The organism is Pseudomonas soli, assembly GCF_021283165.2.
GTDB classification, from domain to species: Bacteria; Pseudomonadota; Gammaproteobacteria; order Pseudomonadales; family Pseudomonadaceae; genus Aquipseudomonas; species Aquipseudomonas soli.
Genome location: NZ_CP128543.1, coordinates 215,172 through 330,514, shown reverse-complemented (window position 1 = coordinate 330,514; position 115,343 = coordinate 215,172). Strand labels below are relative to the sequence as shown.

Here is a 115,343-nt window from a genome sequence, read left to right as displayed (position 1 = left end):
AAGGCCTTTACCTTGCGGGCTGGCGGAAGCCAATTATCACAACGCCATTCCCTCACGAGCGCGGCGGTGTAGAATCGGGCTATTCATCGCCAGACATCCCCGGCGGGTTTATGAGCTCTGGTCGAGCCTGCGGCGATCCCGCGCGGTCCTTCGACCCCCATCCGTGCCTGTGGCAACCGGCCTTCGGCGTTTTTAGGACAAGAGAAGCTCACTCCCTTATTTGGCTTTGCGCGAAAAGTCGCCGAGCGGCGATCAGGCAAGGCGAGAACAGGCGAGGAAGCGGAGTTGACTGGTTGTCAATGCGCATTCCGAGCCTGTTTTCAACGCAGCATGATCGTCGCGCAGGCATTTTTCGCGCAAAGCCAGTGACCTGATTAAGCCGCCAGGAGCGCTATATGCCTGATTATCGTTCCAAGACCTCCACCCATGGCCGCAACATGGCCGGCGCCCGTGCCCTGTGGCGCGCCACTGGGATGAAGGACGAAGACTTCAAGAAACCGATCATCGCCATCGCCAACTCGTTCACCCAGTTCGTCCCGGGCCACGTGCACCTGAAGGACCTGGGCCAGCTGGTTGCCCGCGAGATCGAACGCGCCGGTGGCGTGGCCAAGGAATTCAACACCATTGCCGTGGATGACGGCATCGCCATGGGCCACGACGGCATGCTGTACTCGCTGCCCAGCCGCGAGATCATCGCCGACGCCGTCGAGTACATGGTCAACGCCCACTGCGCCGACGCCATCGTCTGCATCTCCAACTGCGACAAGATCACCCCCGGCATGCTGATGGCCGCCCTGCGCCTGAACATCCCGGTGATCTTCGTCTCCGGCGGCCCGATGGAAGCCGGCAAGACCAAGCTGGCCAGCCACGGCCTGGACCTGGTCGACGCCATGGTCATCGCCGCCGACTCCTCGGCCAGCGACGAGAAGGTCGCCGAGTACGAGCGCAGCGCCTGCCCGACCTGCGGTTCGTGCTCCGGCATGTTCACCGCCAACTCGATGAACTGCCTGACCGAGGCCCTGGGCCTGGCCCTGCCGGGCAACGGCTCCACGCTGGCGACCCACTCCGACCGCGAGCAGCTGTTCCTTACCGCCGGCCGCACCATCGTCGAACTGTGCAAGCGCTACTACGGCGAGGGCGACGCGTCCGTGCTGCCGCGCAGCATCGCCAACTTCAAGGCGTTCGAGAACGCCATGATGCTCGACATCGCCATGGGCGGCTCGACCAACACCATCCTGCACCTGCTGGCCGCGGCCCAGGAAGGCGAGGTGGACTTCGACCTGCGCGACATCGATCGCCTGTCGCGCAAGGTGCCGCAGCTGTGCAAGGTGGCGCCGAACATCCAGAAGTACCACATGGAAGACGTGCATCGCGCCGGCGGCATCTTCAGCATTCTCGGCTCGCTGGCCCGTGGCGGCCTGCTGCACACCGACCTGCCGACCGTGCACAGCGCCAGCATGGAAGAAGCCATCGCCAAGTGGGACATCACCCAGACCGATGACGAAGCCGTGCACACCTTCTTCAAGGCAGGCCCGGCCGGTATCCCCACGCAAACCGCGTTCAGCCAGTCGACCCGCTGGGAAACCCTGGACGACGACCGCGAAAACGGCTGCATCCGCAGCTTCGAGCACGCCTACTCGCAAGAGGGCGGCCTGGCCGTGCTGTACGGCAACATCGCCCTGGACGGCTGCGTGGTGAAGACCGCCGGCGTGGATGAGTCGATCCACGTGTTCGAGGGCAACGCGAAGATCTTCGAAAGCCAGGACAGCGCGGTACGCGGCATCCTCGCCGACGAAGTGAAGACCGGCGATATCGTCATCATCCGCTACGAAGGCCCGAAAGGCGGCCCGGGCATGCAGGAGATGCTCTACCCGACCTCGTACCTGAAGTCCAAGGGCCTGGGCAAGGCCTGCGCGCTGCTCACCGATGGCCGCTTCTCCGGCGGCACCTCGGGCCTGTCCATCGGACATGCCTCGCCGGAAGCCGCCGCAGGCGGCGCCATTGGCCTGGTTCGCGATGGCGACAAGGTGCTGATCGACATCCCCAACCGTTCGATCAACCTGCTGGTCAGCGATGAAGAGCTTGCCGCGCGTCGTGTCGAGCAGGACAAGAAGGGTTGGAAGCCGGCGGAAGTGCGTCCACGCAAGGTTACTACCGCATTGAAGGCCTATGCCCTGCTGGCCACCAGCGCCGACAAGGGCGCGGTGCGCAACAAGGCAATGCTCGAAGGGCTGTGAGGTTCTAAAGGCATAAAAAACCGGCGCCTGGTGTGCCGGTTTTTTCTTGCCGATCTGACTCGGTCAATGTACTGGTGAAGCACTTTGAACGTGGAATGCCGAGAGCTTTTTGAGCGCCACTGACAAAGAGTCATCATCGAACAAGGCACTCTTGCGGGTGGCAGCTTCCTTTCCGCCGGACCAGTTCTTCAACCCATCCCGAATGGCATCGACCGTTGGTGCCACCCCATCCCGATGAAGCAACCAGTCAACCGTGGCCAGAAGCTCCATACCAAACGGAGACTCAAAGCCATCAATCAGCTCAGCTGTGAACTCCAACGCAGGTAAATAGGCCTTGGCCTCGCTGTGCAAGTAAGTATCAACGAAAGCCTTACGGCCCTCATCGAACCAAATCACATCCAAGGGGCCAGCATCACCGATACGCTTGTCACAATGCAGATAACTACCATCAAGGTTATTCAGCAGATGCTCCAGCCGGTTAGTGTATGGACCGTACTTGTGAGCACTGAACTGCAGGTTGAGCGGGTTGTCATCGGGAGTAAAGCGCTCGATTGAACGTTCCAGGAACCACGCCAGCTTCTGGATCTCCAGCAAGCTGCACTCCATGCCAAGTACCCAATAACGACGCACCAACTCGGCTATGAGCGCTCGGGCAGGGGTAAGCTTCTCGACCCCTGTGCGCTTGGAGACATTCTGATATTTGCTCGTGGGTTCGAAAACCAGCACGTCGGTATCCAGATCCCCCAGCACCACTTCAATCTGCTCGCGCACAGCAGCCCATGGCAACCCACCATTACCCGCACCCAGTGGGGGGATTGCTATGGAGCTCACAGCATTGGCAAGGATGAAACGCCGTAAGTCATAAAGGCCATCCGTGATCCAGGCAAGCTGTGATGGAGAACGCCAATGACGCTTGGTCGGAAAGTTCACAACCCAGCGCGGGCCGTCCAGCTCGCGAACCTCAGTGATGAACATCTTTCCAGTGACGACTTCGTCCGCTTTGCAGGCAGCCGCGTACAGACGATAGTTCTCTACAAAGCGCTCCTTGAACATCAGCGCAATGCCTTTACCCATCACCCCTACGGTGTTTACTGTGTTAACCAGCGCTTCGGCCTTGGCCTCCAGCAGGTTACCTTGCGTAAAGCGAATCATCAGAAATACCACCCAGGTCGAGCATGCACGGGAAGATCCAGCTGACGTTGCCGGACCTCCTGATCAACACGACGTTGCAAAGCTTCGTTGTAGCAGACAATCCCCAGAAGGCCAGCGACCGGAACGTGCCCGTGGATCAAGGCTTCAGCCTGATAGCGTTCCATTTTTCGTGGATCGTCTGGGTCGCGCTTGAAATCCCTGGACTGCAGGATCTGCCAGTCGATCTTGTCCAGATGTTCCAGATCGCTGTAATAGCCTGCCCAGTCCGGATACGCATGAGCATCAGTAAAGACAAAGGGCAGGCCCAGGGAGCGCACATGGTACAGGCTGGAGACAAGAATCACGATCTCCTCGTTCCGACGTTGCTGTACGCCTCGTCCTGAATGGATGTTCTTCATCATCACAGAGAACGGTGTGAAATAGAACGGTACGTAGTCTGCCAGCGTCCCACCGGGATCGATGGGCACCGCTCGCCTGGAACGCTTGCTGATCAGGTCAGGATTGCCAATTCCGACGTAGCCACTGGAGAGGTTCCCTCTGGAAACCGCACACAAGCCGTTGTCCAGCAGCCACGGGAGGTTGTCGCGATGGACGATTCGCCAGATCAGGGCTTTGCTTGGGTTAAGTCTGGTATACGTCATCGGGCAGGGAACATATTCCTATTGGCATCGATCCAGAGGTTCCTGAACCCGGCAACCACAGCTTGCGACCTTACATATCTCCAGATGTCATCGGAAGGTGTGTAGATTTTTGCGAACTGAGAAACGGGGACGGGCCCGGGGGCAAGACATTCTGCCATACAGACATGCTTGCATTCCTGATCATGGTAATCCCGCCGGTCCATAAGATCCCAATCTATAGCTTCGACACCTTCGTCATACCCTAACAGCTCAAAACGACTACCCGATAAGGGATGTCGAGCTATGACGTTCCAGTTATGTGTCTGCGCATGTCTCCTTTCCACAGCGACCAGCACAAACTCTTCATCAGGTCGATTCTGATAGACCCTTCCATCAAACGGATTCTTGGCAAACCAATGAAAGGGCACATACTGCTCAAGGCCCTGCTGACGGCGGCCCAGAATGATTTCCGCATCAGCAATATCGGTGAACTGCTCCTCCTCCAGCACGTTCCGTGGGAGCAGTCCACGCTGAAAAATCGAGGGGACGTTTGCAACACTTGTTAGGTGATAAAGAAATCGTTGAGTGCGGATTGCCATGCCAGGGCTGCCCCAATGATGCCATTAGGACATCATTGATATTGGATCCAATAACATGGCAAATACAAGCTGAATCCGTACTCGAAGTCCTTACTGAATCTGCTCCGGCGTCACAATCACCCAGTTCTTGTCCGCCGTCACCGGCAAACCTTCCTTGGCCTGGGCCGCTGCATTCTTCGCGATCATGCCGTTGAGCTGATCCATGTACTTGGCCTTGCGGTTTATCCACAGGTGGATGCCGCCTTTGTTCACATCGACGCCATGGAACTGCATGTAGCCATCGCTCGTCGGGGTGTCGCCCCCCACCAGCACCGGTTTCTTCCACTCATCGATGTAGGTCAGGATCGCCGCCTGCTTGCCCGCCATCCAGGTAGCCGGCGTCCACAGGTACGGGGTCAACTCCAGGCCCTCGTTGGCCTTGGGATCGTACTGCCCGGCGCTGATCTGCTTGCGTGCGGTGGTCAGTTGGCCATTGGCCCGGTCCTTGAGCAGCAGGCTCACACCGATCACGTTCTGTGGTTTGACGTTGTAGCCGTACTTGGGATCGGAGGCGACCATGCGTACCAGCTCTTCGGACGCCGCCGAGATCACATAGACCTCGATGCCGTTCTCCATCAGCTTGTTGTACAGCTCGGCCTGGCCAGTGAACACCTTCGGCGGCTGCACCTCGATACTCTTGACCTGGTCGCCCTCGAAGTAGGTGCTGGGGATCGGCTTGCCCGAGGCCATCAGCTCGTCGACCTGCTGCTTCAGTTCCTTGAGAGTGAAGCCCGAGAACACTTGGGCCACCCAGGGGTAGCAGACCATGTCGTCGAGTTCGCACAAGCGGTAGTAGTAACTGAACAGGCTCTCCTTGTGCTCGGCGCTGTCCTTGAACGGAATCAACTTGAGCGAGGGATCGAGCTTGTCGCGGGTCAGCAGGCCCTTGTTTTCCATGAACGGCAGCAGCGCCTCTTCGAGGTCGAAGCGGTAGCTGGTGTTGTCCATGTCGAATACCGCGTAGTTACCCTTGTTGGCGTTGGCGGCAATCATCGCGTCGAGCTTCTGTGCGGCTTCGGCCGGCCAGTGCTTGAGCTCGGTGGCCGCCCAACTGCTGGCACTGAGCAACAGGGCAAGGCCGCCGGCAAGGATTTTCGGAGCTGACTTCATATGCGGTTCTCCCAAGGACGTGGCCGCTCAACCCTAGACCTGATTTGTGACAGGCAGGCATGCGCCACCGACCTCGAAGCAACCGCAAACGCCATGTGTATTGCCAAAAACGACCAGGCGTTATTCCATAAACGACTATGCAAATTCCTTTTAGGTATAAATTCGTTTGTTTTCAGGCTGTTAGCATTTCCGTTCGTAATCGCTCACAGAGGCGATGCCTCTTTTGCCTTTTTCCGGAGCTTCAATGAACCTGCCGCTGTCACTCAACCTGCTGGCGTTCCTGACCCTGCTGCTGGGCCTGGCGCAAACCCGTCGCACCGACTGGAGCCTGGCCAAGAAGGTGCTGCTGGGCCTGGCCTTCGGCGTCGGCTTCGGCCTGGTGCTGCACACCATCTACGGCGCCGGGCACCCGGTGCTCAAGGCCACCATCGGCTGGCTCGACCTGGTCGGCAATGGCTACGTCGGTTTGCTGCAGATGATCGTCATGCCGCTGATCTTCGCCTCGATCCTCAGCGCCGTGGCCCGCCTGCACAACGCCTCGGCGCTGGGCCGCATCAGTGTGCTGAGCATCGGCACCCTGCTGCTGACCACCGCGATTGCCGCGCTGCTCGGTATCGCCCTGACCAACCTGTTCGGCCTGAGTGCCGAGGGGCTGGTGGCCGGTGCCCAGGAAAGCGCCCGCCTGCAGGCCATCCACAGCGACTACGCGGGCAAGGTCGCCGACCTCAACATCCCGCAACTGCTGCTGTCGTTCATCCCGACCAACCCGGTCGGCGACCTGGCCCGGGCCAAGCCGACCTCGATCATCAGCGTGGTGATCTTCGCCGTGTTCCTGGGCCTGGCCGCTTTGCAGTTGATCAAGGACGACAAGGACAAGGGCGAGCGCGCCCTGTCGGCCATCGACGTACTGCAGGCCTGGGTCATGCGCCTGGTGCGCCTGGTGATGAAACTCACCCCCTACGGTGTGCTGGCCTTGATGACCAAGGTAGTGGCCAGCTCCAACCTCGACGACATCCTCAAGCTGGGCAGCTTCGTGGTGGTGTCGTACATCGGCCTGGGCCTGATGTTCGTGGTCCACGGGGTGATCCTGGCGCTGACCGGCGTCAACCCGCTACGCTTCTTCCGTAAAGTCTGGCCGGTGCTGACCTTCGCCTTCACCAGCCGCTCCAGCGCCGCCAGCATCCCGCTGAACATCGAGGCGCAGACCCTGCGCCTGGGCGTGCCGCAGTCGATCGCCAGCTTCAGCGCGTCGTTCGGTGCCACCATAGGCCAGAACGGCTGCGCCGGCCTGTATCCAGCGATGCTGGCAGTGATGGTCGCCCCGGCAGTGGGCATCGATACCTTCGACCCGCTGTGGATCGCCACGCTGGTGGCCATCGTCACCCTCAGCTCGGCAGGCGTTGCCGGCGTCGGCGGCGGCGCGACCTTCGCCGCGCTGATCGTGCTGCCGGCCATGGGCCTGCCGGTGGAACTGGTGGCGCTGCTGATCTCGGTGGAACCGCTGATCGACATGGGCCGCACGGCGTTGAACGTGAACGGTTCGATGACTGCCGGCGTTGTGACGAGCCAGCTCTTGAAGCAGACCGACCAGCAGGTGCTGAGTGGGGACCAACATGCTGAGCTGAGTCACTCCTGACACATTACCGGGGGCTGCTGAGCAGCCCCATTTTCAGACCTGGTCCCAGACTTCGAAGTGATAGGCCGGCTTGTCCGCTTCGGACTGCGCCTCGCTTGAGGTCAACTGCCACTGCCCGTTGTCGAATTCCGGGAACCAGGCATCACCCTGCGGCGACAATTCCACCCGGGTCAGGTACATCCGGCTCACCAGCCCTTTCTCCAACGCCTGCCCATACAGCTGCGCACCGCCAATCAGCATCAATTCCCCGACGCCCTGCTGCCGCGCCCACTGCTCGGCGCGCACCAGTGCCGCCTCCAGCGAGGCGAACACTTCGGCACCGGCCAGTTGCAGCCCCGGCTGACGGCTGACGACGATATTCAGCCGCCCCGGCAATGGCCGGCCCAGCGAATCCCAGGTCTTGCGCCCCATGATGATCGGCTTGCCCAGGGTAGTGGCCTTGAAGTACTTGAAGTCCCCCGGCAGGTGCCAGGGCATGGTGTTGTCGATGCCGATCACACGGTTCTCGGCGAGCGCCGCGATCAGGCTTAGGGGGAGTGATGTATTCATGCCGGCGAGGATAGCACCGGGCGCGTGGGTTATGCTTGCGGCCAGACCTGTGCAATGGAAGAGCTTGTGACTGCACCCACTCCACTCGACAAGCGCTGGCTCACCGAAGCGGTACGCCTGCGCGAGGAACACGCCGGCCCCCTGGAAGACCAGGAAGCCAACCGCCGCGCCCGCCACCAAGGCGGCGACCTGGCCACGCGCATCGAGGCACGCGCCTTGTGGCTGGCCGAGCGCGACGGCATGGACACGGCGCTGCACCACTGGAAGCAGGGCGCACGGCTGGCATTGCTGAGCTTGATGGTCCTGGCCTTGTTCAGTGGCGCCGGCCTGGGGCTGGCGGCCCTGGGCGACGGCCAGCGGCCGGTGAACGTGTTCTGGGCCCTTGGCAGCCTGCTCGGGCTGAACCTCGTGCTGCTGCTCGGCTGGGCCGTGGGTTTCTTCTTCGCCGGTGAGCATGGCGCGGCGCTGGGCCGCCTGTGGCTGTGGCTAAGCGAGCGTTTTGCCCGTGACGCCAAGGCCGCGCAACTGGCCCCCGCGCTGCTGGTGCTGCTGCAGCGCCAGCGCCTGAACCGCTGGCTGCTCGGCCTGCTGGTGCATGGCCTGTGGTCGCTGGCGATGCTCGCGGCGCTGGGCATGCTCCTGGCCCTGCTGGCGACCCGACGCTACGGCTTCGTCTGGGAAACCACGCTACTTGCCGCCGAACCCTTCATCAGCCTCACCCAGGCCCTGGGCGCACTGCCCTCGCTGCTGGGTTTCGCCGTGCCGGACGAGGCGATGATTCGCGCCAGCGGCGACACCCTGCCGGCACTCGACCTGGCGCGCCAGGCCTGGGCCAGCTGGCTGCTCGGCGTGGTCCTGGTCTACGGCCTGCTGCCCCGCCTGCTGCTGGCCGCGCTGTGCCTGTGGCGCTGGCGCCAAGGCCGCGAGCGCCTGGCGCTGGACCTCAACCTGCCCGGCTACGCGCAGCTGCGCGAAGCGCTGATGCCGCGTAGCGAGCGCCTCGGCGTGCAGGACCCAGCCCCCGACACCCTGCCCCGCTTCGAGGCCGGCCAGCTGGAGCGTGACAGCGGCGGTGCCCTGCTGGTCGGCCTGGAGCTGGACGACCAGCGCCCCTGGCCACCGGCCCTGCCCGGATCGGTCACCCACGCGGGCGTGCTCGACAGCCGCGAGTCGCGCAACAAATTGCTCGAGCAACTCAGCCGCTTCCCCCCGGCGCGTCTGGCCATTGCCTGCGACCCGCGTCGCTCGCCCGACCGTGGCAGCCTGGCCTTGCTTGCGGAACTGGCGCGCAACGCCGGTGCCACGCGCATCTGGCTGCTGCAGGCGCAACCCGGACAGGCCCTGGACGCGGCACGCCTGGGCGACTGGCACGAGGCCCTCGACCGCCTGGGCCTGTCCCATGCCGACACCTCGCCCTTGACCTGGCTGGAGCATGGCCATGACTGAGCCGCTGAAACTGGCCGTGGTCGGCCACACCAACGTCGGCAAGACCTCGCTGCTGCGCACCCTCACCCGCGACGTCGGCTTCGGCGAGGTCTCGCACCGCCCCAGCACCACGCGCCATGTCGAAGGCGCCCGCCTGTCGGTGGAAGGCGAGCCGTTGCTGGAGCTGTACGACACCCCTGGCCTGGAGGACGCCATCGCCCTGCTCGACTACCTGGAGCGCCTCGAACGCCCGGGCGAGCGCCTGGACGGTCCCGCTCGGCTTGAACGTTTCCTCCAGGGCAGCGAGGCGCGCCAGCGCTTCGAGCAGGAAGCCAAGGTGCTGCGCCAGCTGCTGGCGAGCCATGCCGGGCTGTACGTGATCGACGCCCGCGAACCGGTGCTGGCCAAGTACCGCGACGAGCTGGAGGTGCTGGCCAGCTGCGGCAAGCCGCTGTTGCCGGTACTCAACTTCGTTGCCAGCAGCCAGCACCGCGAGCCCGAGTGGCGCGAGGCCCTGGCGCGCCTGGGCCTGCATGCGCTGGTGCGTTTCGACAGCGTGGCCCCACCCGAGGATGGCGAGCGCCGCCTCTACGAAAGCCTGGCCCTGCTGCTGGAAGAGGCCCGCCCTGCCCTGCAACGGCTGATCGATGACCAGCAGGCTCAGCGTGAAGCCCGCCGCCACAGTGGCAAGCGTTTAGTCGCTGAGCTGCTGCTCGACTGTGCCGCCTACCGACGCAGCGTAGAGGCCGAGCCCGCCGCCGAAGCACAGGCCGTCGAAGCCCTGCGCCAGGCAGTGCGCCAGCGCGAGCAACGCTGTGTCGAGGCACTGCTCAAGCTGTATGCGTTCCGGCGCGAGGACGCCAATGCCGGCGACCTGCCGCTGCTCGATGGGCGCTGGGGCGACGACCTGTTCAATCCGGAGACCCTGAAGCTGCTCGGTGTGCGCCTGGGCAGCGGCGTGGCGGCGGGCGCGGCGGCAGGTGCTGGCGTCGACCTGCTGGTTGGCGGCCTCACCCTGGGTGCCGCCGCGCTCGCCGGGGCCATTGCCGGCGGCGCCTTGCAGACCGCACGCAACTATGGCTCGCGCCTGATGGGCAAGCTCAAGGGCCAGCGCGAGCTGACGGTGGATGACGCCGTGCTGCGCCTGCTGGCCCTGCGTCAGCAACAGTTGATACTGGCCCTGGAGGCACGCGGGCACGCGGCGCAGGACAGCATCCGCCTGGCGGCGCCGGAGGACAAAGGCTGGCGCGAAGGCAAGCTGCCCGAGGCCTCGCGCAAGGCGCGGGCGCATCCGCAGTGGTCCACGCTCAATCCCGGGGCACGGGTCAACCAGGCCGAGCGGCAGGAGCAAATCGACGCCCTTGCGGCGGACCTGTAGAAACGGGCTAGCACCTCTTCTTGCGCAGTTCCACCAACAGCCGGCGCATCTCCCGATGCCGCTGGCTGTTGAACACCAGCATTGCCAGTAATGGCAGCACCAGCGCCGCGAGCTGCAACACTGTATGCAGACTGCTCTCGATCAAGCTCAACGCCGTCAGCAAGGCAACCGCCAGCACTGGCAATATCATCCACAGTGCCCCATTCAGCCCGCGAACCATCGCGATATGACCCAGGCACAACAGCACTACCAGCCCACCAGTGACCATCACGGTGTAGAGAGGGTTGTCCGGATGGTTACGCCAGTAAGTGTCGAACCAAAGCGTCGCCGTCATGGCCACCGGAAGGATCGACATGAAAATGCCCAGCAAGAAGACAGGAAAGTAACGGGCCATGAACCGTGCCGAGCTATCCGAGCTCATCGGCGCGCCTGTCGCGCCAGGCGTCTCTTCGCCCGATACTCCGCCAGGCGGATACGCATCTCCCGGTATCGTTGGCAGTTGAGCAACAGCAAGGTCACCAACGCAGCCAACAGGCTGCTGGTATAGATGAACAGGTTGGGACGATGCCCATAGGTCGCAAGCGTGAGCACCATGCATCCCACGCACAGCCCTGCCACCAACCACGCGCCCCATGCGCGCCCGCGAACCACGGCGCCGTGTCCCAGCATGAAGACTGTCAATGTCGCCAGCAGGCTCCAGGGAAGTACCCCGTCCTTCGAGCAGCTTCGGCAATAGGTGCTCCACACCAATGCAAAGGTCCAGGCGACGGCGATGATCGACGAAAAGTAGGCAGCGATGAACACACCGAAGTAACGCTGGAGAAAACCCTTCAGCTCAGGATGCCGGGTCATTCGGTGATTTCCTCGTAAAGCCCTACGGCCATCCCCTGCACAGTACCGCTGCCGGCAAGGCCAATGAAGCCACCCAGTGAGTCCTTGATCAGCGTCTGCGTGGAATGACTGATCTGCGTAGGCGTGAAACGTTTGACCAGCTCACCCGCACTTTGGCGGAGCTTCAACTGCTTGGCCGTCAGGGTCGGATGCTTGATCATCAGCAATTCCGTGGTGAGTGCCTTGCGTTGCTGTCGACTCAGCGAACGGGTCAGCTGATACCAGCTGTTGCCGGTCGCCGCCTTGCGCACCTGGAGAAACTTCAGCGTCGTAAGCCCTGAAGCCCCCACGCCCATCAGCGACACGGCATCGAGCACAGGAGTGGCCGCCTGGTACCACGCCTCCTGGTCCAGCGCGTCATTGAGCGAAGGGTCGGTTGCCTCGAAAGCGGTCCGCACCAGGCCTATCCCGCATTGCGCGGTACTGGCGGTTGCCGCGGCATAGCCTGCGACAGTCAACGCCAAGCTGGCTCCGCCGGAAAACGGCACGGCGATGGTGCCGCTGAACATGACGATCCAGCCCAGCACGGCGCCGGCGCAGGATAATGTGGTGTTGACTGCTTCCTTCACCACCCGAGCTTCGCGTGGGTTGGTCTGCAACTGGTTCATGAACTGCTCGGGCGAGGTGTAGCGAGGCGCCTCGCGCAGAATGATGCGCTTGGGCTTGATGCTGCAGATAGGCTGGAACTCGCGCAGGGTGATGACGTTGTAATCGGCATCGATGTACACGACACCTGCGCCGACGATGCCGGGGTCGGCGTCGATGGCCTTGAACAGCTTCTGCTGATCGATGCGGCCCTGCATGCGCTGGCGCGCCATGAATTGCGAAGTACTGCCCAGGGGATTGGAGAGCAGGTCTGTCACGAATCGTTTTCCTTACACAATGCTCGGTGTCCTCGGGGCTGCTTCGCAGCCCATTCGCTGAGGCTTGTCGTGGCGACGAACCGCAGCGAATGGGGCGCAAAGCGCCCCCTGCTGCGGTATCACACGTTCGGGCACGGCACCGGCGCCCAGTCACCCATATCCGGGTTGCGGCACATGGCGTTGACCTGGTCGGTACCCGCCTTGGCCACCTGCTGGGCCTCGGCTTTCTTGCCGTTGGCGTTCTGCAGGGTCTTCTCGGTGGCCACCGCTTCCTGTGGCACCTTGGTGTTGGTCTTGGCCGGCTGGACCTTCTTCACATCCTTCTTCTTGCCGGTGGTCGCCACCTTCGGCGGCTCGGCCACGGCGACCACTTCGGTGCGCTGCACGCCCACCTGCTTGAGGTCCTGCTCGTAGGCCTGGGTGTAGTTGTTGAGGTTTTCACCCAGACGCCCATTCACGGCAGTCAGCAGGTTGTTCGACTCCTGCAGGCCGGCGACGATCTCGGCCAGGCGCTTGCGGCCCTCGGTGTCGTTGATGCGGCCAGCCTTGCGGTTCTGGATCAGGCTGGCGAACTCGCGCTGGTAGCAGCTCTGCGACGACTTGGCGTAGGCAGTGGTGCGGTCCATGTCGGCCGCGCTCTTGTTGATGTCGGTGGCGTACGAAGCGATGCGCTGCTTGTCGTCGCTGATCTGTTTCTGGCGCTCGGTGTAGTAACCGGCGGCACCACCGACCAGGGCGCCGCCAGCGGCACCGATGGCGGCATTACGGCCGCGTTTTTCCTTGTCGACCAGGGCGCCGGTGAGGGCGCCGCCGACCGCGCCGAGCAGCGCGCCAGTGGCGACCGAGCGGGTCATGTCGCCGTCGGTGGAGCGCAGGTGCTGCACCGGCTCGTAGCAGTTGGGGTAGTACTCGACCTTGGTCGTGGCGCCAACCTTGGACGCCGGCGAGCTGGCGCAACCGCTCAACAGCACGGTGCTGAAACCGGCTGCCAGCAGCAGTGCGGTACGGGCCTGGGATGCGGTAATCAGGGGTTTGCGGGTGAACATGGTCTGGTTTCTCTTCTTGGGTTTCTGGGTGACCGGGGGCTTCGTGCCACCCGGGAGTCCTTTCTGTCGAAGCTGTCCTTAGGGTCGCGGGGCGGCCGATGCCAGCAGCTCCTTGAGGATCGTCGCCGGATCGGCCCGCCGGTTCTGGCGGTACTCCCCAACGTGGCGGACGAACAGGGTGGCGCGGGTGACCAGGCTGTTGCCCAGCACAGGCTTGCGATTGAGCTCTTCCTTGACCCGCTGGAACTGCGCCTGGATCACCGCGTCGGTGTAGCGCGTGCCGCTGGCCAGGTTGTCGATGTAGATCGCCACGGCGCCGTCGAGGGCGGCGCGGCCATTGGCGATGGCCGCGCCGTACATGCGCGCGCTGGTCTGGTCGCCGGCAGCCTCGGCCTTGGCCTGGGTGTTCTGCAGGTTGGTCAGGCGAATGTTGTAGTTATTGACGGTTTCGGCCACCAGGGCGGCGGACTGGATCAGGTTGACGGCCGCTTCCTCGCGCTGGCGGGCGATCAGCGACACATTGCGCTTGAGCTCTTCGTTGACCAGCCCCAGCTCGGCCTGCTGGCGCGGGTCGGTGGCGGCGGCGATGATGCTGTCCAGGCGCTTGGTCGGATCCTGGGCGGCGTCGATGTCGTCGGTCAGGCCGGCCAGGCGACCTTCCTTTTGCCACTGCTCGAACAGTTCCTGGTAGCGCGAGCGCGGCGCCGACAAGGCGCCGATGGCCACGCGGAAACCAGTGGTCTCGTTGCGCTGCTCGGTGCCGTCGACGCCGAACAGCGGGTACTCGCGGCGCATGCCGGTGAACAAGGTGCCCTCGCCTTCGAGGTAGTTGCCGCCCTTGACCACGAAGCCGCCGTAGGCGCCTTGCAGGCGCCCGGCGTTGACCAGCTGGAACGACTCCTGGACCATCTCGGCGGCATTGCCGATCACGTCGAACAAGCCCAGCGGATTGGGCTGTTTGGTGCCGATCGGCATCAGCCGCGCCGCCTGCCCGGTACCACCGGCGACCTGGTTGAATACCGCGAAGTCGCCCAGCGGCCCTTCGCTGTCGGCGCCTTCGACCTTACGCGGGAACAACCGCCCTTCCAGCTCCTGGCGGCTGACCGCCGAACCGCCACGGGCGGCGAACTCCCATTCCACCTCGGTGGGCAGGCGCACGAAGCCCACGCCACCATCCTCGGCCTTGCTGCCTCGGCCGCTGACCGGCAGCAGGTCGCGGTGATGCTTCATCAGCCAGGCGCTGTAGACGGCGGCGAAGCGTTCGGCCTCGAAGCGCGACAGTTTTACCTTGGGCAGACGCCCCGCCGCGTCGTTGTTCGCCTCGCAGGCCGGTGCCGCGTCACCACCGGCCAGCGACGGCGCCTGGGCCATCACCTGGGCGTATTGGCGGGCAGTCACTTCGTACTTGCCGATGAAGTACATCATCGGCGTGAGCGGGCCACCTTTCTCGACCTTCGGCAGGCTTGGCGCAACCGCCTTCTGCCACTGTGGCGCCAGGTCCTGCAGGCTGAACTGGCCATTGATGAAGTCGCGTCGGTAACCGGAGATGAACGACTGCTTGTAGCCGGCCTCGCCTTCGCTGAACGGGTAGCCAAGGTTGACCTCGCGGTCGTCGAGGCTGCCCTGGGCCAACACATAGACACTGCGCAGCACCAGCTCACCGCCACACGGCAGCGGCAGGCTGACATCGCCCGGCAACGGCTTGGGGTTGTCGAACTTGCTTTCAGTCCCCGGCTGCGCCTGGGCAACTGGCTTGGCTTTGTCGTCACCATCGGCCGGGGAGCAGGCGCCCAGGCTCAAAGCGGTCAGGAGCAGGGCGGCAGCCCCGAGGCGGCGATCAGACATCACGTATTCCTTGGCAAGCCTCGATGCGCGCCACCCGCCAGCCGCCCAAGGCGGCGGCGGCGGTGCTGGCCAGCAGCACGGCACACAACGCAACGAGGTAGTGCATGGGCAGCAGGTGGCTGGCGAACTCGCCGGGCACCTGCATGAAAAGTCGGTTCAGGCCATGTTCGGCCAGCAGGTACAACAGCCCCGCCACGGCGGCGGCCAGCAGCCCGCTGTAGAGCGCCTGGAGCATCACGAACAACAGCAGTGCGGCCGTGCCGAAGCCCAACAGACGCAGCACTGCCAGCTCGCGCTGCTTGCGCTCGACCGCCGCCACTGCGCCTGCGGCGATTGCCGCTACGGCGCCGGCCACGGCCAGGCTGGCAATGATCCAGAACACCAGGTCGAGATTGCGGCTGAGCGATTGCACCTGGGCGATCTGCGCGGCCTGTGTGGAAACCAGCAGCTTGCGTTCGGCGAAGAACTGGCGAAGCGGCTCGACATCGTTCAGTTCGCGGGCATACAGGCGGAAGGCCGGGTACACCCGCGCTGACGCGCTGCCTTGCTCCTCCCCCTGCCAGCCCAGCGCAGCCACGGCGCGGCCATCGCGGTAATCCTCGACGGCTTCGAGCAGTTGCAGCGAGGCAAACAGGCCATCGCGCTCGAACGCTGCCAGAGGCAGCACGCTGCTGACCTGCAGGCGCGTGCGTCGCCATTGCATCTGCCCGGCCTGTTGGCGGCTGAAGCTGGCCTGCAGTTCGTCCCCGGCCCTGGCACCGAGCTTTTCCGCGGCGGTAAAGCTCAGCACCACCTGTTGCAGGCCGTCTGGCGGAGCTACCTGCGCCAGCAAGGGGTCGCCCTCGGCGGTGGGCAGCATTTCCACCGTCAGGCCACGCCCATGGGCCGGCAGCAACAGCTCGGCAGTGGCAGCAATCTGCCGGGTGCGCGGAATGGCAAAGGCCACTCGCGGGTGCTGGGCCAGTTCCTCGATGAACTCGGCGCGAAAGCGTCCACCGCCCAGCGGAATGATCTCGCGCACACCCGGGTCGCGCTGCAGCCGCTCGGTCAGGCTGCCGACCAGGCCGAACTTCAGCCCGAACAGCACCAGCAACGGCGCGATCACCGCCACCAGCGCCAGCACGGCGCACGCCGACAACCGCGCATCGTTGCGGAAGTCCTGCCAGGCCAGCCCGGCGATCAGCAGCGGGCGCATCAAGCGGCCCTCTCCAGGCTCGCCGTGACGCCGCCGTCGGTGTCGCGCCGGCAGGCCATGCGCAGCACCGTCAGCCCGGCCTTGTGAGCCAGGGCTTCGTCATGGGTGGCGACCACGCAGGTCACCTGGCACGCCTCGGCTTCGCGCAACAGCAATTGCATCACCCTATCGGCGTTCACCGGGTCCAGGGACGCCGTGGGTTCATCGGCCAGCAACAATGCCGGGCCATGGGCCAGGGCACGGGCACAGCTGACCCGCTGGCGCTGGCCGATGGACAGGGTCGCGGGCTTCTTGCCCAGCTGGTCGTGCACATCCAGCGCTTCGGCCAGACGCTCGACGCTGCCGTCATCGCCGAGCCCCAGCAACTGGCGTGGCAGGCGGATATTGCCGCGCACATCGAGAAAACCCAGCAACCCACCGGCCTGCAGCACATAGCCCAGGTGACGGCTGCGCCAGCTGGCCAGGCGGTCGAGCTGCCGGGCACGCCACAGCCCGGCGACATCCTCGCCGCCCAGGGCAAAGCCCTGCGCCGCGTCCGGCGCCAGCACCAGCGCCAGCAGGTCGAGCAAGGTGCTCTTGCCACAGCCGCTGGGCCCGACCAGCGCCACCCGCTCGCCCGCCGCCAGATGCAGCCGGTCAATCTCCAGGCTGTAACGCTGGGCACCCTGCCCGCGTGTCTTGCGCACCCCGTCCAGACGGATCATCACGGCAGCGTCGACAGCGGGACACGGTACAGGGCGTCGCCCGGCTCGGCCTTGCCGAAGCGCACCCAGTTGGCCATGTCGTTGTGGAAGGTTTCGTACAGGCGGATCTTCGAGTCCAGCTCGTCGATGAAGTCCTCCTGCTCGGCCACCGACAGCGACAGCCACAGGTCCTGGGTCATGCTCAGGGACTTGCTGCGGTACGGCAGGCCGTCGAGGTATTCGCCGAGCACGCCGCCCTGGGCCAGGTTGGCGCCCTTGCGCAACGCGCCGGGGTCGCGGCTCATGTAGGCACTGGCGCTGGCGATTTCGTTGAAGAAGTCGCCCGGCGAGCTGCGGGTCTTGCGCGCGGCATCGACGATCAGCTTGAGCGACTGCTGCAGGTCGTTGAGCTGCAGCTTGGTCAGCATCACGCACACCTGCAGGGTCGGCAGCGTCGGGTTGGTCAGGTCGCGGTCGGCGGTCCAGGCGCTGACCAGTTGCGGCGCCTGGCTGGCGCCATGGCGGCCCAGGAAGTCCATGTGCATGGCGTAGCCGATGGCCTGCGACTTGGCCGCCAGGCTCGAGGCCGAGGTCAGCAGCGGTACGGGTTGCGGTTGCTGGTTGCGCACCTGGTGCACCAGCTCGGCGAAGGTCGAGCCGATCTCGCGCACGCGGTCGCCGAAAGCACCGACTTCACCGCCCGGCACGCTGACGTAGAGGTCGCCGATCTGCGGGTTGCTGTCGGCGGTAAGCACGCGGTACTGGGACTCGGCCGCGCCGTGGTTCTTGACCCCGGCGGGGGTGCGCAGGTGCAGGGCGTAGATCTTGATCTGCTTGCTCAGCGCGGCCTGGCGCACTTCGGCTTCGTTCATCTGGGTGCTGCTGAACGGGTCGTTCTTGCGCAGTGCGCCGGCATCGCTGACCAGCAGGATCAGGCGCCCGCCGTAGCCGGACCAGTCCATGCCCTCGACCGCCTGCATCACGCCGGCGAAGGCGTCCTCGTTGAACGAGTGGCTGGAAACACTGGTGGCCTTGACCTGCGAGGCGGCCTTGAGGAAACGCGCCGGGTCGCGGCCCTGCTCCAGGCTGACCAGGGTCTTGCTCAGGTACTCCAGGCCCGGGGTGCGCTTGACGCTGTTGCGAAAGCCGACCAAGCCGAAGCTGACGCTGTCCAGCTCGCCACGGGCCGCCAGTTGCTGCTGCAGCTCGCTGACCACCTGGCGTACCCGATCGATGTACGGCTGCATGGACACCGAGGTGTCCACCACCAGGACGATGCCGGTACGGAAGCTGTTGTCGCCGACCGCCGCGACGCCGGCCACCTGGGGCGCGCTGTCGCGGGCGCTGGCACCGGGGTCGATGGAGGCGATGTTGAGCAGTTGCACCGGCTGGCCACCGGCGTCGAAGCTTTCGCGGTAGTCGAAGATCGGCATCAGGTAGAACTGGTTCTGCGGCACGGCGCTGGCCGCCGGTTCCAGGGCCATCACCTGGGGCACCTGGTCGGGGTTGTTCTGCGCCTTGAGCAGGCTGTCGCGAGCCAGCGGGGTGTCGTCGAGCAGATGCTGCACATCGTCCACCTGGCGCATGAACATCACCGGCGAGCGGCCCGAGCGTTCGGTGAACTTGAGCACCAGGCTCTGTTTCCAGTCGCTGGTCTGCGCCGCCGGCAGCCAACCCTCGCGCTGGCCGTCGCTGGCGGCGCCGACCTGGACCCAGGCCTGGCCGCCGACGTCCTTGCGCTGGTAGACATAGAGCACGGAGAAAGCCGGCAGTGTCTCGCCCGAGGCATCGCCGGGCTGGGCAACCAGCTGGGCATCGGGCTTGGTCAGCACACGCTGGAACAGGGTCTTCTTGCCGGGCATCAGCAGTGGACGACCGTCGTCCGAGGCGGCCACCGGCGTGACTTTGGGTTGGGTGGGGACCACGCTGTCGGCGGGCGCCTGCACCACCGGCGTTTCAGGCGCGGGCGCGTCATTGCCGCCAAGCAACCAGAAGAACGCGCCCCCCAGACCCAGCGCCGCCGCTATCGCCACCGCCAGCACGGCCTTGGCCGGCTTGTTCGAGGCGGGCTTCACAGCAGGCGCGGGCTTGGGTTCGGACCGCCGGGCAGGCTCGCTCACGGGAGCGGTAACGGCCTGCGAAACATCGATGGACACCGGCAGCGGGATGGCCGGTGGCGGGATCGGCAGCGGGCGAACCAATGTGCTGTCGTTGTCCTCGGCCGGCGCCTGGACCGTCAGACGGTCCAGCGCGGCCAGCAACGCCGCCGCGTCGGCGAAGCGCTCGTTGGGATCCTTGGCCAGCAGACCGCGCAGGATGTCCTGGTAGCGGCCATGTTCGATGGGCAGCTCCGGCAGCGGCTCGGTCAGGTGTGCCAGCGCCGTGGACAACGCATCGGTGCCGTTGTACGGCAGCTTGCCGACGAGGATTTCGTACAGCACCACACCCAGTGCATACAGGTCGGCGCGCCCGTCGATCTCCATGCCGCGCGCCTGTTCCGGGCTCATGTAGCTCGGCGTGCCGACGGCGAAACCGGCCTGGGTGAACTGGGTGCGGTCATCCAGCGACTTGGCGATGCCGAAGTCCGACAGCACCGCGGTGCCATCGGCGCGGAACAGGATGTTGGCAGGCTTGACGTCGCGATGCACCAAGCCCTGGGCATGGGCATAACCCAGCGCCTGGGCGATCTGGCGTACGTAGGCCAGGCCCTGCTCGGGCGTCAGCCCCTCGGCGATCCGCTCCTTCAGCGTGCCGCTGGGCAGGTACTCCATGGCCATGTAGTACAGCTCGCCGACATTGCCGATGTCATGGATGGTGGCGATGTTCGGGTGCGCCAGCCGCGCCAGGGTGCGGCCCTCGCGCAGGAAGCGCTCGCAGAAGGTCGGGTCGGCGGCCAGGCTCGCCGCCATGATCTTCAGCGCCACCTTGCGCTCCAGGGAGCGCTGGGTAGCGAGGTACACGCTGGCCATGGCGCCCTGGCCAAGCTCGCTGTCGATGTCGAATCCGGGAATCTGCATGTCCATGATGTCTTCAGCTGGCCTTCACGACGACGGCGGTGATGTTGTCGGGGGCGCCACGGGTCAGCCCCAGGTGTACGAGGCTGCGCACCACCTCATAAGGATCGGCGTGGCCGAGCACCTCGGCGATCTCGTGGTCCTCGGCGGTCTTGTTCAGGCCGTCGCTGCACAGCAGGTAGGTGTCGCCGGGCTGCACCTGCAAGGCGACGGCCTGCAGCTCGAGGTGGTTCTCGACGCCGATGGCGCGGGTGACGATGTTGCCGCGAGGATGCACACGGGCTTCGGCTTCGTTGAGCAGGCCGCTGTCCTGCAGCTCCTGGACGTAGCTGTGGTCGTGGCTCAGGCGCTCGATACGGCCGTCGCGCAGGCGGTACAGGCGGCTGTCGCCGGCCCACAGGCCGATGGCCTGGTCGCCTCGGGCGGCCAGCACCACCACGGTACTGCCCATCATCGCCACGCCACGGCGCGCGGTTTCCTCGCGCACGATGCCGTTGACCCAGGCGAGGCCGTCGCGCACTTCGCCGGCAAAGTCGTCCAGGGAATCGAGCCTCGGCAGGCTGCGCAGGCTATCGACCGCCAGGCTGCTGACATAATCGCCCGCCGCATGGCCGCCCATGCCGTCGGCCACCGCCCACAGGCCTGCCCAGGTCAACTCCAGGCAGGCGTCCTCATTGATCTTGCGCACCATGCCGACATGGCTGTAGCTGGCCGCTGTGTACTGCATGCCGGTCATCCGATCCGCGCCTCGCTACCCAATAGAAAACCGGCGAAATCCTCGCTGCGCGGCAAGCCCGCGCAGCGCATCAGCCCCGGGGCGATCCGTTCGGAACCCCTGCCCCACCAAAGGCTCTTGCCTTCACAGGCGCATTCGGCCAAGGCCAGGGCGCGCCCCTGCGGCGTGGTCGCATCCAACCGCTGCAACCCGCCCACCGTCGCACGCGGCTCTTGCACAAGCGGCCTCGCACCGCGAAAAGGCTGCAAGGCAGCCTCGAAATCCTCGAAGGCGGCACCCGGCTCAAGCGTCGCCAGCAGGCTCTCCTCGACCGCCTCGAACCACTCCTCGGCCCCGGCCACCACAGGCGCCAACGGCTCCCCCGGTTCCAGCACCTGGGCCACGGTCAGCGGGAAGTACCGCCCCACCCGGTCGATGCTCGGCATCAGCACCCCGACCACCGCCTCTGGCCCACAAAGCCCCGGCGCCAGGGCGAAACGCCACAAGGGGCTGACCAGATAGGCCTCGAGCCAGCGCTCGCCCAAGGCCTGCTGGCTCGCCTGGAGCCCCGCCGCCAGCCACTGGTCCCAGGGCTGGATGAAACCGTGCGGCAGGCCGCGACTGACAAAGTCGCCGCGGCAGGCCAGCTTTCCGTAGAAACCCACGTCGTTCACAGATGCTCCGGCAGGCTGAAACCGCTGAGCACTCGGCTGCGGAACGGGTTGAAGGCGCTGCTGGCACGCAGCTCGTAGGACACGCTGGCGCCGTCGACGCGCAGGCGCAGGTTGAAGCGCTCCGGCGAGCCACCGGCCACCAGGTCGGACTGGTCGAGCAGGCGGAACCAGGCCCACGGCCCCTCCACGGTCAGCCCCGAACGACCGCTGGCCGAGGGCGGCGAGATTGACAGGCGCACCACGCCAATGCTGTTGGGGTTCGGCCACTGCAACGCCACCGGCCGGCTCGGGCCGTGGTCGTAGCTCACCTGCTGGCCGTCGAGGTCGAGCAGGAACTGGGTGATGGTCGCGTCCATCGCCACCGGCTTGAGCTCGAAGCGCACCCCCGGCTGCACGCCGTTGCTGTTGCGGAAGAACGCGTCACGGATGCTCGCCGCGCGCTGGAAGGTGTAAAGCACGTTGCTGTTGATCCCCAGCTTCTGCGCCGCGCCCGGCTGCCAGCTCCAGGGGGTGCTGGAGGTGTTGACGTAGGGTTGCAGGTACTTGCGGAAGTAGTTGTCCATCACCCCGCCGACGCCGAAGAACAGGCCGAAGTCCTCCAGGGTCGCATCCCGAGAGCTGCCGGCCACCAACGGATAGCGACCGCTGAGGGACTGGCGATAGACGTTCACCACCTCGCTGGTCCAGGCGGCGTTGAGCTGATTGCGCACCCCGCCCATGACCAGGTTGTGGGTCGAGCCAAGCACCGAGCTCACCAGGTTCTGCACCACCTTCGGCTGACGCGCGGCCCCCAGGGCAACACGCTGCGCCGCAGCCTGGGCCTGGTTCTTGGCCTCGCCCAGCAGCGCATCGCCACTGGCGCCGACCATGGCGCTGACCTGAACGTACAGGGCATTGAGGTCGGTAAGCAGGCCGTCGATGGCGGCAGGCTGGCCTTCGCCGGTTTCCACCAGCGCGGCCAGTTCAGCGAAGTGCGCGGTGACCGGGTCCACCTCGCGGGCGGCCGGGTTGTCGCTGGGCAACGGGGCATCGCCGAGCAGGCCGCCGAGGCGCTGGCGCAGTTGATCGACGCCCGCCTGTTCAGCCTTGGCCTGGACCTTGTCGAGGGTGGTCGGCTGCTCCAGGTTGGTCTCCTTGGCGACCGCCTGCAGCAGCTTCTTCATCGGCGAAGTCGGCCCGGACAACACCCGCAGCACATCCGCGGCCTGGCCGACGCTGGTGATCGGCACGAAGTCCAGGTCGGCCAGCAAGGCATCCCAATGGCGGATGTAGTCCTGGTAGTACAGCTGCAGCACATCGTCGGACAGGCGCTTGGCATCGGCCGATTCGCTGGCCTCGCGACCCAGCACCCAGCGCTCCTCGGCCAGGGTCTCGCTGTGGGCCAGGCTGGCGGCGAGGAAGGCCTTGCGGTAGCCCTCGACAGTGAAGATGCCCGGCAGCGGTTCGCTCAGCGGCTTGCCGTCCTTGAAGCGGAACACCAGCGCGGCGTCACGCCCGGCGGCATCGCTGACGCGGAAGTCGCTGACCCCGGCGGGCAGCTTCTGGCGCTTGACCCGATCGTAGACCCGTTGCGCCACCGGCAGTTGCTGCAGCTGGCGGCGGGTATCGTCGATCAGGCGCTGGTCCAGGCGGGCGTTCGGCGGACGCTTGTCGAACAGCGCCGCCAGGTGCTGCTCCAGGGCCTGGCGCAGGTCCGGGGCCAGGTCGCGCGGCAGGCTGCGCTCCCAGTCGAGGGTGACCCAGGCCTTGATGAACTCGGCGTCATAGTGTTCGCCGTCGGCCAGCATCAGGTAGGCCTTGAGCCCCTCGTAGAGGTAGTCGGACGGACCACCGCCATACAGCTGCTCCTCGATGCGGGTGACCAGGCGCGGGGCGAAGATGGCGATCAGCAGCTTGCGGTAGACGCTGTCCGACTCGCCTTCGAGCATGTCGCCCTGGTACAGCCCCAGGCCCTCGGCCCAGCCGGGCGGATCCTCGGCCAGGCGGCGCACGCCATTGAGCAGCGGCAGCACCTCGACCACGTTGCGCTGCGCCGGGCTCAGCTCCTGCACGCTCTTGCCCAGCGGCTTGAGGCGGCTGTCGACCTCGGCGATGTATTGCTGGTTGGCGCGGTAGCTCAGTGTCCACAGGGTACCGACCACCAGCACCAGGGCCACGCTCAGGGCCAGGGCGCCACGGGCGATCCACTTGCGCCGCTGCTCGATCTTCGGGTTGCTGCCAACCAGGCCACGCTCGGCGAAGGCCACGGCGCTGAACAGCTTCTCGATGAAGTAGCTGCGCCCGGTGCCGTTCTGTCGTGCCAGATGGGCACGGTCCAGGCCCATGCTCTGGGCCATGCTGCCGATCAGGCGGTCGATGGGGCTGCCTTCCTGGGTACCGCTGGTGAAATACACACCGCGCAGCAGCGCACGCTCTTCGAAGGCGTTGGGCTTGAAGATGCCGTCGAGGAAGGTTTTCAGGTTGCCACGCAAGGCGGCGAACTGCTGGACGAAGCCGTAGACCAGGTCGCGCCGCGCCGGATCGCGCTCCTGCTGCAGGCGCTCGACCAGGCGTTGGTTCAGGCGCTGTTCCAGCAAGGCGAATTCATTGCCGAACTGCGCCAGCGGCCCGTCGCCCTGCTGGCCATCGTCGAGCGGGAAGGTCATGCCCCAAACCTGGGCGCGTTCTTCCTTGCTCAGGGTGTCGAAGAACTCCATGAACCCCGGCACCAGGTCGAGCTTGGTCAGCATCAGGTAGATCGGGAAGCGTACGCCCAGCTGGCTGTACAGCTCCTGGATGCGGGTACGGATCGCCGCCGCGTGGGCAGCGCGCTCGGCATCGCTGCCCAGCAGCAGGTCGGACAGGCTGATGGCGATGAACGCGCCGTCGATGGGGCGGCGTGAGCGTTGGCTCTTGAGCAGGTCGAGGAAGCCCAGCCAGGCCGCCTTGTCCACTTGGGCATGACTGTCCTGGGTGGTGTAGCGGCCGGCGGTGTCCAGCAGCACGGCCTGGTCGGTGAACCACCAGTCGCAGTTGCGCGTACCGCCAACCCCACGGATGGCGCCCTCGCCCAGCTGCGCCGCCAGCGGGAAGTGCAGGCCGGAATTGACCAGCGCGGTGGTCTTGCCCGAGCCGGGCGGGCCGATGATCACGTACCACGGCAGTTCATACAGGTTGCGTCGCTCGTCGCCACCCAGGCGTGCCTTCTTCAGCAGCACCAGGGCTTCGTCCATGCGCTGGCGCAGGGTCGCCAGCTCTTCAGCGGTGGCCACGCTGGCGGGGTCCGCCGCGGTCTCTGCGGCCAGGCTCTGCATGACCTTGGCCGCCTGACGGCGGGCCTGGACGATGCGCCACACGCGGTAGGCGACCCACACCGCGAACAACAGGCCGATAAGCACCAGGCGCGGAGCGGCAGGCACCAGCATGTCCAGCAGCGGGCCGAGGAACCAGATGATCAGGCTCAGGGCCAGCAGGCCCAGCAGCGGAACTACCCAGCGAATGACAAAACTGAAAAACGCCTTCACTCGACGCCCTCCGCCAGAACGGTGATTTCAACCCGGCGATTCTTCGCCCGGCCTTGCGCGCTGTCGTTTGACGTCAGCGGTTCGGTGTCGCTCAGGCCCTGCGCGGTAAAGCGCTCGGGCTGGCCGGTGCGGGCGGCGAGGAGGTTCTTCACCTCTTCGGCGCGGGCCTGGGACAACGCCCAGTTGGACGGGAAGCGCAGCGTGGCGATGCGCTGGTTGTCGCTGTGGCCGGTGACTTTCACGTTGCCTTTCACTTTCGCCACGGCTTCGGCGATGCGCAGCATCAACGGCTCGAAGTCGCCCTTGATGCTGGCGCTGGCCGAGGCGAACAGTTCGTCGCCACGGATGGTCACCACCGAACGGTCCACCGCGTCCTGCACGGCGACCCGGCCGGCCTTGATGTCTTCGACGAGGAAACCGGCCAGGCGCGGACGCTCCACGGGCTTGGGCTGCACCACCGGACGATCCATGGCCTGCACCGGGATCTCGCCCAGGGCATGAATGCCGCGGAACACAGGCTCCGCGTCGGCCGCCAGCTTCAGGCGCAGGCCGAACAGCACCAGCAGCAGCAACGCCAGGGCCACCGCCAGGCCGACCCAGGGCGGCACGAACTGCGCCAGGCGATCGCGGGCCACGGTGACACCGCGCCAGTGCGGCGACAGCTCGCGCTCGAACTCGCCACGGGCGCTGCGGATGGTCGCGGCGGTGCGTTCGCGCAGGGCCTCGAGCTGGGCGCGGCCACCGTTCATCACCCGGTAGCGGCCTTCGAAGCCCAGGCTGGTGCACAGGTACAGCAACTCCAGCAGGTGCAGGCGTTCACGCGGGCTCTGCAGGCAATGCTCCATCAGCTGGAACACCTTCTCGCCGCCCCAGGCCTCGTTGTGCACGGTGATCAGCAGGCTCTGCTTGCCCCAGTCACTGGCGCTGCCCCAGGGCGTGCTCAGCACCGCCTCGTCGAGCGCGGTGCACAAGGCATAGCGCGCCAGCAGCACCTCGTTGCGCGGCACCCCGGCGGCCTCGGCACGCTCTTCGAACTGGCGCAGGTAGGCCAGCAGTTGCGCACGCAGGCTGGCCGGGGCCGGATGGGCGATGGTGTTGCGCAGGCGCGTGAGCAGCGCCAACAATGGACCGGCCGCCTGCTCCAGCGGGTTCAGGCCCGCCGCCTGGCCCGGCGCCAGCGGTTCGGCCGGCACGTTCAGGGGTGGCGGCGGCGCAGCTTGCGCAGGCCCCGGCGCGGCCGGTTGCGGGCCACGGCCACCGGGGCGCGGCATGAACTGGGTGCGGTCGTTGGCGAGCGGATCGTCCGATTGCATCGCGGCTTATCCTCGAATGGCCCAGAAGGCCAGGTTCAGGCCGGGGAACTCGCCAGCGACGTAGAAGGCAAAACCACCGGAATGCTGCAGTTGCTTCCAGTGTTCGCTGCCCCGGTCGAGTTCGAAGTAGGTGGAACCGGCGTGGAACGGAATCTGCCGTGGCGCCACCGGCAGCGGCAGCAGGCCGATGCCCGGCAGTTGCAGGTTGACCAGGTCGCGGATGTGCTCCACCGCGCCGATCTTGCTCTGCTGGCCAAAGCGGCTGCGCAGGGTCTCGCTGGGCACGTCGGCGCGCACCACCAGCACGAAGCTGGCGCTGTCGAGCAGGCTGCGGTCGGCGAGCATGCCGACATGGATGCCGTAGGCCTTCTCGACCAGCGGGATGGCCACGGCCTTGCTGTCGATCAGCATCGACAGCGCCTCGCGCAGCGCGGCCATTACCGGGGCGAAGGTCGCCGCCAGGTCGTCGTGCTGGTACACCGGGTAGCTTTCCGGACGGCGGCCATCGCGGGTGAAGGTGGCGAACTCGCCGGCCAGGGCCACCAGCTCGCTGTACAGCCGCTCGGGGTGCAGCGGCGTCAGCTGGTTGAGGTGCTCGACCAGCGGCTGGGCGCGGTTGACCAGTTGCAGCAGCATGAAGTCGGCGATCTCCGAGGCGCCGCCATTGGCCGAGGCGACCACGCGCCCGGCCAATGCTTCGCCGCGCTGGTGCAGCAGGCCCAGCAGCTCGCCACGAAAGCCCGAGAGCTGGTTGCTGGTGGCCACATCGAGCAGCGGCGGGATGTAGCTGTCATCCAGCACCAGTGCGCGGTCGGCACGCTTCTCGCGGATACGCACCACGCCCAACGCGGCATAGTCGCTCAGGCCATCCTCGGCGCGCAGCAGGCGCAGGGCACGGCTGCCCAGGGCAAGCGGCGCGCGGTTTTCGAACGGGGCGTTGTCGTCGCGCACTTCGCTGACGCGGCTAACGTACCGCGCACCGTCAGGCACCTCGCCGTCGTCGACGGTATCGCGGGCGCCGGCACGCTTGAGCGGCAGACCGAGGTGGATCACACCGTTGCGCAGGTCGTCGGGAATCTCCAGCGGCGCGGGCGGCAGGTCGTCACGGGGAATATCGAACGGCGTGCCATCCGGCAGCAGGCCACGGGCGCTGAGGATCGCCAGCTTGCCCTGGGCCAGCAGGCCCTGATCGATCAGCAGTTCGGAAAAGCCCCAGGCGGCGGCACTGAGCGGCCGGCTGCGGGCATCGACGAAGTTTTCCAGGTAGCGGTCGTGCTGCTGGAAGTGCTGGGTGGTGATGAACATCCCTTCCGACCAGACCACGCGATTGTTCCAGGACATGCTTTCTCCGATTGCCTAGCGGGCAGGCTCAGGTTGTGGGGTGGCCACGGCGCTGCGCACGGCGCGCACATCGAGGCTGATCTGATAGTCACGGGGCGGTACCGGCAGCACGCTGCGCCACTGGGCGCGGTCGACCTCGCGGTAACCGACCACCAGGCCGACCTGGCGCGTGGCCGGGTCGAGCGGGCGCTCCAGGCGCAGCTGCTCGCCGGGCTGGAGCAGGACTTCATCCTGGTCGATCAGGTCGGCGGCCAAGGTGGCTTGGGCGCGTTCGGCCAGGGCGAAATAGTCGGCACGGGCGAAGGCGGCGCTGTTCTTCAGCTCGTAGATGCGCACCCGTACCGGCGCGGGCATGCCGCTGGCACCGGGGTTGAGCCCGGCGGCGGCGCTGAAGTACAGGGTGACTCCCGTGGCGGGCGCCGCCTCGGGGGCAGGCTCGCTTGGCGTGTCCTTGCTGCAGGCACTGAGCAGCACCATGGCCAGGGCTGCGATCAGTCTTGTTGCACTCATCCTCGTCCTCATGACGTCTTGTGTTCTTCCTGTATCCCGGGCGCTGGCCTCAGGAACGTTGAATGCGTTGGCTGTGGGCCTCGTAGGCGCGGCTGAACTCGCGGCCGAACAGGTCCTGGAAGTCGTCTTCGGCCTCTCGGGAAATCTGGCTGTAGAGCTCGGTGAACTGCTGCCAGCAGTGGGCCTGGCGCGAACCGCCGAACAGCTTGGCCAGCCCGGCGGCAGGTGCCAGACGCTCTTCCAGGCGGGCGGGTTCGAAGCGTTTGAGCAGGTGCTTGAGCGCCGCCTCGATGCCTGCCATCACCGCCAGTTGGTGGGCGCGCAGGTCGTCGAAGCTGTCGCGTACCGCCTGGTCGGGGGCCATGAACGCCTGGTTGCCCTCGCGCAGCAACAACAACAGCGCTTCGTCGGCATTGGGAGCGAACTTCAGCGGGTTGTTCTGTACCGGGGCGATGGTGGTCTGCTGCATGCGGAACTCGCCTTTCAGGCTGCTGCGCGCGCGCAACACATCGATCAGGCCCTCGACCATGAGCCGGTAGCTGCGGCCAATGGCCTCCATCTGCGCGGCGGCATCGACGGCGTCGATGCGCAGGTGCTCGATGCCTGCGCCACGCAGGAAAGCCTGGAGCAGCGCATCGCTGTCAGCAGGCGCGGCAGCCGTCACCACGGGCTGCGGCCGAACAACAGGCTCGCTCGGGGTCAGCGGCTCCGGCAGCGGCGGTGGCGGTGCTGGCGCCAGTACCGGGGCGGGCTGGAGAACAGGTGCCGGGGTTTCATCGAACAGGTTCCAGTCATCCGGGATCACGCCCGGCGCGCCGGGCGTGGCTGCCGGTAACGGCGCGGGCGGCGGCGCTACCGGCGTGGGCGGTCGAAAATCATGCTGCTGCGCGGGGACATGATCCGGCTGGCTGACAGGCGCCACGCTGGAAGGGCCGAGGAAATCGAACAGATCCGGCAGGGTGTCGTGGCTCGACGCCCCCTGCAGGAAGGCGGCAGGCGCACCGGCGATGGGCGCATTGGGGGTGGCCCCCTGGTTGGCCATCAAGGCCTCGAAACTATGAGCCTCGGGCTGCCCGGCAAACGGGATCGACAGGCCGGAATCAATACGTGCCTGGATCTCGTAATCGCCAATTCGAATAACTTCGCCGTCCATCAACGGCTCACTGTTACCGCGACGCAGGCGAATACCGGCATGCACCAACTCCACGCCATTGGTGCTGTTATCGGTCAAATAGTAGCGACCATCCTTGAACTGGATCACACAATGTTTCGAAGAAACAAGGCGTTCCGGATCGGGAAGTACCCAATCATTATCCGCAGCCCGACCGACGCTGATGGCACCGTTTTCCAGCAACTTCTCCGGGCACTGGCCCGGGGTGATCTTGTGATAACTGGTAATGGTCAGGCAAAGTGCCATCATGCCTCCTTGCATATATATGAAACACTCATCTATCCATTTGAGTGGATAAACGAGCCCGACCTGGCATTTCGACCAGACCCTTTGAAATCAAGGGCCCGATGCCAAAACACGCTTCCCGGAAGGTCGTATTAAACCCTATCGGCAAGGCACTTTGATGGCACCTGACCAATGGACGCCAAGGGTTGCCAACTGGTTCACAGTCGCCTTGCGCGGCGCGTAGCTTACCTTGACAGCAATTTGGAAATAAACCATAAATGCGCAACTTAAGAGTGCCAAAGTGATATCACCGTGATATCAACTTCGCATTCTTTGACAAGTTTGTGCGCCAATTCACATTTGTAACTTGGCGCATACGAAGCCCTCGCCAAGGGCCGATATGGAGATCGATTTCTGGTGAACTCACCGCAGCTGCTCGCCGCTATTTCCGCAGACTTCCCGTGCGGCGACGACCTCGAATACGACGCCGATTTCCTGCAACTGGAACGCGATGCCCAGGGCCGCCCCGAGCGCGTGATGGGCGATGCCGTGCAAGCAGCCGAACCGCCGCAGTGGCGTGCAATCGAACAGTCCTGCACCGACCTGCTGCAACGCAGCAAGGACCTGCGCATCACCCACTTCCTGGTCCAGGCCAACCTGGCCCTGCACGGCCTGCCGGGCCTGGCCGCCAGCCTCGAGCTGATCCGCGACCTGCTCGGCGAGTACTGGCTGCACCTGCACCCGCAGCTGGACGCCGCCGACGACAACGACCCTACCGTACGCATCAATGCCCTCGCCGGCCTTACCTGCGACACCAACATCGGCCTGCTGCGCGACGCCGTGCTGGTGCGCTCCCGGGCGTTCGGCCCGGTGACCCTGCGCGCCGCCCTGCATGCAGCCGGTGTGCAGCACTTCGCCAGCGAACAGCTGAGCGCCGAGGAACTGGCCGCCGCCCTGCGCGATGCCGACCCCGAGCAGCTCGAACAGTGCCGCCAGGCGCTGCAACTGGCCCGCGACGCCCTTGACGTCATCGAGAGCCGGGTCAATGACCAGGTCGGCTCGTCCAGCGGCGTCGATCTGTCTGCGTTGCGCCAGCCGCTGCGCCAGGTCCAGCAAGTGCTGGCCGACTACAGCCCGGAAGGCGCAGCGCCGCCTTCGGGCAGCGGCGAAGAGCAACCCGCCAGCAGCAGCGATGACGACCGGCAACCCGTTGCCAGCGCCGCCGCCCCCCGCCCGACGGCGCGGCCCGGCGAAGTGAACAGCCGCGACGACGTGCTGCAGAGCCTCGAACGCCTGCTCCAGTACTACGCCCGCCACGAGCCCTCGAGCCCGTTGCCGGTGCTGCTGCGCCGGGCGAAGAACCTGGTCAACGCCGATTTCGCGACCATCGTCCGCGACCTGATCCCCGAGGGTCTGTCGCAATTCGAGAACCTGCGCGGCCCCGAAGGCGACAACTGACGCCTCGACACCGCATCAACACCGACGCCCGCAACAAGCAACGCCGCCGTACCGGCGACCAGGAGGAACAACGTGGCGAAAGACAGCTCCCAGAAGTTCATCGCGCGCAACCGTGCGCCGCGGGTGCAGATCGAATATGACGTCGAGCTGTACGGCGCCGAGAAGAAGGTCCAGCTGCCCTTTGTCATGGGCGTGCTCTCGGACCTCGCCGGCAAGCCCGCCGAGCCACTGCCGGCGGTGGCCGACCGCAAGTTCCTGGAGATCGACGTCGACAACTTCGACTCGCGCCTCAAGGCCATGAAGCCCCGCGTGGCGTTCAACGTGCCCAACGAGCTGACTGGTGAAGGCAACCTGAGCCTGGACATCACCTTCGAGAGCATGGACGACTTCAGCCCCGCCGCCGTGGCACGCAAGGTCGACGCGCTGAACCAGCTGCTCGAGGCCCGTACCCAGCTGGCCAACCTGCTGACCTACATGGACGGCAAGACCGGTGCCGAGGACATCATCCTCAAGGCCATCAAGGACCCGGCCCTGCTGCAGGCCCTGGCCAGCGCGCCGAAACCCGCCGACACCGAGCCGAAGGCCTGAGGAGACCGACCATGAACGATCCGTTGCGCGACAGCCAGGCCCCGCAGGCGGCCACCCAGGACCCGAGCGAGTTCGCCAGCCTGCTGCTGCAGGAGTTCAAGCCCAAGACCGAGCGGGCCAAGGAAGCCGTCGAGAGCGCCGTGCGCACCCTCGCCGAGCAGGCCCTGGCGCAGACCAGCCTGGTGTCCAACGATGCCATCGGCTCGATCGAGCAGATCATCGCCGCCATCGACGCCAAGCTCACCGCCCAGGTCAACCAGATCATCCACCACGATGACTTCCAGAAACTGGAAAGCGCCTGGCGTGGCCTGCACTACCTGGTCAACAACACCGAGAGCGACGAGCAGCTGAAGATCCGCGTGCTCAACATCTCGAAGACCGACCTGCACAAGACCCTGAAGAAGTTCAAGGGCACCGCCTGGGACCAGAGCCCGGTGTTCAAGAAGCTCTACGAAGAGGAATACGGCCAGTTCGGCGGCGAGCCGTACGGCTGCCTGGTGGGCGACTACTACTTCGACCAGTCGCCGCCCGACGTCGAGCTGCTCGGCGAAGTGTCCAAGGTCTGCGCCTCGATGCACGCGCCGTTCATCTCCGCCGCCTCGCCGACGGTGATGGGCATGGGCTCGTGGCAGGAACTGAGCAACCCGCGCGACCTGACCAAGATCTTCACCACCCCGGAATACGCCGGCTGGCGCTCGCTGCGCGAATCGGAAGACTCGCGCTACATCGGCCTGACCATGCCGCGCTTCCTGGCGCGCCTGCCCTACGGCGCCAAGACCGACCCGGTGGAGGCCTTCGCCTTCGAGGAAGACACCGACGGCGCCGACAGCAGCAAGTACACCTGGGCCAACGCCGCCTACGCCATGGCGGTGAACATCAACCGTTCGTTCAAGCACTACGGCTGGTGCTCGCGCATCCGCGGCGTGGAGTCGGGCGGTGAAGTCGAAGGCCTGCCGGCGCACACCTTCCCCACCGACGACGGTGGCGTGGACATGAAGTGCCCGACCGAGATCGCCATTTCCGACCGCCGCGAGGCGGAACTGGCCAAGAACGGCTTCATGCCACTGCTGCACAAGAAGAACACCGACTTCGCCGCCTTCATCGGCGCGCAGTCGCTGCAGAAACCGGCCGAGTACGATGATCCGGACGCCACCGCCAACGCCAACCTGGCCGCGCGCCTGCCGTACCTGTTCGCCACCTGCCGCTTCGCCCATTACCTGAAGTGCATCGTTCGCGACAAGATCGGCTCGTTCAAGGAAAAGGACGAGATGCAGCGCTGGCTGCAGGACTGGATCCTCAACTACGTCGATGGCGATCCGGCGCACTCCACCGAGACCACCAAGGCCCAGCACCCGCTGGCGGCCGCCGAAGTGGTGGTCGAGGAAGTCGAAGGCAACCCGGGTTACTACAACTCGCGCTTCTACCTGCGCCCGCACTACCAGCTCGAAGGGCTGACCGTGTCGCTGCGCCTGGTGTCGAAGCTGCCTTCGGCCAAAGGGGCCTGATCATCGCGGGGCCGCCCGCGCCCACAGAGGGGGCGGGCCCCGCGATCAGCCAATACCACCGCTAACCGACGCGAAATCCCGAGGACATCATGGCTGTAGATATTTTCATCAAGATCGGCGACATCAAGGGCGAGTCCCACGACAAGGCCCACAAGGACGAAATCGACGTGCTCAACTGGAGCTGGGGCATGTCCCAGTCCGGCAACATGCACCTGGGCAGCGGCGGCGGTTCGGGCAAGGTCAACATCCAGGACCTGTCGATCACCAAGTACATCGACAAGTCCAGCCCCAACCTGATGGCTCACTGCTCCAGCGGCAAGCACATCGACAAGGTCAAGCTGACGGTGCGCAAGGCCGGCGGTGAAAGCCAGGTCGAGTACCTGATCATCAACCTCGAAGAGGTGATCATCAGCTCGCTGAGCACCGGCGGTTCGGGCAGCGACGACCGCCTGACCGAGAACGTGACCCTGAACTTCGCCAAGGTCACCGTCGACTACCAGCCGCAGAAAGCCGACGGCACCAAGGAAGGCGGCCCGATCAAGTACGGCTGGAACATCCGCTCGAACGTCAAGATCTGATCGACCGCGCCCGTGCCGCGCCTGGGCGCGGCGCGGGCGCACCTCCCCACGCGTCACCCGCTCACGGTGAACATAATGGCCAAGCCTTCTTTCATCAACCTGTGGAATGCCTACCCGAGCGTGTCCTCGCCCTGCGACGGCCCGTGGGACAACCAGTGCGCCATCCGCATGAGCATCGCGCTCAACGGCGAGATGAGCCTCAAGGTCAACAAATCGACCTATACCGAACCCAAGTGCGCCCACGAGCATGCCCGTGGCGCCGAATCCCTGGCCAACTGGCTGGAGACACGATTGTTCTACCCGCTGAAGATTGCCGGTACCGCCCAGGCCCGCGAAGCGCTCAAGGCCAAGACCGGGATCATCTTCTACAGAGACTGCTTCGCCCGCACCGGGCAGAGCCAGGAGAACCGCACGGGCGACCATATCGACCTGTGGAACCGCGGCCTGACCAAAGGTTTCTCCGACCACAACTACCAGTCGAAGCAAGTCTGGTTCTGGGAGCTCACATGACCCGCGCTGCCCTGGCCGGCGCCCTGCTGTTGGCCTTGAGCGCTTGCGCCGACGCCGAACTGCTGAACCAGGCCAACCTGGGCGGGCAGACCGTGACGCTGAGCGAGAATGCCGGCCAGTGTGTGCTCGATCGCGGCGAACAGCGCCTGGCGCTGGACATGCAATGGCCCTGCGGCCTGAGCCCGGACCGCGCCGGCAAGGCCCGGGTCGAGCAGTTCAATGGCACGCCAATCGTGCTGGTGACCCATGTGCAGCCACACCCGACGCTCAAGGGCGAATGCCTGAAGACCTCGCGCGCCGTGCGCCTGACCCAGGCCGGCCTGGAAGCCTCAACGCCGGCGCCGAGCGCCTCGTGCGACACCGGTTTCGAAGACCAGAAAATGTTCACAGGGATGTTCCAGTGGTAGCCGAAATCGCCACCCGCGACCGCCTGCAGCCTTCGCTGCTGGATCGCCTGACCGACGATGACCCGGGCAACCCACAGGAAGCCCCCGACAAGCGCGTGCTCAGCCTGCAGCAGCTCAAGGCCTCGGTACTGCGCGACCTGGCCTGGCTGCTCAACACCACGTCGCTGCTCGACACCGGCGCCACGCTGAACTCCCCGGCCGGCGCCTCGGTAATCAACTACGGGTTGCCGGCATTGGCCGGCAACAGCGCGTCGAACATCGACCTCAACGCGCTCGAACGCATCATCCACCAGGCCATCGCCACCTACGAGCCGCGCATCCTCGCCCATACCCTGAAGGTACGCGCCCAGGCCGCACCCGGCGAGATGAACGCCAACGCCCTGAGCTTCGAGATCGAAGGCGACCTGTGGGCCCAGCCTGCAGCCCTGCCGCTGCTGCTCCAGACCGACGTCGACCTGGAATCCGGGCACGTGCGTGTGGCCCCCGCCGACCGCCGGAGGCGCGCATGAACCCGCGCCTGCTCGAACTGTACAACCAGGAACTGCAGCACATCCGCGAGGGTGCCGCGGAGTTCGCCAAGGAATACCCGAAGATCGCCGGGCGCCTGACGCTGTCCGGGATCGAGTGCGCCGACCCTTACGTCGAGCGCCTGCTCGAAGGTTTCGCCTACCTCACCGCGCGGGTGCAGCTCAAGCTCGACGCCGAATACCCGACCTTCACCCACAACCTGCTGGAAATCGCCTACCCGCACTACCTGGCGCCGACGCCATCGATGACCGTGGTGCAACTGCAGACCGATCCCGACGAAGGCTCGCTGGCCGCCGGATTCCAGCTACCCCGTGACAGCGTCCTGCGCGCCAATCTTGGGCGCAATTCGCAGACGCCCTGCGAATTTCGCAGCACCCAGGACGTCACCCTGTGGCCGTTGCAGGTTGCCCGGGCCGAGTACTTCGGCAACCCCGGGGCTGTGCTCGGGCGCCTGGCCGCCAGCGAACCGAAAGCCCGCGCCGGACTGCGCCTGACCCTGCGCAGCGGCGCCGAGATTCCGTTCTCCAGCCTGCCGCTGACGCACTTGCCGCTGTACCTCAACGGTGCCGACGAAACCCCGTTCCGCCTGTACGAACAACTGCTGGGCAGCGCCTGCGCGGTGTTCGTGCGCCAGCCGGGCGCCGACTGGGTCGAACGCATCCCCGTCGAGGACGCCTTGCTGCCCTGTGGCTTCGATGACCGCGAAGCAGCGTTGCCGGTGGTGCCGCAGGCCTTCCAGGGCTATCGCCTGTTGCAGGAGTATTTCGCCCTGCCCCAGCGCTATCTGTTCGTCGACTTCGCCGGGCTGGAACGCGCGGTCAAGCGCTGCGACGGCCAGGAGCTGGAGCTGCTGGTGCTGTTCGACCGTATCGACGCCGCGCTGGAAAGCAGCGTGGGCCCCGCCCAGTTCGTGCCGTTCTGCACCCCGGCGATCAACCTGTTCCCGCGCCGGGTGGATCGCATCCACCTGACCGACCGGGTCCACGAGCACCATGTGATCGCCGACCGTACCCGGCCCACCGATTTCGAGATCCACTCACTGCAGCGGGTCACCGGCCACGGTACCGGGCCGGACCAGGAATTCCTGCCGTTCTACGCGGTGCGCGACCCGTCGCGCTATGGCCGTGACCAGGCGTACTACCTGGTGCGCCGCGAACCGCGCGTGCTCTCCAGCGAGCAGCGGCGCAACGGTACGCGCTCCAGCTACATGGGCAGCGAGACCTTCGTCAGCCTGGTCGATGGCAACCAGGCGCCGTACCGCCATGACCTGCGCCAGCTGGGCATCAGCGCGCTGTGCAGCAACCGCGACCTGCCGCTGTTCATGAATGTCGGCGACGGGCGCAGCGACTTCAGCCTGGCCGACAGCGCACCGGTATCCGCCGTGCGCTGCCTGGCCGGCCCCAGCCGACCGAAGGCCAGCCACGCCCACGACAACCGGGCCTGGCGCCTGATCAGCCAGTTGTCGCTGAACTACCTGTCACTGGCCGAGCAAGGCCAGGGCGCCGCCGCCCTGCGCGAGCTGCTGCGCCTGTACGGCGACCAGCAGGACAGCGCCCTGCAGCTGCAGATCGACGGCCTGCGCGAAGTCAACTGCAAACCCTGCACGCGGCGCCTGCCGATGCCCGGGCCGATCGTCTTCGGCCGTGGCCTGGAGATCACCCTGACGTTCGACGAGAACGCCTTCCGCGGCACCGGTGTGTTCCTGCTGGGCGCGGTGTTCGAGCGCTTCCTGACCCGCTATGTGTCGATCAACAGCTTCACCGAAACCGTGCTGCGCACCAGCGAAAGAGGCGAGATCATGCGCTGGAAAGCCAAGCCCGGGCGCAGGCCGAACCTGTGAACACGCTACAGGCCATGCAGGCCGAGCCCTGGGAATACGATTTCTTCCAGGCGCTGCGTCGCCTCGAGGCGGAGAACCCCGAGCTGCCCCGCTTCGGCCACTCGCTGCGCCTGGCCGACGAACCGGTGCGCCTGGGCCAGCGCCTGGACTGCGGCTTCGCCCCGGCGACGCTGGCCTCGGTCACGGCCAACGACGACCAGCCAGCGCGCCTGGAGCAGTTCTTCTTCGGCCTCGGCGGCCCCAACGGCCCGCTGCCGCTGCACCTGACCGAGTACATGCGCGAGCGCCAGCGCAACCACGCCGACCCGACCAGCAAGCGCTTCCTCGATGTCTTCCACCACCGCCTGCTGAGCCTGTTCTATCGCGCCTGGGCCGAGGCCCGGCCGACCGTCAGCCATGACCGCCCGGGCGACGATTACTGGGCCGCGCGCCTGGCCGCCCTCAGCGGCCGCGGTCAACCGGAGCTGCAAGGCCAGGGGCCGCTGGCCGATACCGCCAAGCTGCACTGGTCCGGCCACCTGGCGGCGCAGACCCGCTACCCGGATGGCCTGTGCAGCATCCTGGCCAGCTACTTCGGCGTGCCGGTGAAGCTCGAGGAATACGTCGGCCAGTGGCTGGAGCTGCCTGAACGCAGCCAGCTCGGCGTGCGCGCCAACCGCCTGGGTGTCGACCTGTGCCTGGGCCGCTACGTCTGGGACCGCCAGCACAAGTTCCGCCTGTGCCTGGGCCCGCTGACCCTCGACCAGTACCACGCCCTGCTCCCCGGCGGGCAGGCGTTCGTCGAGCTGGCCGCGTGGGTCGCCGAGTACCTGGGCCAGGAACTGGACTGGGACCTCAACCTCATTCTCGCGCAGGGCCAGGTGCCCGCGCTGCAACTCAATGCCGGCCAACGCCTGGGGTTCGATACCTGGCTCGGCCGGCCGTCGCACGATGCCAACGACCTGAAGCTTGCCCGGTACTACGCCGAGCGGCCGGTCAACGCCCCGCCAACAAGGAGTCAGGACCATGGGTGAAATCAGCCGCGCCGCGCTGTTCGGCAAACTCAACAGTGTCGCCTACAAGGCCATCGAGGCCGCCACGGTGTTCTGCAAGCTGCGGGGCAACCCCTATGTCGAATTGGCGCACTGGCTGCACCAGCTGCTGCAGCTGCAGGACAGCGACCTGCACCGCATCATCCGCCAGTTCAACGTCGAGCCGGCGCGCCTGGCCCGCGACCTGACCGACGCCCTGGACCGCCTGCCGCGGGGTTCGACGTCGATCACCGACCTGTCCTCCCAGGTCGAGGAAGCCGTCGAGCGCGGCTGGGTGTACGGCAGCCTGATGTTCGGCGAAAGCCAGGTGCGCACCGGCTACCTGCTGGTCGGCATCCTCAAGACCCCGAGCCTGCGCAACGCCCTGCTGGGGCTGTCCAGCGAATTCGCCAAGCTGAAGGTCGAGGCCCTGAGCGAGCGCTTCGACGAGTACGTCGGCGACTCGCCGGAAAACAACCTGGCTGCCAGCGACGGCTTCAGCGCTGCCGCCCCGGGCGAAGCCAGCGGCGCGGTGGCGCCAGCGGCGATGGGCAAGCAGGAGGCACTCAAGCGCTTCACCGTCGACCTCACCGAACAGGCGCGCAGCGGCAAGCTCGACCCCATCGTCGGCCGTGATGAGGAAATTCGCCAACTGGTGGACATCCTCATGCGCCGCCGCCAGAACAACCCGATCCTCACCGGCGAGGCCGGCGTCGGCAAGACCGCCGTGGTCGAAGGCTTCGCCCTGCGCATCGTCGCCGGCGATGTGCCGCCGGCCTTGAAAGACGTCGAACTGCGCAGCCTGGATGTCGGCCTGCTGCAGGCCGGCGCCAGCATGAAGGGCGAGTTCGAGCAGCGCCTGCGCCAGGTCATCGAAGACGTGCAGGCTTCGCCCAAGCCGATCATCCTGTTCATCGACGAAGCCCACACACTGGTCGGCGCTGGCGGCGCGGCCGGCACGGGCGATGCCGCCAACCTGCTCAAGCCGGCCCTTGCTCGTGGCAGCCTGCGCACCGTGGCGGCGACCACCTGGGCCGAGTACAAGAAGCATATCGAGAAGGACCCGGCGCTGACCCGGCGCTTCCAGGTCGTCCAGGTGGACGAGCCGAGCGAAGCCAAGGCGCTGCTGATGATGCGCGGCGTGGCCTCGACCATGGAGAAGCACCACCAGGTACAGATCCTCGACGAAGCGCTGGAAGCCGCCGTGAAGCTGTCGCACCGCTACATTCCGGCGCGCCAGCTGCCCGACAAGTCGGTGAGCCTGCTCGACACCGCCTGCGCCCGCGTGGCCATCAGCCTGCACGCAGTGCCGGCCGAGGTGGACGACAGCCGTCGGCGCATCGAGGCGCTGGAAGTCGAGCTGCAGATCATCGCCCGCGAAGCCGCCATCGGTGTCAACACCGGGCAACGTCAGGCCCAGGCCGACAGCCTGCTGGCCGAGGAGCGCGAGCGCCTGGCCGCCCTGGAAAGCCGTTGGGCCGAGGAGAAAGCCATGGTCGACGAGCTGCTGGCCACCCGTGCGCAACTGCGTGAACAGGTCGGCGTGGTCGATCAGGAAGTGGACGTGCAGGGCAGCCATGAGCTGCGCGAAAAACTCGTCGACCTGCAGCAGCGCCTGAGCCAGCTGCAAGGCGAGAGCCCGCTGATCCTGCCAACCGTGGACTACCAGGCAGTGGCCTCGGTGGTCGCCGACTGGACCGGTATCCCGGTGGGGCGCATGGCGCGCAACGAAATCGAGACCGTGCTCAACCTCGACTCGCACCTGGCCAAGCGCATCATCGGTCAGGATCACGCGCTGAAGATGATCGCCAAGCGCATCCAGACCTCCCGCGCAGGCCTGGACAACCCGAACAAGCCGATCGGCGTGTTCATGCTCGCCGGCACCTCCGGCGTGGGCAAGACCGAGACCGCCCTGGCCCTGGCCGAGGCCATGTACGGCGGTGAACAGAACCTGATCACCATCAACATGAGCGAATTCCAGGAAGCCCATACCGTCTCGACCCTCAAGGGCGCGCCACCCGGCTACGTCGGCTACGGCGAAGGCGGCGTGCTGACCGAGGCCGTGCGCCGCCGCCCGTACAGTGTGGTGTTGCTGGACGAGGTGGAAAAAGCCCACCCCGACGTGCACGAGATTTTCTTCCAGGTATTCGACAAGGGCGTGATGGAAGACGGCGAAGGCCGCCAGATCGACTTCCGCAATACCCTGATCCTGCTCACCACCAACGCCGGCACCGAGCTGATCGCCAACACCTGCAAGGACCCGCAGGCCCTGCCCGACCCCGAGGCCGTGGCCACCTCGCTGCGCAAGCCGCTGCTGGAGATCTTCCCGCCGGCGCTGCTCGGCCGCCTGGTGACCATCCCCTACTACCCGCTCAGCGACACCATGCTCAAGGCCATCACCCGCCTGCAGCTGGAGCGCATTCGCAAGCGCGTGGAAGGTACCCACAAGGTCGGCTTCGCCTACGACGACGAGGTGGTCGAGCTGATTGTCTCGCGCTGCACCGAGACCGAAAGCGGTGGCCGCATGATCGACGCCATCCTCACCAACGGCCTGCTGCCGGACATGAGCCGCGAGTTCCTCACGCGCCTGCTCGAAGGCAAGCCGCTGGCCAGCGTCAGCATCAGCCGTCGCGACAACGACTTGCACTATGACTTCGGCGCCGCCGACTGACAGGACCGACCATGCTGTTCAAGCAGTTCACGCGCCTGGCGCAGATCAACAGCCCCCTGGGGCCGGACAAGCTGATCCTTGCCGAGATGGGCGGCAGCGAGGAGCTTGGCCGCCTGTTCGACTATGAGCTGCAGCTGACCAGCGACGACCCCGCCATCGACCTCAACCAGCTGCTGGGCAAACCGATGAGCCTGAGCGTGCAGCAGAGCGTCGGCACATCGCGGCACTTCCACGGCATCGTCGCCCGCTGCAGCCAGTCGGTGGACCAGGGCCAGTTCGCCAGCTACCGCGTCACCCTGCGCCCCTGGCTGTGGTTGCTGACGCGCACCAGCGACTGCCGGATCTTCCAGCACCTGAGCGCGCCGCAGATCATCAAGCAGGTGTTTCGCGACCTGGGCTTCTCGGATTTCGAGGACCTGCTCAGCCGCAACTACCGCGAGCGCGAGTACTGCGTGCAGTACCGCGAGACCAGCTTCGACTTCGTCAGCCGCCTGATGGAAGAAGAAGGCATCTACTACTTCTTCCGCCACGAGCAGGAGCGCCACGTGCTGGTGCTCGCCGACGCCTATGGCGCGCACCAGAAGGCCCCCGGCTACGAGACCGTGCCCTACTACCCGCCGGACGGCCAGCACCGCGAGCGCGACCATATCAACGACTGGCACCTGGCCCAGGAAGTCCAGCCGGGCTCGCTGGAGCTCAACGACTACGACTTCCAGCGCCCCAGCGCGCGCATCGACGTGCGTTCGGCGATGCCCCGGCCGCACCAGGCCGGCGACTACCCGCTGTACGACTACCCCGGTGCCTATGAACAGACCCAGGATGGCGAGCACTACGCCCGCACCCGCCTGGAATCGCTGCAAAGCCTGCACGAGCGCGTCGAGCTGCGTGGCAACGCCCGGGGCCTGGGCAGCGGCCATCTTTTCAGCCTGAGCAACTTCAGCCGCCAGGACCAGAACCGCGAGTACCTGATCGTCGCCGCCCGCTACTACGTGCACCAGGAACGCCTGGAAAGCGGTGGCGGCAGCGGCGCGGCGCAGTTCGAGAGCAACCTGAGCTGCATCGACGCGCAGCAGAGTTACCGCCCGGTGAGCAGTTCGCTGCGCCCGATCGTCAAGGGGCCGCAGACCGCCGTGGTGGTCGGCCCGGCTGGCGAGGAGATCTGGACCGACCAGTACGGCCGGGTCAAGGTGCACTTCCACTGGGACCGCCACGACCAGTCCAACGAGAACAGCTCGTGCTGGATCCGCGTGTCCCAGGCCACGGCCGGTAAGAACTGGGGTTCGATCCAGGTGCCGCGCATCGGCCAGGAGGTGATCGTCAGCTTCCTCGAAGGCGACCCCGACCGGCCGATCATCACCGGGCGGGTGTACAACGCCGAACAGACCGTGCCCTACGACCTGCCCGGCGGCGCCACCCAAAGCGGCATGAAGAGCCGTTCGAGCAAGGGCGGCAGCCCGGCCAACTTCAATGAAATCCGCATGGAAGACAAGAAGGGCGCCGAGCAGTTGTACATGCATGCCGAACGCAACATGGACACCGTGGTCGAGCAGAGCGAGACGCTGTCGGTGGGCATCAACCGCACCCAGACCGTCGGCATGCTCGAGACCATCACCATCGGCCAGGACCGCATCCGCGCCGTGCGCCGCGACGACATGCTGCTGGTCGGCGCGAGCAAGACCGACAGTGTCAGCACCAGCTACCTGATCGAAGTCGGCGAGAACCTGCGCCTGGTCTGCGGCAAGAGCGTGATCGAGCTCAACGCCAGCGGGCAGATCAACATCAGCTGCGAGCAGTTCAGCTTCCACGCCAACGCCGACGCCGAGATCAACACTGGCGGCACCCTTGACCTGAACGTGGGCAGCGGCGCGCAGACCGGCCCGAACAACCAGGGCGTTAAAACGGCCATCGACGGTGCGGTGAAGGCCCTCTTCCCCGGTACCGGCAAGTAACGAGACCAAACCATGAGCTACCGCCTCAACGAATTCCGCTTCGCCCTGCCCGATGCGCAGGTACGCGACACCAGCATCAACATCCTGCGCTTCGAAGCCCTGGGCACCTCGCTGATCGTCAGCCGCAGCCTGCTCGAAGAGGGCGAGACGCTGCAGAGCAACTTTGACGGCCAGTTGCAGCGCCTGCAGCAACAGGTCAAGGACCTGCAGTTCCAGCCGGCCCGCGCCACCCAGGTGGGCGCGGCGCAGCCGATCGAGGCGATCGAGCTGAGCAGCCAGTTCAGCAAGGGCCAGGAAAAGGTCTACCAGTACCAGCTGGCGCTGGTGATACCGGGCACGCGCAAGATGTTCGCCCTGAGCTATGTCAAACCCACCCCCCTGGGCGAGACCGAGGCGACGCACTGGGCGGCGCTCAAGCAGTCCCTCGATTTCGACAACCTGGGCTGACACCGCACCATGTCCGACGCACTCTGGGCCGCCCGCGAAGGCGATGCGCTGCTGCACACCTCGGTGATGGCCGACATCATCGGCGGCGTGCTGGAAGTGGCCGCCAACGTCGCCATCGGCGCCCTGGCCACCGCTGCGGTGGGTGCGGCACTGGGCATTACCGTGGTCACCGGCGGCCTGGGCTGCTTTGTGCTTGGCGCGGTGGTGGGCCTGGTGGTCGGCGTGGTCATGGCCAAGACCGGCGCCGACACCGGGCTCAGTCGATTATGCGAAGGCATCGGCAACGCCCTGTTCCCGCCGACCGTGCAAGCCACCATCGCCAGTGGCTCGCCCAACACCAAGACCAACGGCAAGCGCGCCGCGCGCGCGGCCGGCGTGGTCACCGCGCCCTCGGCCCCGGCCAGTGGCGAGGGCGGTGACGCGCAGGCCGAGGAGCAGGAAGAGACCTTCCTTGACATGGCCAAGGGCTTCTTCTCACAGATGTGGCGGCCGACCGTCGCCAGCCCATCGGCCAACACCCAGGAAGCTCCCGACGACAAGGTGCTGTGCACCAAGCACCCGCCGATGCCGCCGCAGTACCTGGCCGAGGGTTCGAGCAAGGTGCTGATCAACGGCCACCCGGCCTGCCGCAGCGGCGACCGTAGCACCTGCGAGGCGGTGATCGTCGATGGCGGGCTGGTGTCGGACAACGTGCGCATCGGCGGCGGGCCGATCGTGGTGCGCGAGATCCGCAGCGGCAAGACGCCGGGGATCGGCCTGGCTATTACGGCGTTGATGATGTTGCGAGGGCGGGGGGGGAAGTTTTACAGCAAGTTTGGGTGCATGTTGATCGGGGGCGTCACCAGCTTGGTGACCAGCCAAGTCACCAGTGCCCTCACTTCGGCCATCGCCGGCTCACCCAACCCGGTGCATGCGCCTACTGGTGCGAAGATCCTCAATGGTGAGGCCGAGTTGGATTTCGAGCTGCCGGCACTGATCCCACTGGACTGGCAGCGCTACTACAACAGCCATGGGGAGCGTGAGGCAGGACTGCTCGGCAGCGGCTGGAGCGTACCTTACGAGGTCCATATCGACGTCATACCCCATGCCGATGGCGGTGAAAGCCTGGTCTTCAACGATGAGCAGGCCCGAGCAATCGACATGGGGCATCTCCCGCTGGGAGATGCGCTTTATAGCACCGGCGAAGGCCTGAGCGTGCGCCGAGCACTCAACGGTGAGGTACTGATCGAAGATCGTGATGGCCGCTATCGTCTATTTGAGCAGGTGCCCGGCAACCCAGCCAGATTGCGCTTGAGCCAGATCGGCGACCGCAACGACAATCGTGTCTACCTGGACTATGACGACCGCGGGCGCCTGCGCGGCCTGCGGGATACCTTCGGCCTGGTCGAGGTGGAACTGCACTACAGCCCGCAATGGCCTCAACGTGTCAGCCATGTGCAACGCCGCTTCGCCGATACCAGCACCGAACAACTGGTCAGTTACAACTACGACGACAGAGGAAACCTCACCGAGGTGCGAGACGCCCAGGGCCAGGTGAAACGACGCTTCGCCTATGACCAGGGCCAGAGGATGATCGAGCACCAACTACCAACCGGCCTGCGCTGCCATTACGAGTGGGTGCTGACCGAAGATGGCTGGCGCGTGGCTCGGCACTGGACCGACGAGGGTGACGAGTACCTTTTTGAGTACGATGTAGCCGCAGGTGTGACCCGTATCACCGATGGGCTTCAACGCCAGAGCATCCGCATTTGGAACAACCAATACCAGGTCACCGCCTACACTGATGCCCTTGGCCGGACCTGGCGCTTCGACTGGAACGACGAGCGCCAACTGCTGGCCGCCAGCGACCCGGACGGTGGGCTGTGGACGTTCGACTACGACACGTCTGGCAACCTCGCACAGACTATCGACCCTCTTGGTCGCAGTGAGTCGACACACTGGATGGAGCACTGGGCACTACCCCGCGCCTGGACCGACGCCGCCGGCAACTGCTGGCAATACGGCTACGATCAGCGTGGTAATTGTGTCCGGGAAACTGATCCGCTAGGCCTGGTAACCCGTTATCGCCATGACGGACACGGACGCACGGTCGAAATCGTCGACGCCATGGGTAAAGCCAGACAACTGCAATGGAACGACCTGGGCCTGATCAGTGCATTTACCGATTGCTCCGGCTACACCACGCGCCTCGTCTATGACCGCCATGGCTACCTGGCCACGGTGGTCGACGCACAAGGGGAACGCACCGACTATCGCCATGATGCACAGGGACGACTGCTGGAGGTCCGCACGCCAGATGGTCGCAGCGAGCACTACCGGTACAATACCGCCAGCCTGCTGGTGCGACGTGAGGACCCCACCGGCCATGGCTATGAGTTTCACTACGACGTTTGCGGCCGACTGCAACGGCAGGTTGATCCCCTGGGGCGGACCGTCGCGTACCGCTACGACACTTATGGTCGTCTGCTCAGCCTGGCCAACGAGAACGGCGAAAGCTATCGATTTACCTGGGACCCCGCCGACCGGTTGGTTGAGCAGCGTGATCTAGATGGCAGCGCCCGACGCTACCATTACGACCGCCTCGACTGTCTGCAGCGCCTTGATTACATGCCTGCGCCCCATGGCTTGGGACTGGCACTGGTACCCGGCACGCCGATGGCGCCGATCAGCCACGTCTTCGAGCGCGATGCCGGTGGTCGCCTCCTGGCCAAGGTGACCGACGACGGACGTACCGAGCACCAATACGATGCACTCGACCAACTGCTCATGGTCCGCTTCACCGACAACCAGGGCGATAGCCAACAGCTTGGCTTTGCCTACGATGCCCTGGGTCGACTGATCGAGGAGCACGGTACATCGGGTGTTTTACGCCATCACTACGATGAACTGGGCAATCGCATCCGCACCCAGTTACCGGACGGCCGCGAGCTGAACCAGCTTTACTACGGCAGTGGCTATCTGCATCAGGTGAATCTCGATGGCAAGGTGATCTGCGACTTCGAGCGTGACCGCCTGCACCGCGAAGTCCTGCGCACCCAGGGCAACCTCGATACCCACAGCGAGTACGACCGATCCGGCCGCTTGCGTTCGCGTCGAAGTCGACCGCGTGGAATGCCCAGGCAGCTGCCAGCCCCCCTGCAGCAGCACTTCGAATACGACCTGGCGGACAACCTCACAACGCGCTTACGGCAGAGCCCTGGCGAGCAGCACGCACAGCATCTGCGCCACGATGCCAGTGAACGCATCATCGCCAGCCAGCCAACCGGTATGCAGCCGGGCGAAACCTTCACCTATGATGCGGCAGCCAACCTGCTCGATGGCCCACAAGGTGGCTGGGTCCGCCACAATCGCGTGCTGACTTACCAGGACAAGCGTTACCGCTATGACGCTTTTGGCCGACTCATCGAGAAGCGTAGCGCGCGGCGCGGTGTGCAGCGCTTGCGTTACGATGCCGAGCACCGTCTGATCGAAGTGCGCTCCCAGCACAGCGGACGCGAGCGCGTGGTGCGCATGCAGTACGACCCCCTTGGCAGACGCATCGCCAAGAGCGAATACGATGATACGGGGCAGTGCCTCGGCCTCACCCGGTTCGACTGGGACGGCTACCGCTTGCTCGAAGAGCGTCGCCATGGGCAACGCTGCCTCTACCTGTATGAAGACGACAGCCATGAGCCCCTGGCCCGTGTCGACGGCCTGGGCGAGTACCAGCAGATACATCACTACCACAACGACCTCAATGGCCTGGCGGAGCAACTGAGTGATGAAGCTGGCAACATCGTTTGGCAGGCCCGCTATCAGGTCTGGGGTAATACGGTGCAGGAACTGCGCGAGCCGGCACTCGTCGAGCAACAAAACCTGAGGTTCCAGGGCCAGTACCTTGATAGGGAAACCGGCCTGCACTACAACTTGTTCCGCTTCTACGATCCGGATGTGGGTCGGTTTACCCAGCCGGATCCGATCGGCCTGGCGGGCGGGCTGAACTTGTACCAATACGCCCCGACACCCGCCACCTGGATCGACCCACTAGGGCTGGAAGTCTGCCGGTTGAGTAGCGCAGACAAGAAGAAGATGGGGCGCGCGCCCAAAAACATGAAAAACCCGCACCGGCACCACATCGTTCGGGAAAACGCGCCACGCAACTGGAAACAGCAGAACCGTGACTACATCCTCAATGCGCAGGCGATCATGGCCAAGCATAAAATCGACCTGAACACCGATTTACGCAATTTCACCTGGGCGCGCAATGGCGGCAAAACCCACACTGTCGCGTCGGCCCAGAAAGTCTTCGAGCGTCTGCAGAAAGCCGATGCCAAAGGATTGAAAGCGGTGGAGCGCGAATTAAAACGCATGGGACTGGCCTTCAAACGGGGAACTTTCATCTGATGATCGACTGGCAACAACTCTACGAAAAGCATGAGACCAAGCTCGACCGCCTCTATGACGATGTAGAAGAGGGCAAGCTGGAGCGGCTACGTGCGTTCGCACAAAAATACCCCGAGCTGCTGGTGCTGCCCCGCTATGGCGAGGCCGACGAGGAAGGGCTGCTGCATATGGCCGCCCGGGCCGGACAGACTGCGAACTGTGGCCTGCTCCTGGAGCTGGGCCTGGCGCCTAACCAGCCGTATGTAGACGAGGGCCATGCCAGTGCACTCGAACTGGCAGCCAGTGAAGGGCACCTTGAAACCTGCGTTTGCCTGCTCGATGCCGGTGCCTGGGTCGATGGCCTGCCACTCAGCGTCTGCCCACCGCTATACGCAGCGGCCCAATCGGGCCACAACGAGGTCGTCGCACTGCTGCTGACTCGAGGCGCACAGGTCAATCGCCTGCACCGACGCGCCAATGACAGCGCACTGGACGCTGCGCGTGAATGGGGGCATCAGCGCACGGTCGATCTGCTGCTCGAACACGGCGCACGCAGCATCAACGATGTCGAGGGTGCCGATGCCGAAGGCGCCGGACAGGCCATTGTCACCTTCGTGCACAATACTGCTGGGTGGGTCCTGCCCACCGAGTTCTGCCCCCCCAGTGAAGACCCTCGCAGCACGCTGCATGTCAGCCTGATCGATAGCAAGACTGACTACAAGCTGTTGTTCACCAGCGGCCTGTACCAGGTTGCCCCGATGACCGAGTTGTTCCTCTGCCTGCCAGGTGACTGGGCACTGCCCCAGGCCGGATTGCCGGTGCCAGACGCCTGGTGTTTTCCAGTACGAATGCTGGCACGCCTCGCCGCCACAACCTTCGAGCACGGCCCGGTGGCCGAGGGCATGCTGTTCCAGCGTGACGATCCACAATTTGCCGACCTGCGCTGGCCTTGCGCGGTGGATGCGCTGTTGGCGGTGGACAAGCCCTGGAACAAGCATGGTGATGACGTGCGGATTCCCGAAAGTGACAAGGTCACCCTGCTGACCCTGGCACCGGTGAAGTTCACCGGCAAGGGTGCTCCGACCGCCAAGGCCCTGGCCGCGCTCATCGAACGTAAACGCAAGGCGAGCTGGAAGGCCTTGGCGCTGGAGGGGCCGACTGAAGCCCCTGTGTAGGGGTATGGATACCTGTATGCCGAGGGACCGGCAGGTACGGCGCGGTAGCCGGTGTCCGCGCCAGGCGCATCCGCGTCGAGTAACAGTCTTTTACCGAAACCCCAGGTTTTCCCTGCGCAACCTTTGCCTATCCTAGGCCGGGTCATCCCGCCTGCGATGGACCCATGAAAGACTCGCTCCCCAGCCGCTATGCCTGCCTGTTCCTGTGTCTGGTCTTCACGATTGCCAGTGCCCCTTTGCTGCTTGCCCACACCTGGCTCTGGCCCTTTACCGTCACCAGCGCCCTGCTCAGCCTGGTCGGCCTCAACGACCTGCGCCAACGCCACCACGCCGTGCGCCGCAACTACCCGATCCTGGGCAATATCCGCTACCTGATCGAGACCATCCGCCCGGAGATCCGCCAGTACCTGATCGAGGGCGACGACGACAAGCTGCCGTTCTCCCGCGCCCAGCGTTCGCTGGTGTACGCCAGGGCCAAGAACGAAAGTGCCGAGAAAGCCTTCGGCACGCTCAATGATGCCTACAAACCGGGCTTCGAGTTCATCAGCCACTCGATGCTGCCGGTGCCGATGCCCGACCCTGCGTCGTTCCGCATCCGCATCGGCGGCCCGCAGTGCCGCCAACCGTACTCGGCGTCGATCTTCAATATCTCGGCCATGAGCTTCGGCGCCCTCAGCGCCAACGCCATCGCCGCGCTGAACAAGGGCGCGCGCCTTGGTCGCTTCGCCCATGACACTGGCGAGGGCAGCATCAGTCCCTACCACCGCGAACACGGCGGCGACCTGATCTGGGAAATCGGCAGCGGCTACTTCGGCTGCCGCACCGAGGACGGCCAGTTCGACCCCGAGCGCTTCGCCGAGCAGGCCCGTGCCGCCCAGGTGAAGATGATCGAGATCAAGCTCAGCCAGGGCGCCAAGCCGGGCCATGGCGGGATCCTACCGGCGCACAAGGTCAGCGCCGAGATCGCCGCCACCCGAGGCGTGCGCGAGGGCGAGGACTGCATCTCGCCGGCCGCCCACAGTGTTTTCGCCACGCCGCGGGAACTGCTGCAGTTCGTCGCCCGGCTGCGCGAGCTGTCTGGCGGCAAGCCGGTGGGCTTCAAGTTCTGCCTGGGCCACCCGTGGGAGTTCATGGGCATCGCCAAGGCCATGCTGGCCACCGGCATCACCCCGGACTTCATCGTCGTCGACGGCAAGGAAGGCGGCACCGGCGCGGCGCCCCGGGAGTTCTCCGACAACATGGGCGTGCCGCTGCGTGAGGGCCTGATGTTCGTGCACAACACCTTGGTGGGGCTGAACCTGCGCGAGCGCATCCGCATCGGCGCGGCGGGCAAGCTGGTCAGCGCCTTCGACATAGCCTGCGTGCTGGCCATCGGCGCGGACTGGGTCAACTCGGCCCGGGGCTTCATGTTCGCCATCGGCTGCATCCAGTCGCAAAGCTGCCACACCAACAAGTGCCCGACCGGCGTGGCGACCCAGGATGCGTTGCGCCAGCGCGCGCTAGTGGTGCCGGAGAAGGCCGAGCGGGTCGCCAGCTTCCACCGCAATACCCTGCACGCCTTGGCCGAGATGCTTGCCGCTGCCGGCCTGGACCATCCTTCTGAACTCAAGCCCAAGCACCTGGCGCGGCGTATCAGCGCCAGCGAGATCAGCCTGTTCTCGCAGCTGCACACCTTCCTCAAGCCGGGCGAGCTGCTCAGCGGTGCGATCGACAGCGAGTTCTATGCACGGATGTGGCGGATGGCGCGCAGTGACAGCTTTGCGCCGGAGACGGGGGAGATCGAGGTGGCGGCGTCGGTTAACGTGCGCCGGAAAGAAACAGCCCCGGCATAGGCCGGGGCTGCGGGTGACGCGGGATCAGGATCAGAAGATGCTGATCGGGTACTCGACGAATACGCGGACTTCGTTGCCGTCGTCGTTGTAACCGTTCTGCTGGACAGCATTGTTGGTCCGCAGGAAGGAGCTACGCAGTTTGACGGACAGGTCCTTGGCCGGGCCTTCCTGAACCACGTAACGGATCTGGTTGAAGATCTCGCGCTCTTTACCTTCACCGAAGCCTTGTGGGGCGCCGACTTTACGGGTGTTGATGTTGTCACCCACTACATAGGCAAACTTGTAGGTCAGCCCCGGCACGCCGAAGGCACCGAAGTCCAGGCCGTAGCCCAGCTGCCAGGAGCGCTCGTCTTCTGCGTTGAAGTCGGACCAGTAGGAGTTGGCGAGGTAGATGGTCGAGCCACCGTCACCCACGCCACCATCGTTCTGGTACCAGCCGTAGTTGTAGCCGGTGCTGCCGGTGCTGCGCTGGTGCGCCAGGGTGAACGAGTGCGGGCCGTAAGCGTAGGTGGCGGCCAGGCTCCAGATGGTGTTGGAGTCGCCGTTGAGCTTGGCGGCACGCACGTACTTGTTGTCGATGTCCGACTTGTAGCCGTTGAAGTCCAGGGTCAGGGACTGGTCGCTGGCAATCGGGAAGACGTAGTTCAAGCCCAGGTAGTGCTTCTTCATCACGTCTTCGTTGTCGGCGGTGTACAGCGACGCGGTGAAGTTGTCGGTGAACTTGTAGCTGCCGCCGAGCACGTTGATCGACTTCAGGCCGCCGCCATCGCGACGCTCGGCGCTCTTGCGCGCTTCCTGGGTGAAGCGGCCGGCGTTGATTTCCAGGCCCTTGATCTCCTTGGAGGTGATCATGGTGCCGGTGAAGCTTTCTGGCAGCAGGCGACCGTCGTCGTACTGCAGGACCGGCAGGGCCGGCATCTGGTCACCGTATTTGAGTACGGTGTTCGAAACACGGAACTTCACCGCAGCGCCACCACGGGCCAGGTTGTGCGGAGCGTTGGTCTTTTCACCATCGAAAGTGGGATCGGAACGCTTGAAGAAGTCGACACCGCCACCCTGGTTACGGCCCTTGCCGCCATCGAGGCGCAGGGCGTACAGGCCGAAGGCGTCGACACCTACACCGACGGTGCCTTGGGTGAAACCGGAGGAGAAGTTGGCGATGACACCCTGGCCCCACTGAGACTGGTCGTTGGTGTGATGCTTCTTGTCACGGTTGATGAAGGCGTTGCGCAGAAGGACGTTGGCGTGGCTGTCCTCGATGAAGCCCTTGCTCTCGGCCTGGTCATTGGCCTGTGCCTGGGTCGCGGCGATCATCGCCAGGGCGACCAGGCTGATCCTGGTTTTCAACATGTTATTTTCCTTATTTCGTATTCAAAAACGCTCTGCATCAGAACGCCAGGAACCAACGCCCCTTCGTAGGTTCGACGCTATGCGGATCCAAGCCGAAGGCCCGCCAATGGTCTGCAACGGGCCTTGCAGCCGCATGGCCAGAGAATGGCCAGCAGGCGTAGAGCCCGAATCCTAGCCCTGCCTGCTTATACATGTCAAAAAAACGTGAAATGCAGGTTGATATAACCAAAAACAAGGTCAGCACTGGTGCATTTACATGCATATCTGTCGTGGGTCAGCGCAAATTTGTCTCTTTTGTGGAAAGCAGTCGAAATCCATAAAACCGTCATACGGCCATGTTCCCGCAGTCCTTCCGAAAGCCTTGAACTGCCCTGTTCTTCCCACTGCGCGGTCACGCGCAGAGCAACGTTGCACTCACCGCCGCTTCCACAAGCCATTCCGAAGCGCATCCTTGTGAATGCCAATACACTTCAAATCAATTCAAACAAATAGCAACATCTTGAAACATATGTAAAGGCAACCCTTTACAAATGTCGATGCAACAGCAAATAGCAAGCATTACCATTCGCGCCCAATTTCTCACTCCTCCCTTGGACGCCTTCGATGCCTGCCCCCTGCCGCCTCTCACCCTTGACTCTGGGCCTGTCGCTGCTGTTCAGCACCGGCCTGGCCAGTGCCGCCACCACCACACTGCCGGAAACCTCGGTGACCGCCGACAGCACCCGCGAAGAGGACAACCCGCGAGTCAAGGACGTGACCACCGCGACCCGCACCTCGACCCCCGCGCGCTACGTGCCACAGGCCATCGATTCGGTGAAGACCCGCAACGTGCTGGACTACGGCAGCAGCAACCTGGGCAAGGCGCTGGAAGGCATCCCCAACGTCAGCAGTGGCGCCGACACCCGCTTCGACAGCCTGCGTATCCGCGGCTTCGACGCCAGCAACGACTTCTACCTGGACGGAGTCCGCGACGACAGCCAGTACACCCGCGACCTGCACAACATCGAGCGGGTCGAGGTACTCAAGGGGCCAGCGGCAGTGCTTTATGGCCGTGGCAGCCAGGGCGGCATCGTCAACCGGGTGAGCAAGGCGCCGGAGCACGGCCGCCGCTCGAGCATCGAGGCTCAAGGTGGCAGCCAGGACCTGCGCAGCCTATATGCCGACCTCAGCGCCGACCCCAGCGACACCCTCAGCCTGCGCCTGAACCTGGGCAACGAGGACAAGAACAGCTTCCGCGACGGCATTGACGGCAACCACCGCCAACTGTTCGCCCCGTCCATGAGCTGGCAGATCACCCCCGAGCTGAACTGGCTGGTGCAGTATGAGTACAGCCGTTACGACCGCACGCCCGACCGTGGCATCCCCGGCAACCCGCTCACCGGGCGCCCGGCCGATGTCAGCCGCAAGACCACCTACGGCGACACCCAGCGCGACTACATCAACGACCGCGCCGAGTCGCTGCGTTCGCGCCTGAACTACGAGCTGAATGACCAGTGGCAACTGCGCCACACCTTCAGCCTGTTCACCCTGGAGAGCGACTTCGACAATACCTACCTGACCGCCTACCGCCCCGCTACCGGACTGGTGGACCGCCAGCGCTGGCAGCAGGACCTGAGCACCCGCAATCTCTACAACACCGTCGAACTCGAAGGTCATGTAGAAACCTTCGGTCTGGAGCACACGCTGCTGGTGGGTCTGGAAATGGGCGAACAGCGTCGCAACTCGCTGCTGAGCCAAGGCGTGGGCGTGCCCTCGGTACCGCTGCAGGGGGCCACGGCCAGCCAGCAGCACAACGGCACGATGCGGGTGTCCAGCAACAACCACACCGACGTCGAGAGCCGAGGGATCTACCTGCAGGACCAGATCCGCCTCAACGACCAGTGGCAGCTGCTGGCCGGCGGGCGCTTCGACCAGTTCGAGGTGGACACCACCAACAAACTGCGCAACATCTCGGAAAAGCAGAAGGACAACAGTTTCAGTCCGCGTATCGGCGTGGTGTACACCCCCTGGCAGGATCACTCCTTCTATGCCTCCTGGAGCAAGACCTACTCTCCGGTCGGTGGCGGCCTGATAGGCATCACCCCTGGCGCGGCCGGCAACGCCAACCAGACCGACCCGGAACAGACCCGGCAGAAGGAGATCGGGGTCAAGAGCGAATGGTTCGACGAACGCCTGAGCACCACCCTGGCGATCTACGAACTGGAACTGTACAACCGCCGTACCCGCGACCCGATCAACCCGGAACTGATCCAGCTCAGCGGCCTGCAGCGTTCACGCGGCATCGAGCTAACCGCCACCGGCAACGTGGTGGGCAACTGGTATGTGCGCGGCGGCATCGGCCTGCAGGACGCGACCATCGTCAAGGACAACAACGGCCAGCAGGGCAACCGCATCAACGACGTGGCCAAGCGTAACGCCAGCCTGTTCGTGACCTGGAAGCCGGAGCTGGGCTGGTACGCCGAAACCGGCCTGACCCTGGTCGGCGACCGCTACGCCGACAACCAGAACACCGTGATCCTGCCGGGCTACGGCCGCTGGGACGCGCTGGCCGGTTATCGCACCCACGACTGGGATGTACGCGCGGCGTTGAGCAACATCACCGACAAGACCTACTACAGCTCGGCCACCAGTGCGGCGCAGATCCAAGTGGGCGATCCGCGCAGCCTGGTGGTGACCGGAACCTATAGCTTCTGAGTTGTGACAGCAGCGAGCATCAAGGACGGGCCGCCCAAACGAAAACGCCACCGCAATTGCGGTGGCGTTTTTTTCTGCGACGGGTTCCTTCCCGGTCAATGCCAGACAGCCAGCAGAGCTTCGAGCTCTTCCTCGCTGATCAGGCCTTGGGGGTATCGCCCATCCAGCAGGCGTCGTGGGTCGGTCGTCCTGACCCGATCGTCTCCATGACGTTTCAACCACTGAGCCAGGATTCTGAGCGATTGGTGACTGGCCGCCGTTGAGGGCAAAGCCGACTCACTTGCTGCGTTCATTTCCTCACGTACTCCCTGGGCCGAGTGAGCGGCTAAGTTACTTCAGGCACGTTACAGAACGGCGTAGGCCGATTCCCCTGAAGTACGAGGAAAAATCAATACAATTGCTGTGCCATTCCAAGTGTCCGACTATCGCCAGCAAAAAAAAGCCCGTCTTGCGACGGGCTTTTCTCTCAGTGGCCGATCAGCGTTTGACCGGTGCCGGCTGCTGCTGGGTCAGGCAGTGAATGTTGCCACCGCCAAGCAGCAGTTCACGCCCTGGGATCATCACCACTTCGTGGTCCGGGAAAACCTTGGCCAGGATCGCTCTGGCCTGGGCATCAGCCGGGTCGTCGAAACTCGGGGCGATGATGCCCCCGTTGACGATCAGGAAGTTCACGTAGGAACCGGCCAGGCGTACCGAAGGGTCGCGCTCCTGGCTGCCCGCCACGTGATCGACGCCGTCGCATTCTGCCTGGGTGGCATACAGCGGCCCCGGGATCGGCATTTTGTGCACCACGAACTCGCGCCCTTTGGCATCGCGGGTGTTTTTCAACACCTCGTAGGCGGCGTGGCAGCGTGCATAGTTGGGGTCATTGGAATCATCGGTCCAGGCCAGTAACACTTCGCCTGGGCTGACGTAACAGCAGAAGTTGTCGACGTGGCCATCGGTCTCGTCGTTGTACAGGCCGTCCGGCAGCCAGACGATGGTCTCGACCGCCAGGTGCTCGCGCAGGATCTCCTCGATCTGTTCGCGGTCCAGGTGCGGGTTGCGGTTGCGGTTGAGCAGGCATTCTTCGGTGGTGATCAGGGTGCCTTCGCCATCGACGTGGATCGAACCGCCTTCGAGCACGAAGCCTTCGGTGTGGTAACGCTGCACGCGCTCCATCTCCATGACCTTGGCGGCCAGCTCCTCGTCACGGTTCCAGGGCGCGTACAGGCCGCCGTCGAAACCGCCCCAGGCGTTGAAGCCCCAGTCCACGCCGCGTACCTCGCCGTGGTCGTTGATGACGAAGGTCGGGCCGGTGTCACGCACCCAGGCGTCGTCGTTGCTGATCTCGACCACGCGGATGTTGGGCAGGTCGAGCTGGCGACGGGCGTTCTCGTACTGCCCGGCGGACACCGCCACGGTGACCGGCTCGAAGCGGGCGATGGCCTTGGCCAGGGTCACGTGCGCGGCCTGCGCCGGCTTGCCGCCCAGGCGCCAGTTGTCCGGACGCTCCGGCCAGACCATCCACACCTGGGTCTGCGGGGCCCACTCGGCGGGCATGTGGAAACCGTCGGCGCGGGGGGTCGAGTTGAGGGTCTTCATGGGTAACCTCTGCGAAGGCCCGGGGCCAGGGGCGCCAGGTCGGTGATCGAAAAAGATGCAGGCCCGCCAATATAGGCAGCGTAATGATCCGTCGATAATACAACCGATAAATATCGACATTAAATAGATAATCATAAAATATTTAGGCATAAAAAAGCCTGACAAACCGATAACAATCGATTTACCAGGCCTGCATGCCTTGAATCAGAGCCCTTCGTCGAGGACCCGCTCCACGCTGTCGACGAAGTAGTCCACGCTGGCCCGCGTGGTGCACATCGGTGGCTTGATCTTGAGGATGTTCAGGTAGTCGCCGGTCGGCTGCATGAAGATCCCCAGATCGCGCAGGCGATCACACAGGATCATGGTCTCCTCGGTCGCGGGTTCCAGCGTCTGGCGATCACGCACCAACTCCAGCCCCAGGTAGAACCCAGAACCATGGGCGGCGCCAGCAAGCGGATATTTATCGACCAATGCCTGCAGCCGAGCCTTGAAGTAACGGCCCACGTCTCGGGCGTTGTCCCACAACCCTTCGTCGCGCATCACCTCCAGCACCGCCATGCCGATGCGGCAACTGACCGGGCTGCCACCGGCCGACGAGAAGAAGTAGCCCTCGGCCTCCAGCGCCTCGGCGATCTCGCGCCGGGTGATCACCGCGCCCAGCGGCTGGCCGTTGCCCATGCCCTTGGCCATGGTGATGATGTCCGGCACCACGCCCTGCTCCTCGAAGCCCCAGAAGTACTCGCCCAGGCGCCCGTAACCGACCTGCACCTCGTCGGCGATGCACACCCCGCCGCGTTGGCGCACCTTGGCGTAGGCCTCGCGCAGGTAGCCCGGCGGCAACGAGATGCCCCCAGCGTTTCCGTACACCGGTTCGCAGATCATCCCGGCCAACTGGCGACCACGGGCGTCGAGGTCGGCCAGCTTGGCATCGACATCGCGCAGGTAGTCGGCGGCGCTGTCAGCGCCCCGGTAGCGACCGCGGAAGGTGTTCGGCGCCTCCACCGGATGCACCCAGTCTGGCCGGGTCTCCAGGGCCTGGGGGTTGTCGGCGATGGAGGTGGAGATCGCGTCAGTGGCCACCGACCAGCCGTGATAGGCCTCCAGCACGCTGAGCAGGTCGCGCCCGCCGCTGTAGGCCCAGGCCAGACGAATCGCCAGGTCATTGGCCTCGGTGCCGCTGTTGACCAGGAACACCCGGTCGAAGCCTTCCGGGGCCACTTCCAGCAGGCGTTCGGAGAATTCGGCGATGGCTGCGTAGTGAAAGCGCGAGTTGGTGTTGACCAGCGACCACTGGCGCGCCGACTCGGCGGCCATGCGCGGATGACCATGGCCAAGCACCGCGACGTTGTTGAGCATGTCCAGGTACGAGCGGCCCTGCATGTCGATGAGGTAGTTGCGCCAACCGCGCTCGATATGCGGAGGCTGGGCGTAGTAGTGCTTCTGCGAGCGTGCGAAGCTGGCATCGCGACGGGCCAGCAGGGCCCGTGCGTCGGCCAGCGGCTCGGCATCGCAGTCGAAGCCGAGCAGGGTGCGCGGTGACGGGCACAGGGCCAGCCAGGCGGCAGCGTGGGAGGGCGTGGCAAAGAATGGCGGACGGATATCGGTATCCACGCACAGCTGCACGCGAAGGTACCCACAGGTCGCGCCGATGGCCTGGCCCTTGCGCAACGCCTGGCCATCGGTCGGTGCCTCCTCCAGGCCATCGAGCCACAGACTCCAGTGCGCGGTGCGCAGGCAGCCACGGCCATCGCCGATGCATTGCCATACCCCAGCAGCGGGCGCCTGCAACGCGGTGCCGGGTAACAGGTTCAGCTCCACGCCCAAGGCGCAGGTAGCCGGTTCTTCAGGCCGGTCGATGTGGGTTTGCGACAGGCGGTACTGCCCATGCAGGCTGCACGCCGGCCCCGGCTGGGCAGCAAGCAGGCGCTGGTCAAAGCCGGGTTGCTCCCAGTTGCCCGCCTCGCAGTGGGGGCTGAGCACGCCCAAGTCGACCCGGGTCATCGCCTCGCCGTTCAGCGTCGGCAGCAACACGGCGCAATCGCCAAGATCGATGCTGGCCGGTTTGCGCCCAGCCGCCTGGAGGATCGCCGCCTCCATCAAAGCTGCGGGCACGGCGCAGGCCGTATCTAAGATCTCCCACTCATGGGCGATGTTGTCACGGGTGTACTGGTTGTCCGGATCGATGGCCAGTTGCTGTTCGCTGCTGAGCACCAGCACGGCTGCTCGGTTCAGCACCAGCGGCCAGAGGGCGCGCAACTCCGAGTCCTGCAGGGGATTCACGGCATGGTAGGCGCTGACCGCCGGCAGGATCCGCAGCGGGTCGCCCTCGGCGTGATGCAGCAAGGCCGCGCAGGTCACCGACAGATCAGCGATGCGCCAGGTACGCACCAGGTCACCGAAGTCGATGACACCCTGCACCTGCCACTGCCGCTCGGCATCGCGCGCCCAGACCACGTTGTCGTCGGTGATGTCCAGGTGCACGGCCTGGATCGGCAGCAGGTCGACCAACGGTTGCAGACGTGCGGCTGCCGACTGGGCGACCTGCTCCACCTGCGCCCGGCGCTGGGCATTCTGCAACACGGGCGACAAATGCGGGATCAGTACCTGGGCATGGCGCGGATCCCACTGCAAGGTGCGCTCGAGGCCTGGATGGTCGAAATCGGCTAGCGCCTCATCGACACGGGCGCAAAGCGTACCGAGCTCAGCCATCACCCGCGCTGGCAAATGGCCCAGGCGGGTCAGTGGCTGCCCGTCGATGTAATCGAGCAGGCGGGCCCGAAGCGGCTGGCCATCGACCTCGAGGTCCAGCAATAGCTCGCCGGTACTGGCTTTGCGCACTACCGGCACTGGCACGCCTTGCCCATGCAGGAACGCCAGCGCCGCATGCTGGGCTTGCAGTTCGACCGCCGCATAGCCGCCATGGCAGACCTTGAGCACGAAGCGGCCCTGGTCGCTGTCCACGCGAAAGTTGAGGTCCTGCTGGCTGCCCAGCACCTGCAACGTGCCCTGCAAGTCGTAGTGCGACCTCAGCAGGGCATGGGCCTGGGCCTCGCCAAGTGAAGGACTGGGCTGGCTCGAACGCTGGATCAGGGTGCTCAGGAGCATGAACGGGAAACCTCGTTTTTTTGTCGCTTATATCGCCACCACCGCTGCCGATAAGCAAGTGGCAGCCTTGCACAGACGACAGGCCGCCCTGCAACAAGACTTGCAACAGACGACGCCAGCCAACAAGCTAGGCATCTGCCACCACGTTTTCCGCACAGGCATCTGCACATGCGCATTCTCGTCACCGGCGGCGCCGGCTTCATCGGCTCGGCCCTGATCCGCCACCTGATTGACCATACCGAGCATGAAGTGCTCAATCTCGACAAGTTGACCTACGCGGGCAACCTGCAGTCCCTGCAGCGGATCGCCGACAACCCCCGCTATGAATTTGTCCAGGCTGATATCGCCGACCAGGTCAGTGTCAGCGCCTTGCTTGCCAGGTTCCAGCCACACGCCATCATGCACCTGGCCGCAGAGTCGCACGTCGACCGCTCCATCGATGGCCCGGCGGACTTCATTTACACCAATATCGTCGGCACCTACAGCCTGCTGGAGGCCGCTCGCGGTTACTGGAGCTCGCTTGAAAAGCCTGCCCGCGACACGTTCCGCTTCCACCACGTTTCCACCGACGAAGTGTTCGGCGACCTGCACGGCCCCGACGGACTGTTCGATGAAAACACCCCGTACGCCCCCAGCTCTCCCTACTCGGCCAGCAAGGCGGCAGCCGATCATCTGGTCCGCGCCTGGCAACGTACCTACGGCCTGCCGACGGTGATCAGCAACTGCTCCAACAATTACGGCCCGTATCACTTCCCAGAAAAGCTGATCCCGTTGATGATCCTCAACGCCCTGGCCGGCAAGCCGCTTGCGGTGTACGGCGATGGCCAGCAAGTCCGCGACTGGCTGTACGTCGAGGATCACGTCCGAGCCCTGCTCCGGATCGTTACCGCTGGAGAGGTCGGCCAGACCTACACCATCGGCGGCCACAACGAGCAGCGGAACATCGACGTGGTGCAGGCCGTGTGTGCGCTGCTGGAAGAGCTGGCCCCTGCGCACCCCGCCGGGGTGACCCGCTACACCGACCTGATCACCCACGTCCAGGACCGCCCGGGGCATGACCTGCGCTACGCTATCGATGCCGGCAGGATCGAGCGTGAGCTCGGTTGGGTACCGCAGGAAACCTTCGCCTCAGGCTTGCGCAAGACCGTGCAGTGGTACCTGAACAATCTCGACTGGTGCCGCCAGGTCCAGGACGGCAGCTATCAAGGACAGCGCCTGGGCAATTCGGACTTCAAGGACCTGATCGCATGACTAAAGGAATCGTCCTGGCCGGCGGCACGGGCACCCGCCTGCACCCCATCACCCTCGGTGTCTCCAAGCAGTTGCTGCCGATCTACGACAAACCGATGATCTACTACCCGATATCGGTGCTGATGCTCGCCGGCATCCGCGACATCCTGCTGATCTCCACGCCACAAGACCTGCCGCAGTACCGCCAGTTGTTCGGTGACGGCAGCCCGTTCGGCATTCACATAAGCTATGCCGAACAGCCGTCCCCCGACGGGCTGGCACAGGCGTTCCTGATCGGAGAGTCGTTCATCGGTGAAGATGCCGTCTGCCTGATTCTTGGCGACAATATCTTTCACGGCCAGAGCTTCAGCGAACAGTTGCAGCGTGCAGTGAAGCACACCTCGGGCGCCACCGTGTTCGGCTACTGGGTCAAGGACCCGGAGCGATTTGGCGTGATCGAGTTCGACGCCGATGGCCGGGCGTTGTCGATCGAGGAGAAGCCCCGGCAACCCAAGTCCAGCTTTGCCGTGACCGGCCTGTACTTCTACGACAACGATGTGGTGAACATCGCCAAGAGCATCCGCCCGTCAGCCCGCGGCGAACTGGAGATCACCGACATCAACAACGCCTACCTGGCACGCGGCGACCTGCGCGTAGAACGCTTCGGCCGTGGCTTCGCCTGGCTCGACACCGGCACGCACGACAGCCTGCTGGAAGCCTCGCAGTACGTGCAGACCCTCGAACATCGCCAGGGGCTGAAGGTGGCCTGCCTGGAAGAGATCGCCTTCCAGAACGGTTGGATCAGCCGTGAGCAACTGCTGGCCAAGGCCTGCGAACTGCAAAAGACCGGCTACGGCCAATACCTGAGCCAACTGGCCGAAGAACAGCCATGAATGTCATCTCCACCGCACTTCCCGACGTCCTGATCATCGAGCCCAAGGTGTTCGGTGACAGCCGAGGGTTCTTCTACGAAAGCTACAACGCCCGCGACTTCGCCCTGCGCACCGGCATCGATACGCCATTCGTCCAGGACAACCACTCTCGCTCCCTACACGGAGTGCTACGTGGGCTGCACTACCAGTTGCAAAATGCCCAGGGCAAACTGGTCCGCGTGCTGCAAGGCGATATCCTCGACGTGGCGGTGGACATCCGTCGCAGCTCGCCAACCCTGGGCCAGTGGGTGGCGGTGCGACTGTCCGCCACCAACCACCGCCAACTGTGGCTGCCACCCGGTTTCGCCCATGGTTTCCGGGTGTTGAGCGAGTCGGCCGAAGTGCTCTACAAGACCACCGACTACTACAACCCCGACGCCGAGTACGGCATCCGCTGGGACGACCCGCAGCTGGCCATCGACTGGCAGCTGAACGGCCTGCAACCGTTGCTGTCGGCCAAGGACCAGGCCGCCATGTCATTTGCCGATGCACAGCTGTTCCCATGAAGATCCTCGTCTGCGGCCGCCACGGCCAGGTTGCACTGGCACTCCAGGAAGCATTGCGCGGCCTGGGCGATGTGCAGCGGCTCGGTCGTGACGGGTTCGACATGGCCCGACCAGGGCAACTGCGCGCCGTGCTGCGCCAGATGGCGCCCGACCTGATCATCAACGCCGCCGCCTACACGGCAGTCGACCAGGCCGAAAGCGAAACGCAGCTGGCCCATGCCATCAACGCCGAAGCGCCCCGGATACTGGCCGAAGAAGCCGCACGGCTCGGCGCACCGCTGATCCACTACTCCACCGACTATGTCTTCGACGGCAGCAAGCCAGCTCCCTACAGCGAGGATGACGCCCCCAATCCACTGAGCGTCTATGGCCGAAGCAAGCTGGCGGGCGAACAGGCCATCACCGCTGTCGCCGGTGAACATCTGATCCTGCGCACCAGCTGGGTCTATTCGCTGCATGGACGCAACTTCCTGCTGACCATGCAGCGCCTGCTTCAGGAACGTCCACAGCTGAAAGTCGTCAACGACCAGATCGGCGCCCCGACCTGGGCAGGCACCCTCGCCGCCAGCACCCGCGCGCTGATCGAGCGCTGGCGCGACGGCCAGGCCGGTGCCTGGGGCACCTACCACCTGACCGCACAGGGCGAGACCTCCTGGTTCGGCTTCGCCCAGGCCATCGCTGACCAGCTCAAGGCCCAGGGGCGGCCTTGCGCCGAACTGCTGCCGATCCCTTCCAGCGAGTACCCGACACCGGCAAGACGACCGCTCAACTCACGCCTGGATTGTTCCCGCCTGGCCCGTGAATGGCACGTCAGCCAACCGCACTGGCACGATGCACTCATCGACTGCCTCAAGTAGCGCATAATTGCGCCAGATCCTACTGGCGCCCTTATTGCGATGATCCCAAGACCCACGCCTCCCCGCCGCCCCCGCTGGCGCAGCCTGGCCCTGCTGGCGCTGTGCCTGGCCCCACTGCTGTGGCCGCTGCACCACCTGGCCGAACGCTACTACCAGGATGAGCTGGCCTCGCAGAATCGCCAGACCCTCGACCTCTACGTTGCCAACCTGCTGGGCACCTTGCACCGCTACGAAACCCTGCCGCAGATCCTCGGCGACCTGCCGGCGCTGCGCGGCGTGCTGGCCGACCCGTTCCGCCTCGAGGCGGTGACCAACGCCAACCGGTTGCTCAAGGACATCACCCAGCAGACCGGTGCCGAGGTGATGTACCTGATGGATGTCAGCGGCAACACCCTGGCCGCGTCCAACTGGGACAAGCAGGACAGCTTCGTCGGCCGCAACTTCTCGTTCCGCCCGTACTTCATCGAGGCGATGGAGGGGCGGCTGGGACGGTTCTTCGGCCAGGGCACCACTTCGGCCAAGCGCGGCTACTTCTTCGCCGCCGCCGTGCACGACCGCGACAAGGTGATCGGCGTGCTGGTGGTCAAGGTCGACCTCGACCACACCGAAACCCTGTGGGGCCGCACGCCGGAACAACTGCTGCTGACCGACCAGAACGGCGTGGTGGTGCTCACCTCACGCCCGGACTGGCGGTTCCGCGCCACCCGCGAATTGACCGCGGCCGAGCGCCAGGCCATCGTCGCCATCCAGCCCTACCCGACCCAGGCTCCACAGCCGCTGAGCCTTGACCGTGACGCCTGGCTGATCCAGACCCGCGACATCAAGGAAACCGGCTGGCAGGTGAACATCCTCGCCCCACGCCTGCTGGTCGACCGCTCGGTGCAGACGGTCATGGCCATCGGCGGTGGCGCGCTGCTGGTGACCATGCTCCTGGCTGGCCTGGTGATGCAGCGCCGACGCCACTATATCGACCGCATCGACTTCGAGGCCCGTGCCCGACAAGAGCTGGAAAAGCGCGTGATCGAGCGCACCGCCGATTTGGAAGGCCTCAATACCCGGCTTAAGAGCGCGGTGCTGGAGCGCGAAAGCGCCCAGCAAGAGCTGGTGCGCGCCCAGGACGAACTGGTCCAGGCCGGCAAGCTCTCCGTGCTGGGCACCATGTCGGCGAGCATAAGCCATGAGCTCAATCAGCCGTTGGCGGCGATTCGCAGTTATGCCGAGAACGCCGAGATCCTCCTCGACCATCAGCGCACCGAGGACGTGCGCGGCAACCTCAAGCTGATTGGCGAACTGACCGGGCGCATGGCCTCGATCATCGCCCACCTGCGCGCCTTCGCCCGCCGCGACCAGCACGCCCCGGAGAGCGTTGCCCTGCAACCGGCCCTGGATGATGCCCTGGCGCTGCTGGCCAAGCGTCGCCGGGCCATGGCCGTAGAGCTGGTGCGCGACCTGCCTGAGGCCACCCTGTGGGTGCAGGCCGGCGAAACCCGCCTGCGCCAGGTACTGGGCAACCTGCTGGCCAACGCCCTCGATGCCCTGACCGAAAAAGCCAACCCGCGCAGGCTCTGGCTAAGTGCCGAACGCCAGGACGGCTGCGTCTACCTGTACATCCGCGACAATGGCCCAGGCTTCAGCCGCCAGGCCCTGGAGCACGCCAAGGAGCCGTTCTTCACCACCAAGACCCGCACCCAGGGCCTCGGCTTGGGGCTGGCTATCTGCGAAAGCCTGATGCACGCGCTCGGCGGCGAGTTGCTGCTGGGCAACCACCCTGAAGGCGGTGCCCTGCTGACCCTGAAACTGCGCGTGGCCAAGCCCGGCGCCAATCTGCAATCTTCGGAGGACACCTCGGCATGAGCACCGAGACACCCATCGACAGCCGTGCCCAGGTGATCCTGGTCGATGACGACCCGCACCTGCGCCAAGCCCTGAGCCAGACCTTGGACCTGGCCGGGCTCAAGGTGGTGGCCCTGGCCGAAGCCCAAGGCTTGGCCGAACGCCTCGAGGAAGACTGGCCGGGGGTTGTGGTCAGCGATATCCGCATGCCCGGCATCGATGGCCTGCAACTGCTGGAGCAACTGCACGCCCGCGACAGCGAATTGCCGGTGCTGCTGATCACCGGCCACGGTGATGTGCCATTGGCGGTGCAGGCCATGCGCGCCGGGGCCTATGACTTCCTCGAGAAGCCCTTCGCCAGCGACGCCCTGCTCGACAGCGTGCGCCGCGCCCTGGCCCTGCGCCGCTTGGTGCTCGACAACCGTAGCCTGCGCCTGGCCCTGAGCGATCGCCAGCAGTTGGCCACGCGCCTGCTCGGCCAGTCCCCCGGCATGCAGCGCCTGCGCGAGCAGATCGGCGCCCTGGCCGGCACCCGCGCCGACGTGCTGATCCTTGGCGAAACCGGCGCCGGCAAGGAGGTGGTGGCGCGTGCGCTGCACGACCTGTCGAGCCGGCGCGACGGCCCCTTCGTGGCGATCAACGCCGGCGCACTGGCCGAGTCGGTGGTCGAGAGCGAGTTGTTCGGCCATGAGCCGGGCGCCTTCACCGGTGCGCAGAAGCGCCGCATCGGCAAGTTCGAGTTCGCCAATGGCGGGACGCTGTTCCTCGATGAAATCGAGAGCATGAGCTTGGATGTTCAGGTCAAGCTGCTGCGCCTGCTGCAGGAGCGGGTGGTCGAGCGTCTGGGCGGCAACCAGCTTATCCCGCTGGATATCCGTATCATCGCCGCCACCAAGGAAGATCTGCGCCAGGCCGCTGACCAGGGGCGTTTCCGTGCTGACCTCTACTACCGCCTGAACGTCGCACCGTTGCGTATCCCCGCGCTGCGTGAGCGCGGCGACGACATCCTGATGCTGTTCCAGCACTTCGCCGACGCCGCCAGCGACCGGCATGGCCTGCCCCCCCACAACCTGCAACCGGTGCAGCGTGCCCTGCTGCTGCGCCACGACTGGCCGGGCAATGTACGCGAGCTGCAGAATGCCGCCGAACGATTCGCCCTTGGCCTGGAGCTGGCCCTCGATGGCCAGGCGCCTGCGGTGGCCAACGATAGCCATGTCCCGGTGCCAGCCGGCAACCTCAGCGAGCAGGTCGAACAATTCGAGCGCTCGCTGATCGCCGCCGAGCTGATGCAGCCGCACAGCTCCATGCGCAGCCTCGCCGAGGCCCTTGGCATCCCGCGCAAGACCCTGCACGACAAACTGCGCAAGCACAGCCTGAGCTTTGGCGGACACGACGACCAGGAGGACAACCGTCAATGAGCAACGACAGCCAGTACCTGCAGTCCGTACTGCACAGCGATATTCCGCTGACCCGCGAAATGGGCATGGAGGTCATCGATTGGCAGGCGCACACCTTGCGTCTGAAGCTGCCTTTGGCGCCCAACGTCAACCACAAGAGCACCATGTTCGGCGGCAGCCTGTACTGCGGCGCTGTGCTGGTGGGTTGGGGCTGGCTGCACCTGCGTCTGCGCGAGCTGGGGATCGATGACGGGCATATCGTCATCCAGGAGGGGCAGATCAGCTACCCGCTGCCAGTCACCGGGGCCGCCGTGGCGCGTTGCCCGGCGCCGGACGAGAGGACCTGGGAGCGGTTTCTGACAATGTATCAACGTCGTGGACGGGCACGCCTGACGCTGGAGACGGTGGTGAGCAACGAGGGTAGTGACGAGCCTGCGGTGACGTTCAGCGGGCAATACGTGCTGCATCGCTGAAAGCTTGGGGCGCGTAGCGGCCCCGACAAGCTCAAGCTTTGATCGCACTCGCCAGTTCGACGAGCGCCTGTCGCCATTCAGCAGCGCGGGGCAACGCCAGGAAGAACGGATTGAGCAACGACTCACGCGGTGGGTAGCGGAACGGCAACCCGTCCAGCCCGATCACCTCGCCCCCGGCACCTTCCAGCACGCCCTGGGCGGCGGCAGTATCCCACTGCGAGGTCGGCGCCAGCCGCGGATAACAGTCGGCACTGCCTTCGGCGAGCAGGCAGAACTTCAAGGAGCTGCCGATGTTGGCCAGTTCCAGCTCCCCTAACGCACTCCCAAGCCCCGCCAGCAGCGCTTCCTGCTCCGGGCTGGAATGCCGACGGCTGGCGACGACGGTAAACCGCTCATGCGCCGGTGGGGCATTACGCACCTGGATCGGTTGAGCCTCTTCGTTATGCTCGGTCTTCCAGGCACCTAACTCGCGCCCACCGGAATAACAGCGGCCATTGGTCGGCATTGCCACCACGCCAAACACCACCTCGCCGTTTTCGATCAGCGCGATGTTGACGGTGAACTCCTCACTACCGGCGATGAACTCCTTGGTGCCATCCAAAGGATCGACCAGCCACCAGCGCTGCCAACCTGCGCGGGTTGCCAGCGGGATGTCGCAGTCCTCCTCGGAGAGCACCGGAATCTGCGGCGCCAACGCCTGCAAGCCATCGGCGATAACCCGATGGGCTGCCAGGTCGGCAGCGGTCACCGGTGAATCGTCGGCCTTGTTGCTTACCGCCACGTCAGCGCGCCAGAACGGCAGGATCGCCTCGCCAGCCAACAGGGCGAGCTTGACCACGTCCTGCATCAGTTGCCGATCATTCATACGCTCAGCACCCCACGCTGGATCAGCAGGTCACGGGCCAGGTACAACGCCGCCAGTGCTCGGCCTTCGCTGAACTGCGGGTGCATGGCCAGGGCCGAGAGCTCGCGCAGGTTGACCTTGTCGACCCGCATCGGCTCGGGCTCGTCGCCCTCCAGACGCTCTTCGTACAGGTCGGTGGCTAGGACCACCTGGATCTTCTGGCTCATGTAGCCGGGCGACAGCGACAGCTCGGTCAGGTGCTCCAGCTGACGCGCGCCAAAACCAGCCTCTTCCTTGAGCTCCCGGTCGGCGGCGGCGAGCACGTCCTCGCCCGGCTCGATCAGGCCTTTGGGCAACGACAGCTCGTACTCGTCGGTACCGCCGCAATATTCCTCGACCAGCACAGCATGCTCGGCATCGAGCATGGCCACGATCATCACCGCGCCATAGCCGTTGCCGCGGCCAACCAGTCGCTCATAGGTGCGCTCGGTGCCGTTGGAGAAGCGCAACTGCACGGCTTCCACGCGGAACAGGCGGCTGCTGGCGACGATTTCGCGGCTGAGAACGGTGGGTTTCTGGCGCATGGGGCGGCTCCTTGGCGTGAACGGGTTACTATACCGTGGCTTGCCGACTGATCGAGAATTTCCCATGCCCGTTCTTCCCTGGTCCACCATCGATACCGTCCTGCTGGACATGGACGGCACCCTGCTCGACCTCCATTACGACAACCGCTTCTGGCTGCAGCACCTGCCCCAGCGCTACGCCGAGCTGCATGGCGTGAGCCGGGCCATGGCCGAGCTCGAGCTGCGCCCGCTGTTCGAACAGCATGCCGGCACGCTCAACTGGTACTGCCTGGACTTCTGGAGCCGTGAACTGCGCCTGCCGATCCGCGAGCTCAAGCTGGAGATCGCCGACCTGATCGCCTTGAAGCCGGATGCCGATACCTTCCTCGCCGCCATTCGCAAGGCCGGCAAGCGGGTGGTGATGATCACCAACGCCCACCGCGACTCGCTGTCGCTGAAGCTGGAGCGGGTTGAACTGGCGCCGTACTTCGAGCGGCTGATCAGCTCGCACGACTATGGCTATCCGAAGGAGAGCCCGCAGTTCTGGGATGCGCTGCAGGCGGACATCGGCTTTGAGCCGGCGCGCAGCCTGTTCATCGATGACACCCTGGCGATTCTGCGCAGTGCCCGGCAATTTGGCGTGGGGCACCTGCTGGCTGTGCGCCAGCCGGATAGTCGGGCCGAGCCACGCGATACCCAGGAGTTCACGGCAGTAGAGGATTACCGGGAGTTGCTGGAAGGGTTGTAACTGCGCAATCGCCCCGTAGGAGCGGCTTCAGCCGCTCCTACAAGCGCCCCCTCAGTCGGGAATACGCAGCACCTGCCCCGGATAGATCTTGTTGGGATCCTTCAGCATCGGCTTGTTTGCCTCGAAGATCTTCTGGTACTTGTTGGCATCGCCGTAGACTCGCTTGGAGATGGCACTCAGGGTGTCACCCTTCTCGACCTCGACGAACCGGGCAGCTTGAGCAATTGGCCCGGTGACGGTGATCTGGTCATCCACCGAGGCCACACCGGCGATGTTGCCTGCAGCCAGGATGATCTTCTCTTTCTCTTCCTGGCTGCTTACCTCACCCTTGAGGATGACCTTGTCACCCTCTACAGTGGCCGAGATGTTCGGGTTGCCCAAGCCAACGTCACTGACGTGTTTCTTCAACTGTTCCTCGGCATTGGCATTGCCGGGGGTCAGCAGGTCGATCAACTTCTCGCCGGCTTCCTTCACGAAACTGAACAGGCTCATGTGGCGCTCCTTTGATGGTGAATCCATGGAAGCAGGAGTCTAGGCCAGGATCGGCCAACCCGCCCCGGTGCGACCAATCGACGCGCTCTATCACGGGATAGACGCTAGCGATTAGACGCCATCTGCACAGGGGCCTAGGCTTGTGGGGTCAAACTGCCAGCCGGTATTCGAGCCGATGAACAGCAAGCCACCGGTCTGCGCGGCGTCAACGCCTCTCGCCCTGCCCGCCGCCAGCAACACCTACGACTACGTCCAGCTTTCCGATGCCGCCCGCGACAATACCCCGCTGGCCGAGGAAGTGGCGTTGGCGATCGTCTACAACGGCCTGAACCAGGCGGTGATGCTGGTCAGCCCGACCGACCTGGAAGACTTCGCCGTCGGTTTCAGCATCGGCAGCGGCATCGTTGCCGGTACCGAGGAAATCTACGACATGAAGCTCTCCGGCAGCGGTTCGGCGCTCTACGCCGACCTGGAGATATCCAGCCGCGCCTTCTGGAACCTGAAGAACCAGCGCCGCCAGCTGGCCGGCACCAGCGGTTGCGGCCTGTGCGGCGTCGAGGCATTGGAGCAGGCGCTGCCCGAGCTGAACGTGCTGCCTGGCGCGCCGCTGCCACCTGCCCACTGGCTGAAGGACCTGCGCCAGCGCATCGACGCCTTCCAGCCACTGGGCCAGCACTGCGGTGCGGTGCACGCGGCACTGTTCATGGACCGCGACGGCCAGCTGCTGCTGGGTCGCGAGGACATTGGCCGGCACAACGCCCTGGACAAGCTGATCGGCGCCCTGCTGCGCCAGCGCATCGAGACCCAAGGGGGGCTGGCCATCGTCACCAGCCGCTGCAGCCTGGAACTGATCCAGAAGGTCCTGCGCGCCGGCATCCAGACCCTGGTAAGCCTTTCCGCGCCCACCGGCCTGGCCCTGCAATGGGCCCGCAAGCACAACCTCAACCTCATTCATCTGCCCAAACACAGCGCACCGCGGGTGTTCAGCCCAGCGGCGGAGTAGCAACAGCCGTGACCTCCTACGAAAAACTGCCAGACAACGCCCCCGCCTCCACCCCTCGCTACAAACCTTATCCCGGCCCCGCCGGCGGCTGGGGCGCGCTGCGCAGCGTGGCCAAGGCCTGGGTGGGCAGCGACAACGCCCTGAAGAACATCCGCGCCCTGCTCAAGACCAACCAGAACGGCGGCTTCGACTGCCCCGGCTGCGCCTGGGGCGACTCGCCCGAAAGCGGCATGGTCAAGTTCTGCGAGAACGGCGCCAAGGCGGTCAACTGGGAAGCCACCAAGCGCCGGGTGGATGCCGCGTTCTTCGCCCGCTACAGCGTGAGCGCGCTGCTGGGGCAGAGCGACTACTGGCTCGAGTACCAGGGCCGACTGACCGAGCCGATGGTCTATGACCCGATCACCGACCGTTACCGGCCGATCGACTGGGACGCCGCCTTCGCCCTGATCGCCCGGCACCTGAACAACCTGGCAAGCCCCGACCAGGCCGAGTTCTATACATCCGGCCGGGCCAGCAACGAGGCGGCTTATCTCTATCAGCTGTTCGTGCGCGCCTACGGCACCAACAATTTCCCCGACTGCTCGAACATGTGCCACGAGGCCAGCGGCGTGGCCTTGGGCCAGAGCGTCGGCGTGGGCAAGGGCACGGTCACGTACGACGATTTCGAGCACGCCGACACGATCTTCGTCTGGGGCCAGAACCCCGGCACCAACCACCCTCGCATGCTCGACCCGTTGCGTGACGCGGTGAAACGCGGCGCCCAGGTGGTGTGTGTCAACCCGCTCAAGGAGCGTGGCCTGGAGCGTTTCCAGCACCCGCAGAACCCGTTGGAGATGCTGACCAACAGCGACCGACCGACCAACACCGCATTCTTCCGCCCGGCGCTGGGCGGCGACATGGCGCTGCTGCGCGGCATGGCCAAGTTCCTGCTGCAATGGGAGCGTGAGGCCCAGGCCAGCGGCGCGCCGGCGATCTTCGATCATGCCTTCATCGCCGAACACGGCCATGGCGTGGACGAATACCTGGCGGTGGTCGACGCCACCCCATGGGAACAGATCCAGGCCCAGTCCGGGCTGACCCTGGCCGATATCGAGCTGTCGGCACACATGTACTGCAAAGGCAAACGCGTGATCATGTGCTGGGCCATGGGCATCACCCAGCACCGCCATTCGGTGCCGACCATCCAGGAAATCGTCAACCTGATGCTGCTGCGCGGCAACCTCGGGGTACCGGGCGCCGGCCTGTGCCCGGTGCGCGGCCACAGCAACGTGCAGGGCGACCGCACCATGGGGATCAACGAACGCCCACCGGTGTTGCTGCTCGATGCCATCGAAAAACGCTTCGGCTTCCCGGTGCCGCGCCATAACGGCCACAACACCGTCGAGGCCATCCACGCCATGTTGGAAGGCCGGGCCAAGGTGTTCATCGGTTTAGGCGGCAACTTCGCCCAGGCCACGCCGGACACCGAGCGCACCGCCCAGGCGCTGCGCAACTGCGAGCTGACCGTGCACATCAGCACCAAGCTCAACCGCAGCCACCTGATTCATGGCAAACAGGCGTTGATCCTGCCGTGCCTGGGCCGCACCGATATCGACCTGCAGGGCGAAGGCCCGCAGGCGGTGACGGTGGAGGACTCGTTCAGCATGGTCCACGCCTCCAACGGCCAGCTCAAACCACTGTCCCGACAGATGCGCTCGGAGCCCGCCGTGGTTGCCGGCATCGCCGCCGCCACCTTGGGCAAGCAGCCAGTGGACTGGCACTGGCTGGTGGCCGACTACGACCGTATCCGCGACCTGATCGCCGACACCATCCCGGGCTTTGCCGACTTCAACGAGCGTCTGCGCCTGCCCGGCGGCTTCTACCTGGGCAACAGTGCCGGCAGCCGCCAGTGGAAGACCGCCAGCGGCCGCGCCAACTTCAAGGCCAATCTGCTACCGGACAGCCTGCTCGACGAGCGCGTGCGTGCCAGCGGCCAGATACCGGACCTGATCATGCAGTCGATGCGCTCGCACGATCAGTACAACACCACCATCTATGGCATGGACGATCGTTATCGTGGCGTGCGCGGCCAGCGTGACGTGCTGTTCGTCAACGAGGCCGACATCGTCCGCCTGGGCTTCCAGCCGGGGCAGAAGGTCGACATTGTGTCGCTCTGGGGCGATGAACATCTGCGCCGGGTGCATGGGTTTACCCTGCTGGCGTTCGACATCCCCGCTGGCCAGGCGGCGGCCTACTACCCGGAGGTGAACCCGCTGGTGCCGCTGGAGAGCATCGGTGACGGCAGTTACACGCCGACGTCGAAGTTCATCGCCATCAAGTTGGAGCGCGCGCGGGACGACGGGCGCATCATCTGATTCGCGCCCGGCAAAGCTGAACGCCGCCCACAAAAAAGCCCTGTTCCGCAACGGTTCAGGGCTTTGTCATAAGTACCTCAGACAAGCAAAAATCGAGAAAGTTTCATACAAAATTCAATAACTTAGAGAATTGTGTACAACTCGTGCTACTCGTCGGATTCCGATTGCCAGCCGCTTCGCCGAGCCTCAAATTCCGCTTCGTCATCCCTCTGAGGCTCTCTTGATGAAGAAGTACTCCTCGATTCTGTTGTTGTCTTTTGGTCTGCTCAGCGGCGTTGCCATGGCAGGCGGCACCACCGAGGCCGGCATTGGCGGCGCATTGGGTGGGGTACTGGGCTCCGTGGTGGGCAACTCCATCGGTGGTAGCACCGGCGGCGCCATCGGTGCCGGTCTGGGCGGCGCGGCCGGCGGTGCCCTGGGTGCCGACAAGCGCCAGCGCGGCGAAGCGGCCATCGGTGGCGCACTGGGCGCGGCCGGCGGCAACGTGGTCGGTCGCTCGGTGGGGGGTACCACCGGTAGCTACATCGGTGCGGCGGCCGGCGGCGGCGCTGGTGGGGCACTGGGCAACTACATGGGCAACAAGGCCGATGAAGACGAGCGCCATGAGTCGCGCCGCTACCGCCGTGACTATGATGATCGCCGCCACTATGACCGTGGCCACCACTACGGTCACCGCAAACACAAGCGCCACTGGCGCGACTGATCGCCAGGCTTACGCCTGACGCCTAAGGCCCTGCCCTCATCGGCAGGGCCTTTTCATTTGCAGGCACGCCAAGGGATTAAGGGCCGCCCCGATATGGAGGCCACTAGCCACTAGTTATTATCGCTGTTTTGACCAAGCACAGGACGCAGGGAATGCGCGCGACCTTCACCGACTCCATCTGTCTACCCCGGGCCAGGAGAGGCTGAGGAATGCCAAGCCGCCGCCCACCTCTGCTCAGCGAAGCAAGCTTTGCGTCAATACGTCAGCGGGTAATGCAGGCTACGGGTGTGCAACTGGCCGATGATCGCCGGACCGTGATCGCGACGCGCCTGCACAAGCGCTTGAAGGCTCTCGGCCTGGCTAGCTTCGAGCATTACCTCGACTTGCTCGACAGCCCACAAGGCACAAACGAGCACGAACAGTTGCTGCGCCTGCTGGTCGCCCGCGACAGTTATTTCTTTCGCGAACATCGGCATTTCGAATGCCTGGCCTCCTGGCTGGCCGAACTCGACCACCCCGCCCGTCTGTGGAGCGCCGCCTGCGCCACCGGTGAGGAGGCCTGGAGCCTGGCAATGGTAGCCGCAGAAAAAGCCCGCCACCCCGGTTGGGAGGTGCTGGCCAGTGATTTCGACCCGCAACTGCTGGAAAGCGCAGACAATGGGATCTACGACATTGCCCAGGCCCGTTACTTCCCCGAGGGCTGGCTGACCCGTCACTGCCTGTGCGACGTCGGCGAGATGGCCGGGCGGCTGTGCATCGCTCAGGCTCTGCGAGAGCGGGTACGCTTCCAGACCATCAACCTGATCCGCCCCATGCCTGCTTATCTCGGCAGCTTCGACGTCATCCTGCTGCGCAACCTGTTGTCGAGCCTGGCACCACGCTACAAGAGCGAGGTGCTTCAACACCTGCTGGCACACCTGCGCCCCGGAGGCCTGCTGATCATCGGCCACAGCGAAAGCGTCCATGCGCCGGGCCTGCCCCTGCGCCCACTACTGCCGTCGGTGTTCGAACGCCTATGATAAGAGGCACTGCCGCGCCCATCGGCAGACAAGGACTGATCGCGCAGTTGCGCGGCAGTGCGCTTTCGGATCGAGCAGGCCTGCCGCCCCCTTTCTCTTGCGAAACAGGCCCTAATCCATGCCTTGCCGAATTCTGCTTGCCGATCATTCGCCCCTCTTCCGCGCCGGCCTACGTGCCCTGCTGGAGCAGAAGAAAGATTTCGTCGTGGTGGGCGACACCGGTGATGCCATGAGTGCCGTGAGCCTGGCCGAAAAGCTCAAGCCAGATATTGTGGTGCTCGACATGAGCGGCGAGCTGGACAGTCAGCAGGCCCTGCAGGAACTATTCATCCGCGCCCCTGCCAGCCGAGTGCTGATGTTCTCGTCGCGCTCGGAGCTTGAGCATGTAATGAGCTGCCTGCAGCTCGGCGCCCATGGTTTTCTGCTCAAGAACGCTACGGTGACCGAACTGGAGCAGGCTCTGCAAACCCTGCGCGGTGGTGGCCAGTACCTGTCTTCAGCGGTACTGCCGATGGTCATCGGCCAGGCTCTCAAACACAGTCGCAAGCGCGTTGCGAATCAGGTCCAGCCACCACCCCTGACCACTCGCCAGCTGGAAATCCTGCGCCTCATCGCCCGGGGCGAGACCACCCGCTCCATCGCCGACGGCCTGGGTTTGAGCATCAAGACTGTCGAGGCGCACCGCTCGCAGATCATGCACCGCTTGCAGATCCACGACGTGCCCGGCCTGGTGCTGTTCGCTGTACGCGAAGGGATCATTCGCCTCAACGATTGAGCGACAGCCCGGCGAGGATCAGTTGCAGCGTTTCCGGCAGTGCCGCCGGGCGGCCCGAGGCACGCTCGATGAACACCTGCACCATGCTGCCCGCCGCACAGGCTTCGGCCTCGCCCGGGCGGAACAGCGCCAGGCGGAACTCAACGGTACTGCCCGCCAGACGGGTCACACCCAGGCCCACCTCAAGCACGTCGGGAAAGCCAGGCAAGGCGAAGAAATCTGCCGCCGAACTTACAACAAAACCGGCCAGTTCACCGTCGCGCAGGTCCAACTCGGCCTGTTCGACCAAGAAGGCCTGGATCGCGGTTTCAAAGCAGGCATGCACGGTGGAGCCGGCGAGGTGGCCGTTGTGGTCATTGTCCTGCGGACGGGTGAGGATGGGATGGAAATGGGAGAAGGCGGAGCGTTGCGGAGACTCGGTCATGGGGCCATCTGCATTCTGGTGGGTACCCTGCAAGTGAAACAGATTCTGCCGGTACTGTATCGCCTCCATCGCAGCTCAAACCCGGTCCTACATCGAATAACGAAAAAGCCGCCCCGAGGGGCGGCTTCCTTATCCGAACCGGCAGCAGCTTACAGCTGCGGACCAGCGGCCTTGATGGCGTCGGAAACGTCGAACTTCTTGAAGTTCTCGGTGAACAGCGTAGCCAGCCCCTTGGCAGCTTCGTCGTAGGCAGCCTTGTCAGCCCAGGTGTTGCGGGGGTTGAGCAGCTCGGTCTCGACGCCCGGAACGGCCTTGGGTACGTCCAGGTTGATGATGTCCAGGTGCTCGGTTTCTGCACCGACCAGCGCGCCGCTCTGGATGGCAGCGATCACACCACGGGTGGTGGGAATGCTGAAGCGCTTGCCAACGCCGTAGCCACCACCGGTCCAGCCAGTGTTGACCAGGTAGACCTTGGAGCCGAACGCCTTGATGCGCTTGATCAGCAGCTCGGCGTAGACGCCAGCTGGGCGTGGGAAGAACGGTGCGCCGAAGCAGGTGGAGAAGGTCGACTTGATGCCGCTGCCCGAACCCATTTCGGTGGAACCGACCAGCGCGGTGTAGCCGGACAGGAAGTGGTAGGCCGCCTGCTCGTTGTTCAGGATCGACACTGGCGGCAGCACGCCGGTCAGGTCGCAGGTCAGGAAGATGACTGCGTTCGGCTCGCCGCCCAGGTTCTTCTCGGAGACCTTGGCCACGTGGGTCAGCGGGTAGGCTGCGCGGCTGTTCTGGGTCAGGCTCACGTCGGCGTAGTCGGCGTGCTTGGCATCGTCGATGACGACGTTTTCCAGCACCGCGCCGTGCTTGATGGCTTTCCAGATGACCGGCTCGTTCTTCTCGGACAGGTCGATGCACTTGGCATAGCAACCGCCCTCGATGTTGAAGACCACGCCTTCGCCCCAACCGTGCTCGTCGTCACCGATCAGGTAACGGCTTTCATCGGCCGACAGGGTGGTCTTGCCGGTACCGGACAGGCCGAAGAACAGGGTGACGTCACCCGCTTCGCCGATGTTGGCGGCGCAGTGCATCGGCAGCACGTCGGCGGCCGGCAGCAGGAAGTTCTGCACCGAGAACATGGCTTTCTTCATTTCACCGGCGTAACGCATGCCGGCGATCAGCACTTTCTTCTGGGCGAAGTTGATGATCACGCAGCCGTCGGAGTTGGTGCCGTCACGCTCTGGCACGCACTCGAAGTTGGCGACGTTGAGCACCTGCCATTCATCGCGGCCAGCCGGGTTGTACTGGGCCGGGTTGATGAACAGGCAACGGCCGAACAGGTTCTGCCAGGCGGTCTGGGTGGTCATCTTGACCGGCAGGTAGTGCTCGGCGGCAGCGCCTACGTGAACGTAGGAAACGAAGTGATCCTGGGCGTTGTTGAACGCCTCGACGCGGTTCCACAGGGCATCGAACTTGTCGGCCGGGAACTTGCGGTTGATCGGGCCCCAGCCAATCTGGTCCTGGGTGGAAGGTTCTTCGACGATGAAACGGTCAGCCGGCGAACGGCCGGTGCGATGACCGGTTTCCACCACCAGCGCGCCGGTATCGGCCAGCACGCCTTCACCGCGGGACAGCGCTTCTTTTACCAGCTCATCGACGCTCAGGTCGGTGTACACGGTGTTGTTGGCTTGCGTCATGAGATACCCCATCCGGCCCGAGGCCGAGTGCTCCAAACGTTTTGTAGTTGTCTCGAAAAAACTACTACAGCGAAAAAAGTGGCCGGATTATGCCAGAAAAGCCCAAAAAAAGTAGGCCCCTCCTGTCAGAACTGCGCTTTTGCGCAATTCGACAGGAATATTTCCTGTAGTTAACCGTTTCAGTGCTGAGTTTCTGACGGCGCCTCAGTGCCACCGCCGGCAAACAATTGCGCGACATCGCTCGCATCGAACAAATAACGTTCGTTACAAAACTGGCAATCGATCTCGACCTGGCCGCCACATTCGGCCACCAGCGCCTTGGCATCCTGCTCGCCGAGACTGACCAGTGCATTGCCGGAGCGCTCGCGCGAGCAGCTGCAGCGGAACCGTAGCGGCTGGATATCGAACAGGCGAACCGCGTCCTCGTGGTACAGGCGGTGCAGCACGGTTTCGTTGTCCAGACCGAGCAGCTCCTCGATCTTCACGGTGTTGGCCAGGGCCTTGACGTGGGCCCAGCTTTCCTCGCGCTCCTCGCTGTCCTTGTGGATCTCGGCCGGCAGTTGCTGCACCAGCAGGCCACGGGCACGGGCGCCATCGGCGGCCAGCGAGATGCAGGTGTTCACCTGCTGCGACATGACGAAGTAATTGGTGAAGCACTCCGACAGGTCCTTGCCGTCCAGTTCGACGGTGCCCTGGTAACGCTGGCCGTTGACAGGAATGATAGTCAGCACCAGGTGACCGCCAGGCATCAGATCGGCAAGGCTGGCATCCGCCTTGATCTGCTCGGTCTCGTAACGCGCCAAGCCACGGATATCGTGCTCGCTGGTGTACTCGATGGCTAGCAGCGGAACCGGGCCCTGGGACTGCGCCTGGAGCACCAGCAACCCGTCGAACTTCAAAGTGCCGACCAGCAGCGCGGCCGCGGCCATCAGTTCACCGAGCAGATGCTTAACCGGCTGCGGGTAGTCGTGCTTGGCCAGCACCTCGGCATAGCTGCGTTCCAGCACCACCATCTCGCCGCGCACATCGCGGTCATCGAAAAGGAAGCGTTGGGTGAAATCGGTATCTGGCAAGTCGCTCATGGTTGTCTGGCTTTCTGAAAATGGTTACAAAATAATTACAGGAGACTGAAAGGTCTGTCGCAGAGCGCTAAAAGGCGCTTATTTCCTGCTGGATATCGAGGTATTTTATGGATAATCGACCACTGTTCCAAGCAAGGTGGTCCTGGGGACCTTTGGCTACCTGCACCCTGCTGCCCATCGCACTACTGTGTTTCTGGTTGTGGCCCGTTGGCCAGATCCTTTGCCTGACATTCGACGAGTGGCTGTTCCACAGCCTGAATGCGCCGCTGGCCGACAACACCACCTGGCGCTACATCTGGACCGTTGGCAGCCTGCGCCCGTTCGACATTGTCGTTGGCCTGATCCTTCTGGCAGTGCTTATCCGTGGTGACTGGGTGTTCAAGGCAACCCAGGTCCGCCAGGCCTTTTTCGGCTTTCTGGTCACGCTACTCCTCTTAGTGGTGATTCGCGCGCTGTTTTCCAAGTGGGTGGATGCAGCCGGGTGGCAACACAAGAGCCCGTCGATGATGTTCGACGACGTGGCGCACCTCAGTGACTACTACCCGAACCTTGAGGCGGCCTGGGAACTCAAGGACCGCTCGAGCAAGAGTTTCCCGGGGGATCATGCCTCGGTGTTGCTGGTCTGGGCACTGTTCATGAGCCTGTTCAGCCGCCGCCCGCTGCAGTACCTGGTCGTGTGGGGGCTGGCCCTGCTGTTCATGCTGCCGCGCCTGGTCGCCGGCGCCCACTGGGGGCAGGATGACTACATCGGTGGCCTGCTGATGGCAGTGCTGGCGCTAGGCTGGAGCTGCTATACGCCGCTGGCGGCCAAAGGTAGCGCAGCGTTGCTGCGCTGGACGGGACCGCTGTTCGACCTGCTGGGCAAGCTGCCATTGATCGGGCGGATGAGCGTGGTTCGCGCAGCCTGATCATGACTGGGGCCGCTGCGCGGCCCTCGTCACTCGAAACTGCCGTGCAGCTGGTGAATCTGCCGGCGCTGCTTCTTGGTCGGCCGCCCGTCGGTGGTCACGCCCATCGCCCCCGCCTTGCGCATTTCAGCAGCCTGCTCGCGGCGCTTCACACTCTCGGCGGTTTCCTCGTACAACGTCTGTGCTTCGGGCGCGCCACGGCGCACCACCGACAACGCCCTGACCACCACGGTGCGCTCGTCGAAACCGGTGCGCAACACGAACTCATCGCCCACCCGTGGCTCCTTGCCCGGCTTGCAGCGCTCGCCCCGGCAGTGCACCTTGCCACTTTCAATGGCCGCCTTGGCCAATGCGCGGGTCTTGTAGAAGCGCGCTGCCCACAGCCACTTGTCCAAGCGTACCTTGTCGTCGTCTTCAGGCTTTTGTGCCATGGTTTTTCCTCGAATCCTGTCTTTCACGGAACTGTACTACCGTGACTGACAGATGCAAAAAGTCCGTGCCGTCATTACAGTTCACCTCCTTATCCGCAGGGCACGCTTAGTGAAGACATTTGACCACCTGACTGTGATCGGCCTGCGCGAGTGGGTCGCCCTGCCCGGCCTCGGCGTCGCCGGCCTGCGCGCCAAGATCGACACCGGAGCCAGCACCTCCAGCCTGCACGCCACGGAGGTCGAGCCGTTCGAGCGCGATGGCCAGCAATGGGTACGCTTCACCGCCCACCTGGGTTCGGTGGTGCAACTGCGCCATCGACGGTGCGAAGCGCCCATGGTGACCATGAAGACGATCAAGAGCTCCAACGGCCATGCCCAGACCCGCTATGTGATCCGCACACCCCTGGCGCTCGGTGACCGGGTCTGGGAGGTCGAATTCACCCTGGCCTGCCGCAAGAGCATGCGCTATCGCCTGCTGCTTGGTTCAAAGGCGCTCATCCATGGCCAACTGGTGGTCAACCCCGGCCTCAAGTACGTTCAGGACAAACCGGCCTTCGCGGCCACCCTTTCCCCTGTCACAGGTGCTGCATGAAGATCGCTGTGCTGTCGCGCAATCCGCGTCTGTATTCCACCCGCCGCCTGGTCGAAGCCGGTACCCAGCGGGGCCACGAAGTGGTGGTGATCGACACGCTTCGGGCCTACATGAACATTGCCAGCCACAAGCCGCAGATCCACTACCGCGGCAAACCCCTGGAAGGCTTCGACGCGGTCATACCGCGCATCGGCGCCTCGGTCACCTTCTATGGCTGTGCGGTGCTGCGCCAGTTCGAGATGATGGGCGTCTATCCGCTCAACGAATCGGTGGCCATCGCCCGCTCGCGGGACAAACTGCGCTCTCTGCAACTGCTGTCACGTCGGGGTATCGGCCTGCCGATCACCGGTTTCGCCCACTCGCCGGACGACATCCCCGACCTGATTCAGATGGTCAACGGCGCGCCGCTGGTGATCAAGGTACTGGAAGGTACCCAGGGCATAGGCGTGGTGCTGTGCGAGACCACCAAGGCCGCCGAGTCGGTGATCGAGGCATTCATGGGCCTGAAGCAGAACATCATGGTCCAGGAATACATCAAGGAAGCTGGTGGCGCCGACATCCGTTGTTTCGTGGTCGGTGACAAGGTGATCGCCTCTATGAAGCGCCAGGCCAAGCCGGGCGAGTTCCGCTCCAACCTGCACCGCGGGGGCGTGGCCAGCCTGATCAAGATCACCCCTGAAGAACGCATGACCGCGATTCGGGCGGCCAAGGTAATGGGGCTGAGCGTGGCGGGCGTGGATATTCTGCGTTCGAACCATGGCCCACTGGTAATGGAAGTGAACTCGTCGCCGGGCCTGGAGGGGATCGAGGTGACTACCGGCAAAGACGTGGCCGGGATGATCATCGAGCACCTGGAAAAGAACAGCGGGCCGAATCAGACGCGGACCAAAGGCAAGGGTTGAAATTAATCGCGGGGCAAGTCGCACCGGCGCACCGGTGCGACTTGCCCCGCGATGGGTCTAGACGGCGTTACGCGGCAGCAACAAACCCAACGGCAACCTCACTCGCGCCTCGATCCCGCCACCGGACCGGTTGCGCAACTCGACATTGCCGCCATGCTGCGCGGCGATGCGCTTGACGATCGCCAACCCCAGCCCGGTGCCCTTGCCGCCCCGCGCCCGGTCGCCCCGGATGAACGGGTTGAAGATGGTCTCCAGTTCCGACTCGTCGATGCCCGCCCCGCGATCCAGCACGCTGAGCACCACATAAGGCGCACTCTGGTCACCCGACACATAGGCCGCCACCTCAACCCCCTTGCCGGCGTGATGCAGCGCGTTGCCGATCAGATTGCCGAGCATACGCTTGAGCGAGACACGGCGCAGCGGGAACGGCGGAATCGGCTCGAGGCACAGGCGCACCTGTTCTTCATGCTGGTTATAGGGGGCCACCACTTCGTAGATCAGCTCATTCAGGTCGACCTCTTCCACCGGCTCGTCACGCCCATCACGAATGAACGCCAGGAACTGGTCGAGGATCGCGTCCATGTCCTCGATATCGCGGACCATGTCCTCACTGAGGTCGCTTTCGTTGCCCATCAGCGACAACGACAAGCGCAACCGAGTCAATGGTGTGCGCAGGTCGTGGGATACCCCCGCGAGCATCAACTCGCGCTCGCGACCGGCCTGCTCGACATCCTCGGCCATCTGGTTGAACGCCCGATACACCTCGGTCATTTCGCTGGGGGTATCGCTGATCGGCAGGCGCACACTGCGCCCCTGGCCCAGCTGACGGGCAGCGAACACCAGACGCTTGAGCGGCTGATTGAGCTGGCGCACGAAGATCCAGGCCGAAGCGGTGGACAGCAGGCCGATGGCCAGGAACCAACCAAGCACGTTCCAGATCTTCTGGCCACGTAGCGGATGCGGGTACAGCGGCACCTTGAGCCAGCCTGGTCCCAGGCTCGGCGCGTTCACCCAGAGCGCGGGCGGTGCGTGGATACGCAACCGCACCTCGGTGTCCTCGCCCAGCTCGGCTTGCATCTGCCGCTGGTAGATCTCGCTGTAGGGCCAATGCTGCTCACCCTCCGGGACACCGGCGCCGGTCACGCGGATCAGGCCAGCAGCCTCGGCTATCTGCTCGCGGTTCTCTTCATCCGCTGCCCAATAGGCACGCAGCGTCAGGGCCACGCCGTGGCTGTACTGGCGGTCGACCAGCACGTCCTCATTCATCAACAGGTACACGAGCGTCAGTGCCTTGGAAAACAGCACGACGATCAGCACCAGCCAGAGGGTGCGGGCGAAGAAGCTTTGCGGGAACCAGAGAGGCGTTTTCATCGATCAACTACTGTACTGAAAAGGCCGGTCGCCGTAGACGAAACAGGGCGACCCGCATGGGTCGCCCTGCTGCACCCTGACGAGCCGGCAGGCTCATTTGCCGGCGTTTCCGTCCGGCACGAAGACGTAGCCCACACCCCATACGGTCTGGATGTAACGCGGCTTGGAAGGATCGGGCTCGATCATCCGGCGCAGGCGCGAGATCTGCACGTCGATGGAACGCTCCAGGGCATCCCACTCACGGCCACGGGCCAGATTCATCAGTTTGTCGCGGGTCAGCGGCTCGCGAGCATGCATCACCAGGGCCTTGAGCACGGCGAACTCGCCGGTGGTGAGCATGTGCGTTTCTTCACCGCGCTTGAGCTCACGGGTGGCCAGCGAAAGTTCGTAGTCGCCGAAGGTGACGGTCTCTTCCTCGCTGCCCGGCGCGCCCGGCACGGCCGGGGCCTGGCGGCGCAGCACGGCCTTGACCCGGGCCACCAGCTCATCTGGGTTGAACGGCTTGGCCAGGTAGTCATCGGCGCCAAGCTCCAGCCCCTTGATACGGCTGAGCTCATCGCCCTTGGCGGTGAGCATGATGATCGGAATCTGGTTGTTCGCAGCGCGCAGGCGCTTGCACGCCGACAGGCCATCCTCGCCCGGCAGCATCAGGTCGAGCACCACCAGGTTGAACACTTCACGGGCCAGCAGGCGATCCATCTGTTCGACGTTGGGCACGGTGCGCACACGGAAGCCCTTGCTGGTGAAGAAACGGTCCAGCAGGCTGCTCAGGCCCGGGTCGTCGTCGACGATGAGAATCTTGTCGCCTTCTACGGCGTTTGCGGTGCTGGTCATGAATTACTCCTCTGATATCGCCGCGCATTATGGCGTAGCCATTGCCGCGCGTGCCGTGTGCATTGTTAGCAGATTTTTCCCGCCGTGCCACTGCCGCCCCATCGACGACTGGCCCCGCGCCATCACCGCAAGCCCGGCCCGATGGGTATAATGCGCGGCTTTCACCCAGCGTCGCCGGGGCTGAACGCCCACCCGCGGCCTTGCATTCACTATTTGTCAGGTGGTTTTCATGGACAGCATCAACAGCCGTATCGCCGAGGAACTGGGCGTGCGCCCACAGCAGGTCGAAGCGGCCGTGGGCCTGTTGGACGAAGGATCGACCGTGCCCTTCATCGCCCGTTACCGCAAGGAAGTGACCGGCAGCCTGGATGACACTCAACTGCGCCACCTGGAAGAGCGCCTGCGCTACCTGCGCGAGCTCGACGAGCGTCGCGCCAGCATCCTGGCCAGCATCGAGGAGCAGGGCAAGCTGACCCCGGAGCTGGCGCGCGATATCAAGCTGGCCGACACCAAGACCCGCCTCGAAGACCTCTACCTGCCGTACAAGCAGAAGCGCCGCACCAAGGGCCAGATTGCCCTGGAAGCCGGCCTGGGCGAGCTGGCCGACAGCCTGTTCAGCGACCCGCAACTGAACCCGGAAGCCGAAGCCGCACGCTTCGTCGACGCGGGCAAGGGCGTGGCTGACGTCAAGGCCGCCCTGGAAGGCGCCAAGTACATCCTCATGGAGCGCTTCGCCGAAGACGCCGGCCTGCTGGACAAGCTGCGCAACTTCCTCAAGCAGGAAGCGGTGCTCACCGCCCGCGTAGTCGCCGGCAAGGAAGACGAAGGCGCCAAGTTCCGCGATTACTTCGCCCACGACGAACTGCTGCGCACCACGCCGTCGCACCGTGCCCTGGCGATCTTCCGTGGGCGCAACGAAGGAGTGCTGAGCGCGTCGCTGAAAGTCGGCGAAGAACTGCCAGGCACCCTGCACCCGTGCGAGATGATGATCGGCAACCATGTCGGCATCGAAAACCGCAACCGCCCCGCCGACAAGTGGCTGGGCGAGGTGGTGCGCTGGACCTGGAAGGTCAAGCTCTACACCCACCTGGAAACCGACCTGTTCGGTGAACTGCGCGACAATGCCGAAGGCGAGGCGATCAACGTCTTCGCCCACAACCTGCACGACCTGCTGCTGGCCGCCCCGGCCGGCCCGCGCGCCACCCTGGGCTTCGACCCGGGCCTGCGTACCGGCTGCAAGATCGCCGTGGTCGATGCCACCGGCAAGTTGCTGGACTACACCACGGTCTACCCGCACGCGCCGAAGAACGACTGGGACCGCACCATTTCCGTGATGGCCGCGCTGTGCGCCAAGCACTCGGTGGAGTTGATCGCCATCGGCAACGGCACTGCCAGCCGCGAGAGCGACAAGCTGGTGGCGGAGCTGGTCAAGAAGTACCCAGCACTGAAGGTCACCAAGATCATGGTTTCCGAGGCTGGCGCTTCGGTGTACTCGGCCTCTGAACTGGCCGCCCGCGAGTTCCCCGATCTGGACGTGTCGATCCGCGGCGCGGTGTCCATCGCCCGCCGTCTGCAGGACCCGCTGGCCGAACTGGTGAAGATCGACCCGAAATCCATCGGTGTCGGCCAGTACCAGCACGACGTGTCGCAGGTGAAACTGGCCCGGGGCCTGGACGCCGTGGTCGAGGACTGCGTGAACGCCGTGGGCGTGGACGTAAACACCGCCTCGGTGGCGCTGCTGACACGCATTTCCGGCCTCAATGCCACCCTGGCGCAGAACATCGTCGCCCACCGCGACGCCAACGGCCCGTTCGCTACCCGCGCCGCGCTGAAAAAGGTCAGCCGCCTGGGCGAGAAAACCTTCGAGCAGGCCGCCGGCTTCCTGCGCGTGATGAACGGCGACAACCCGCTGGACGCCTCGGCGGTGCACCCGGAAGCCTACCCACTGGTGCAGCGCATCGCCGCCGACACCGACCGTGATATCCGCTCGCTGATCGGCGACAGCGGCTTCCTCAAGCGCCTGGACCCGAAGAAATTCACCGACGAGTCCTTCGGTCTGCCGACCGTCACCGACATCCTCCAGGAACTCGACAAGCCAGGTCGCGACCCGCGCCCGGAGTTCAAGACCGCCACCTTCCAGGACGGCGTCGAGGACCTCAAGGACCTGGAACCCGGCATGATCCTCGAAGGCGTGGTGACCAACGTCACCAACTTCGGTGCTTTCGTCGACATCGGCGTGCACCAGGATGGGCTGGTGCACATCTCGGCGCTGTCGGAGAAGTTCGTCAAGGACCCGCGTGAAGCGGTCAAGGCCGGCGACGTGGTCAAGGTCAAGGTCATGGAAGTGGACATCCCGCGCAAGCGCGTCGGCCTGTCCATGCGCATGAGCGACACCCCGGGCGAGAAGGTCGAGGGCAACCGCGGCGGCAACCGCTCCAATGGCGGCAACCGCCAGCAGCAGGCGCCGCGCCAGCGCGAGGCCACCGCCGCCGCGCCGGCCAACAACGCCATGGCAGCGCTGTTCGCCAATGCCAAGCAACTGAAGAAGAAGTGATGGAAGTACCGAAGGAGTACGTCGAAAGCGCCTTCAGCCAGCTCCTCGGCTGCCGCCTGCAACGCCTGGAAACGGGTGTTGCAGAAGTGGCCCTGGCGCTTGAGCCGCACCTGCGCAACCGTGGCCAGAAGCTGCACGGCGGGGCGATCTTCAGCCTGGTCGATATCAGCATGGGCCTGGCCTGCTCGGCCAGCCATGGCTTCGACCAGCAGAGCGTGACCATCGAGTGCAAGATCAACTACATGCGCGCCGTCAGCGAGGGCGAGGTCGTGTGTACCGCCCGGGTGCTGCATGCGGGACGGCGCACCCTCGTGGTCGACGCCGACGTGCTCCAGGACGACAAGCTGGTGGCCAAGGCGCAGGGAACCTTCGCGGTTCTCTAGCTGACAGGCCCCGATCTGCGGTATTTTCGGCGTAATGCTGTACACCTGATCGCGGGGCAAGCCCGCTCCCACGAACGTTTCTACGCTTCGTGGGAGCGGGCTTGCCCCGCGATCAGACGCATACAGGCCAGCGACGGAACCGCGTAAACCAGGCGACAACGCCAGTTCCTTTCCCAACTACCCTTGTAGACCGTCATCTCTACCCCCATATTGGGGCGACTGACGCGTGAAGGAATCCATCTTGAGCGACCTCCTCAACCGCCGCCTGAGCCTGCTCGGCGACAATATCGACCTGCTCAAGCAGTGCCTGCACGGCATTGAGCGCGAATGCCTGCGCGTGACCAAAGAAGGTCGCCTGGCCCAGACCCCGCACCCCGAAGCACTGGGGTCGGCGCTGACCAACGAGCAGATCACCACTGACTATTCCGAGTCACTGCTGGAGTTCATCACCCCAGCCCTGGCGGACCCTGCCAAGGTACTCGAGAGCCTCGAACAGACCCACCGCTTCGTCTACAGCAAACTGGGCGACGAACTGCTGTGGAGCCCGTCGATGCCCTGCGCGCTGCCGGCCGAAGAAGACATCCCGATCGCCGAGTACGGCAGCTCGAACATCGGTAAGCTCAAGCACGTGTACCGCAAGGGCCTGGCCCTGCGTTACGGCCGCACCATGCAGTGCATCGCCGGCATCCATTACAACTTCTCGCTGCCCGAGACGCTGTGGCCGCTGTTGCGCGATGCCGAAGGCGGCGAGCAGGACGACCGCGACTACCAGTCCTCGGCCTATATCGCGCTGATCCGCAACTTCCGCCGCTACAGCTGGCTGCTGATGTACCTGTTCGGCGCGTCCCCGGCCCTGGACAAGGGCTTCCTGCGCGGCCGCCCGCACCAGCTCGAAGAACTCGACGCCGAAACACTGTACTTGCCCTACGCCACCAGCCTGCGCATGAGTGACCTGGGCTACCAGAGCAACGCCCAGGCGGGCCTCACGCCCTGCTACAACAACCTGGCCAGCTACACCGATAGCCTGCGCAAGGCCGTCGGCACGCCCTACCCGCCCTATGTCGAGGTCGGCACGCACGTCGATGGCGAGTGGGTGCAGTTGAACACCAACATCCTGCAGATCGAGAACGAGTACTACTCGAACATCCGCCCCAAACGCGTCACCTACACCGGCGAGCGGCCAATCCAGGCCCTGACCTCGCGTGGCGTGCAATACGTGGAAGTACGCTGCCTGGACATCAACCCGTTCCTGCCAGTGGGCATCGACCTGACCGAAGCCCGTTTCCTCGACGCCTTCCTGCTGTTCTGCGCCCTCGAAGAGAGCCCGCAACTGGACAACGGCGAGTGCGGCCAGTGCACCGACAACTTCCTCACCGTGGTCAAGGAAGGTCGGCGCCCGGGCCTGGAGCTGCGCCGTGACGGCCAGCCGGTCGCATTGAAGGAATGGGCAAGCGAACTGATCGAGCGGATCGGCCAGCTGGCCGGGCTGCTCGACCGTGCCAAGGGTGGCAATGACCACGCCAAGGCCCTGGAAGCACAGCAGGCCAAGGTCGACGATCCCGAGCTGACGCCATCGGCGCAGGTGCTGGCGCGCATGACCGAACATGACGAGAGCTTTGTCCAGTTCTCCCTACGCCAGAGCCGCCTGCACGCCGAGAGCTTCCGCGAGCAGCCACTGACCAGCGCGCAGCAACAGGCCTTCGAAACCCTTGCTCGCGAGTCGATCGCCAAGCAGTCCGAGCTGGAACAGGAAGAGGTCGGTGACTTCGACCTGTTCGTCGGCGCCTACCAGGCCAGCATCCTGGCAATCAGCAACTGATGAACCGCACCGCCACCCCGCGCAAGCCACGCGCCAGCAGCCAGGCCAGGATCGAAGCGATCCTCGCCGCGGCACGCGAGCTGCTGGCAGGCCAAGGGGTGGCGGGGTTGTCGATCTACAGCGTGGCGGAACGGGCGCAGATCCCGCCATCGTCGGTGTACCACTTCTTCGCCAGCGTGCCGGCCTTGCTGGAGGCGCTGACCGCCGATGTGCACCGGGCTTTTCGCGAGGCCCTGAGCGCACCGATCGAAAGCACGGCGTTCAGCACCTGGCCTGGCCTGTCGCGCCTGATCGAGCAGCGCATGCTCGACATCTACAACGAGGACGCCGCGGCGCGGCAGCTGATCCTCGCCCAGCATGGTTTGAGCGAAGTGGTCCAGGCTGATCGCCAGCATGATCTGGAACTGGGCGAGTTGATGCACCAGCTGTTCGACCGACATTTTCAGTTGCCAGCGATGCCGAGGGAGGTGCACGTGTTCGCCCTGGCGATGGAACTGAGCGACCGGGTGTATGCCCGCTCGATGCAGCTGCATGAGACGATCACGCCACGCATGGCGGAGGAAGGGATGCGCGTGTTCGAGGCGTATCTGGGGCTGTATCTGCCGCCTTATCTGGCCAAACGCTGATTCGGCGTGGGAGCGGCGGTGCGCCGATGCGACTTGCCCCGTGATAGCGTCAAGTCAGGCAACGTAGATGTGTCGACTGACGCCATCGCGGGGCAAGCCCGCTCCCTCGCAAGACACCGGAAATCAGAGCTTGGCGATGGACACCTCGGTCGATTTCACGAAGGCGATCACCTCGCTGCCTACCTGCAACTCGAGCTCCTTCACGGAACGGGTGGTAATCACCGAAGTGACGATGCCAGAGGCGGTCTGCACGTCGATTTCAGAGAGTACCGGGCCTTCGAGGATTTCCTTCACGGTGCCTTTGAACTGGTTGCGAACGTTGATGGCTTTGATGGTCATGGCGTCATTCCTTTTTGCGGTTTCGGGGATTCAATGAGCCCAACGCAACTGCGTGGGCAACGGGGCGACAGGTTCCGGATCGGGCGGCGTGCCCGGGACGGAGAGAACACGGTTGAGCACTTCGCTTTCCAGCGCCGCCAGGCGGTGCGAACCCCGCACTCGAGGTCGCGGCAGGTCGATGACCAGGTCCAGGCCGACGGCGCCGTCTTCGATCAGGATCACCCGGTCGGCCACGGCGACGGCTTCGCTGACGTCGTGGGTGACCAGCAGCACGGTGAAACCGTGCTGGCGCCACAGGCGCTCGATCAGTTGCTGCATCTCGATACGGGTCAGGGCGTCCAGCGCGCCCAAGGGCTCATCCAGCAGCAGCAGACGCGGCTGATGAATGAGCGCCCGGGCCAGGGCCACCCGCTGTTTCTGGCCACCGGACAAGGCCGCCGGCCACTCATTGGCGCGATCGACCAGGCCGACCGCCTCCAGGGCTTCCAGGGCGCGTGGCCGCCAGTTGCCGGACAACCCCAGGCCGACGTTGTCGATCACCTTCTTCCAGGGCAGCAGGCGCGCGTCCTGGAACATCAGCCGGGTATCCTCGCGGGCCTCGGCAAGCGCCGCGGCGCCCGCCAGCAATTGGCCGCCGCTGGGCTGGTCGAGCCCGGCCAGCAGGCGCAGCAAGGTGCTTTTACCGCAACCACTGCGACCAACGATGGCGACGAACTGGCCAGCCGGAATGTGCAGATCGATCCCGCGCAGCACTTCGCGCTGGCCGAACGTACGACGCAGGTCCCTGGCCGCCAGGGGGATGCCACGCAGCAGGCGTGGCGGTTGTGCCTTGAGCACCGTCATCACGCGCCCTCCTTCTTCGCCACCTGGTACGCCGGGTGCCAACGCAGCCACACACGCTCCAGGCCACGGGCGGCCAGGTCGGCCAGCTTGCCGAGCACCGCGTACAGGACAATGGCCAGCACCACCACGTCGGTCTGCAGGAACTCACGGGCGTTCATCGCCAGGTAGCCGATGCCCGAGTTGGCCGAAATGGTCTCGGCGACGATCAGTGTCAGCCACATGAAACCCAGGGCGAAGCGCACGCCGACCAGGATCGAGGGCAGCGCCCCCGGCAGGATCACCTGGCGGAACAGCGCGAAGCCCGACAGCCCGTAGCTGCGCGCCATCTCCACCAGCGCCGGATCGACGTTGCGGATCCCGTGATAGGTGTTCAGGTAGATGGGGAACAGCGTCCCCAGGGCCACCAGGAAAATCTTTGCCGACTCGTCGATGCCGAACCACAGGATCACCAGCGGGATCAGCGCCAGGTGCGGCACGTTGCGGATCATCTGCACCGAACTGTCGAGCAGGCGCTCGCCCCAGTTCGACAGGCCGGTGATGAAACCGAGCAACAGGCCGAGACTGCCGCCGATCACGAAGCCCAGGCCGGCACGCCAGCCGCTGATGGCCAGGTGGGTCCAGATCTGGCCACTGCGCACCAGCTCGACGCCAGCACTGACCACCGCGCTCGGCGCCGGCAGGATGCGGGTCGACAGCCAGCCTGCGCTGACCGACAACTGCCATACCGCCAGCAGCAGGATCGGCAGGGCCCAGGGCGCCAGGCGCTTGGACCAGGTGGTGGTGGATGCACGACTCATGGCCCCGGCCCTCAGCTCTGCGACACGGATTTGGGCAGGATGTCGTTGGCGACCATTTCACCGAACGGGCTTACGTAGCCACCGGTTTTCGGCTGCTCCGGGCGCTGCACGTCCAGATGCGGGAACAGCAGCTCGGCGACGCGGTACGACTCTTCGAGGTGTGGATAGCCCGAGAAGATGAAGGTATCGATGCCAAGATCGGCGTATTCCTTGACCCGCGCCGCGACGGTCGGGCCATCGCCCACCAGCGCGGTGCCGGCGCCACCACGTACCAGGCCGACACCGGCCCACAGGTTCGGCGCCACTTCGAGGTTGTCGCGCTTGCCACCGTGCAGCGCGGCCATGCGCTGCTGACCGACCGAGTCGAAGCGCGCCAGCGACGCCTGGGCGCGGGCGATGGTGTCGTCGTCCAGGTGCGAGATCAGCCTGTCGGCGGCGGCCCAGGCCTCCTCGTTGGTTTCTCGCACAATCACGTGCAAGCGAATGCCGAAGCGCACCTCACGGCCCTGGGCGGCCGCTTTCTCACGTACCGCAGCAATCTTCTCGGCCACCGCGGCCGGCGGCTCGCCCCAGGTCAGGTACAGCTCGACCTGTTCGGCGGCCAGGTCCTGGGCAGCGTCAGACGAGCCACCGAAGTACAGCGGCGGGCGCGGCTGCTGGATCGGCGGGTAGAGCAGCTTGGCGCCTTTGACCTGGATGTGCTTGCCGTCGTAGTCGACCGTTTCGCCTTCGAGCACCTTGCGCCAGATACGGGTGAATTCCACCGACGCCTCATAGCGTTCCTGGTGGTTCAGGTGCAGGCCATCACCGGCCAGTTCGTCCGGATCGCCACCGGTCACCAGGTTGAACAATGCACGGCCGTTGGACAGACGATCCAGGGTCGCGGCCTGACGGGCTGCGACGGTCGGCGAGATGATCCCCGGGCGCAGGGCCACCAGGAACTTCAGGCGCTCGGTCACCGGGATCAGCGACGCCGCCACCAGCCAGGAGTCCTCGCAGGAACGTCCGGTGGGGATCAGCACGCCGCCGAAGCCCAGGCGGTCGGCGGCCTGGGCGATCTGGCTCAGGTAACCGTGGTCGACGGCGCGGGCGCCTTCGCTGGTGCCCAGGTACTTGCCGTCACCATGGGTAGGGAGGAACCAGAAAATGTTAAGGCTCATTGGAGTTGTCTCCTCAAGGGTGGCTCATGCCGGGGCGACGCCCCGGCGCAGGCGAAACGTTCAAGGCGCACTGGCGACCTTGGCCGGGGGTGTCCAGATCACGTCCTTGATGCTCAAGGGCTTGGGAATCAGCTTCAGGGCCTGGAAGGTGTCGGCAATCTTCTGCTGTGCGGCGATCACTTCCGGGGTCAGCGGCGCGGCTCCGTAGCCTTGGCGCTTGACCGAAGTCAGGGTGATGTCGGCAGGCAGGCCGAGCAGCGGCGCAACCTGGTCGGTGACCTGATGCGGATTGGCCTGGGACCATTCGCCCACGGCGCGCACTTCTTCAACCAGGGTGTTGATCACCGCCGGGTGCTGGGTCGCATAGCTGCGGGTGGCGAGGTAGAACTGGTGATTGTCGACCAGATCCTTGCCGTCACGCAGGGTGCGTGCCTGCAGCTGTTGCTCGGCGGCGGCCTGGTACGGATCCCAGATCACCCAGGCATCGACACTGCCGCGCTCGAAGGCGGCGCGGGCATCGGCCGGGGGCAGGTAGACGGGCTGGATATCGGTGTACTTGAGACCGGCGTCTTCCAGGGCACGCACCAGCAGGTAATGCACGTTGGAACCCTTGTTGAGGGCGACTTTCCTGCCCTTGAGTTCCTTCACCGACTGGACCGTCGACCCCTTCGGCACCAGGATCGCCTCGCTGTGCGGAGCTGGCGGCTCATAGGCGACGTAGAGCAGATCGGCGCCCGCGGCCTGGGCAAACACCGGCGGCGTTTCGCCGGTCACGCCGAAGTCGATGGAGCCGACGTTGAGCCCTTCGAGCAGCTGTGGACCGCCGGGGAACTCGGTCCATTGCACGTCGATGCCCTGTTCCTTCAGGCGCTTTTCCAGCGACCCCTTGGCCTTGAGCAGCACCAGGGTGCCGTATTTCTGGTAACCGATACGCAGGCTCTCGGCCTGGGCTTGGCTGATGGCGCCGAAGGACACAGCCGCCGCGAACAGGGCGACCAGACCACGACGCAAGAAGACTGTGCGCATGGCGCTCTCCTGTGCGAGTTGGGTTCGGGTAGCACCTGCTTGCCTCGTTGGCGGGCGAGTAAGGTGGGGACAGCGATGGAGCGGTCAAGCCTGGTTCAGATACTCCAGCGGGCACTGATCAGGCGTTCGTTGAGCACGCCGGGGGCGACAGGTTGGGGCCGGCGCGCCATGGCGCTGTGGAACGTTTCCAGCGAATCCTGCAGGCGCTGCTCCAGGGCAGCGGCCAGTTGCGCGGGCCTGGCGCCCTCGCCGTAGGCAATCTGGCTGTCGTCGGCGAAGATCCCTTGCAGGGTCTCCTGCGCCTTGAGGGCCGACAGCACGGGCTTGAGCGCGTAGTCCACGGCCAGCATGTGGGCGATGCTCCCACCGGTTGCGATCGGCAACACCACCTTGTGTTCCAGGGCCCGCTCGGGCAGCAGGTCGAGCAAGGTCTTCAAGGCCCCGGCGAAGGACGCCTTGTACACCGGGGTGGCCACCACCAAGCCGTCGGCCTGGGCTACAAGTGCGTTGAAGTGGCGCACCTGCGGGCTGTCGAAACGGGCATGCAGCAGATCTTCGGCGGGAAACTCACGCACCTGGAAGGTCACCACTTCGACGCCCCGCTCCTGCAGCCAGTCGCGCGAGCGCTCTAGCAGCACGCCGGAGCGTGAACGAAGACTGGGGCTACCACCGACAGAGACAACCAGCATTGAAAGAGCTTCCTTCGATTCGATTGCAGGGCCGCGAGGGGTTGTCCCCGCTGGATGTAACGACATTAACAGCTCGTCACATATATCTATAAATCATATTTTTTCATTTGTTTATTCCATTTATGAATTTACGAATTACTGTAGCCACACAATAAAAAAGGGCCGTCGAAACGGCCCGAAGATCCCTGCTTGGCTAAGAGCAATGCAACGAGGAATGCCTCAACGATTGGGTTGCGGGGTCAGCCGCAGATAGGGTTTCACCGCCCGATACCCTTTCGGGAAACGACGTTTGATTTCATCTTCGTCCTTGAGCGAAGGCACGATCACTACCTCATCGCCATCCTGCCAGTTGCCCGGCGTGGCGACCTTGTAGTTGTCGGTCAGCTGCAGCGAGTCGATCACCCGCAGGATCTCGTTGAAGTTGCGCCCGGTACTGGCCGGATAGGTGATGGTCAGGCGCACCTTCTTGTTCGGGTCGATGACGAACAGCGAACGCACGGTCAGGGTGTCGCTGGCGTTGGGGTGGATCAGGTCGTACAGGTCGGAGACCTTGCGATCGGCGTCGGCGATGATCGGGAAGTTGACCACGGTGTTCTGGGTCTCGTTGATGTCGTCGATCCACTTGTGGTGCGAGTCCACCGGGTCCACCGACAGGGCGATGGCCTTGACCCCGCGCTTGGCGAAATCATCCTTGAGCTTGGCGGTCAGGCCCAGTTCGGTGGTGCACACCGGGGTGAAGTCGGCCGGGTGGGAGAACAGCACGCCCCAGCTGTCGCCCAGCCATTCGTGGAAACGGATCTTGCCGGCGCTGGAATCCTGTTCGAAATCGGGGGCGATATCGCCGAGTTTGAGGCTCATGGAAGCGGCTCCTGTGCTGTGTCTGGCCTTGTGGGTTCAATGTGCCTGCTTCCGAATAAAAATAAAAAGAATAAATATCGATTTATTTATAACCAGATCGCATACGGAATCGCAGACACAAAAAGCCTCGCACAAGGCGAGGCTTTCTTTGTGCAGCTACGACTTACATGAAGGCGTAAGTGTAGTTGACGATGAAGCGAGTCTGGTCCTGGTCTTTGGTGTATTCAGTGTTGCCGGCAGGACCGTTGGTCCCGCGGTAAACACCTTGACGCAGGCTGAAGCCCAGTCCCTTCAGAGTACCTTCCTGGATCACGTAGTCGACACGCGCGTCCCGCTCCCACTCGCTGTAGGAACCGTTGCCCGAAGCGTTGCGAACGTCGGTACCGCGCAGATATGCAACGGACGCCTTCAAGCCTGGCACGCCAAGACGAGCGAAATCGTACGAGTACTGGCCGAAGGTAGTGTTTTCACCTGCACGAGCGAACTGGTTGATCATGCTGTCGGTGAACAGGTAGAAGCTAGCACCGCCCGCGCCTTCCGGACGGCCATTGCCATCGCGCACGCTACCCTGGTTCAGCCAGACGAACGCACCGTCATCGCTGACCTGCTGGTGACCGAGCATGAGTGCATGGCCGCCCAGAGTATAGGTGAACATCGCCGACCAGGTTTTGTTGTCAACTTCACCGACATGCTTGGCATAACCGTTGTTGTTGTTGAAGTTGTAGCCGCCACCACTGCCGTTCCGGCCGTCGCTGCTGCTGTCAAAGTAGCGCAGGTCGGTCTTGAATGACTGGTCGTCCGAGATCTTGAAGACGTGAGTCGCACCCAGGAAGTGCTGTTTGTAGAAGTCTTCCAGGTTCGAGTAGTAGTACTGCAGGGTCAGGTCTGGAGTGAGCTTGTAGTCCAGGCCGCCGTAGCGGAACTTGTTGCTGTCAGCGGTAGCACCGTTGACCGACAGGCCGGTGCGGTTGCTCGAAGCACGACCCATGGCGTGGGTCAGTTGACCGGCGTTGACAGTCAGATTGTCGATTTCCTTCGAGGTGATGGTTGCACCTTCAAAGGTTTGCGGCAGCAGGCGACCGTCGTTGGAGACCAGGATCGGCAACATTGGCGCCAAGGCGCTACCGAAGTGAGCTTCAGTTTTGGAGAAGCGGGCTTTGGCGTTGGCGCCAAGACGAGCCCATTGGGCCGCTGCCGAACCGTTGGTCTCACTCGGGAAGAAGGAGCTGTTGTCAGGGTGCTTGCCTTTGCCACCGTCGAGGTGAATACCCCACAGCGCCTGAGCGTCCACACCGAAGCCTACGGTACCTTCGGTGAAACCAGAAATGTAGTCGAGCTTGAAGCCCTGACCCGATTCACGGTTGTCCGCACCGACTTCACGGTTATCGTTGTTGAAGTACATGGTGCGCGAGCTCAGGGACAGCTTGCTGTCCTCGACGAAACCTGCAGCGCCTGCTTGTTGGGCGAGAACCCCCAGTGCCACGGCCAGGGCCAGGCTGGACTTGTACATGTTTTGCTCCTCTACGTTCTAATTTTTGTGCGTCTCAAGCGGCGGAGTCTGCTGCCCCACTCACCCGGATTGGCGATTTAGCCCTAAAGCGTGACCGCCAAGTCAATCGCTAACGATCGATTCGCGACTTTGGTCTAATCCGTCGATCTGCGCTACAGGATAATGACAATCCTATAAATCCAAAATGACCGTTTTATGAATCTGTAAGATTTTTACGGAATAACATCGGAACCATTCCTGCAAATCGTTGTATCGACGCCGTCAATCATACCTTTAGGTTATGTGCAAACGTTTGCAGGCGTGACGACCGCCCCGTCGAAACCGATCAAGCCTAGCTGGCTTGGCAGATTCCGCCACCAGTACCGCCGCCCCACAGGGCCGTGGGTCAGAGCGATTGGCTTTTAAGCTAATTCTAAAAAGTTATTTATTTCATATTTCTTAGATCATCTAGTCTTCTCGCCATCTATCCCAGAATGCCTGACGAGAGGTTCAACCATGATCCCGCATGCTCCGCTGCGCCTGTTCGCCGCCCTGACCCTCACCAGTGCCAGCTGGCTGGCCCAGGCCGCCGACCTGACCGTTGCCTACCAGACCACCGTCGACCCGGCAAAGGTGGCCCAGGTCGATGGCACCTATGAAAAGGACAGCAAGGCCAGCATCGACTGGCGCAAGTTCGACAACGGCGCCGACGTGATCACCGCTGTCGCCTCGGGCGACGTGCAGATCGGCTACCTCGGCTCCAGCCCGCTGGCCGCCGCCGCCACCCGCAAATTGCCTGTGGAAACCTTCCTGATCGCCACCCAGATCGGCGCCGGCGAAGCCCTGGTCGCCCGCGACAGCATCAAGACCCCGCAGGACCTGGTGGGCAAGAAAGTCGCCGTGCCGTTCGTTTCCACCGGCCACTACAGCCTGTTGGCCGCGCTGAAGAGCTGGAACATCGACCCGTCGAAAGTGCAGATCCTCAACCTCGCGCCACCAGCGATCATCGCCGCCTGGAAACGCGGCGACATCGACGCCACCTACGTCTGGGACCCAGCCCTGGGCGTGGCCAAGGAGAACGGCAAGGTACTGATCACCTCCGGCGAGCTTGCCGAGAAAGGCGCGCCGACCTTCGACGCCTGGATCGTGCGCAAGGACTTCGCTGCCAAGCACCCGGAGATCGTCAAGTCGTTCGCCAAGGTCACCCTCGACGCCTATGCCGACTACCGCAAGGACCCGCAAGCCTGGCTGGCCGACAAAGACAACGTCGCCAAGCTGGTCAAGCTGTCTGGCGCCAAGCCCACCGATATCCCGGTGCTGCTGCAGGGCAACGTCTATCCACTGGCCGCCGACCAGGCCAGCGCACTCGGCGCACCGACCACCCAGGCGCTGACCGACACCGCCACCTTCCTCAAGCAGCAGGGCAAGGTCGATGCCGTGCTGCCGGACTACGCGCCCTACGTCAGCGCCCAGTACCTGCCCAACTGATCTGGAGCCCGTCATGGCCTTGCTCGAGCTGGAGCGCATCAGCGCACAGTACCCCGGCGCCCCCACCCCGGTGCTGGCCGATATCAACCTGAGCCTGGGTCCGCGCCAGTTGCTGGTGGCCCTCGGGCCTTCAGGCAGCGGCAAGACCTCGCTGCTCAACCTGATCGCCGGCTTCGTCGCCCCCAGCGGCGGGCGCATCACCCTCGATGGCGCACCGGTGCAAGGCCCGGGGGCCGAGCGCGGCGTGGTGTTCCAGGACGACGCCCTGCTGCCCTGGCAGGACGTGCTCGGCAACGTCGCCTTCGGCCTGGAGCTGGCAGGCGTACCGCGTGCACAGCGTGAAGCCAAGGCACGAGAGATGCTGGCACTGGTAGACCTGGCCGGCTTCGGCGAGCGGCGCGTATGGCAATTGTCCGGTGGGCAGAAGCAGCGCGTGGGCCTTGCCCGGGCGCTGGCGGCCGACCCGCGAGTGCTGTTGATGGACGAACCGTTCGGCGCCCTCGATGCCTTTACCCGCGAACAGATGCAGGAGCTGCTGCTGCAGGTCTGGCAGCGCACCGCCAAGCCAGTGTTCCTGATCACCCACGACATTGAGGAAGCGGTGTTCCTCGCCACCGAGCTGGTGCTCCTGGCGCCCAATCCGGGACGGGTGGTCGAGCGCCTGCAACTGGACTTCGGCCAGCGCTACGCCGCTGGCGAGTCGGCGCGGGCGATCAAGTCCGATCCACGCTTCATCGAGACCCGCGAGCACGTGCTGGCGCGGGTGTTCTCGCAACGTCAGGAGTCCGCATGAGCAGTATCGAATTGCCAGCCACCGCCAAGCGGCCCCCCCGGACGCCACCTGTCGTGAAAACCCGCAAGCCCTTACCGACCCGCTGGATCAGCGCCCTCACCCTGGCCTCGCTGCTGTTGGTGTGGTGGCTGGTTACCGCCGCCGGCTGGATCGAGCCGCTGTTCCTGCCCTCGCCCGCCGATATCCTGGCCAAGGGCTGGACGCTGCTCACCCAGGGCTACATGGACGCCAGCCTGTGGCAGCACCTGGGCGCGAGCCTGGGGCGCATCGGCCTGGCGCTGCTTGCCGCCACCCTGACCGCCATCCCGGTGGGCATCGCCATCGGCTACAACCGCGTGGCCCGCGGCGTTCTCGACCCGCTGATCGAGTTCTACCGGCCGATTCCGCCGCTGGCTTACCTGCCGCTGATCGTCATCTGGTGCGGCATAGGCGAGCTGTCGAAAGTGCTTTTGATCTACCTGGCGATCTTCGCCCCGATTGCCATCGCCACCGCCACCGGCGTGCGCACCGTCGACCCGGCCAAGTTGCGCGCCGCGCAGTCGCTGGGCGCCAGCAAAATCCAACTGATCCGCCACGTGATCCTGCCTAGCGCACTGCCCGACATCCTCACCGGCATCCGCATCGGCCTCGGCGTGGGCTGGTCGACGCTGGTCGCCGCCGAACTGATCGCCGCCACCAGTGGCCTGGGCTTCATGGTGCAGTCCGCCGCGCAGTTCCTGGTCACCGATGTGGTGGTCCTGGGGATCCTGCTGATTGCCCTGATCGCCTTCGCCCTTGAGATGGGCCTGCGCGCCCTGCAGCGCAAGCTGGTGCCCTGGCACGGCCAGAGCCATTGATCCCCAAATGACCACGCCGGCAAACCGGCACCTGGAACGAGAAAAGACATGAGCCTGACCGTTACCCCCTTGAGCCCGGCACTGGGCGCGCAGATCAGCGGCGTGGACATCAGCCGCGACATCAATGCCCAACAGCGTGACGCCATCGAGCAGGCGCTGCTCGAGCACCAGGTGCTGTTCTTCCGCGATCAACCAATCACTCCCGAGCAGCAGGCGCGCTTCGCCGCCCGCTTCGGCGACCTGCATATCCACCCGATCTATCCCAATGTGCCGGAGACACCGCAGGTGTTGATCCTCGACACCGCAGTCACCGACGTGCGCGACAACGCCGTGTGGCACACCGACGTGACCTTCCTGCCGACCCCGGCGCTGGGCGCGGTGCTCAGCGCCAAGCAGTTGCCGGCCTTTGGTGGTGACACTCTGTGGGCCAGCGGCATCGCTGCGTTCGAGGCGCTGTCGGCGCCGCTGCGCACAATGCTGGACGGCCTGACCGCCACCCATGATTTCACCAAGTCGTTCCCGCTGGAACGTTTCGGCACTACGCCCGAGGACCTGGCCCGCTGGGAGACGACCCGGCGCAACAATCCGCCGCTGTCGCACCCGGTGGTGCGCACGCACCCGGTCAGCGGACGCAAGGCGCTGTTCGTCAATGAAGGTTTCACCACGCGGATCAACGAATTGAATGAGCAGGAGAGCGAGGCGCTGCTCAAGCTGCTGTTCGCCCATGCGACGCGGCCGGAGTTCAGCATTCGCTGGCGTTGGCAGGAAAATGACGTGGCGTTCTGGGACAACCGCGTGACGCAGCACTTTGCGGTGGATGATTACCGGCCCAGCCGGCGGGTGATGCATCGGGCGACCATCCTGGGGGATGCGCCGTTCTGAAAGATCGGGGGAGGCCTTTGGCTTCCTTTCGCTGGCAAGCCAGCTCCCACAGGTTTTGCAACAACCCTGTGGGAGCCTGCGAAAGGGCCGCATAGCGTCGCCAGCGATCTACCTGACCAGGTGCAGGTACTGCATGTGCCGCTCGTACTGGTCGAGGATGTCGTTGATGATCTGCTCCTTGCTGTAGCCCACCAGGTCGTAGTTCTGGCTGCCTTCGGACAGATGCACCTCCGCACGGTAGTAGCGGCGGTTCTTCAAGTCCTGGGTGCCCAGCCCGCCCAGGGCGAACGACGGCGTAAAGTACCCGCGCATCTGCACCTGGTAGATGAACGGCTGCTCCTCGCCATGGCCGATCTTCAGGCTGACGTTGTCGTGGCTCGGGTCGTCCTGGGTGATCAGCACCAGGCCCTTCTGCTCGAACACCTCGCGCACTTCGGCGATCGCCGGGCGCACCACGTCGTCCATGAAGCGATACACCTCGTCCCGAGACGGGAAGTGCACCGCCTGGCTCAGGCGTTGGCGCCAACCGCCACGCCCACGCCGGGACTGGGCGAACGGCGCCAGCGAATGCATCTGCGCGATCTGCCGCTGGCTTTCCAGGTAGAAGGCCTTGTGCAGCCCCCACATCATGCACAGCAGGATCAGCGAGAACGGCAGCGAGGTCAGCACCACCGCCGACTTCAGCGAATCGATGCTGCCGGCGAACAGCAGGCTGCTGGTAATCAGCGCGGTCATCGCCCCCCAGAAGATCCGCAGCCAGTTCGGGCCGTCCTCGTCGGCGCCACCGCCCTTGGCCGACAGCGTCGACAGCACCACGGTGCCGGAGTCGGCCGAAGTGACGAAGAACACAAAGCTGATGAACACCGTCACGGCTATCACCGCCTTGCTCCACGGGTAGGTTTCCAGCAGCAGGTACAAGCTCATCGACGGGTTGTCGAGGGCTGACTGGCCGAGCGCGGTCATGCCGTGGTTGATCACCTGGTCAAGGGCGCTGTTACCGAAGATCGACATCCACGCCAGGGTGAAGCCCAGCGGGATCAGCAGCACGCCGAAGACGAACTCGCGGATGGTCCGGCCCCGCGAGATACGGGCGATGAACAACCCCACGAACGGCGCCCAGGCAATCCACCAGGCCCAGTAGAACACCGTCCAGCCGCCCAGCCAGTCGCGCTGCTCGCCGTAGGCGTACACATCGAAGCTCTTGCGTGGCAGGGCGCCAAGGTAGTCACCGAGGTTCTGGATCAGGGTGTTGAACAGGTGCTGGGTGGGCCCGGCGAACAACACGAACAGCAGCAGCGCGCAGGCCAGGAACAGGTTGATGTCGCTCATCACCCGCACGCCCTTCTCCACCCCGGCGACCGCCACGGCCACGGCCGCGCCCATCATCAGGGTGATGAGGATCACCTGCACCCATTGGCTGTGGCTGATGCCGAACAGGTAGTCCAGGCCTGCGTTCAGGTGCAGCACGCCAAAGCCCATGTCGGCGCCCAGGCCGAATACCGTGGCGATAATGCCAAAGCCATCCACCGCGTAGCCGATCGGCCCGTTGATGCGCTTGCCGATCAGCGGGTACAGCGCCGAGCGCAGGGCCAGTGGCAGGTTGTGGCGGTAGGCGAAGTAGGCGAGCGCCATGCCGACGAAGGCGAACACACCCCAGCCGTGCAGGCCCCAGTGCAGGAACAGGATCTGCATCGCCTGGCGCCCGGCCTCGGCCGTGCCCGCCTCGCCTTGGGGCGGCTGGAGCATGTGGGTCAGAGGTTCAGAGACGCAGAAGAAGAACAGCGTGATGCTGATGCCGGCGGCGAACAGCATGCCGGCCCAGGACAGGTAGCTGAACTCGGGCTCGTCATGGTCGGCGCCGAGCTTGATCTTGCCGTAGCCCGACAAGGCGGTGACCACCACGAAGACCAGGTACAGGGTCATGGCCAGCATGTAGTACCAGCCGACCGTGTTGGCCGCCCAGTTCTGCGCTGCCAGCAACCACTCGCCGGCAGCCTGGGGCTGAGCGATGACGATCAAGCCGAAAATGAGGATGAAGCTTGCCGCGAAATAGAACACGGGGGGGTTCATGCGGATCTTGCCGTTGGCAAGGTCGGGGGTCGGTGCACTCATTGAACGGGCACCTCGTCACGGGACGTGAGGTTCGGATTGAACGGGTTCAGCAAAGGCGATTCCTCCTTTTGAACACCGGCAATGGACCAGCGTTTTTCGTTGAACAAGCGTTCAAGTTAAACATGGATTGGATTTCAATGCGACCCGATGCCGCTCCAGGGCGTGATCGAGGTGGTGGCGGGAAGTCCCGCCGCCACGCCTCATAAGCCTAGAGCTAGAGGGCTTTCTTGCCCTCGCAATCGAGCTGCAGGTTCGCCTGGGTAATGTTGCTGTCAGCCGGCACGCTGCGGGTCAGCCAGACGTTGCCGCCAATGGTCGAACCCTTGCCGATGGTGATACGCCCGAGGATGGTCGCGCCGGCGTAGATCACCACGTCGTCCTCGACGATCGGGTGCCGCGCCAGGCCCTTGTGCAAGGTGCCGGACTCGTCGCTGGGGAAGCGCTTGGCGCCCAGGGTCACCGCCTGGTAGATACGCACCCGCTCGCCGATGATCGCGGTCTCACCGATTACCACGCCTGTGCCGTGGTCGATGAAGAAGCCAGGGCCGATCTGCGCACCGGGATGGATATCGATGCCGGTGGCCGAGTGCGCCAGCTCCGAACTGATCCGCGCCAGCAGCGGCAGGCCGGCCCGGTACAGGTGATGGGCCAGCCGGTGGTGGATGATCGCCAGGATGCCCGGGTAGCACAGCAGCACCTCGTCTACGCTGCGCGCCGCCGGGTCGCCGTGGTAGGCGGCGAGTACGTCGGTGTCCAGCAGCACGCGCAGCGCCGGCAGGGCTGCGGCGAAGTCCTGGATCAGACGCAGGGCGTGGGTATCGACATCGATCACATCAGTCTTGCCATGACGCGCCGCATAGCGCAGCTCCAGGCGTGCCTGGGCCAACAGCGCGGTCAGCGCAGCGTCGAGCGTATGGCCCACATAAAAGTCCTCGCTCTCCTCGCGCAGGTCCACCGGCCCTAGGCGCATCGGGAACAGCGCGCCGCAAAGCTGCTCGAGGATTTGCCGCAGCGCCTCGCGCGACGGCAGTTCGCGCCCGCCCTGCTCGCCGCTGCTGCGGCCATTGCTGCTGCGCCACTGCTCGCGGGCGTTGCGCAGGCCACTGACGATACCCTGCAACTGCCAGTGCCCGGTTGATGGTTGTTCGCTCACGGTGTTTCTCCTGCCAGGCGGCTTTCTCGGTATGCATACGCTCCTACAAGGAGGTGCAAAACACGATACGTCAAATCTGCCTCTTGGAAAAAACAACGCTTTATTCCATCCTGAGCTAAGTCGGGTATAAGCCGCTGCAATTTGCAGATTTGGAATAATAACCTGATTTTTTATTATTTCCCGGCCTATGAAGCCCACCTCTATAGTCGCCACCTCACTACTTCCACAACAAGCGCGGGGCATGCCATGACCAAATTCGCCAAACCCCTTCTCAACGCCAGCCTGGCGCTCCTGCTCGGCGCCGGCTTGCTCGGCCAGGCCTTTGCCGGCGAGCAGTTGAAGACCATCCAGGAAAAAGGCGTGATCAACGTCGGCCTGGAAGGCACCTATCCACCGTTCAGCTTCCAGGACGAAAACGGCAAGCTGACCGGCTTCGAGGTCGAGCTGTCCGAGTTGCTGGCCAAGGAGCTGGGGGTCAAGGCCAAGGTCCAGCCGACCAAGTGGGACGGCATCCTCGCTGCACTGGAATCCAAGCGCCTCGACGTGGTGATTAACCAGGTGACCATCTCCGAGGATCGCAAGAAGAAGTACGATTTTTCCGAGCCGTACACCGTTTCCGGCATTCAGGCCCTGGTACTCAAGGGCAGTGACAACGAGAAAAACATCAAGACTGCCGCCGATCTCGGTGGCAAGAAGGTCGGTGTCGGCCTGGGCACCAACTATGAGCAATGGGTCAAACAGGATGTGCCGACAGCCGATGTGCGCACCTACGAAGATGACCCGACCAAGTTCGCCGACCTGCGCAACGGTCGTATCGACGCCATCCTGATCGATCGCCTGGCTGCACTCGAGTACGTCCAGAAAACCGCCAAGGACAAGAAACCGACCGCACTCGCTGGCGAGAAATTCTCCAAGCTGGAATCGGGCGTGGCCTTGCGCAAAGGCGAACCTGAACTGCTCGATGCGCTGAACAAGGCCATCGACAAGCTCAAGGCCGACGGCTCGCTGGCCAAGCTGTCCGAAAAATACTTCGGTGCCGATGTCACCAAATGATCGCTGAAAGCCTGCAACTCGTTGTCGATTCCGCGCCCTTCCTGTTGAAGGGTGCGGGTTATACCGTGCTGCTCAGCGTCGGTGGCATGTTCTTCGGCCTGGTGCTGGGCTTTGCCCTGGCGCTGATGCGGCTGTCGAAGATCCTGCCGCTGGACTGGCTGGCGCGCATCTATGTGTCGTTCTTCCGCGGCACGCCGCTGCTGGTGCAGCTGTTCGTGATCTACTTCGGCCTGCCGCAGATCGGCATCGAGCTCGATCCGATCCCCGCCTCGCTGATCGGCCTGTCACTGAACATGGCGGCCTATGTCTGCGAAATCCTCCGCGCGGCAATCTCCTCGATCGACCGTGGCCAGTGGGAAGCCGCAGCCAGCATCGGCATGACCCGCACCCAGGCCATGCGCCGGGCGATCCTGCCGCAAGCCCTGCGCACTGCCCTGCCTCCGCTGGGCAACAGTTTCATCTCGCTGGTCAAGGACACCGCCCTGGCGGCGACCATCCAGGTGCCCGAGCTATTCCGCCAGGCACAGCTGATCACCGCACGGACCTTCGAGGTCTTCACCATGTACCTGGCTGTCGCGGTGGTCTACTGGATCCTCTGCAGCATCCTGGCGCACTTCCAGAACCGCATGGAAGCGCGGGTCAACCAGCACGACCAGGAGCACTGAGATGATCGTAGTAGAAGGCCTGACCAAGCAGTTCAAGGGCCAGACCGTGCTCAACGGCATCGACCTGAGCGTGCAGCCCGGCGAAGTGGTGGCCATCATCGGCCCCAGCGGCTCGGGCAAGACCACTTTCCTGCGCTGCCTGAACCTGCTGGAAACCCCCGATGCCGGGCGCATCCAGATCGGCGATATCAGCATCGATGCCAACCGTCCGCTCGGCGGCCAACAGGGTGCTATCCGCCGCCTGCGCCAACAGGCCGGGTTCGTGTTCCAGAACTTCAACCTGTTCCCGCACCGCACCGCCCTGGAAAACGTCATCGAAGGGCCGGTGATCGTCAAGAAGACGCCCCGCGACAAGGCCATCGAGCTGGCCAGGCGCCTGTTGGCCAAGGTCGGCCTGGCGGGCAAGGAAGACGCCTACCCCAGGCGCCTGTCCGGCGGCCAGCAGCAACGGGTGGCCATCGCCCGGGCCCTGGCCATGGAGCCGGAAGTGATCCTGTTCGACGAGCCCACTTCGGCGCTCGACCCCGAACTGGTCGGTGAAGTGCTGGAGACCATCCGTAGCCTGGCCGAGGAAAAGCGCACCATGATCATCGTCACCCACGAGATGAGCTTCGCCCGCGATGTCGCCAACCGGGTGATCTTCTTCGACAAGGGCGTGATCGTCGAGCAGGGCGAGGCCAAGGCACTGTTCGCCAACCCGAAGGAAGAGCGCACACGCCAGTTCCTGCGCAAGTTCCTCGGCACCGCCGCCGGCCAGGAGTGAAGCCGATGCGCGGGGCTCACACCTCGCGCAGGTTGTGGCAACGCCTGAAGCGCGCTTCCAGGTTGCGATCGGGCATCTGGTGGCTGCGTAGGGCGTTGAGGGTCTGCTCCACGTAATCGCGCGTGGTGCCGTAGCGCCCCTTGGCGCTGGCGAGGATCTGGCTGAGCAGGGTGTCCGGCAGGTTGCCCGCGTAGCACGGCAGGTGCCGCTCCAGCACAAAACCCAGCGCCTGCACCTTGCTGCCATCGCCCAGGCGGCAGCTCAGCCAATGCGGACGATAGGCCGGGAACGGCATCTCACGCTGCCACAGGGCCATGAGCGAGTCGTGCAGGTTGGTTTCGTCCAGACGGAAGGCAAAGCCGCTGCAGGAGCCGCCACGGTCCAGGCCGAACACCAGGCCTGGGCACTCCGGTGTACCACGGTGTTCGTGGGACCACAGGTAGAGGCCGCGGTGATAACCATGCACCCGCGCCCGCTGCCGCTCGACCGAGTTGCATTCGGGGCGCCAGATCAGCGAACCATAGGCAAACAGCCAGACCGGGCCGCCTTCGTGCTGGGACATGGTTTCCTGCATCGAACACTGCAGTTGTTCACGGGTCAACTGCTGCCCGAAGTCGAGTGACGGCGGATAGGCTATTTGCCAGGATGAACTTTCAAGCGTCGACATGAGCTGCCGCCATTAATTCCTGAGAACTACCAAAGTGCAGGTATTGCCGTGCCTGTTCGGATGCTATCGCGGAGCAAGCCCGCTTCCACAAAGGCCCGCCAGGATCGCATGGGAACGGGCTTGCCCGGCGATTTACCTGGCGCCTAACGTAAGGCAAATCGCTCTTTGCACTCAACCCCGAAAACAGGATTTCATTAAAGCATCCGCTGAACGGAAACTAATAGTCCGAGTATAGCGAAACTTATTACCCGCACCGGTAACAATCCCCACCATGTAACCAACAGAAAAAACTTGGTTATTAAACCCGACACTCCCTTGCAGCGTGCCGGGTGACTTCAGCCGCGTGGCGCGTAGGCAAACACGTCAGCCCGCATGCGGTGGGCATCCATGCCGGCCTCGACCAATGCATCGAGGGTGGCGTAGACCATGTTCGGCGAGCCACTGGCATAGACATGCACCTGGTTCAGGTCGCCGATGTCCTCGCATACCGCTTCGTGGAGCAGGCCACAGCGCCCCTCCCAACCGCACAGATCGCTGACCACTTTGTGCAGGAACAGGTTCGGCAGACGCTCCCACTCAGCCCAGTGCTCGATCTGGTAGAAGTCTTCAGGCCGGCGTACACCCCAGTACAAGTGCACCGGGTGCTTGAAGCCCTGCGCCCGGCAGTGCTCGATCAGGCTGTGCATCTGCCCCATGCCGGTCCCGGCGGCGATCAGTACCAGCGGGCCATCCGGCAACTCCGCCAGGTGAGCATCACCAAATGGCAGTTCGATGCGGGCCAGGCCATTGCGCTGCAACTGCTTGATCAACTGCACGGCACTGCTTTCGCGGGCCAGCACATGCAACTCCAGCTCACGCCCACCGTGGGGCGCCGAAGCGAGCGAAAAAGCCGCCTTGTCCATACCCTCGCGCTCGATCATCAGATATTGCCCGGCGTGGTAGCGGGGCGGCTTGCCGGCCGGCGCGCGCAGGCGCACGCGCCAGACATCGCCACCGATCTCGACGCACTCGGTCACGGTACAGGCCAGCTTGCGCAGCGGCAGCTCGCCCAGGGCCAGCACACCATCCCACAGCAACACACAGTCCTCCAGCGGCTCGGCGATGCAGGTGAACAGCTCACCGTGATCGCGCACCTGGCCTTCCTGGCGAACACTGCCTTCCACCAGCAGCGCGGCACATACATGGCAGTTGCCGTTGCGGCAGCTGCTCGGGCAGTCATAGCCCAGGCGCCGTGCCGCATCCAGAATCCTTTCACCCGGTTCGACCGCCAGTACCGCCCCGGAAGGCTGCAAGGTTACCTGCATCAATCTATTCCCAACTGGTCCCACAACTCATCGATACGGCGGGTGACGGCCTCGTCCTTGACGATGACCCGGCCCCATTCGCGTGTAGTCTCGCCCGGCCATTTGTGCGTGGCGTCCAGGCCCATCTTCGACCCCAGCCCCGATACCGGCGACGCGAAGTCGAGGTAGTCGATGGGGGTGTTGTCGATCATCACCGTATCACGCTTGGGGTCCATGCGCGTGGTGATGGCCCAGATCACATCGTTCCAGTCGCGGGCGTTGATATCGTCGTCGGTGACGATAACGAACTTGGTGTACATGAACTGTCGCAGGAACGACCACACACCCAGCATGACGCGCTTGGCATGGCCCGGGTACTGCTTCTTCATGGTCACCACCGCCATGCGGTACGAGCAGCCTTCCGGCGGCAGGTAGAAGTCGGTGATCTCGGGGAACTGCTTCTGCAGGATCGGCACGAACACTTCGTTCAGCGCCACGCCGAGAATCGCCGGCTCATCCGGCGGCCGGCCGGTGTAGGTGCTGTGGTAGATCGGCTTTTGCCGGTGGGTGATGCGCTCGACGGTGAACACCGGGAAGCTGTCCACTTCGTTGTAGTAGCCGGTGTGGTCGCCGTACGGGCCTTCCGGGGCCATCTCGCCGGGGTGGATCACGCCTTCGAGGATGATCTCGGCGGTAGCCGGTACCTGCAGGTCGTTGCCACGGCACTTGACCAGTTCGGTGCGATTGCCACGCAACAGGCCAGCGAAGGCGTATTCGGAAAGCGTGTCCGGGACCGGGGTCACGGCACCGAGGATGGTCGCCGGGTCCGCGCCCAACGCCACGGCTACCGGGAACGGCTGGCCAGGATGCTTCTCGCACCATTCGCGGTAGTCCAGCGCCCCGCCGCGGTGGCTCAGCCAGCGCATGATCACCTTGTTGCGGCCAATCACCTGCTGGCGATAGATGCCCAGGTTCTGGCGTTCCTTGTTCGGCCCGCGAGTCACGGTCAGGCCCCAGGTGATCAGCGGCGCAACATCGCCCGGCCAGCAGTGCTGGATCGGCAGCTGGCCGAGGTCAACGTCATCGCCTTCGACCACGATTTCCTGGCATACCGCGTCCTTGACCACCTTCGGCGCCATGGACACGACCTTCTTGAAGATCGGCAGCTTCGACCAGGCGTCCTTCAGGCCCTTCGGCGGCTCGGGCTCCTTGAGAAACGCCAGCAGCTTGCCGATCTCGCGCAGCTCTTCGGTCGACTCGGCGCCCATGCCCATGGCCACGCGCTCGGGGGTGCCGAACAGGTTGCCCAGCACCGGCATATCGAACCCAGTGGGCTTTTCGAAGAGCAAGGCCGGGCCCTTGGCGCGCAGCGTGCGGTCGCAGACTTCGGTCATTTCCAGAACTGGGGAGATGGGAACCTGGATGCGCTTGAGTTCACCGCGCTGTTCCAGGCCACGAATGAAGTCGCGCAGATCGCGATACTGCATGCAAAGGCCTCGTGTTGGGCGTATCGGTCGGGGTGCAGAGTGTAGCGCCGTTCACGCCTTGTTTGGGGGCAAAAAATGAAAAGGGGCCGCTTCGCGATCCCATCGCCGCGTTGCCGGCGATGGGCTGCAAAGCAGCCCCTTTCAGTACCTGGCCGGGAAGCTTACTTGCGCTTCATCGACAGGAAGAACTCATCGTTGGTCTTGGTCTGCTTGAGCTTGTCGACCAGGAACTCGATGGCGGCGATTTCGTCCATCGGGTGCAGCAGCTTGCGCAGGATCCACATGCGCTGCAGTTCGTCGTCGGCGGTCAGCAGCTCTTCGCGGCGGGTACCGGACTTGTTGATGTTGATGGCAGGGAACACACGCTTCTCGGCGATGCGGCGGTCCAGGGGCAGCTCCATGTTGCCGGTACCCTTGAACTCTTCGTAGATCACTTCGTCCATCTTCGAGCCGGTCTCGACCAGCGCGGTGGCGATGATGGTCAGCGAACCGCCTTCCTCGATGTTACGGGCGGCACCGAAGAAGCGCTTCGGCTTCTCCAGGGCGTGGGCATCGACACCACCGGTCAGCACCTTGCCAGAGCTCGGGATCACGGTGTTGTAGGCACGCGCCAGACGGGTGATGGAGTCGAGCAGGATGACCACGTCTTTCTTGTGCTCGACCAGGCGCTTGGCCTTCTCGATGACCATCTCGGCGACCTGCACGTGGCGGGTCGGCGGCTCGTCGAAGGTCGAGGCGACCACTTCGCCGCGCACGGTGCGCTGCATCTCGGTCACTTCTTCCGGGCGCTCGTCGATCAGCAGGACGATCAGGTGGCACTCGGGGTTGTTGCGGGTAATGTTGGCCGCGATGTTCTGCAGCATGATGGTCTTACCGGCTTTCGGCGGTGCGACGATCAGGCCACGCTGGCCTTTGCCGATCGGGGCACACAGGTCGATGACGCGACCGGTGAGGTCTTCGGTGGAGCCGTTACCGGCTTCCATCTTCAGGCGCTTGTTCGGGAACAGCGGCGTCAGGTTTTCGAACAGGATCTTGTTCTTCGCGTTTTCCGGACGGTCGAAGTTGATGGTATCGACCTTCAGCAGCGCGAAGTAACGCTCGCCTTCCTTCGGTGGGCGGATCTTGCCGACGATGGTGTCGCCGGTGCGCAGGTTGAAGCGACGGATCTGGCTGGGCGAAACGTAGATGTCGTCAGGGCCGGCCAGGTAAGAGGCATCCGCCGAACGCAGGAAACCGAAACCATCCTGGAGAATCTCCAGCACGCCGTCACCCGAGATCTCTTCGCCGCTTTTCGCATGCTTTTTCAGCAGGGCGAAAATCACGTCCTGTTTGCGCGAACGGGCCATGTTTTCGATGCCCATCTGTTCGGCCATTTCCAAAAGATCGGTAATCGGCTTTTGCTTGAGTTCTGTCAGGTTCATAAGGGGAGTGACGTAATCATGTAAGGAAGGGAAAAATTAAGCAGTTGGCTTAATGAGGCCGCGCCGCTAGATGGCGACAGGATCGCGTACTGATTCGAATTAGGGATGCTTCGGCGACGGCGTGCAGAGGGCACTGGAGAAGCAGTGCGAGGCCGAATGTAACACTTGCTTTTTTCGACGTCTAGTGGTTTTGGCCAGTGTTTTACGGGGCCATCCGACTGGATGGCCGCAAGGCCGGGGCTCGCCAGCCCTCAGGAAAACCACCTACAACAGATAAAGAAAAGCCCCGCATTTGCGGGGCTTCTTCACATCACAGGCTGGCGTCGAGGAACGCTTTGAGCTGCGACTTGGACAACGCGCCGACCTTGGTGGCCTCGACGTTGCCGTTCTTGAACAGCATCAGCGTCGGGATGCCACGCACGCCGTGCTTGGCCGGGGTTTCCTGGTTTTCGTCGATGTTCAGCTTGGCGATGGTCACCTTGCCTTCGTATTCAGTGGCGATGTCGTCCAGAACCGGAGCGATCATCTTGCATGGACCGCACCATTCAGCCCAGTAGTCGACCAGTACCGCACCTTGAGCCTGCAGGACTTCGGCTTCGAAGGTAGCGTCGGTGACATGTTTGATAAGATCGCTGCTCATGGATATCTCCAGGTCGTAAGCACAAAAAAACGTTGCCCATCATAGCCGCACCCAGGCGCGACAGGAAGCCACAGACGATTGAGTGTAACTATAGTTGTGCAAGACGCCACGAATCGAAACTGTCATATCACGGTCATAACATTGCTATGACATTGCCATGCATCAAGCCTTGCAGTGCCGCTCGTTGGCGTAGGACCACGATCGTGGCACGATTGCCGGGTTAACGACCGAGAACCTCCAGACCATGCCGCATACCACCGCGAAGAACCTGTCTCTGATCGCCGCCATCGACCTGGGCTCCAACAGCTTCCACATGGTCGTGGCCAAGGCCCATCATACGGAAATCCGCATCCTCGAAAGGCTTGGAGAAAAGGTTCAGCTCGCCGCCGGCATCGACGATGAGCGCAAGCTCAGCGAAGAAGCCATGCAACGCGGACTGGAATGCCTCAAGCGCTTCGCCCAGCTGATCAACGGCATGCCCCAGGGCGCGGTGCGCATCGTCGGCACCAACGCCTTGCGCGAAGCACGCAACCGCAACGAATTCATCCAGCGCGCCGAGGCCATCCTCGGCCACCCGGTCGAGGTCATTTCCGGCCGTGAAGAGGCGCGCCTGATCTACCTGGGCGTGTCCCACACCCTGGCCGACACCCCGGGCAAGCGCCTGGTTGCCGACATCGGCGGCGGCAGCACCGAGTTCATCATCGGCCAGCGTTTCGAGCCGCTGCTGCGCGAAAGCCTGCAAATGGGCTGCGTCAGCTTCACCCAGCGTTATTTCCGCGACGGCAAGATTACCCCGGCGCGCTACGCACAGGCCTACACCGCCGCGCGCCTGGAGCTGATGAGCATCGAGAACGCCCTGCACCGCCTGACCTGGGATGAGGCCATCGGCTCGTCCGGGACCATCCGCGCCATCGGCGCCGCCATCAAGTCCGGCGGACTGGGTAATGGCGAGGTCAACGCCGAGGGCTTGGCCTGGGTCAAGCGCAAGCTGTTCAAGCTGGGCGAGACCGACAAGATCGACTTCGAAGGGGTCAAGCCCGATCGCCGAACCATTTTCCCCGCAGGCCTGGCCATCCTCGAGGCGATCTTCGATGCGCTGGAGCTGCAGCGTATGGAACACTGCGACGGTGCCCTGCGCGAAGGCGTGTTGTTCGACCTGCTGGGCCGCCACCATCACGAAGATGTGCGCGAGCGCACCCTGAACTCGCTGATGGAGCGTTACCACGTCGACCAGGGCCAGGCCGCACGGGTCGAGCGCAAGGCGCTGCACGCCTTCGACCAAGTGGCCAAGGCATGGGACCTCGAGGACGGCAACTGGCGCGATCTTCTTGGCTGGGCGGCGAAAGTGCACGAAGTGGGCCTGGACATCGCCCATTACCACTACCACAAGCACGGTGCCTACCTGATCGAGCACTCCGACCTGTCCGGCTTCTCCCGCGAGGACCAGCAGATGATGGCCCTGCTGGTGCGCGGCCATCGCCGCAACATTCCCAAGGACAAGTTCGCCGAGTTCGGCGACGAAGGCATCAAGCTGATCCGCCTGTGCGTGCTGCTGCGCTTCGCCATCCTCTTCCATCACATCCGCGGCACCCAGCAGATGCCGAAAGTGGTGCTGCAGGCCGGCGACAACAGCCTGGAAGTGATCTTCCCTGGAAACTGGCTGGAAGAAAACCAGCTGACCCAGGCCGACTTCGCCAACGAGGCGGAGTGGCTGGCCCGGGTCGGCTTCGTTCTCAGCGTACGTTGAGGACCGGGTTGCTCAGGCGCTCCAGCAGGGTCGCCTGGGCACTGCGCGGATTCTGGTTGCCGGTCGGGGTGCTGCGCACGTAGCGCCCGTCCGGTTGCAGGGTCCAGGCCTGGGTGTTGTCGGTCAGGTACCCTTCCAGCTCCTTCTTGACCCGCAGCAACAGCTTCTTGCCTTCCACCGGGAAGCAGGTCTCGACACGCTTGTCGAGGTTGCGCTCCATCCAGTCGGCACTGGACAGGTAGATCTGCTCCTCGCCGCCATTGAGGAAGTAGAACACCCGGGTATGCTCGAGGAAGCGGCCGATGATCGAGCGCACATGGATGTTGTGCGACACCCCCGGTATACCCGGACGCAGGCAGCACATGCCACGCACCACCAGGTCGATGCGCACGCCCGACTGGCTGGCCTTGTACAGCGCCTTGATGATCTTGGCGTCGGTCAGCGAGTTGAACTTGGCGATGATGTGCGCAGGCTTGCCCTCCAGGGCGAACTGGGTCTCCCGGGCGATCATGTCGAGCATGCCCTTTTTCAGGGTGAAGGGCGCGTGCAGCAGCTTCTTCATGCGCAGGGTCTTGCCCATGCCGATCAACTGGCTGAACAGTTTGCCGACGTCCTCGGTGAGGGCGTCGTCGGAGGTCAGCAGGCTGTAGTCGGTGTACAGGCGGGCGTTGCCGGCGTGGTAGTTGCCGGTGCCCAGGTGTGCGTAACGGACGATCTCGCCCTGCTCGCGGCGCAGGATCAGCATCATCTTGGCGTGGGTCTTGAAACCGACCACCCCGTAGATCACCACCGCGCCGGCGGCCTGCAGGCGGCTGGCCATCTGCAGGTTGGACTCTTCGTCGAAGCGTGCGCGCAATTCGATCACTGCCGTGACCTCCTTGCCGTTACGCGCCGCGTCCACCAGGGCGTCGACGATCTCCGAGTTGGCACCCGAGCGATAGAGCGTCTGGCGCACGGCAAGCACGTGCGGGTCCTTGGCGGCCTGACGCAGCAGGTCGATCACTGGGGTGAACGATTCGAACGGGTGCATCAGCAGGATGTCCTGCTTGCCGATCACACTGAAGATGTTGTCGGCGTTCACCAGCAGCTTGGGGATCGCCGGGGTGAACGGCGTGTACTGCAGCTCGGGGTGGCTGTCGAGCCCGGTGATGCTGAACAGACGGGTCAGGTTGACCGGGCCGTTGACCTGGTACAGTTCGCTCTCGCTCAGGCTGAACTGCTTGAGCAGATAGTCGGAGAGGTGTTTGGGGCAGGTATCGGCTACCTCGAGGCGCACGGCATCGCCGTAGCGGCGCGAGAACAACTCGCCGCGCAGGGCACGGGCGAGGTCGTCGACCTCTTCCGAGTCCAGCGCCAGGTCGGCGTTACGGGTCAGGCGGAACTGGTAGCAGCCCTTGACCTTCATGCCCTGGAACAGGTCATCGGCATGGGCATGGATCATCGACGACAGGAACACATAGTTGTCGCCAGGCCCGCCGACGTCTTCCGGCACCCGGATTACCCGCGGCAGCAGGCGCGGTGCCGGGATGATCGCCAAGCCCGAATCGCGGCCGAAGGCGTCGACACCCTCGAGCTCGACGATGAAGTTCAGGCTCTTGTTCACCAGCAACGGGAACGGGTGGGTCGGGTCGAGGCCGATCGGGGTGATGATCGGCGCGATCTCGTCGCGGAAGAAGCGTCGTACCCAGGTCTTGAGCTTGGGTGTCCAGTAACGGCGCCGGATGAAGCGAATGGCGTGTTTTTCCAGCTCCGGCAGCAGCACGTCGTTGAGGATCGCGTACTGCCGATCCACTTCAAGGTGCACCAGCTCGCTGATCCGCGCCAGCGCCTGGTGCGGCTGCAGGCCATCGGCGCCGGCCTGTTCGCGGGCGAAGTTGATCTGCTTCTTCAGGCCCGCCACACGGATTTCGAAGAACTCGTCCAGGTTGCTGGAGAAGATCAACAGGAACTTCAGGCGCTCGAGCAGCGGGTACGACTCGTCCAGCGCCTGCTCCAGCACGCGGATATTGAACTGCAGCTGCGAAAGCTCGCGATGAATGTACAGGCTGCTGTCGTCCAGGCTCGGCACGGCGATCGCCGGGGCCGGCGCAGGCACAGGGGCCGGGGCGGCTTCAGCGACAGGTTCCGGCTGCGCTACCGCCGGCAGGTCGGGCGGGGTCTGCACCATTTCTTCGGGCACGGCCTGGGCATCCTTGATCGCGACAGGGTTGAGCACTTCGTTATTCATCTGACGTTCCTGGAGAGCGTTACTGCCCTCTCATCATTTGAGCGGCACGCACGGCGAAATAGGTCAGGATGCCATCGGCGCCTGCCCGTTTGAATGCGGTGAGGGATTCGAGGATCACGGCTTCGCTGAGCCAGCCGTTCTGGATCGCGGCCATGTGCATGGCGTACTCGCCGCTGACCTGATAGACGAAGGTCGGCACCTTGAACTCGGTCTTCACCCGGTGAACGATGTCCAGGTACGGCATGCCCGGCT

Annotated in this window: 98 protein-coding genes (1 of these 98 only partly in view); 48 read left to right on the top strand and 50 right to left on the bottom strand. The window is 64.5% G+C overall.

The window, feature by feature from the left end; all coding sequences use genetic code 11:
- The first annotated feature begins 395 nt into the window (after window positions 1-395).
- A complete protein-coding gene (gene ilvD, locus LU688_RS01400; protein ID WP_094011568.1) occupies window positions 396-2,237 on the top strand; it encodes a dihydroxy-acid dehydratase in 1,842 nt (613 codons plus the stop codon).
- Between the two features lie 63 nt (window positions 2,238-2,300).
- Here ilvD and darG read toward each other — a convergent pair whose 3' ends face one another.
- The 4 genes from darG to LU688_RS01380 all read right to left on the bottom strand — a co-directional run bounded on the left by darG (window position 2,301) and on the right by LU688_RS01380 (window position 5,757).
- Entirely contained in the window at window positions 2,301-3,389 is a 1,089-nt protein-coding gene (darG, locus tag LU688_RS01395; RefSeq protein ID WP_094011569.1) for a type II toxin-antitoxin system antitoxin DNA ADP-ribosyl glycohydrolase DarG, read from the bottom strand.
- Complete coding sequence (gene darT / locus LU688_RS01390; RefSeq protein WP_094011570.1) at window positions 3,389-4,030, bottom strand: type II toxin-antitoxin system toxin DNA ADP-ribosyl transferase DarT; 642 nt, start codon at window positions 4,028-4,030, stop codon at window positions 3,389-3,391. The genes darG and darT overlap by 1 nt, the downstream gene beginning before the upstream one ends.
- Window positions 4,027-4,608, bottom strand: coding sequence for a DarT ssDNA thymidine ADP-ribosyltransferase family protein (locus LU688_RS01385; protein ID WP_110605155.1), 582 nt, complete (start codon window positions 4,606-4,608; stop codon window positions 4,027-4,029). Before LU688_RS01385 ends, darT begins: the two co-directional genes overlap by 4 nt.
- Before the next feature lie 90 nt (window positions 4,609-4,698).
- Window positions 4,699-5,757, bottom strand: coding sequence for an HAD family hydrolase (locus tag LU688_RS01380; RefSeq protein WP_023629699.1), 1,059 nt, complete (start codon window positions 5,755-5,757; stop codon window positions 4,699-4,701).
- 244 nt (window positions 5,758-6,001) lie between these two features.
- On the opposite strand from LU688_RS01380, the gene LU688_RS01375 reads away from it, so the two are divergent.
- Window positions 6,002-7,393: an L-cystine transporter gene (locus LU688_RS01375; protein WP_038707193.1), complete on the top strand. Its 1,392-nt coding sequence runs from the start codon at window positions 6,002-6,004 to the stop codon at window positions 7,391-7,393.
- A 33-nt stretch (window positions 7,394-7,426) separates the two neighbouring features.
- On the opposite strand, the gene LU688_RS01370 is transcribed toward LU688_RS01375, so the two are convergent.
- Window positions 7,427-7,942: a dihydrofolate reductase gene (locus tag LU688_RS01370; RefSeq protein ID WP_038707192.1), complete on the bottom strand. Its 516-nt coding sequence runs from the start codon at window positions 7,940-7,942 to the stop codon at window positions 7,427-7,429.
- Between the two features lie 54 nt (window positions 7,943-7,996).
- Here LU688_RS01370 and LU688_RS01365 point away from each other — a divergent pair, with 54 nt between their 5' ends.
- Together LU688_RS01365 and LU688_RS01360 are read left to right on the top strand one after the other, a co-directional pair.
- The gene (locus LU688_RS01365) at window positions 7,997-9,388 is read left to right on the top strand and encodes a DUF2868 domain-containing protein (protein WP_094011571.1); all 1,392 of its coding nucleotides are present in this window, start codon (window positions 7,997-7,999) and stop codon (window positions 9,386-9,388) included.
- Window positions 9,381-10,745 carry a GTPase/DUF3482 domain-containing protein gene (locus LU688_RS01360; RefSeq protein ID WP_232888117.1) on the top strand — a complete coding sequence of 455 codons (1,365 nt, stop codon included), beginning with the start codon at window positions 9,381-9,383 and terminating at the stop codon, window positions 10,743-10,745. The genes LU688_RS01365 and LU688_RS01360 overlap by 8 nt, the downstream gene beginning before the upstream one ends.
- 7 nt (window positions 10,746-10,752) lie before the next feature.
- On the opposite strand, the gene LU688_RS01355 is transcribed toward LU688_RS01360, so the two are convergent.
- From LU688_RS01355 to tagH, 15 genes are all read right to left on the bottom strand, one after another.
- A complete protein-coding gene (locus LU688_RS01355) occupies window positions 10,753-11,139 on the bottom strand; it encodes a hypothetical protein (protein WP_160291017.1) in 387 nt (128 codons plus the stop codon).
- 23 nt (window positions 11,140-11,162) lie between these two features.
- Window positions 11,163-11,597, bottom strand: a complete 435-nt coding sequence (locus LU688_RS01350) for a hypothetical protein (protein WP_094011574.1) — start codon at window positions 11,595-11,597, stop codon at window positions 11,163-11,165.
- Complete coding sequence (gene ssp4 / locus LU688_RS01345; RefSeq protein WP_052062269.1) at window positions 11,594-12,454, bottom strand: Ssp4 family T6SS effector; 861 nt, start codon at window positions 12,452-12,454, stop codon at window positions 11,594-11,596. The genes LU688_RS01350 and ssp4 overlap by 4 nt, the downstream gene beginning before the upstream one ends.
- A 164-nt stretch (window positions 12,455-12,618) precedes the next feature.
- Window positions 12,619-13,545 (bottom strand): type VI secretion system-associated lipoprotein TagQ, encoded by a 927-nt coding sequence (gene tagQ, locus LU688_RS01340; protein ID WP_038707189.1) that lies wholly within the window; start codon window positions 13,543-13,545, stop codon window positions 12,619-12,621.
- Between the two features lie 78 nt (window positions 13,546-13,623).
- Window positions 13,624-15,390, bottom strand: a complete 1,767-nt coding sequence (locus tag LU688_RS01335; protein WP_232888118.1) for a formylglycine-generating enzyme family protein — start codon at window positions 15,388-15,390, stop codon at window positions 13,624-13,626.
- Window positions 15,383-16,585 carry an FtsX-like permease family protein gene (locus LU688_RS01330; RefSeq protein WP_160291016.1) on the bottom strand — a complete coding sequence of 401 codons (1,203 nt, stop codon included), beginning with the start codon at window positions 16,583-16,585 and terminating at the stop codon, window positions 15,383-15,385. Before LU688_RS01330 ends, LU688_RS01335 begins: the two co-directional genes overlap by 8 nt.
- Entirely contained in the window at window positions 16,585-17,289 is a 705-nt protein-coding gene (locus LU688_RS01325; RefSeq protein ID WP_038707186.1) for an ABC transporter ATP-binding protein, read from the bottom strand. Before LU688_RS01325 ends, LU688_RS01330 begins: the two co-directional genes overlap by 1 nt.
- On the bottom strand, window positions 17,289-20,291 hold the full coding sequence (locus tag LU688_RS01320; protein WP_094011576.1) for a serine/threonine-protein kinase: 3,003 nt from the start codon (window positions 20,289-20,291) through the stop codon (window positions 17,289-17,291). The genes LU688_RS01325 and LU688_RS01320 overlap by 1 nt, the downstream gene beginning before the upstream one ends.
- A 7-nt stretch (window positions 20,292-20,298) precedes the next feature.
- Complete coding sequence (locus LU688_RS01315; protein ID WP_094011577.1) at window positions 20,299-21,018, bottom strand: PP2C family protein-serine/threonine phosphatase; 720 nt, start codon at window positions 21,016-21,018, stop codon at window positions 20,299-20,301.
- Window positions 21,015-21,671, bottom strand: coding sequence for a type VI secretion system-associated protein TagF (tagF, locus tag LU688_RS01310; protein WP_094011578.1), 657 nt, complete (start codon window positions 21,669-21,671; stop codon window positions 21,015-21,017). Before tagF ends, LU688_RS01315 begins: the two co-directional genes overlap by 4 nt.
- A complete protein-coding gene (tssM, locus tag LU688_RS01305; protein WP_094011579.1) occupies window positions 21,668-25,174 on the bottom strand; it encodes a type VI secretion system membrane subunit TssM in 3,507 nt (1,168 codons plus the stop codon). Before tssM ends, tagF begins: the two co-directional genes overlap by 4 nt.
- Window positions 25,171-26,487, bottom strand: a complete 1,317-nt coding sequence (locus LU688_RS01300; RefSeq protein ID WP_094011580.1) for a DotU family type VI secretion system protein — start codon at window positions 26,485-26,487, stop codon at window positions 25,171-25,173. The genes tssM and LU688_RS01300 overlap by 4 nt, the downstream gene beginning before the upstream one ends.
- A gap of 6 nt (window positions 26,488-26,493) precedes the next feature.
- A complete protein-coding gene (tssK, locus tag LU688_RS01295) occupies window positions 26,494-27,828 on the bottom strand; it encodes a type VI secretion system baseplate subunit TssK (RefSeq protein WP_094011581.1) in 1,335 nt (444 codons plus the stop codon).
- Window positions 27,829-27,843: 15 nt separating this feature from the next.
- Window positions 27,844-28,338 carry a type VI secretion system lipoprotein TssJ gene (gene tssJ / locus LU688_RS01290; protein WP_094011582.1) on the bottom strand — a complete coding sequence of 165 codons (495 nt, stop codon included), beginning with the start codon at window positions 28,336-28,338 and terminating at the stop codon, window positions 27,844-27,846.
- A 49-nt stretch (window positions 28,339-28,387) separates the two neighbouring features.
- Window positions 28,388-29,755, bottom strand: a complete 1,368-nt coding sequence (gene tagH, locus LU688_RS01285) for a type VI secretion system-associated FHA domain protein TagH (RefSeq protein WP_094011583.1) — start codon at window positions 29,753-29,755, stop codon at window positions 28,388-28,390.
- A 396-nt stretch (window positions 29,756-30,151) separates the two neighbouring features.
- Between tagH and tssA the strand changes: the two genes are divergently transcribed.
- The 15 genes from tssA (at window position 30,152) to LU688_RS01210 (ending at window position 50,594) form a co-directional block, all read left to right on the top strand.
- Window positions 30,152-31,192 carry a type VI secretion system protein TssA gene (tssA, locus tag LU688_RS01280; protein ID WP_160291015.1) on the top strand — a complete coding sequence of 347 codons (1,041 nt, stop codon included), beginning with the start codon at window positions 30,152-30,154 and terminating at the stop codon, window positions 31,190-31,192.
- A 72-nt stretch (window positions 31,193-31,264) separates the two neighbouring features.
- A complete protein-coding gene (gene tssB, locus LU688_RS01275; protein ID WP_023632506.1) occupies window positions 31,265-31,780 on the top strand; it encodes a type VI secretion system contractile sheath small subunit in 516 nt (171 codons plus the stop codon).
- Between the two features lie 11 nt (window positions 31,781-31,791).
- Complete coding sequence (gene tssC / locus LU688_RS01270) at window positions 31,792-33,285, top strand: type VI secretion system contractile sheath large subunit (RefSeq protein ID WP_023632507.1); 1,494 nt, start codon at window positions 31,792-31,794, stop codon at window positions 33,283-33,285.
- Between the two features lie 89 nt (window positions 33,286-33,374).
- Window positions 33,375-33,863, top strand: a complete 489-nt coding sequence (locus tag LU688_RS01265; protein WP_023632508.1) for an Hcp family type VI secretion system effector — start codon at window positions 33,375-33,377, stop codon at window positions 33,861-33,863.
- A gap of 75 nt (window positions 33,864-33,938) precedes the next feature.
- Window positions 33,939-34,373: a type VI secretion system amidase effector protein Tae4 gene (locus LU688_RS01260; protein ID WP_023632509.1), complete on the top strand. Its 435-nt coding sequence runs from the start codon at window positions 33,939-33,941 to the stop codon at window positions 34,371-34,373.
- Window positions 34,370-34,780, top strand: a complete 411-nt coding sequence (locus tag LU688_RS01255; RefSeq protein ID WP_038707177.1) for a hypothetical protein — start codon at window positions 34,370-34,372, stop codon at window positions 34,778-34,780. The genes LU688_RS01260 and LU688_RS01255 overlap by 4 nt, the downstream gene beginning before the upstream one ends.
- Complete coding sequence (gene tssE / locus LU688_RS01250) at window positions 34,774-35,289, top strand: type VI secretion system baseplate subunit TssE (RefSeq protein WP_038707176.1); 516 nt, start codon at window positions 34,774-34,776, stop codon at window positions 35,287-35,289. The genes LU688_RS01255 and tssE overlap by 7 nt, the downstream gene beginning before the upstream one ends.
- Window positions 35,286-37,148, top strand: coding sequence for a type VI secretion system baseplate subunit TssF (gene tssF / locus LU688_RS01245; RefSeq protein ID WP_038707175.1), 1,863 nt, complete (start codon window positions 35,286-35,288; stop codon window positions 37,146-37,148). Before tssE ends, tssF begins: the two co-directional genes overlap by 4 nt.
- Window positions 37,112-38,161: a type VI secretion system baseplate subunit TssG gene (tssG, locus tag LU688_RS01240; RefSeq protein ID WP_038707645.1), complete on the top strand. Its 1,050-nt coding sequence runs from the start codon at window positions 37,112-37,114 to the stop codon at window positions 38,159-38,161. The genes tssF and tssG overlap by 37 nt, the downstream gene beginning before the upstream one ends.
- Window positions 38,154-40,829 (top strand): type VI secretion system ATPase TssH, encoded by a 2,676-nt coding sequence (gene tssH, locus LU688_RS01235; RefSeq protein WP_038707174.1) that lies wholly within the window; start codon window positions 38,154-38,156, stop codon window positions 40,827-40,829. Before tssG ends, tssH begins: the two co-directional genes overlap by 8 nt.
- A gap of 11 nt (window positions 40,830-40,840) precedes the next feature.
- Window positions 40,841-42,778, top strand: a complete 1,938-nt coding sequence (locus tag LU688_RS01230) for a type VI secretion system Vgr family protein (protein WP_038707173.1) — start codon at window positions 40,841-40,843, stop codon at window positions 42,776-42,778.
- A 12-nt stretch (window positions 42,779-42,790) separates the two neighbouring features.
- Window positions 42,791-43,225, top strand: a complete 435-nt coding sequence (locus LU688_RS01225) for a DcrB-related protein (protein WP_023632541.1) — start codon at window positions 42,791-42,793, stop codon at window positions 43,223-43,225.
- A gap of 9 nt (window positions 43,226-43,234) precedes the next feature.
- Entirely contained in the window at window positions 43,235-47,608 is a 4,374-nt protein-coding gene (locus LU688_RS01220; RefSeq protein WP_094011585.1) for an RHS repeat-associated core domain-containing protein, read from the top strand.
- Window positions 47,608-48,762 (top strand): ankyrin repeat domain-containing protein, encoded by a 1,155-nt coding sequence (locus LU688_RS01215; protein ID WP_023629709.1) that lies wholly within the window; start codon window positions 47,608-47,610, stop codon window positions 48,760-48,762. The genes LU688_RS01220 and LU688_RS01215 overlap by 1 nt, the downstream gene beginning before the upstream one ends.
- Window positions 48,763-48,926: 164 nt before the next feature.
- Window positions 48,927-50,594, top strand: coding sequence for an FMN-binding glutamate synthase family protein (locus tag LU688_RS01210; protein WP_038707171.1), 1,668 nt, complete (start codon window positions 48,927-48,929; stop codon window positions 50,592-50,594).
- 30 nt (window positions 50,595-50,624) lie between these two features.
- Here the strand turns inward: LU688_RS01210 and LU688_RS01205 are convergent, their stop codons facing one another.
- The gene (locus LU688_RS01205; RefSeq protein ID WP_023630145.1) at window positions 50,625-51,944 is read right to left on the bottom strand and encodes an OprD family porin; all 1,320 of its coding nucleotides are present in this window, start codon (window positions 51,942-51,944) and stop codon (window positions 50,625-50,627) included.
- A 194-nt stretch (window positions 51,945-52,138) separates the two neighbouring features.
- Complete coding sequence (locus LU688_RS01200) at window positions 52,139-52,381, bottom strand: hypothetical protein (protein WP_143067555.1); 243 nt, start codon at window positions 52,379-52,381, stop codon at window positions 52,139-52,141.
- 166 nt (window positions 52,382-52,547) lie between these two features.
- On the opposite strand from LU688_RS01200, the gene LU688_RS01195 reads away from it, so the two are divergent.
- Window positions 52,548-54,638: a TonB-dependent receptor gene (locus LU688_RS01195; protein WP_094011586.1), complete on the top strand. Its 2,091-nt coding sequence runs from the start codon at window positions 52,548-52,550 to the stop codon at window positions 54,636-54,638.
- A 477-nt stretch (window positions 54,639-55,115) separates the two neighbouring features.
- Here LU688_RS01195 and aguA read toward each other — a convergent pair whose 3' ends face one another.
- Window positions 55,116-56,222 (bottom strand): agmatine deiminase, encoded by a 1,107-nt coding sequence (aguA, locus tag LU688_RS01185; RefSeq protein WP_023630147.1) that lies wholly within the window; start codon window positions 56,220-56,222, stop codon window positions 55,116-55,118.
- A 204-nt stretch (window positions 56,223-56,426) separates the two neighbouring features.
- Window positions 56,427-59,327, bottom strand: coding sequence for an aminotransferase (locus tag LU688_RS01180; RefSeq protein WP_094011587.1), 2,901 nt, complete (start codon window positions 59,325-59,327; stop codon window positions 56,427-56,429).
- A gap of 168 nt (window positions 59,328-59,495) precedes the next feature.
- On the opposite strand from LU688_RS01180, the gene rfbB reads away from it, so the two are divergent.
- From rfbB to LU688_RS01145, 7 genes are read left to right on the top strand one after another with little or no spacing between them, the layout of a single operon-like run.
- A complete protein-coding gene (gene rfbB / locus LU688_RS01175; RefSeq protein ID WP_094011588.1) occupies window positions 59,496-60,578 on the top strand; it encodes a dTDP-glucose 4,6-dehydratase in 1,083 nt (360 codons plus the stop codon).
- Window positions 60,575-61,450 carry a glucose-1-phosphate thymidylyltransferase RfbA gene (gene rfbA, locus LU688_RS01170; RefSeq protein WP_094011589.1) on the top strand — a complete coding sequence of 292 codons (876 nt, stop codon included), beginning with the start codon at window positions 60,575-60,577 and terminating at the stop codon, window positions 61,448-61,450. Before rfbB ends, rfbA begins: the two co-directional genes overlap by 4 nt.
- Complete coding sequence (rfbC, locus tag LU688_RS01165) at window positions 61,447-61,995, top strand: dTDP-4-dehydrorhamnose 3,5-epimerase (RefSeq protein ID WP_094011590.1); 549 nt, start codon at window positions 61,447-61,449, stop codon at window positions 61,993-61,995. The genes rfbA and rfbC overlap by 4 nt, the downstream gene beginning before the upstream one ends.
- Window positions 61,992-62,852, top strand: coding sequence for a dTDP-4-dehydrorhamnose reductase (gene rfbD, locus LU688_RS01160; RefSeq protein WP_160291013.1), 861 nt, complete (start codon window positions 61,992-61,994; stop codon window positions 62,850-62,852). The genes rfbC and rfbD overlap by 4 nt, the downstream gene beginning before the upstream one ends.
- 39 nt (window positions 62,853-62,891) lie before the next feature.
- Window positions 62,892-64,706 carry a sensor histidine kinase gene (locus LU688_RS01155; RefSeq protein WP_094011592.1) on the top strand — a complete coding sequence of 605 codons (1,815 nt, stop codon included), beginning with the start codon at window positions 62,892-62,894 and terminating at the stop codon, window positions 64,704-64,706.
- Window positions 64,703-66,103, top strand: coding sequence for a sigma-54-dependent transcriptional regulator (locus LU688_RS01150; protein ID WP_094011593.1), 1,401 nt, complete (start codon window positions 64,703-64,705; stop codon window positions 66,101-66,103). The genes LU688_RS01155 and LU688_RS01150 overlap by 4 nt, the downstream gene beginning before the upstream one ends.
- Window positions 66,100-66,555: a thioesterase domain-containing protein gene (locus LU688_RS01145; protein ID WP_094011594.1), complete on the top strand. Its 456-nt coding sequence runs from the start codon at window positions 66,100-66,102 to the stop codon at window positions 66,553-66,555. Before LU688_RS01150 ends, LU688_RS01145 begins: the two co-directional genes overlap by 4 nt.
- Window positions 66,556-66,586: 31 nt before the next feature.
- Here LU688_RS01145 and cysQ read toward each other — a convergent pair whose 3' ends face one another.
- On the bottom strand, window positions 66,587-67,420 hold the full coding sequence (gene cysQ / locus LU688_RS01140; RefSeq protein WP_094011595.1) for a 3'(2'),5'-bisphosphate nucleotidase CysQ: 834 nt from the start codon (window positions 67,418-67,420) through the stop codon (window positions 66,587-66,589).
- Window positions 67,417-67,983, bottom strand: a complete 567-nt coding sequence (nudE, locus tag LU688_RS01135) for an ADP compounds hydrolase NudE (protein ID WP_023630347.1) — start codon at window positions 67,981-67,983, stop codon at window positions 67,417-67,419. Before nudE ends, cysQ begins: the two co-directional genes overlap by 4 nt.
- Window positions 67,984-68,047: 64 nt before the next feature.
- Here nudE and yrfG point away from each other — a divergent pair, with 64 nt between their 5' ends.
- Window positions 68,048-68,710, top strand: coding sequence for a GMP/IMP nucleotidase (gene yrfG / locus LU688_RS01130; RefSeq protein ID WP_104444628.1), 663 nt, complete (start codon window positions 68,048-68,050; stop codon window positions 68,708-68,710).
- A 51-nt stretch (window positions 68,711-68,761) separates the two neighbouring features.
- Here yrfG and lysM read toward each other — a convergent pair whose 3' ends face one another.
- Window positions 68,762-69,202, bottom strand: coding sequence for a peptidoglycan-binding protein LysM (gene lysM / locus LU688_RS01125; protein WP_023630345.1), 441 nt, complete (start codon window positions 69,200-69,202; stop codon window positions 68,762-68,764).
- A gap of 175 nt (window positions 69,203-69,377) precedes the next feature.
- Between lysM and fdhD the strand changes: the two genes are divergently transcribed.
- The 5 genes from fdhD to LU688_RS01100 all read left to right on the top strand — a co-directional run bounded on the left by fdhD (window position 69,378) and on the right by LU688_RS01100 (window position 75,056).
- A complete protein-coding gene (fdhD, locus tag LU688_RS01120) occupies window positions 69,378-70,205 on the top strand; it encodes a formate dehydrogenase accessory sulfurtransferase FdhD (RefSeq protein ID WP_094011596.1) in 828 nt (275 codons plus the stop codon).
- An 8-nt stretch (window positions 70,206-70,213) separates the two neighbouring features.
- Window positions 70,214-72,559: an FdhF/YdeP family oxidoreductase gene (locus tag LU688_RS01115; protein ID WP_094011597.1), complete on the top strand. Its 2,346-nt coding sequence runs from the start codon at window positions 70,214-70,216 to the stop codon at window positions 72,557-72,559.
- Between the two features lie 223 nt (window positions 72,560-72,782).
- A complete protein-coding gene (locus tag LU688_RS01110) occupies window positions 72,783-73,262 on the top strand; it encodes a glycine zipper domain-containing protein (RefSeq protein WP_038707165.1) in 480 nt (159 codons plus the stop codon).
- A gap of 209 nt (window positions 73,263-73,471) precedes the next feature.
- Window positions 73,472-74,281, top strand: coding sequence for a CheR family methyltransferase (locus tag LU688_RS01105; protein WP_104444629.1), 810 nt, complete (start codon window positions 73,472-73,474; stop codon window positions 74,279-74,281).
- Between the two features lie 118 nt (window positions 74,282-74,399).
- Window positions 74,400-75,056: a response regulator gene (locus LU688_RS01100; protein ID WP_023630630.1), complete on the top strand. Its 657-nt coding sequence runs from the start codon at window positions 74,400-74,402 to the stop codon at window positions 75,054-75,056.
- On the opposite strand, the gene LU688_RS01095 is transcribed toward LU688_RS01100, so the two are convergent.
- The 3 genes from LU688_RS01095 to hslO form a co-directional block, all read right to left on the bottom strand.
- Window positions 75,046-75,480: an acyl-CoA thioesterase gene (locus tag LU688_RS01095; RefSeq protein WP_094011634.1), complete on the bottom strand. Its 435-nt coding sequence runs from the start codon at window positions 75,478-75,480 to the stop codon at window positions 75,046-75,048. The two genes, LU688_RS01100 and LU688_RS01095, sit on opposite strands and share 11 nt — an antisense overlap.
- A gap of 149 nt (window positions 75,481-75,629) precedes the next feature.
- Window positions 75,630-77,171 carry a phosphoenolpyruvate carboxykinase gene (locus LU688_RS01090; protein WP_038707164.1) on the bottom strand — a complete coding sequence of 514 codons (1,542 nt, stop codon included), beginning with the start codon at window positions 77,169-77,171 and terminating at the stop codon, window positions 75,630-75,632.
- A gap of 179 nt (window positions 77,172-77,350) precedes the next feature.
- Window positions 77,351-78,253 (bottom strand): Hsp33 family molecular chaperone HslO, encoded by a 903-nt coding sequence (gene hslO, locus LU688_RS01085; protein WP_160291012.1) that lies wholly within the window; start codon window positions 78,251-78,253, stop codon window positions 77,351-77,353.
- A gap of 107 nt (window positions 78,254-78,360) precedes the next feature.
- On the opposite strand from hslO, the gene LU688_RS01080 reads away from it, so the two are divergent.
- On the top strand, window positions 78,361-79,161 hold the full coding sequence (locus LU688_RS01080) for a phosphatase PAP2 family protein (RefSeq protein ID WP_160291011.1): 801 nt from the start codon (window positions 78,361-78,363) through the stop codon (window positions 79,159-79,161).
- Window positions 79,162-79,190: 29 nt separating this feature from the next.
- Here LU688_RS01080 and LU688_RS01075 read toward each other — a convergent pair whose 3' ends face one another.
- On the bottom strand, window positions 79,191-79,592 hold the full coding sequence (locus LU688_RS01075; RefSeq protein WP_038707163.1) for an RNA-binding S4 domain-containing protein: 402 nt from the start codon (window positions 79,590-79,592) through the stop codon (window positions 79,191-79,193).
- Between the two features lie 109 nt (window positions 79,593-79,701).
- On the opposite strand from LU688_RS01075, the gene rimB reads away from it, so the two are divergent.
- Window positions 79,702-80,184, top strand: a complete 483-nt coding sequence (gene rimB / locus LU688_RS01070) for a retropepsin-like aspartic endopeptidase RimB (protein WP_038707162.1) — start codon at window positions 79,702-79,704, stop codon at window positions 80,182-80,184.
- Complete coding sequence (gene rimK / locus LU688_RS01065) at window positions 80,181-81,086, top strand: 30S ribosomal protein S6--L-glutamate ligase (protein WP_011531656.1); 906 nt, start codon at window positions 80,181-80,183, stop codon at window positions 81,084-81,086. Before rimB ends, rimK begins: the two co-directional genes overlap by 4 nt.
- A gap of 57 nt (window positions 81,087-81,143) precedes the next feature.
- Here rimK and LU688_RS01060 read toward each other — a convergent pair whose 3' ends face one another.
- Both LU688_RS01060 and ompR read right to left on the bottom strand, forming a co-directional pair.
- Window positions 81,144-82,457, bottom strand: a complete 1,314-nt coding sequence (locus LU688_RS01060) for an ATP-binding protein (protein WP_094011602.1) — start codon at window positions 82,455-82,457, stop codon at window positions 81,144-81,146.
- 93 nt (window positions 82,458-82,550) lie between these two features.
- Entirely contained in the window at window positions 82,551-83,291 is a 741-nt protein-coding gene (ompR, locus tag LU688_RS01055; protein WP_038707160.1) for an osmolarity response regulator transcription factor OmpR, read from the bottom strand.
- Between the two features lie 229 nt (window positions 83,292-83,520).
- Here ompR and LU688_RS01050 point away from each other — a divergent pair, with 229 nt between their 5' ends.
- From LU688_RS01050 to LU688_RS01035, 4 genes are all read left to right on the top strand, one after another.
- Entirely contained in the window at window positions 83,521-85,845 is a 2,325-nt protein-coding gene (locus LU688_RS01050; protein WP_038707159.1) for a Tex family protein, read from the top strand.
- The gene (locus LU688_RS01045; RefSeq protein ID WP_023630730.1) at window positions 85,845-86,228 is read left to right on the top strand and encodes a PaaI family thioesterase; all 384 of its coding nucleotides are present in this window, start codon (window positions 85,845-85,847) and stop codon (window positions 86,226-86,228) included. Before LU688_RS01050 ends, LU688_RS01045 begins: the two co-directional genes overlap by 1 nt.
- 241 nt (window positions 86,229-86,469) lie before the next feature.
- Window positions 86,470-88,047 carry a glutamate--cysteine ligase gene (gene gshA, locus LU688_RS01040; RefSeq protein WP_177182918.1) on the top strand — a complete coding sequence of 526 codons (1,578 nt, stop codon included), beginning with the start codon at window positions 86,470-86,472 and terminating at the stop codon, window positions 88,045-88,047.
- Window positions 88,047-88,673: a TetR/AcrR family transcriptional regulator gene (locus tag LU688_RS01035; protein WP_094011604.1), complete on the top strand. Its 627-nt coding sequence runs from the start codon at window positions 88,047-88,049 to the stop codon at window positions 88,671-88,673. The genes gshA and LU688_RS01035 overlap by 1 nt, the downstream gene beginning before the upstream one ends.
- 123 nt (window positions 88,674-88,796) lie before the next feature.
- Here LU688_RS01035 and LU688_RS01030 read toward each other — a convergent pair whose 3' ends face one another.
- The 8 genes from LU688_RS01030 to LU688_RS00995 form a co-directional block, all read right to left on the bottom strand.
- On the bottom strand, window positions 88,797-89,012 hold the full coding sequence (locus tag LU688_RS01030) for a TOBE domain-containing protein (RefSeq protein WP_008095172.1): 216 nt from the start codon (window positions 89,010-89,012) through the stop codon (window positions 88,797-88,799).
- A gap of 30 nt (window positions 89,013-89,042) precedes the next feature.
- Window positions 89,043-89,855 carry an aliphatic sulfonates ABC transporter ATP-binding protein gene (ssuB, locus tag LU688_RS01025; RefSeq protein WP_038707158.1) on the bottom strand — a complete coding sequence of 271 codons (813 nt, stop codon included), beginning with the start codon at window positions 89,853-89,855 and terminating at the stop codon, window positions 89,043-89,045.
- The gene (gene ssuC, locus LU688_RS01020; protein ID WP_094011605.1) at window positions 89,855-90,652 is read right to left on the bottom strand and encodes an aliphatic sulfonate ABC transporter permease SsuC; all 798 of its coding nucleotides are present in this window, start codon (window positions 90,650-90,652) and stop codon (window positions 89,855-89,857) included. Before ssuC ends, ssuB begins: the two co-directional genes overlap by 1 nt.
- 11 nt (window positions 90,653-90,663) lie before the next feature.
- Window positions 90,664-91,812 carry an FMNH2-dependent alkanesulfonate monooxygenase gene (gene ssuD / locus LU688_RS01015; protein ID WP_094011606.1) on the bottom strand — a complete coding sequence of 383 codons (1,149 nt, stop codon included), beginning with the start codon at window positions 91,810-91,812 and terminating at the stop codon, window positions 90,664-90,666.
- 60 nt (window positions 91,813-91,872) lie between these two features.
- The gene (locus LU688_RS01010) at window positions 91,873-92,838 is read right to left on the bottom strand and encodes a sulfonate ABC transporter substrate-binding protein (protein ID WP_094011607.1); all 966 of its coding nucleotides are present in this window, start codon (window positions 92,836-92,838) and stop codon (window positions 91,873-91,875) included.
- 95 nt (window positions 92,839-92,933) lie between these two features.
- Window positions 92,934-93,527 carry an NADPH-dependent FMN reductase gene (gene ssuE / locus LU688_RS01005; RefSeq protein ID WP_094011608.1) on the bottom strand — a complete coding sequence of 198 codons (594 nt, stop codon included), beginning with the start codon at window positions 93,525-93,527 and terminating at the stop codon, window positions 92,934-92,936.
- A 219-nt stretch (window positions 93,528-93,746) separates the two neighbouring features.
- On the bottom strand, window positions 93,747-94,385 hold the full coding sequence (locus LU688_RS01000; protein WP_046857522.1) for a peroxiredoxin: 639 nt from the start codon (window positions 94,383-94,385) through the stop codon (window positions 93,747-93,749).
- 163 nt (window positions 94,386-94,548) lie between these two features.
- Entirely contained in the window at window positions 94,549-95,895 is a 1,347-nt protein-coding gene (locus tag LU688_RS00995) for an OprD family porin (protein WP_094011609.1), read from the bottom strand.
- A gap of 495 nt (window positions 95,896-96,390) precedes the next feature.
- Here LU688_RS00995 and tauA point away from each other — a divergent pair, with 495 nt between their 5' ends.
- From tauA to tauD, 4 genes are read left to right on the top strand one after another with little or no spacing between them, the layout of a single operon-like run.
- The gene (tauA, locus tag LU688_RS00990) at window positions 96,391-97,362 is read left to right on the top strand and encodes a taurine ABC transporter substrate-binding protein (protein WP_232888119.1); all 972 of its coding nucleotides are present in this window, start codon (window positions 96,391-96,393) and stop codon (window positions 97,360-97,362) included.
- A 13-nt stretch (window positions 97,363-97,375) separates the two neighbouring features.
- Window positions 97,376-98,155, top strand: coding sequence for a taurine ABC transporter ATP-binding subunit (gene tauB, locus LU688_RS00985; RefSeq protein ID WP_038707154.1), 780 nt, complete (start codon window positions 97,376-97,378; stop codon window positions 98,153-98,155).
- Window positions 98,152-98,991, top strand: a complete 840-nt coding sequence (gene tauC, locus LU688_RS00980; RefSeq protein WP_038707153.1) for a taurine ABC transporter permease TauC — start codon at window positions 98,152-98,154, stop codon at window positions 98,989-98,991. The genes tauB and tauC overlap by 4 nt, the downstream gene beginning before the upstream one ends.
- 48 nt (window positions 98,992-99,039) lie before the next feature.
- Complete coding sequence (gene tauD, locus LU688_RS00975) at window positions 99,040-99,873, top strand: taurine dioxygenase (protein ID WP_094011611.1); 834 nt, start codon at window positions 99,040-99,042, stop codon at window positions 99,871-99,873.
- 108 nt (window positions 99,874-99,981) lie between these two features.
- Here tauD and betT read toward each other — a convergent pair whose 3' ends face one another.
- Both betT and epsC read right to left on the bottom strand, forming a co-directional pair.
- Entirely contained in the window at window positions 99,982-101,943 is a 1,962-nt protein-coding gene (gene betT, locus LU688_RS00970; RefSeq protein WP_167335944.1) for a choline transporter BetT, read from the bottom strand.
- Between the two features lie 256 nt (window positions 101,944-102,199).
- Complete coding sequence (epsC, locus tag LU688_RS00965; RefSeq protein WP_023630288.1) at window positions 102,200-103,138, bottom strand: serine O-acetyltransferase EpsC; 939 nt, start codon at window positions 103,136-103,138, stop codon at window positions 102,200-102,202.
- Between the two features lie 246 nt (window positions 103,139-103,384).
- Between epsC and tcyJ the strand changes: the two genes are divergently transcribed.
- Genes tcyJ through tcyN form a run of 3 tightly spaced genes read left to right on the top strand, consistent with a single transcriptional unit; the run spans window position 103,385 to window position 105,619 of the window.
- On the top strand, window positions 103,385-104,191 hold the full coding sequence (gene tcyJ / locus LU688_RS00960) for a cystine ABC transporter substrate-binding protein (RefSeq protein ID WP_094011612.1): 807 nt from the start codon (window positions 103,385-103,387) through the stop codon (window positions 104,189-104,191).
- The gene (tcyL, locus tag LU688_RS00955) at window positions 104,188-104,856 is read left to right on the top strand and encodes a cystine ABC transporter permease (RefSeq protein ID WP_028689228.1); all 669 of its coding nucleotides are present in this window, start codon (window positions 104,188-104,190) and stop codon (window positions 104,854-104,856) included. The genes tcyJ and tcyL overlap by 4 nt, the downstream gene beginning before the upstream one ends.
- 1 nt (window position 104,857) lies before the next feature.
- Window positions 104,858-105,619, top strand: coding sequence for an L-cystine ABC transporter ATP-binding protein TcyN (tcyN, locus tag LU688_RS00950; protein ID WP_094011614.1), 762 nt, complete (start codon window positions 104,858-104,860; stop codon window positions 105,617-105,619).
- Between the two features lie 16 nt (window positions 105,620-105,635).
- On the opposite strand, the gene LU688_RS00945 is transcribed toward tcyN, so the two are convergent.
- From LU688_RS00945 to trxA, 5 genes are all read right to left on the bottom strand, one after another.
- On the bottom strand, window positions 105,636-106,286 hold the full coding sequence (locus tag LU688_RS00945; RefSeq protein WP_094011615.1) for a gamma-glutamylcyclotransferase: 651 nt from the start codon (window positions 106,284-106,286) through the stop codon (window positions 105,636-105,638).
- A 335-nt stretch (window positions 106,287-106,621) separates the two neighbouring features.
- Window positions 106,622-107,590, bottom strand: coding sequence for a CDP-6-deoxy-delta-3,4-glucoseen reductase (locus tag LU688_RS00940; RefSeq protein WP_038707150.1), 969 nt, complete (start codon window positions 107,588-107,590; stop codon window positions 106,622-106,624).
- Entirely contained in the window at window positions 107,590-109,056 is a 1,467-nt protein-coding gene (ubiD, locus tag LU688_RS00935) for a 4-hydroxy-3-polyprenylbenzoate decarboxylase (RefSeq protein WP_023630294.1), read from the bottom strand. The genes LU688_RS00940 and ubiD overlap by 1 nt, the downstream gene beginning before the upstream one ends.
- Window positions 109,057-109,217: 161 nt before the next feature.
- The gene (rho, locus tag LU688_RS00930) at window positions 109,218-110,477 is read right to left on the bottom strand and encodes a transcription termination factor Rho (protein ID WP_011536308.1); all 1,260 of its coding nucleotides are present in this window, start codon (window positions 110,475-110,477) and stop codon (window positions 109,218-109,220) included.
- A gap of 310 nt (window positions 110,478-110,787) precedes the next feature.
- Window positions 110,788-111,117, bottom strand: coding sequence for a thioredoxin TrxA (trxA, locus tag LU688_RS00925; protein WP_094011616.1), 330 nt, complete (start codon window positions 111,115-111,117; stop codon window positions 110,788-110,790).
- 244 nt (window positions 111,118-111,361) lie between these two features.
- Between trxA and ppx the strand changes: the two genes are divergently transcribed.
- The gene (gene ppx, locus LU688_RS00920) at window positions 111,362-112,864 is read left to right on the top strand and encodes an exopolyphosphatase (protein ID WP_023630296.1); all 1,503 of its coding nucleotides are present in this window, start codon (window positions 111,362-111,364) and stop codon (window positions 112,862-112,864) included.
- On the opposite strand, the gene ppk1 is transcribed toward ppx, so the two are convergent.
- Together ppk1 and hemB are read right to left on the bottom strand one after the other, a co-directional pair.
- Window positions 112,851-115,031, bottom strand: a complete 2,181-nt coding sequence (gene ppk1 / locus LU688_RS00915; protein ID WP_371041541.1) for a polyphosphate kinase 1 — start codon at window positions 115,029-115,031, stop codon at window positions 112,851-112,853. The genes ppx and ppk1 overlap by 14 nt on opposite strands.
- A gap of 79 nt (window positions 115,032-115,110) precedes the next feature.
- Window positions 115,111-115,343, bottom strand: partial view of a porphobilinogen synthase gene (gene hemB / locus LU688_RS00910; protein ID WP_094011618.1) — the 3' end only. The gene runs 778 nt beyond the window's last position; 233 of the gene's 1,011 nt are visible here — the last part of the coding sequence; the start codon falls outside the window, past its right edge; its stop codon occupies window positions 115,111-115,113.

Bases quoted from the DNA above. Each gene is read 5' to 3' on its own strand.
- ilvD (WP_094011568.1), top strand. From the start codon at position 396: ATGCCTGATTATCGTTCCAAGACCTCCACCCATGGCCGCAACATGGCC.
- darG (WP_094011569.1), bottom strand. From the start codon at position 3,389: ATGATTCGCTTTACGCAAGGTAACCTGCTGGAGGCCAAGGCCGAAGCG.
- darT (WP_094011570.1), bottom strand. From the start codon at position 4,030: ATGACGTATACCAGACTTAACCCAAGCAAAGCCCTGATCTGGCGAATC.
- LU688_RS01385 (WP_110605155.1), bottom strand. From the start codon at position 4,608: ATGGCAATCCGCACTCAACGATTTCTTTATCACCTAACAAGTGTTGCA.
- LU688_RS01380 (WP_023629699.1), bottom strand. From the start codon at position 5,757: ATGAAGTCAGCTCCGAAAATCCTTGCCGGCGGCCTTGCCCTGTTGCTC.
- LU688_RS01375 (WP_038707193.1), top strand. From the start codon at position 6,002: ATGAACCTGCCGCTGTCACTCAACCTGCTGGCGTTCCTGACCCTGCTG.
- LU688_RS01370 (WP_038707192.1), bottom strand. From the start codon at position 7,942: ATGAATACATCACTCCCCCTAAGCCTGATCGCGGCGCTCGCCGAGAAC.
- LU688_RS01365 (WP_094011571.1), top strand. From the start codon at position 7,997: ATGGAAGAGCTTGTGACTGCACCCACTCCACTCGACAAGCGCTGGCTC.
- LU688_RS01360 (WP_232888117.1), top strand. From the start codon at position 9,381: ATGACTGAGCCGCTGAAACTGGCCGTGGTCGGCCACACCAACGTCGGC.
- LU688_RS01355 (WP_160291017.1), bottom strand. From the start codon at position 11,139: ATGGCCCGTTACTTTCCTGTCTTCTTGCTGGGCATTTTCATGTCGATC.
- LU688_RS01350 (WP_094011574.1), bottom strand. From the start codon at position 11,597: ATGACCCGGCATCCTGAGCTGAAGGGTTTTCTCCAGCGTTACTTCGGT.
- ssp4 (WP_052062269.1), bottom strand. From the start codon at position 12,454: ATGGCGCGCCAGCGCATGCAGGGCCGCATCGATCAGCAGAAGCTGTTC.
- tagQ (WP_038707189.1), bottom strand. From the start codon at position 13,545: ATGTTCACCCGCAAACCCCTGATTACCGCATCCCAGGCCCGTACCGCA.
- LU688_RS01335 (WP_232888118.1), bottom strand. From the start codon at position 15,390: ATGTCTGATCGCCGCCTCGGGGCTGCCGCCCTGCTCCTGACCGCTTTG.
- LU688_RS01330 (WP_160291016.1), bottom strand. From the start codon at position 16,585: ATGCGCCCGCTGCTGATCGCCGGGCTGGCCTGGCAGGACTTCCGCAAC.
- LU688_RS01325 (WP_038707186.1), bottom strand. From the start codon at position 17,289: ATGATCCGTCTGGACGGGGTGCGCAAGACACGCGGGCAGGGTGCCCAG.
- LU688_RS01320 (WP_094011576.1), bottom strand. From the start codon at position 20,291: ATGGACATGCAGATTCCCGGATTCGACATCGACAGCGAGCTTGGCCAG.
- LU688_RS01315 (WP_094011577.1), bottom strand. From the start codon at position 21,018: ATGACCGGCATGCAGTACACAGCGGCCAGCTACAGCCATGTCGGCATG.
- LU688_RS01300 (WP_094011580.1), bottom strand. From the start codon at position 26,487: ATGCAATCGGACGATCCGCTCGCCAACGACCGCACCCAGTTCATGCCG.
- tssK (WP_094011581.1), bottom strand. From the start codon at position 27,828: ATGTCCTGGAACAATCGCGTGGTCTGGTCGGAAGGGATGTTCATCACC.
- tssJ (WP_094011582.1), bottom strand. From the start codon at position 28,338: ATGAGTGCAACAAGACTGATCGCAGCCCTGGCCATGGTGCTGCTCAGT.
- tagH (WP_094011583.1), bottom strand. From the start codon at position 29,755: ATGGCACTTTGCCTGACCATTACCAGTTATCACAAGATCACCCCGGGC.
- tssC (WP_023632507.1), top strand. From the start codon at position 31,792: ATGAACGATCCGTTGCGCGACAGCCAGGCCCCGCAGGCGGCCACCCAG.
- LU688_RS01265 (WP_023632508.1), top strand. From the start codon at position 33,375: ATGGCTGTAGATATTTTCATCAAGATCGGCGACATCAAGGGCGAGTCC.
- LU688_RS01260 (WP_023632509.1), top strand. From the start codon at position 33,939: ATGGCCAAGCCTTCTTTCATCAACCTGTGGAATGCCTACCCGAGCGTG.
- LU688_RS01255 (WP_038707177.1), top strand. From the start codon at position 34,370: ATGACCCGCGCTGCCCTGGCCGGCGCCCTGCTGTTGGCCTTGAGCGCT.
- tssF (WP_038707175.1), top strand. From the start codon at position 35,286: ATGAACCCGCGCCTGCTCGAACTGTACAACCAGGAACTGCAGCACATC.
- tssH (WP_038707174.1), top strand. From the start codon at position 38,154: ATGGGTGAAATCAGCCGCGCCGCGCTGTTCGGCAAACTCAACAGTGTC.
- LU688_RS01230 (WP_038707173.1), top strand. From the start codon at position 40,841: ATGCTGTTCAAGCAGTTCACGCGCCTGGCGCAGATCAACAGCCCCCTG.
- LU688_RS01225 (WP_023632541.1), top strand. From the start codon at position 42,791: ATGAGCTACCGCCTCAACGAATTCCGCTTCGCCCTGCCCGATGCGCAG.
- LU688_RS01220 (WP_094011585.1), top strand. From the start codon at position 43,235: ATGTCCGACGCACTCTGGGCCGCCCGCGAAGGCGATGCGCTGCTGCAC.
- LU688_RS01215 (WP_023629709.1), top strand. From the start codon at position 47,608: ATGATCGACTGGCAACAACTCTACGAAAAGCATGAGACCAAGCTCGAC.
- LU688_RS01210 (WP_038707171.1), top strand. From the start codon at position 48,927: ATGAAAGACTCGCTCCCCAGCCGCTATGCCTGCCTGTTCCTGTGTCTG.
- LU688_RS01205 (WP_023630145.1), bottom strand. From the start codon at position 51,944: ATGTTGAAAACCAGGATCAGCCTGGTCGCCCTGGCGATGATCGCCGCG.
- LU688_RS01200 (WP_143067555.1), bottom strand. From the start codon at position 52,381: ATGGCTTGTGGAAGCGGCGGTGAGTGCAACGTTGCTCTGCGCGTGACC.
- LU688_RS01195 (WP_094011586.1), top strand. From the start codon at position 52,548: ATGCCTGCCCCCTGCCGCCTCTCACCCTTGACTCTGGGCCTGTCGCTG.
- aguA (WP_023630147.1), bottom strand. From the start codon at position 56,222: ATGAAGACCCTCAACTCGACCCCCCGCGCCGACGGTTTCCACATGCCC.
- LU688_RS01180 (WP_094011587.1), bottom strand. From the start codon at position 59,327: ATGCTCCTGAGCACCCTGATCCAGCGTTCGAGCCAGCCCAGTCCTTCA.
- rfbB (WP_094011588.1), top strand. From the start codon at position 59,496: ATGCGCATTCTCGTCACCGGCGGCGCCGGCTTCATCGGCTCGGCCCTG.
- rfbA (WP_094011589.1), top strand. From the start codon at position 60,575: ATGACTAAAGGAATCGTCCTGGCCGGCGGCACGGGCACCCGCCTGCAC.
- rfbC (WP_094011590.1), top strand. From the start codon at position 61,447: ATGAATGTCATCTCCACCGCACTTCCCGACGTCCTGATCATCGAGCCC.
- rfbD (WP_160291013.1), top strand. From the start codon at position 61,992: ATGAAGATCCTCGTCTGCGGCCGCCACGGCCAGGTTGCACTGGCACTC.
- LU688_RS01155 (WP_094011592.1), top strand. From the start codon at position 62,892: ATGATCCCAAGACCCACGCCTCCCCGCCGCCCCCGCTGGCGCAGCCTG.
- LU688_RS01150 (WP_094011593.1), top strand. From the start codon at position 64,703: ATGAGCACCGAGACACCCATCGACAGCCGTGCCCAGGTGATCCTGGTC.
- LU688_RS01145 (WP_094011594.1), top strand. From the start codon at position 66,100: ATGAGCAACGACAGCCAGTACCTGCAGTCCGTACTGCACAGCGATATT.
- cysQ (WP_094011595.1), bottom strand. From the start codon at position 67,420: ATGAATGATCGGCAACTGATGCAGGACGTGGTCAAGCTCGCCCTGTTG.
- nudE (WP_023630347.1), bottom strand. From the start codon at position 67,983: ATGCGCCAGAAACCCACCGTTCTCAGCCGCGAAATCGTCGCCAGCAGC.
- yrfG (WP_104444628.1), top strand. From the start codon at position 68,048: ATGCCCGTTCTTCCCTGGTCCACCATCGATACCGTCCTGCTGGACATG.
- lysM (WP_023630345.1), bottom strand. From the start codon at position 69,202: ATGAGCCTGTTCAGTTTCGTGAAGGAAGCCGGCGAGAAGTTGATCGAC.
- fdhD (WP_094011596.1), top strand. From the start codon at position 69,378: ATGAACAGCAAGCCACCGGTCTGCGCGGCGTCAACGCCTCTCGCCCTG.
- LU688_RS01110 (WP_038707165.1), top strand. From the start codon at position 72,783: ATGAAGAAGTACTCCTCGATTCTGTTGTTGTCTTTTGGTCTGCTCAGC.
- LU688_RS01105 (WP_104444629.1), top strand. From the start codon at position 73,472: ATGCCAAGCCGCCGCCCACCTCTGCTCAGCGAAGCAAGCTTTGCGTCA.
- LU688_RS01100 (WP_023630630.1), top strand. From the start codon at position 74,400: ATGCCTTGCCGAATTCTGCTTGCCGATCATTCGCCCCTCTTCCGCGCC.
- LU688_RS01095 (WP_094011634.1), bottom strand. From the start codon at position 75,480: ATGACCGAGTCTCCGCAACGCTCCGCCTTCTCCCATTTCCATCCCATC.
- LU688_RS01090 (WP_038707164.1), bottom strand. From the start codon at position 77,171: ATGACGCAAGCCAACAACACCGTGTACACCGACCTGAGCGTCGATGAG.
- hslO (WP_160291012.1), bottom strand. From the start codon at position 78,253: ATGAGCGACTTGCCAGATACCGATTTCACCCAACGCTTCCTTTTCGAT.
- LU688_RS01080 (WP_160291011.1), top strand. From the start codon at position 78,361: ATGGATAATCGACCACTGTTCCAAGCAAGGTGGTCCTGGGGACCTTTG.
- LU688_RS01075 (WP_038707163.1), bottom strand. From the start codon at position 79,592: ATGGCACAAAAGCCTGAAGACGACGACAAGGTACGCTTGGACAAGTGG.
- rimK (WP_011531656.1), top strand. From the start codon at position 80,181: ATGAAGATCGCTGTGCTGTCGCGCAATCCGCGTCTGTATTCCACCCGC.
- LU688_RS01060 (WP_094011602.1), bottom strand. From the start codon at position 82,457: ATGAAAACGCCTCTCTGGTTCCCGCAAAGCTTCTTCGCCCGCACCCTC.
- ompR (WP_038707160.1), bottom strand. From the start codon at position 83,291: ATGACCAGCACCGCAAACGCCGTAGAAGGCGACAAGATTCTCATCGTC.
- LU688_RS01050 (WP_038707159.1), top strand. From the start codon at position 83,521: ATGGACAGCATCAACAGCCGTATCGCCGAGGAACTGGGCGTGCGCCCA.
- LU688_RS01045 (WP_023630730.1), top strand. From the start codon at position 85,845: ATGGAAGTACCGAAGGAGTACGTCGAAAGCGCCTTCAGCCAGCTCCTC.
- LU688_RS01035 (WP_094011604.1), top strand. From the start codon at position 88,047: ATGAACCGCACCGCCACCCCGCGCAAGCCACGCGCCAGCAGCCAGGCC.
- LU688_RS01030 (WP_008095172.1), bottom strand. From the start codon at position 89,012: ATGACCATCAAAGCCATCAACGTTCGCAACCAGTTCAAAGGCACCGTG.
- ssuB (WP_038707158.1), bottom strand. From the start codon at position 89,855: ATGACGGTGCTCAAGGCACAACCGCCACGCCTGCTGCGTGGCATCCCC.
- ssuC (WP_094011605.1), bottom strand. From the start codon at position 90,652: ATGAGTCGTGCATCCACCACCACCTGGTCCAAGCGCCTGGCGCCCTGG.
- ssuD (WP_094011606.1), bottom strand. From the start codon at position 91,812: ATGAGCCTTAACATTTTCTGGTTCCTCCCTACCCATGGTGACGGCAAG.
- LU688_RS01010 (WP_094011607.1), bottom strand. From the start codon at position 92,838: ATGCGCACAGTCTTCTTGCGTCGTGGTCTGGTCGCCCTGTTCGCGGCG.
- ssuE (WP_094011608.1), bottom strand. From the start codon at position 93,527: ATGCTGGTTGTCTCTGTCGGTGGTAGCCCCAGTCTTCGTTCACGCTCC.
- LU688_RS01000 (WP_046857522.1), bottom strand. From the start codon at position 94,385: ATGAGCCTCAAACTCGGCGATATCGCCCCCGATTTCGAACAGGATTCC.
- LU688_RS00995 (WP_094011609.1), bottom strand. From the start codon at position 95,895: ATGTACAAGTCCAGCCTGGCCCTGGCCGTGGCACTGGGGGTTCTCGCC.
- tauA (WP_232888119.1), top strand. From the start codon at position 96,391: ATGATCCCGCATGCTCCGCTGCGCCTGTTCGCCGCCCTGACCCTCACC.
- tauB (WP_038707154.1), top strand. From the start codon at position 97,376: ATGGCCTTGCTCGAGCTGGAGCGCATCAGCGCACAGTACCCCGGCGCC.
- tauC (WP_038707153.1), top strand. From the start codon at position 98,152: ATGAGCAGTATCGAATTGCCAGCCACCGCCAAGCGGCCCCCCCGGACG.
- tauD (WP_094011611.1), top strand. From the start codon at position 99,040: ATGAGCCTGACCGTTACCCCCTTGAGCCCGGCACTGGGCGCGCAGATC.
- betT (WP_167335944.1), bottom strand. From the start codon at position 101,943: ATGAACCCCCCCGTGTTCTATTTCGCGGCAAGCTTCATCCTCATTTTC.
- tcyJ (WP_094011612.1), top strand. From the start codon at position 103,385: ATGACCAAATTCGCCAAACCCCTTCTCAACGCCAGCCTGGCGCTCCTG.
- tcyL (WP_028689228.1), top strand. From the start codon at position 104,188: ATGATCGCTGAAAGCCTGCAACTCGTTGTCGATTCCGCGCCCTTCCTG.
- tcyN (WP_094011614.1), top strand. From the start codon at position 104,858: ATGATCGTAGTAGAAGGCCTGACCAAGCAGTTCAAGGGCCAGACCGTG.
- LU688_RS00945 (WP_094011615.1), bottom strand. From the start codon at position 106,286: ATGTCGACGCTTGAAAGTTCATCCTGGCAAATAGCCTATCCGCCGTCA.
- LU688_RS00940 (WP_038707150.1), bottom strand. From the start codon at position 107,590: ATGCAGGTAACCTTGCAGCCTTCCGGGGCGGTACTGGCGGTCGAACCG.
- ubiD (WP_023630294.1), bottom strand. From the start codon at position 109,056: ATGCAGTATCGCGATCTGCGCGACTTCATTCGTGGCCTGGAACAGCGC.
- rho (WP_011536308.1), bottom strand. From the start codon at position 110,477: ATGAACCTGACAGAACTCAAGCAAAAGCCGATTACCGATCTTTTGGAA.
- trxA (WP_094011616.1), bottom strand. From the start codon at position 111,117: ATGAGCAGCGATCTTATCAAACATGTCACCGACGCTACCTTCGAAGCC.
- ppx (WP_023630296.1), top strand. From the start codon at position 111,362: ATGCCGCATACCACCGCGAAGAACCTGTCTCTGATCGCCGCCATCGAC.
- ppk1 (WP_371041541.1), bottom strand. From the start codon at position 115,031: ATGGTGCAGACCCCGCCCGACCTGCCGGCGGTAGCGCAGCCGGAACCT.